At 68.6% G+C, this 90,219-nt stretch carries 87 protein-coding genes, 3 tRNA genes and 1 other RNA gene; 45 read left to right on the top strand and 46 right to left on the bottom strand.

Annotation, left to right across the window (positions count from 1 at the left end):
• Nucleotides 1-246 (top strand): HNH endonuclease signature motif containing protein (locus ACFHYQ_RS18960; protein WP_394302496.1); only part of this gene is annotated, 246 nt, incomplete at its 5' end.
• 101 nt (nucleotides 247-347) lie between these two features.
• Here the strand turns inward: ACFHYQ_RS18960 and ACFHYQ_RS18965 are convergent.
• Together ACFHYQ_RS18965 and ACFHYQ_RS18970 are read right to left on the bottom strand one after the other, a co-directional pair.
• Nucleotides 348-1,868, bottom strand: coding sequence for a DUF7059 domain-containing protein (locus ACFHYQ_RS18965; protein ID WP_394302497.1), 1,521 nt, complete (start codon nucleotides 1,866-1,868; stop codon nucleotides 348-350).
• 114 nt (nucleotides 1,869-1,982) lie between these two features.
• Nucleotides 1,983-2,573 (bottom strand): TetR/AcrR family transcriptional regulator, encoded by a 591-nt coding sequence (locus ACFHYQ_RS18970; protein WP_394302498.1) that lies wholly within the window; start codon nucleotides 2,571-2,573, stop codon nucleotides 1,983-1,985.
• A 247-nt stretch (nucleotides 2,574-2,820) separates the two neighbouring features.
• Between ACFHYQ_RS18970 and ACFHYQ_RS18975 the strand changes: the two genes are divergently transcribed.
• Nucleotides 2,821-3,600 carry an SURF1 family cytochrome oxidase biogenesis protein gene (locus ACFHYQ_RS18975; protein WP_394302499.1) on the top strand — a complete coding sequence of 260 codons (780 nt, stop codon included), beginning with the start codon at nucleotides 2,821-2,823 and terminating at the stop codon, nucleotides 3,598-3,600.
• Between the two features lie 100 nt (nucleotides 3,601-3,700).
• Nucleotides 3,701-4,897 carry an amidohydrolase family protein gene (locus ACFHYQ_RS18980; protein WP_394302500.1) on the top strand — a complete coding sequence of 399 codons (1,197 nt, stop codon included), beginning with the start codon at nucleotides 3,701-3,703 and terminating at the stop codon, nucleotides 4,895-4,897.
• A 22-nt stretch (nucleotides 4,898-4,919) separates the two neighbouring features.
• Here the strand turns inward: ACFHYQ_RS18980 and ACFHYQ_RS18985 are convergent, their stop codons facing one another.
• Entirely contained in the window at nucleotides 4,920-5,273 is a 354-nt protein-coding gene (locus tag ACFHYQ_RS18985) for a YkvA family protein (protein ID WP_394302501.1), read from the bottom strand.
• Nucleotides 5,274-5,352: 79 nt separating this feature from the next.
• Nucleotides 5,353-6,810 carry an amidase gene (locus tag ACFHYQ_RS18990; protein ID WP_394302502.1) on the bottom strand — a complete coding sequence of 486 codons (1,458 nt, stop codon included), beginning with the start codon at nucleotides 6,808-6,810 and terminating at the stop codon, nucleotides 5,353-5,355.
• 367 nt (nucleotides 6,811-7,177) lie between these two features.
• On the opposite strand from ACFHYQ_RS18990, the gene ACFHYQ_RS18995 reads away from it, so the two are divergent.
• Nucleotides 7,178-7,987 (top strand): hypothetical protein, encoded by an 810-nt coding sequence (locus tag ACFHYQ_RS18995; protein WP_394302503.1) that lies wholly within the window; start codon nucleotides 7,178-7,180, stop codon nucleotides 7,985-7,987.
• A 52-nt stretch (nucleotides 7,988-8,039) separates the two neighbouring features.
• Here the strand turns inward: ACFHYQ_RS18995 and ACFHYQ_RS19000 are convergent, their stop codons facing one another.
• The 7 genes from ACFHYQ_RS19000 to ffs form a co-directional block, all read right to left on the bottom strand.
• Nucleotides 8,040-9,128, bottom strand: a complete 1,089-nt coding sequence (locus tag ACFHYQ_RS19000; protein WP_394302504.1) for an aspartate-semialdehyde dehydrogenase — start codon at nucleotides 9,126-9,128, stop codon at nucleotides 8,040-8,042.
• A complete protein-coding gene (locus ACFHYQ_RS19005) occupies nucleotides 9,125-10,399 on the bottom strand; it encodes an aspartate kinase (protein ID WP_394302505.1) in 1,275 nt (424 codons plus the stop codon). The genes ACFHYQ_RS19000 and ACFHYQ_RS19005 overlap by 4 nt, the downstream gene beginning before the upstream one ends.
• A gap of 108 nt (nucleotides 10,400-10,507) precedes the next feature.
• Complete coding sequence (locus tag ACFHYQ_RS19010; protein ID WP_394302506.1) at nucleotides 10,508-11,038, bottom strand: DUF5063 domain-containing protein; 531 nt, start codon at nucleotides 11,036-11,038, stop codon at nucleotides 10,508-10,510.
• Nucleotides 11,031-11,630 carry a recombination mediator RecR gene (gene recR / locus ACFHYQ_RS19015; protein WP_394302507.1) on the bottom strand — a complete coding sequence of 200 codons (600 nt, stop codon included), beginning with the start codon at nucleotides 11,628-11,630 and terminating at the stop codon, nucleotides 11,031-11,033. The genes ACFHYQ_RS19010 and recR overlap by 8 nt, the downstream gene beginning before the upstream one ends.
• Nucleotides 11,631-11,632: 2 nt before the next feature.
• Nucleotides 11,633-11,980: a YbaB/EbfC family nucleoid-associated protein gene (locus tag ACFHYQ_RS19020; RefSeq protein ID WP_394302508.1), complete on the bottom strand. Its 348-nt coding sequence runs from the start codon at nucleotides 11,978-11,980 to the stop codon at nucleotides 11,633-11,635.
• 148 nt (nucleotides 11,981-12,128) lie between these two features.
• Nucleotides 12,129-14,417 carry a DNA polymerase III subunit gamma and tau gene (locus ACFHYQ_RS19025; protein ID WP_394302509.1) on the bottom strand — a complete coding sequence of 763 codons (2,289 nt, stop codon included), beginning with the start codon at nucleotides 14,415-14,417 and terminating at the stop codon, nucleotides 12,129-12,131.
• 55 nt (nucleotides 14,418-14,472) lie between these two features.
• An RNA gene (gene ffs, locus ACFHYQ_RS19030) (signal recognition particle sRNA small type) lies at nucleotides 14,473-14,568 on the bottom strand.
• Between the two features lie 96 nt (nucleotides 14,569-14,664).
• On the opposite strand from ffs, the gene ACFHYQ_RS19035 reads away from it, so the two are divergent.
• From ACFHYQ_RS19035 to ACFHYQ_RS19045, 3 genes are all read left to right on the top strand, one after another.
• A tRNA-Ser gene (locus tag ACFHYQ_RS19035) sits at nucleotides 14,665-14,750 on the top strand.
• A 141-nt stretch (nucleotides 14,751-14,891) separates the two neighbouring features.
• Nucleotides 14,892-15,170: a ribbon-helix-helix domain-containing protein gene (locus tag ACFHYQ_RS19040; RefSeq protein ID WP_204016878.1), complete on the top strand. Its 279-nt coding sequence runs from the start codon at nucleotides 14,892-14,894 to the stop codon at nucleotides 15,168-15,170.
• A gap of 20 nt (nucleotides 15,171-15,190) precedes the next feature.
• Nucleotides 15,191-15,586, top strand: coding sequence for a PIN domain-containing protein (locus ACFHYQ_RS19045; protein ID WP_394302510.1), 396 nt, complete (start codon nucleotides 15,191-15,193; stop codon nucleotides 15,584-15,586).
• 62 nt (nucleotides 15,587-15,648) lie between these two features.
• Here ACFHYQ_RS19045 and ACFHYQ_RS19050 read toward each other — a convergent pair whose 3' ends face one another.
• Entirely contained in the window at nucleotides 15,649-15,786 is a 138-nt protein-coding gene (locus ACFHYQ_RS19050; RefSeq protein WP_204016880.1) for a hypothetical protein, read from the bottom strand.
• Between the two features lie 17 nt (nucleotides 15,787-15,803).
• Nucleotides 15,804-17,378 (bottom strand): dolichyl-phosphate-mannose--protein mannosyltransferase, encoded by a 1,575-nt coding sequence (locus ACFHYQ_RS19055; protein WP_394302511.1) that lies wholly within the window; start codon nucleotides 17,376-17,378, stop codon nucleotides 15,804-15,806.
• 118 nt (nucleotides 17,379-17,496) lie between these two features.
• On the opposite strand from ACFHYQ_RS19055, the gene ypfJ reads away from it, so the two are divergent.
• Together ypfJ and ACFHYQ_RS19065 are read left to right on the top strand one after the other, a co-directional pair.
• Nucleotides 17,497-18,354: a KPN_02809 family neutral zinc metallopeptidase gene (gene ypfJ / locus ACFHYQ_RS19060; RefSeq protein ID WP_394302512.1), complete on the top strand. Its 858-nt coding sequence runs from the start codon at nucleotides 17,497-17,499 to the stop codon at nucleotides 18,352-18,354.
• 89 nt (nucleotides 18,355-18,443) lie between these two features.
• Nucleotides 18,444-18,740: a type II toxin-antitoxin system VapB family antitoxin gene (locus ACFHYQ_RS19065; RefSeq protein ID WP_394302513.1), complete on the top strand. Its 297-nt coding sequence runs from the start codon at nucleotides 18,444-18,446 to the stop codon at nucleotides 18,738-18,740.
• 114 nt (nucleotides 18,741-18,854) lie between these two features.
• On the opposite strand, the gene ACFHYQ_RS19070 is transcribed toward ACFHYQ_RS19065, so the two are convergent.
• The 4 genes from ACFHYQ_RS19070 to ACFHYQ_RS19085 all read right to left on the bottom strand — a co-directional run bounded on the left by ACFHYQ_RS19070 (nucleotide 18,855) and on the right by ACFHYQ_RS19085 (nucleotide 20,546).
• Nucleotides 18,855-18,942: transfer RNA gene (locus ACFHYQ_RS19070), tRNA-Ser, on the bottom strand.
• A gap of 126 nt (nucleotides 18,943-19,068) precedes the next feature.
• Nucleotides 19,069-19,503 (bottom strand): tRNA adenosine(34) deaminase TadA, encoded by a 435-nt coding sequence (gene tadA, locus ACFHYQ_RS19075; protein WP_394302570.1) that lies wholly within the window; start codon nucleotides 19,501-19,503, stop codon nucleotides 19,069-19,071.
• A gap of 47 nt (nucleotides 19,504-19,550) precedes the next feature.
• Nucleotides 19,551-20,033 carry a tRNA adenosine deaminase-associated protein gene (locus ACFHYQ_RS19080; protein ID WP_394302514.1) on the bottom strand — a complete coding sequence of 161 codons (483 nt, stop codon included), beginning with the start codon at nucleotides 20,031-20,033 and terminating at the stop codon, nucleotides 19,551-19,553.
• A gap of 15 nt (nucleotides 20,034-20,048) precedes the next feature.
• The gene (locus tag ACFHYQ_RS19085) at nucleotides 20,049-20,546 is read right to left on the bottom strand and encodes a tRNA adenosine deaminase-associated protein (RefSeq protein ID WP_204016936.1); all 498 of its coding nucleotides are present in this window, start codon (nucleotides 20,544-20,546) and stop codon (nucleotides 20,049-20,051) included.
• 135 nt (nucleotides 20,547-20,681) lie between these two features.
• On the opposite strand from ACFHYQ_RS19085, the gene upp reads away from it, so the two are divergent.
• From upp to ACFHYQ_RS19110, 5 genes are all read left to right on the top strand, one after another.
• Nucleotides 20,682-21,320, top strand: a complete 639-nt coding sequence (upp, locus tag ACFHYQ_RS19090) for a uracil phosphoribosyltransferase (protein WP_394302515.1) — start codon at nucleotides 20,682-20,684, stop codon at nucleotides 21,318-21,320.
• A 384-nt stretch (nucleotides 21,321-21,704) separates the two neighbouring features.
• Nucleotides 21,705-21,881: a hypothetical protein gene (locus ACFHYQ_RS19095; RefSeq protein WP_204016886.1), complete on the top strand. Its 177-nt coding sequence runs from the start codon at nucleotides 21,705-21,707 to the stop codon at nucleotides 21,879-21,881.
• Nucleotides 21,878-22,408, top strand: coding sequence for a PH domain-containing protein (locus ACFHYQ_RS19100; protein WP_394302516.1), 531 nt, complete (start codon nucleotides 21,878-21,880; stop codon nucleotides 22,406-22,408). The genes ACFHYQ_RS19095 and ACFHYQ_RS19100 overlap by 4 nt, the downstream gene beginning before the upstream one ends.
• Before the next feature lie 137 nt (nucleotides 22,409-22,545).
• Nucleotides 22,546-23,871, top strand: a complete 1,326-nt coding sequence (locus ACFHYQ_RS19105; protein WP_394302517.1) for a helix-turn-helix domain-containing protein — start codon at nucleotides 22,546-22,548, stop codon at nucleotides 23,869-23,871.
• 100 nt (nucleotides 23,872-23,971) lie between these two features.
• Nucleotides 23,972-24,685 carry a FadR/GntR family transcriptional regulator gene (locus ACFHYQ_RS19110; RefSeq protein ID WP_394302518.1) on the top strand — a complete coding sequence of 238 codons (714 nt, stop codon included), beginning with the start codon at nucleotides 23,972-23,974 and terminating at the stop codon, nucleotides 24,683-24,685.
• A gap of 53 nt (nucleotides 24,686-24,738) precedes the next feature.
• Here the strand turns inward: ACFHYQ_RS19110 and dnaN (ACFHYQ_RS19115) are convergent, their stop codons facing one another.
• The 3 genes from dnaN (ACFHYQ_RS19115) to ACFHYQ_RS19125 all read right to left on the bottom strand — a co-directional run bounded on the left by dnaN (ACFHYQ_RS19115) (nucleotide 24,739) and on the right by ACFHYQ_RS19125 (nucleotide 28,110).
• Nucleotides 24,739-25,830 (bottom strand): DNA polymerase III subunit beta, encoded by a 1,092-nt coding sequence (gene dnaN / locus ACFHYQ_RS19115; protein WP_394302519.1) that lies wholly within the window; start codon nucleotides 25,828-25,830, stop codon nucleotides 24,739-24,741.
• Between the two features lie 115 nt (nucleotides 25,831-25,945).
• Complete coding sequence (locus tag ACFHYQ_RS19120) at nucleotides 25,946-26,593, bottom strand: response regulator transcription factor (protein ID WP_394302520.1); 648 nt, start codon at nucleotides 26,591-26,593, stop codon at nucleotides 25,946-25,948.
• Nucleotides 26,584-28,110 carry a sensor histidine kinase gene (locus ACFHYQ_RS19125; protein ID WP_394302521.1) on the bottom strand — a complete coding sequence of 509 codons (1,527 nt, stop codon included), beginning with the start codon at nucleotides 28,108-28,110 and terminating at the stop codon, nucleotides 26,584-26,586. Before ACFHYQ_RS19125 ends, ACFHYQ_RS19120 begins: the two co-directional genes overlap by 10 nt.
• Nucleotides 28,111-28,260: 150 nt before the next feature.
• Between ACFHYQ_RS19125 and ACFHYQ_RS19130 the strand changes: the two genes are divergently transcribed.
• The 3 genes from ACFHYQ_RS19130 to ACFHYQ_RS19140 all read left to right on the top strand — a co-directional run bounded on the left by ACFHYQ_RS19130 (nucleotide 28,261) and on the right by ACFHYQ_RS19140 (nucleotide 30,886).
• Nucleotides 28,261-29,217 (top strand): ABC transporter ATP-binding protein, encoded by a 957-nt coding sequence (locus ACFHYQ_RS19130; RefSeq protein WP_394302522.1) that lies wholly within the window; start codon nucleotides 28,261-28,263, stop codon nucleotides 29,215-29,217.
• Between the two features lie 12 nt (nucleotides 29,218-29,229).
• A complete protein-coding gene (locus ACFHYQ_RS19135) occupies nucleotides 29,230-29,985 on the top strand; it encodes an ABC transporter permease (protein ID WP_394302523.1) in 756 nt (251 codons plus the stop codon).
• A 91-nt stretch (nucleotides 29,986-30,076) separates the two neighbouring features.
• Nucleotides 30,077-30,886, top strand: coding sequence for a helix-turn-helix domain-containing protein (locus tag ACFHYQ_RS19140; RefSeq protein ID WP_394302524.1), 810 nt, complete (start codon nucleotides 30,077-30,079; stop codon nucleotides 30,884-30,886).
• 46 nt (nucleotides 30,887-30,932) lie between these two features.
• Here the strand turns inward: ACFHYQ_RS19140 and ACFHYQ_RS19145 are convergent, their stop codons facing one another.
• Both ACFHYQ_RS19145 and ACFHYQ_RS19150 read right to left on the bottom strand, forming a co-directional pair.
• The gene (locus tag ACFHYQ_RS19145; protein WP_394302525.1) at nucleotides 30,933-31,772 is read right to left on the bottom strand and encodes a CPBP family intramembrane glutamic endopeptidase; all 840 of its coding nucleotides are present in this window, start codon (nucleotides 31,770-31,772) and stop codon (nucleotides 30,933-30,935) included.
• Nucleotides 31,773-31,907: 135 nt separating this feature from the next.
• Entirely contained in the window at nucleotides 31,908-32,585 is a 678-nt protein-coding gene (locus tag ACFHYQ_RS19150) for a response regulator (RefSeq protein WP_394302526.1), read from the bottom strand.
• A 38-nt stretch (nucleotides 32,586-32,623) separates the two neighbouring features.
• On the opposite strand from ACFHYQ_RS19150, the gene ACFHYQ_RS19155 reads away from it, so the two are divergent.
• On the top strand, nucleotides 32,624-33,091 hold the full coding sequence (locus ACFHYQ_RS19155; RefSeq protein ID WP_394302527.1) for a hypothetical protein: 468 nt from the start codon (nucleotides 32,624-32,626) through the stop codon (nucleotides 33,089-33,091).
• A 71-nt stretch (nucleotides 33,092-33,162) separates the two neighbouring features.
• Here the strand turns inward: ACFHYQ_RS19155 and dnaB are convergent, their stop codons facing one another.
• A complete protein-coding gene (gene dnaB, locus ACFHYQ_RS19160) occupies nucleotides 33,163-34,530 on the bottom strand; it encodes a replicative DNA helicase (RefSeq protein ID WP_394302528.1) in 1,368 nt (455 codons plus the stop codon).
• Nucleotides 34,531-34,831: 301 nt separating this feature from the next.
• Here dnaB and ACFHYQ_RS19165 point away from each other — a divergent pair, with 301 nt between their 5' ends.
• Complete coding sequence (locus tag ACFHYQ_RS19165) at nucleotides 34,832-36,187, top strand: MATE family efflux transporter (protein ID WP_394302529.1); 1,356 nt, start codon at nucleotides 34,832-34,834, stop codon at nucleotides 36,185-36,187.
• 144 nt (nucleotides 36,188-36,331) lie between these two features.
• A complete protein-coding gene (locus ACFHYQ_RS19170; protein WP_394302530.1) occupies nucleotides 36,332-37,846 on the top strand; it encodes an APC family permease in 1,515 nt (504 codons plus the stop codon).
• Between the two features lie 11 nt (nucleotides 37,847-37,857).
• On the opposite strand, the gene ACFHYQ_RS19175 is transcribed toward ACFHYQ_RS19170, so the two are convergent.
• From ACFHYQ_RS19175 to rpsF, 7 genes are all read right to left on the bottom strand, one after another.
• Nucleotides 37,858-38,595, bottom strand: coding sequence for an amino acid ABC transporter ATP-binding protein (locus ACFHYQ_RS19175; protein WP_394302531.1), 738 nt, complete (start codon nucleotides 38,593-38,595; stop codon nucleotides 37,858-37,860).
• Nucleotides 38,592-39,500, bottom strand: a complete 909-nt coding sequence (locus ACFHYQ_RS19180; protein WP_394302532.1) for an amino acid ABC transporter permease — start codon at nucleotides 39,498-39,500, stop codon at nucleotides 38,592-38,594. The genes ACFHYQ_RS19175 and ACFHYQ_RS19180 overlap by 4 nt, the downstream gene beginning before the upstream one ends.
• Complete coding sequence (locus ACFHYQ_RS19185; protein WP_394302533.1) at nucleotides 39,497-40,411, bottom strand: ABC transporter substrate-binding protein; 915 nt, start codon at nucleotides 40,409-40,411, stop codon at nucleotides 39,497-39,499. The genes ACFHYQ_RS19180 and ACFHYQ_RS19185 overlap by 4 nt, the downstream gene beginning before the upstream one ends.
• Before the next feature lie 184 nt (nucleotides 40,412-40,595).
• Nucleotides 40,596-41,042 carry a 50S ribosomal protein L9 gene (gene rplI, locus ACFHYQ_RS19190; RefSeq protein WP_394302534.1) on the bottom strand — a complete coding sequence of 149 codons (447 nt, stop codon included), beginning with the start codon at nucleotides 41,040-41,042 and terminating at the stop codon, nucleotides 40,596-40,598.
• Nucleotides 41,043-41,059: 17 nt separating this feature from the next.
• Entirely contained in the window at nucleotides 41,060-41,296 is a 237-nt protein-coding gene (rpsR, locus tag ACFHYQ_RS19195) for a 30S ribosomal protein S18 (protein WP_076439843.1), read from the bottom strand.
• Between the two features lie 84 nt (nucleotides 41,297-41,380).
• Nucleotides 41,381-41,917 carry a single-stranded DNA-binding protein gene (locus ACFHYQ_RS19200; RefSeq protein ID WP_204016899.1) on the bottom strand — a complete coding sequence of 179 codons (537 nt, stop codon included), beginning with the start codon at nucleotides 41,915-41,917 and terminating at the stop codon, nucleotides 41,381-41,383.
• 95 nt (nucleotides 41,918-42,012) lie between these two features.
• Entirely contained in the window at nucleotides 42,013-42,303 is a 291-nt protein-coding gene (gene rpsF, locus ACFHYQ_RS19205) for a 30S ribosomal protein S6 (protein ID WP_204016900.1), read from the bottom strand.
• 206 nt (nucleotides 42,304-42,509) lie between these two features.
• Here rpsF and ACFHYQ_RS19210 point away from each other — a divergent pair, with 206 nt between their 5' ends.
• Complete coding sequence (locus ACFHYQ_RS19210; protein ID WP_394302535.1) at nucleotides 42,510-42,830, top strand: hypothetical protein; 321 nt, start codon at nucleotides 42,510-42,512, stop codon at nucleotides 42,828-42,830.
• A gap of 29 nt (nucleotides 42,831-42,859) precedes the next feature.
• Here the strand turns inward: ACFHYQ_RS19210 and ACFHYQ_RS19215 are convergent, their stop codons facing one another.
• Nucleotides 42,860-43,036, bottom strand: a complete 177-nt coding sequence (locus ACFHYQ_RS19215) for a hypothetical protein (protein WP_204016901.1) — start codon at nucleotides 43,034-43,036, stop codon at nucleotides 42,860-42,862.
• A 170-nt stretch (nucleotides 43,037-43,206) separates the two neighbouring features.
• Here ACFHYQ_RS19215 and ACFHYQ_RS19220 point away from each other — a divergent pair, with 170 nt between their 5' ends.
• A complete protein-coding gene (locus ACFHYQ_RS19220) occupies nucleotides 43,207-43,995 on the top strand; it encodes a deoxyribonuclease IV (protein ID WP_394302536.1) in 789 nt (262 codons plus the stop codon).
• Between the two features lie 65 nt (nucleotides 43,996-44,060).
• Here ACFHYQ_RS19220 and ACFHYQ_RS19225 read toward each other — a convergent pair whose 3' ends face one another.
• The 3 genes from ACFHYQ_RS19225 to ACFHYQ_RS19235 form a co-directional block, all read right to left on the bottom strand.
• Nucleotides 44,061-45,287, bottom strand: a complete 1,227-nt coding sequence (locus ACFHYQ_RS19225; protein ID WP_394302537.1) for a glycosyltransferase 87 family protein — start codon at nucleotides 45,285-45,287, stop codon at nucleotides 44,061-44,063.
• Between the two features lie 125 nt (nucleotides 45,288-45,412).
• Nucleotides 45,413-46,765, bottom strand: coding sequence for a glycosyltransferase family 87 protein (locus ACFHYQ_RS19230; protein WP_394302538.1), 1,353 nt, complete (start codon nucleotides 46,763-46,765; stop codon nucleotides 45,413-45,415).
• Nucleotides 46,766-46,919: 154 nt separating this feature from the next.
• Nucleotides 46,920-49,679 carry a transglycosylase domain-containing protein gene (locus ACFHYQ_RS19235; protein WP_394302539.1) on the bottom strand — a complete coding sequence of 920 codons (2,760 nt, stop codon included), beginning with the start codon at nucleotides 49,677-49,679 and terminating at the stop codon, nucleotides 46,920-46,922.
• A gap of 945 nt (nucleotides 49,680-50,624) precedes the next feature.
• Between ACFHYQ_RS19235 and ACFHYQ_RS19240 the strand changes: the two genes are divergently transcribed.
• Both ACFHYQ_RS19240 and ACFHYQ_RS19245 read left to right on the top strand, forming a co-directional pair.
• Complete coding sequence (locus ACFHYQ_RS19240; RefSeq protein WP_239089757.1) at nucleotides 50,625-51,266, top strand: PadR family transcriptional regulator; 642 nt, start codon at nucleotides 50,625-50,627, stop codon at nucleotides 51,264-51,266.
• Nucleotides 51,267-51,283: 17 nt separating this feature from the next.
• Complete coding sequence (locus tag ACFHYQ_RS19245; protein WP_394302540.1) at nucleotides 51,284-52,363, top strand: inositol-3-phosphate synthase; 1,080 nt, start codon at nucleotides 51,284-51,286, stop codon at nucleotides 52,361-52,363.
• An 80-nt stretch (nucleotides 52,364-52,443) separates the two neighbouring features.
• On the opposite strand, the gene idi is transcribed toward ACFHYQ_RS19245, so the two are convergent.
• On the bottom strand, nucleotides 52,444-53,028 hold the full coding sequence (gene idi / locus ACFHYQ_RS19250; RefSeq protein WP_394302541.1) for an isopentenyl-diphosphate Delta-isomerase: 585 nt from the start codon (nucleotides 53,026-53,028) through the stop codon (nucleotides 52,444-52,446).
• 82 nt (nucleotides 53,029-53,110) lie between these two features.
• On the opposite strand from idi, the gene ACFHYQ_RS19255 reads away from it, so the two are divergent.
• Together ACFHYQ_RS19255 and ACFHYQ_RS19260 are read left to right on the top strand one after the other, a co-directional pair.
• The gene (locus tag ACFHYQ_RS19255) at nucleotides 53,111-54,427 is read left to right on the top strand and encodes an MFS transporter (protein ID WP_394302542.1); all 1,317 of its coding nucleotides are present in this window, start codon (nucleotides 53,111-53,113) and stop codon (nucleotides 54,425-54,427) included.
• Between the two features lie 53 nt (nucleotides 54,428-54,480).
• On the top strand, nucleotides 54,481-55,752 hold the full coding sequence (locus ACFHYQ_RS19260) for an adenosylmethionine--8-amino-7-oxononanoate transaminase (protein WP_394302543.1): 1,272 nt from the start codon (nucleotides 54,481-54,483) through the stop codon (nucleotides 55,750-55,752).
• On the opposite strand, the gene ACFHYQ_RS19265 is transcribed toward ACFHYQ_RS19260, so the two are convergent.
• Nucleotides 55,753-57,189: a CCA tRNA nucleotidyltransferase gene (locus tag ACFHYQ_RS19265; RefSeq protein ID WP_394302544.1), complete on the bottom strand. Its 1,437-nt coding sequence runs from the start codon at nucleotides 57,187-57,189 to the stop codon at nucleotides 55,753-55,755.
• A 145-nt stretch (nucleotides 57,190-57,334) separates the two neighbouring features.
• Between ACFHYQ_RS19265 and ACFHYQ_RS19270 the strand changes: the two genes are divergently transcribed.
• From ACFHYQ_RS19270 to trxA, 8 genes are all read left to right on the top strand, one after another.
• Nucleotides 57,335-57,871, top strand: a complete 537-nt coding sequence (locus tag ACFHYQ_RS19270) for a hypothetical protein (protein ID WP_394302545.1) — start codon at nucleotides 57,335-57,337, stop codon at nucleotides 57,869-57,871.
• A 46-nt stretch (nucleotides 57,872-57,917) separates the two neighbouring features.
• Nucleotides 57,918-60,236: a DUF6049 family protein gene (locus ACFHYQ_RS19275; protein WP_394302546.1), complete on the top strand. Its 2,319-nt coding sequence runs from the start codon at nucleotides 57,918-57,920 to the stop codon at nucleotides 60,234-60,236.
• A 62-nt stretch (nucleotides 60,237-60,298) separates the two neighbouring features.
• Entirely contained in the window at nucleotides 60,299-61,897 is a 1,599-nt protein-coding gene (gene murJ / locus ACFHYQ_RS19280; protein WP_394302547.1) for a murein biosynthesis integral membrane protein MurJ, read from the top strand.
• A 274-nt stretch (nucleotides 61,898-62,171) separates the two neighbouring features.
• Complete coding sequence (locus ACFHYQ_RS19285; protein ID WP_394302548.1) at nucleotides 62,172-63,713, top strand: protein kinase family protein; 1,542 nt, start codon at nucleotides 62,172-62,174, stop codon at nucleotides 63,711-63,713.
• 9 nt (nucleotides 63,714-63,722) lie between these two features.
• Nucleotides 63,723-64,367 (top strand): RNA polymerase sigma factor SigM, encoded by a 645-nt coding sequence (gene sigM / locus ACFHYQ_RS19290; RefSeq protein WP_394302549.1) that lies wholly within the window; start codon nucleotides 63,723-63,725, stop codon nucleotides 64,365-64,367.
• Nucleotides 64,357-65,316 (top strand): anti-sigma factor family protein, encoded by a 960-nt coding sequence (locus tag ACFHYQ_RS19295; protein WP_394302550.1) that lies wholly within the window; start codon nucleotides 64,357-64,359, stop codon nucleotides 65,314-65,316. Before sigM ends, ACFHYQ_RS19295 begins: the two co-directional genes overlap by 11 nt.
• 141 nt (nucleotides 65,317-65,457) lie before the next feature.
• Nucleotides 65,458-66,387, top strand: coding sequence for a thioredoxin-disulfide reductase (trxB, locus tag ACFHYQ_RS19300; protein WP_394302551.1), 930 nt, complete (start codon nucleotides 65,458-65,460; stop codon nucleotides 66,385-66,387).
• Nucleotides 66,388-66,503: 116 nt separating this feature from the next.
• On the top strand, nucleotides 66,504-66,827 hold the full coding sequence (trxA, locus tag ACFHYQ_RS19305) for a thioredoxin (RefSeq protein ID WP_275408971.1): 324 nt from the start codon (nucleotides 66,504-66,506) through the stop codon (nucleotides 66,825-66,827).
• A 154-nt stretch (nucleotides 66,828-66,981) separates the two neighbouring features.
• Here trxA and ACFHYQ_RS19310 read toward each other — a convergent pair whose 3' ends face one another.
• Nucleotides 66,982-67,599, bottom strand: a complete 618-nt coding sequence (locus tag ACFHYQ_RS19310) for a GNAT family N-acetyltransferase (RefSeq protein ID WP_394302552.1) — start codon at nucleotides 67,597-67,599, stop codon at nucleotides 66,982-66,984.
• A 302-nt stretch (nucleotides 67,600-67,901) separates the two neighbouring features.
• Here ACFHYQ_RS19310 and ACFHYQ_RS19315 point away from each other — a divergent pair, with 302 nt between their 5' ends.
• Together ACFHYQ_RS19315 and ACFHYQ_RS19320 are read left to right on the top strand one after the other, a co-directional pair.
• Nucleotides 67,902-69,227: an aminotransferase-like domain-containing protein gene (locus ACFHYQ_RS19315; protein ID WP_394302553.1), complete on the top strand. Its 1,326-nt coding sequence runs from the start codon at nucleotides 67,902-67,904 to the stop codon at nucleotides 69,225-69,227.
• 205 nt (nucleotides 69,228-69,432) lie between these two features.
• Complete coding sequence (locus tag ACFHYQ_RS19320) at nucleotides 69,433-70,383, top strand: D-alanine--D-alanine ligase family protein (RefSeq protein WP_394302554.1); 951 nt, start codon at nucleotides 69,433-69,435, stop codon at nucleotides 70,381-70,383.
• Between the two features lie 430 nt (nucleotides 70,384-70,813).
• Here the strand turns inward: ACFHYQ_RS19320 and ACFHYQ_RS19325 are convergent, their stop codons facing one another.
• The 8 genes from ACFHYQ_RS19325 to rpmH all read right to left on the bottom strand — a co-directional run bounded on the left by ACFHYQ_RS19325 (nucleotide 70,814) and on the right by rpmH (nucleotide 76,378).
• Nucleotides 70,814-71,794, bottom strand: a complete 981-nt coding sequence (locus ACFHYQ_RS19325) for a ParB/RepB/Spo0J family partition protein (protein WP_394302555.1) — start codon at nucleotides 71,792-71,794, stop codon at nucleotides 70,814-70,816.
• A gap of 180 nt (nucleotides 71,795-71,974) precedes the next feature.
• Nucleotides 71,975-72,748, bottom strand: a complete 774-nt coding sequence (locus ACFHYQ_RS19330) for a ParA family protein (protein WP_394302556.1) — start codon at nucleotides 72,746-72,748, stop codon at nucleotides 71,975-71,977.
• Nucleotides 72,749-73,069: 321 nt separating this feature from the next.
• Complete coding sequence (gene rsmG, locus ACFHYQ_RS19335; RefSeq protein WP_394302571.1) at nucleotides 73,070-73,774, bottom strand: 16S rRNA (guanine(527)-N(7))-methyltransferase RsmG; 705 nt, start codon at nucleotides 73,772-73,774, stop codon at nucleotides 73,070-73,072.
• Nucleotides 73,775-73,998: 224 nt separating this feature from the next.
• On the bottom strand, nucleotides 73,999-74,493 hold the full coding sequence (locus ACFHYQ_RS19340; protein ID WP_394302557.1) for a Jag family protein: 495 nt from the start codon (nucleotides 74,491-74,493) through the stop codon (nucleotides 73,999-74,001).
• An 18-nt stretch (nucleotides 74,494-74,511) separates the two neighbouring features.
• Complete coding sequence (gene yidC / locus ACFHYQ_RS19345; protein ID WP_394302558.1) at nucleotides 74,512-75,459, bottom strand: membrane protein insertase YidC; 948 nt, start codon at nucleotides 75,457-75,459, stop codon at nucleotides 74,512-74,514.
• 4 nt (nucleotides 75,460-75,463) lie between these two features.
• Nucleotides 75,464-75,781 carry a membrane protein insertion efficiency factor YidD gene (gene yidD, locus ACFHYQ_RS19350; RefSeq protein ID WP_394302559.1) on the bottom strand — a complete coding sequence of 106 codons (318 nt, stop codon included), beginning with the start codon at nucleotides 75,779-75,781 and terminating at the stop codon, nucleotides 75,464-75,466.
• Nucleotides 75,778-76,146, bottom strand: a complete 369-nt coding sequence (rnpA, locus tag ACFHYQ_RS19355; protein ID WP_394302560.1) for a ribonuclease P protein component — start codon at nucleotides 76,144-76,146, stop codon at nucleotides 75,778-75,780. The genes yidD and rnpA overlap by 4 nt, the downstream gene beginning before the upstream one ends.
• Before the next feature lie 94 nt (nucleotides 76,147-76,240).
• On the bottom strand, nucleotides 76,241-76,378 hold the full coding sequence (gene rpmH, locus ACFHYQ_RS19360; protein WP_055480371.1) for a 50S ribosomal protein L34: 138 nt from the start codon (nucleotides 76,376-76,378) through the stop codon (nucleotides 76,241-76,243).
• Nucleotides 76,379-76,943: 565 nt separating this feature from the next.
• Here rpmH and dnaA point away from each other — a divergent pair.
• The 9 genes from dnaA (at nucleotide 76,944) to ACFHYQ_RS19405 (ending at nucleotide 89,421) form a co-directional block, all read left to right on the top strand.
• The gene (dnaA, locus tag ACFHYQ_RS19365; protein ID WP_394302561.1) at nucleotides 76,944-78,554 is read left to right on the top strand and encodes a chromosomal replication initiator protein DnaA; all 1,611 of its coding nucleotides are present in this window, start codon (nucleotides 76,944-76,946) and stop codon (nucleotides 78,552-78,554) included.
• A gap of 592 nt (nucleotides 78,555-79,146) precedes the next feature.
• A complete protein-coding gene (gene dnaN / locus ACFHYQ_RS19370; protein WP_394302562.1) occupies nucleotides 79,147-80,286 on the top strand; it encodes a DNA polymerase III subunit beta in 1,140 nt (379 codons plus the stop codon).
• Nucleotides 80,287-80,413: 127 nt separating this feature from the next.
• Nucleotides 80,414-81,349: a phosphogluconate dehydrogenase (NAD(+)-dependent, decarboxylating) gene (gene gnd, locus ACFHYQ_RS19375; RefSeq protein ID WP_394302563.1), complete on the top strand. Its 936-nt coding sequence runs from the start codon at nucleotides 80,414-80,416 to the stop codon at nucleotides 81,347-81,349.
• Nucleotides 81,350-81,636: 287 nt separating this feature from the next.
• Entirely contained in the window at nucleotides 81,637-82,836 is a 1,200-nt protein-coding gene (recF, locus tag ACFHYQ_RS19380; RefSeq protein ID WP_394302564.1) for a DNA replication/repair protein RecF, read from the top strand.
• Between the two features lie 112 nt (nucleotides 82,837-82,948).
• Nucleotides 82,949-83,437 carry a DciA family protein gene (locus ACFHYQ_RS19385; RefSeq protein ID WP_394302565.1) on the top strand — a complete coding sequence of 163 codons (489 nt, stop codon included), beginning with the start codon at nucleotides 82,949-82,951 and terminating at the stop codon, nucleotides 83,435-83,437.
• Nucleotides 83,438-83,804: 367 nt separating this feature from the next.
• Nucleotides 83,805-85,748 (top strand): DNA topoisomerase (ATP-hydrolyzing) subunit B, encoded by a 1,944-nt coding sequence (gene gyrB / locus ACFHYQ_RS19390; RefSeq protein WP_394302566.1) that lies wholly within the window; start codon nucleotides 83,805-83,807, stop codon nucleotides 85,746-85,748.
• A 28-nt stretch (nucleotides 85,749-85,776) separates the two neighbouring features.
• The gene (gyrA, locus tag ACFHYQ_RS19395; protein WP_394302567.1) at nucleotides 85,777-88,284 is read left to right on the top strand and encodes a DNA gyrase subunit A; all 2,508 of its coding nucleotides are present in this window, start codon (nucleotides 85,777-85,779) and stop codon (nucleotides 88,282-88,284) included.
• Nucleotides 88,285-88,336: 52 nt separating this feature from the next.
• Nucleotides 88,337-89,173 (top strand): DUF3566 domain-containing protein, encoded by an 837-nt coding sequence (locus ACFHYQ_RS19400; RefSeq protein WP_394302568.1) that lies wholly within the window; start codon nucleotides 88,337-88,339, stop codon nucleotides 89,171-89,173.
• Between the two features lie 174 nt (nucleotides 89,174-89,347).
• A tRNA-Ile gene (locus ACFHYQ_RS19405) sits at nucleotides 89,348-89,421 on the top strand.
• A 92-nt stretch (nucleotides 89,422-89,513) separates the two neighbouring features.
• Here the strand turns inward: ACFHYQ_RS19405 and ACFHYQ_RS19410 are convergent.
• Nucleotides 89,514-90,219 (bottom strand): molybdopterin-dependent oxidoreductase (locus ACFHYQ_RS19410; RefSeq protein WP_394302569.1); only part of this gene is annotated, 706 nt, incomplete at its 5' end.

The raw sequence follows: 90,219 nt of genomic DNA on the forward strand, positions 1-90,219 counted from the left end.
GCCGTCCTGGCTCGTTACGCCACCTGCATGGTGGACGGCTGTCCCCTCCCGGCGAGCATGTGCCAAGTCGACCATGTGGACAACTGGAGCGACGGCGGCCGCACCGACCTCGCCAAACTCGGCCCCACCTGCCAACATCACAACCGGGACCGCTACCGGCACCCCGACCGCTACATACGCCGCCAGATCGGCCCCGACCGATGGGCCTTCACCTACATCGGCCCCTCGTACACGAGCAGACGCTGACGAACCTGGACAAAACAGTCAGTACACGATCAGGACGTGATCAGGTCGTGTTTCAAAGTCATGACCTGCTGCGCCGGGAAGGTAGCTTGTGTGTGCGGCGATCAATCTGGGGTCGCGACCCGGAAGAAGCCCTCGGCGACCAGTGCGCGAAGCTCGGCGGGCACGCGGCGCAGCAGTTCGGGCGGTTCCGCTCCGGTGAGCTCCGCGATCGCGGCCAGCAGCGGGCGCGCGGGGATCTCGCCGTCGCAAACCCCGGCGAGCGCCGCCTCCACCGTGCCCACGGCCGCGGTACGGCGCAACCCCCGGGTCTGCCTCAGCAGGATCCGTGACGGGTCGTCGGCGCCGGGCGGGCCGACCCGCTCCTCCACCACCCCGTCGGCGATCAGCAGCGGCACGTCCAGCAGGTCCTCGTCCGTCATCGCGTGCGCCGCCTTGACCGCGCGCAGCACATTCGGGATGTGCGCGCCGACCGGGGACTCGACCTGCTGCCGCAGCTCCTCCACCCGGACCACCGGATTCGGCGAGCCCGAGTCATGCAGCGCGATCCAGCCGAACCCGACACCGGTCACGCCCATCGACTCGAACCACGACAGCCATTCGTCGTATCGCTCCCGGTAGGCGGCCGTGCCCTGCTCGGCCGAGTCGCGCAGCCACAGCTCGACGTATTCCGCCGGGTCCTGGACATCGCGCTGTACGGCCCAGCCGTCGCAACCGGTCTCTGTCAGCCAGCCGCCCACCCTGTCCTGCCAGTCCTCACCCCTGACATGCAGCCAGTTGGCCAGAAACCGGGCGTGCCCGCCCGGGCAGAGGTGGCGGGGCGCCTGCCGGATCAGGTCCCGGCAGAACTCGTCGCCGCGGAAGCCGGACTCCCGGTACGCGTACCGGGAGTCGGGAGAGATCACGAACGGCGGGTTGGACACCACGAGGTCGAACCGCTCCCCGGGCACCGGGCCGTACACCGACCCCTCCCGCGCGTCGACCCGCTGCCGCGGCACGCCGGACAGTTCCCAGCTCAGCCGGGCGAGTCGAAGCGCCCTGGGGTTCACATCGGTCGCGACGACCTGATCGGCCCGGTCGGCCAGGTGGAGCACCTGCACCCCGCAGCCGGTACCCAGATCGAGGGCCCGTCCCACCGGCTCGGTCCACGCCAGCTGCGCGAGGCTGGCTGACGCGCCGCCCGCCCCGACGACGTGATCGGGCCGCAGCGCCGGGTCGCCGGGCCGGACCTTGCGGTCGGAGACCACCCAGGCGGTGCGGTCCGTACCACCGACCGAGCCGTACGAGCTGGGCGAGATAGGCGAGATAGGCGAGATGGTCCATGGCTGCAGGTGAACGGTGGCCTGCACAGTGTCGCCCACCCGGACCAGCAAGCCGGCATCGATCAGATCGCGCAGCGGCAGGTCCGGCGCCGCCGCGCTCACCGGGACGCCCAGCCACCACAGGCGGATGAGCACGGCGAGCGGATCGCCCTCACGGGTCGCGCGCAGCGCGGGCACGGTCTCCTCGCGCGCCAGGGCGGTCGCGGCCATATCGCCCAGCCGGTCCCGTACGCCGTCGATCGTGTACCCGATCTCAAGGAACCTGTCGCGAAGCCGCAGGACCAGGTCGGAAGGGGCGTCCACGGAGAAGAATCTATCGCGGCCGGGCACGCTGCACGCCCACTTGGCGAGCGACCCAGCGGATGGTCAGGGCGGAGATCGGGCGAATATCCGGCGAATGGGGCCTGTGGTCACGACCTAAGTCATGCGCAGGCCGTTCCAGGCGGCCTCGCCGAGCCCGCGGATCTCCTCCTCCGTGGGCTGATGCGCGCCGGCGAACCACAGGCGGCACATCTCCTGCGCCGGGCCGAGCCAGAGCACGTAGCACATTGTCGACGAGACGGGGCGGAGCACGTCGTTCTTGACGTGCGGGCGCCACCAGTCGGCCACCTGCCGGAAGAAGCTCCGCCTCGCCTCCGCCACCTCCGGGCCACCGGGCTCGGTGCGACGGGGCGGGCGCTCACTGACCAGCAGCCGGGCCCGCTCGGGATGCTCACCGCACCAGGCCATGTGCCGCGCGACGATGGCCTCGATCCCGGCGCGCGCGTCGTCGTGCCGGGTGAGTTCCCCCAGGAAGGCGTCCTGGTACATCCCCAGGATCTCGGTGTAAAGCACCCCGAAGACGTGTTCCTTGCTGGTGAAATGGTGATAAAAGCTCCCCACGCTGACACCGCTCTCCTGGCGGAGGCTGGCGAGCGTGGTGGCCGAGACACCGTTCTGGCTGAACCGGCGCAGCGCCCCCTCGATGATCCGGGCCCGGCCGTCTCGGCCGTTCTTCGCGCTCTTCACAGGTTCAATGGTGACGCAACAGAACCTTGTTCTGCAAACATGACCGGGATTTTAAGGATCATAACATCCGATGTTCGGACGCGCGATCATCCGCGCTTCATATACTGCGGCGGATCGGCGGCAGACGTGATATGCCGCGTTGCCGGGTGGGACGGGGCGCCGCAGCGGGGGCCCGCTTGCGTCGGCCTCGCTGAACCTTTCATGGGCGGGCGCACGACCACCCGGGGGGCTGCCTACGCTGGTTCACGTGTACCGCTTCCTCGTCACGCCGCGCTGGCTCGGCTTCCACCTGCTCGTGCTGGCGCTCATTCCGGCCTTCTTCTTTCTCGGGAAATGGCAGTACGGGAGGTTCGAGGCGCGGTCCGCGGCGAGCACCCAGATCACCGCCAACCTGAAGGAACCGGTGGTGTCGCTCGAAAGCGTCGACACCGTCGGCGGGACTGTCCCCAAGGCGATGCGGTACCGCTCGGTCACCGTGACCGGACGTTATGACCCGGCGCACGAGGTCGTCGTACGGCGGCGCACCCAGAACAGCCGCGTGGGGTTCTATGTGGTGACCCCGCTCGTCACGTCCCAGGGCGCGGTTCTGGTCAACCGCGGCTGGGTCCCGGCGGGCGCGACCGCCGACGCGCACCCGCGAGTCCCCGCGCCTCCCGGCGGCGATGTGACGGTCACCGGCCGCCTCCGGCCAGCTGAGTCCGAGGACGACACCGGCATCAGGAACCGGGGCGGCCTACCTCCCGGCCAGGTTCTGCTGATCGACACCGGTGTGATCGGCAAGAGCCTTCCGTACCAACTCTTCGGGGGGTTCGTCGAGTTGACCGAGCAGGAGCCGCAGGCTGACCCGGCGCCGGACCCGGTGCCGCGGCCCGACGTCGGCGGGGGCGGGGGTCTCAACCTGGCCTATGCCGTACAGTGGTGGATCTTCATCGGGGTAGGGGTCGGCGGCTGGGCGATGCTGATCCGACGGGAGGCCCGCGACCTGCGGAAAGCCGGACAGGAAAGCCCGGCAAAAGCGTCAGTTTAGGATGTTTGCCGAGGCTTGGCGTCGTGGGGTGAGCAAACGGATACCAACCGGAGACCTCGCAGCTTGTTCGGTGTGACCCCTTGGCCGTACGGTTGCCATTGTGACAACGCCGCTGCATCCCGACCCAGAGCCGAGGCGGCGGGATTACGTGATCATATCGGTGGACGATCACCTGATCGAGCCGGCCGATCTCTTCGACGACCGCCTGCCCGAGAAGTACAAGGACCATGCCCCCAAGGTCGTCGAGACCGAGGCCGGACACCAGGTCTGGCGGTACGGCGGGGCCACCTACCCGTGCGCCGGACTGGACGTGGGAGCTGGCCTGCCCAAGGAGCAATGGACGCTCGACCCGGTGCGCTACGAGGAGATGCGGCCGGGCTGCCATGACATCGAGGCCAGGATCACCGACATGGACCGTGCCGGGATCTGGGCGGCCCTGTGCTTCCCCGGCATGCTGGCCAACCAGGCGGGAGTGCTGTTCGCCAGGACGCGTGACCAGGACCTCGGCCTCGCCCTGGTCCGCGCCTGGAACGACTGGCACGTCGACGTGTGGGCGGGCACCTACCCCGAGCGCATGATCGCACTGCAGATCCCCTGGCTGCGCGACCCGGACGTCGCCGCCAAGGAGATCAGGGCCAACGCCGCGCGCGGCTTCAAAGCGGTCGTCTTCCCCGAATTCCCCACCAGGCTGCGACTGCCGTCCATCCACAGCGGCCACTGGGATCCGTTCTTCGCCGCCTGCGAGGAGACCGGCACGGTCGTCTGCCTGCATACGGGCGCGTCCTCATGGGCGCCGGTGCCGTCGCCGGACACGCCGATCGAGGCGATCACCACGCTGATCCCGGCGAGCGCGATGTTCGCCTGCGCCGACTGGCTCTGGTCGGGGGTGGCGCTGCGCTTCCCCGCGCTGCGCATCCTGATCGTCGAGGGCGGCGTGGGCTGGCTGCCGATGCTGGCCGAGCGTGTCGACTACGCGCTGGATCATCCGGTGGCCGGCGAGTCCAACTGGGAGGGCGGCCTCAAGCCGAGTGAGGTGCTGCGGCGGAACTTCTTCTTCGGCACCTTGGACGACAGCGCGCTCGGCGCCGTCCGGATGGCCGTCGGCATGGAGCACGTGCTGCTGGAGAGCGGATATCCCCGGGCCGAGTCCACCTGGCCCGACTCCCAGCAGGCGGTGGCCCGCAACCTCGGCAACCTGCCGCCCTCCGACATCGCCCGGGTCGCGTACGGCAACGCCGCACGCCTTTTCGGCCACCCGCTCCCGTCCCGGGCCTGGCTGCGAATGGAGCAACTCTAGGTCGTCTGGCTAGGTGGTCTGGCTAGGTCGTCTCCGGATGTGGGGGCGGGTCCTGCCGCTCCCACTCGACGTACCGGCCGCCCTCGCCGAGCAGCGACGTCAGCAGCCAGAGGAACACCCCGAAGTCGTCGACCACGCCGATCCCCAGGAGGAAGTCGGGGATGGCGTCGATCGGCGAGATGATGTACGCCACGGCCGCGCCGAACATGGCGATCTTGCCCTTGGTGAGTCCGGGATAGTGGCCGCGCAGCGCCGCGCCGATCATCCGGGGCAGCGCCTTGATCCGGCTGCCGATCCCGGGCGAGCCGGGCTGGGCCACCTCGCGGTACGCACGCCAGGTCGCCGCCGCACGTCCTGCCTTCGCCGCCTTCGCCATGTGGACACCTCCACCGGGTTACCGTGCCCCCTTTGCCCTCTCGTTAACGTACGGCGGAGCGTCCCCGTTCCTGAAGGTCCTAACGGAAATGCCGGAAAGGCCCGTGCTTGAAAGGCCCGTGTTCGAAAGACACGGAGGCCTCGATCTGGGCGGCGATCCGGACGAGCAGGTCCTCCCGTCCGGCCGCGGCGACGAACTGGACACCGACCGGCAGGCCTTCGGCCGTACGATGCACCGGGAGCGAGATCGCGGGCTGACCGGTCGAGTTGAACGGTGCGGTGAAGGCCGCGCCCAGGCCTGCCCGCTCAAGCGCCAGATAGACCTCGTCGTCAGAGATCCAGCCGAGCGGGAAGGGCGCGACGGCGAGCGTCGGTGTGAGCAACAGATCGAATCCCGTCGTCCCCGATCCTGCCGTCCACCACCGCGCCATCCGCCGGCGGTATCCGTTCAGCAGCCTCAGCGCGGCCAGGTAGTCGGTGGCGGTCATGCTCCGGCCGGCGTCGGCCACCAACCGGTTGTGCGGCTCCAACTCCGCCAGTTCCACGGGTCTGCCCCGCCAGGCGGCGACGGTCTCCAGCTCGGCGGCCACGTTGGCGCTGATCAGCGCACCGTGATACATGGGGAACTCGGGATCACCAAGTGCCTCGGGGTGAGCGGGTACGACCTCGTGGCCGAGTGAGTCCAGCAGTTCCGCCGTTCGCGTCACGGCGGCGGTCGCCTCCGTGTCCTCGGGCACGTCGCCTCGGGGGTGGACGGTGACCAACCCGATTCGCAGCCGCCCGGGGTCCGCGCCGACCTCCTCCGCCAGCGGCCGCCGCCACGCCGGCGCGGCGTACGGGTCGCCCGGCATCATCTCGGAGAGCAGGTCGAGCAGCGCCGCGGTGTCCCGTACCGTCCGGGTGAGCACACCGGTCGTCGAGAGCCCGCCCCACGACTCGGCCAGCGAGGGTCCGTGGCTGACCCGGCCCCGGGTCGGCTTCAACCCGACCAGCCCACACATGCTCGCCGGGATGCGGATCGACCCTCCGCCGTCGCTCGCGGTCCCCACCGGGACCATCCCGACCGCCACCGCGGCGGCCGAGCCGCCGCTCGAGCCGCCGACCGAATAGGCCGGGTCGTAGGGGTTCCTGGTCGGGCCGAACGCCAGCGGCTCGGTCGTGATCGTGGTGCCCAACTCGGGCACGTTGGTCCGGCCCAGGATCACGAATCCGGCGCGGCGCAGCGCCGCGGTGCCGTGGGAGTCGTGGTCGGCCACCACGCCGTCGAGGATCTTCGATCCCGAGCCGCAGGGGTCTCCGGCGGACTCCCAGCCCATGTCTTTGAGCAGGATCGGCACGCCGCGGAAGAGCGCGTCTTCGGGGATGTCGTCGATCTCTGCGAGGGCCTGCTCGAACCGCCGGTGGATCACCGCGTTGAGTTCGCCGTCGAGGGCCTCGATGCGGGCGATCGCCGCCTCGGCCGGCTCACGCGGGGAGACCACCCCGTTCCGTACGGCTTCCGCCTGGCCGACCGCGTCCAACGACAGCACCTCGTCCACCGCGCCGTCCTCTCGTCAACAGGCCAAGCCACACTTGTGCCAGCTCGTCCCGGCGAATCGGAAACCGGTCTCATTGACCGGAACCCTGGCGAATTCAAAGACCAGGAATCGGATCAGACCCGAGTGAACTCGCCATTCGGCGCGAACCACGGCGATCTGTCCGCCGAAGGATACCGGATGGTCACGGACCCTCTAGATGATCGACATGCGGCGGCAAATTCCACCGTCCAGCAGGGATGACCGATCGCGGATGGTGGCATTGATCACCCTGTCGCGATCCCCGAGGTACTCCCCTCTCAAGAAGGACAGGAAATGATCGACCGGGGAACACATGTACTTCCGCCCATCGTGGTGGGTGCGGACCTGGATGACCGCCGTCGTCCTGATCGCCCTGCCCATGCAGAACGACATATCGAGCTACCTGCCGGTCGTCAGCGCACTGCTGCCGATGGCGTATCAGATCTCGGCGGAGCCGAAACCCGACCGGCCCCTACCCGATCAGCCGACCCCCGACCAGTCGGCACCAGGCGAACCAACGCCGGACGAGCCCGCGGCCGAAGATGCCGGGGCAGCAGATCCGAGGGAGGAGGATCCCATATTGGAGGATCTCGCAGTGGAAGATGCCGCGGCGGATGCCGTGGTGGAGGATGCCGTGGTGGACGAGCCCGGACCGGGGACGGTCACCCAGGTCGCCGCGGCGCTGCCCGGGATGAACCTGGCCGGCACATTCACCGCCAAGGTCGTCACTTGGGACGCCTCAGCCGCCGCGACGAGGCTGGGCCAGCAGGACGCCGCCCGGCACCTGGCGGAGGCCGGACTGAAATGGGTGTCCACCGGAGGATGCACCGACCGGCGCGGGTCGTCGTGCACGTCACTGGAGTCCATCAGGTACGGCACGCTCATGCGGCTGATCGACCTCAAACGGGCCAGCGACTGCGACATCACCGTCACGGGCGGCACCGAGGTCGGCCACTCCACCGGACGCTACAGCCACGGCAACGGCTACAAGGTCGACATCGCCCACAACAAGTGCATCGACGCATACATCAAGGGAAAGTTCCGTCGCCAGAAGAGCCGGGGGGACGGATCGGCGCTCTACCGTCCGCCCTCCGACTCCGTGACGCCCTCAGCCGTCTACGCCGACGAGCGCACCCACTGGGACATCTTCTTCCCCTGATTCCGCTGATTCCGCTGAAGATTCAGGATCCTCAGAAGATTCAGGCGACCGCTCAGGCGAACTCGGCCGCGATCAGTTCGGCGATCTCCGCCGCGTTGAGGGCCGCGCCCTTGCGCAGGTTGTCACCGCAGACGAAGAGGTCGAGCGTGTTCGGGAAGTCCAGCGCCTGGCGGATCCGGCCCACGTAGGTGGGGTCCGTGCCCACGACGTCGATCGGCATCGGGTATACGCCGTTCGCCGGGTCGTCCATCAGGACCACCGTCGGCGCCGCCTCCAAAACGCGGTGCGCGTCCGCCACCGTGATCTCCCGCTCGAAGGTCGCGTGTACGGCCAGCGAGTGCGTGGTGACCACCGGGACCCGGACGCAGGTCGCCGAGACCTTGAGATCCGGAATGCCGAGGATCTTACGTGACTCGTTGCGGAGCTTGATCTCCTCCGACGCCCAGCCGTCGTCCTTGAGCGATCCCGCCCACGGCACGACGTTGAACGCGATCGGCGCGGGGAACGGCGACTCGACGTCGCCGAGCTTGTTCTGCAGGACCTTGCGCACGTCCCCGGCCGCCTGGCCGACGGTACGGTCACCCGCCAGCGCCTCGACCTCGTCGTACAGCCGGGCCGGCCCGGCCACGCCGGCGCCGGAGACCGCCTGGTAGGAGGCCACGACCAGTTCGCGCAGGCCGTACTCCGCGTGGAGTGCGCCCATGGCGGCCATCATCGACAGCGTGGTGCAGTTCGGCGTCGCGATGATGCCGAGCGGACGGTTGCGGGCGTCGCCGGGGTTGACCTCCGGCACCACCAGCGGAACCTCGGGGTTCATCCGGAACGTGCCCGACTTGTCGATCACGATCGCGCCCCGGCCGGCGGCGATCGGCACCCATTCGGCGGACACCTCGTCAGGGACGTCGAAGATGGCGATGTCGACGCCGTCGAACACCTCGGCGGTCAACGCCTGGACGACCACGTCCTCGCCGCGCACCGGCAGGACCTTGCCGGCCGACCGGGCGGACGCGACCAGGCGGATCTCGCCGTAGACGTCCTCGCGGTTGCTGATGATCTCACGCATCACGGTGCCGACGGCACCGGTCGCACCGACAAGGGCGAGGGTCGGCTTCCCGCGGGACTGGTCGCTGCGCTCGCTCATCGTCCGGTACCTCCGTATACGACCGCCTCGACCTGGTCGGCGTCGAGGTTGAATGCGCGGTGCGCGGCGGCGACGGCGGTGTCCACGTCGTCCAGGTCCACGATCACCGAGATGCGGATCTCCGAGGTGGAGATCATTTCGATGTTCACGCCGGCGTCGGCCAGCGCGCCGAAGAACTTCGCCGTGACACCGGGGTGCGACCGCATCCCCGCCCCGATCAGGGAGACCTTGCCGATCTGGTCGTCATACAGCAGCGACTCGAAGGCCACCTGGCTCTGGATCTTCTTCAGTGCCGTGAGGGCGGCCTGACTGTCGCTGGACGGGAGCGTGAACGAGATGTCCGTACGGCTGGTCGCCGCGGCCGACACGTTCTGCACGATCATGTCGATGTTGATCTCGGCATCGGCCAGGGTTCTGAAGATGGCGGCAGCCTCGCCGACCTTGTCGGGCACTCCGACCACAGTGATCTTGGCCTCGCTCCGGTCGTGGGCGACTCCGGAGATGATGGGCTGCTCCATCTCGGTTCCTTCGGTATAGGGGTCGGACACGACCCAGGTGCCTTGCCTGGTGCTGAACGAGCTTCTGACGTGGATGGGCAGGCCGAACCGGCGGGCGTACTCCACGCAGCGCAGATGCAGGATCTTGGCCCCGCACGCGGCCATCTCCATCGCCTCGTCATAGGAGATGCGCGGGATCTGCTGGGCGGCCGGCACGATGCGGGGGTCGGCGGTGAAAATGCCGTCCACATCGGTGTAGATCTCGCACACATCCGCCTCGAGCGCGGCGGCGAGCGCGACGGCCGTGGTGTCGGATCCGCCCCGGCCCAGCGTCGTTATGTCTCTTGTGTTCTGGGAGACACCCTGGAAGCCCGCCACGATCGCGATCTGGCCGACGTCCAGCGCCTCGCGGATGCGCCCGGGCGTCACGTCGATGATGCGCGCCCTGCCGTGGGTCGAGTCGGTGATGACGCCCGCCTGGGAGCCGGTGAAGCTGCGCGCCTCGTGGCCCAGGTTGGCGATGGCCATCGCGAGCAACGCCATCGAGATGCGTTCGCCGGCGGTCAGCAGCATGTCCAGCTCGCGCCCCGGAGGCAGCGGCGACACCTGCTGGGCCAGTTCCAGCAGCTCGTCAGTGGTGTCGCCCATCGCGGACACGACCACCACGACCTCGTTGCCGGCTTTTTTCGTCGTGACGATCCGCTGCGCGACCCGCTTGATGCAGGCCGCGTCCGCCACCGACGAACCACCGTACTTCTGAACAACGAGCGCCACTGGAATCTCCAACGAATCAGGACGTGGAGCTCACAGTGTACTTGGGGTGCATTCTGACAAGCCGAGGCGGACCAACATGTGGACGGCTATGACGGCTATGTGGACGGCTCAGACGGTGGTGCTCTCCTCGACCACGTCGAGACGGGTGTGTGCGACCAGGGCGTGCAGGGCGCGCAGCGCAGCTCCGGCGTGGTTTCCCCAGGTGTTGAAATACGAGTACTGCCACCACCACAGCGCCTCCAGCGGCCGGCCGGCCCGGTAGTGCCGCAGCCCGTGGATCAGGTCGGCCGCCACCGCCGTGAGATCGTCCGACAGCCGGTACGGCGTGACCGCCGTGTCCTTGTACGGATCGAACACCTCGGCGTAGTCGTCCACCGGGCCCAGCCGTACGGCGAGAGCAGTACGAAGGGGATCGATGTCGGGGTCCTCGCCCAGCGGCGGCTCGAAGTTGCCCTGCAGGATCACGTCCTGCACGGCCCCGAGCTGGGTGCCCGCGAGACTGACCTGGGCCACCTCCACCAGCAGCAGCGGCAGGATCGCGTCGCCGCCCTCACCGCTCGCCAGGCGGGTCAGGCCGTCGATGTAGTTCTGCGCGTGCCCGGCGACCCGTGCGGCCAGATCGTTCCACTCGTCAGACATCCAGCAGCCTCCGTCCTTCGAAAGCGCGGCCCAGGGTGACCTCGTCCGCGTACTCGAGGTCACCGCCCACCGGCAGGCCGCTGGCCAGTCGTGTCACTTTCAACCCCATGGGCTTGACGAGCCTGGCCAGGTAGGTGGCCGTCGCCTCGCCCTCGAGGTTCGGATCGGTCGCGAGAATCAACTCTGTCACCTGGCCGTCGGCCAGCCGCACCATCAGCTCGCGAATCTTCAGGTCGTCCGGACCGATGCCGTCGATCGGACTGATCGCCCCGCCGAGCACGTGATAGCGGCCACGGAACTCGCGGGTCTTCTCGATCGCCACGACGTCCTTCGACTCCTCGACCACGCAGATCACCTGCGGGTCGCGTCGGGGATCGCGGCAGATCCGGCACTCGTCCTCCGCCGCGACATTGCCGCAGATCCGGCAGAAACGGACCTTCTCCTTGACCTCGAGCAGCGCGTGCGCCAGCCGCTTCACGTCCGTCGGATCGGCGGCGAGCACGTGGAACGCGATGCGCTGCGCACTCTTGGGACCGACGCCGGGCAGCAGCCCCAGCTCGTCGATCAGATTCTGGACGACCCCCTCATACATGGCTAGAACCCCGGCAGCTGGCCGAGGCCGCCTCCGAGTCCCTGCGCGAGCGGACCGAGCTTCTCCTCCTGCAACTCGGCTGCGGCGCGCACTGCGTCCCGGACCGCCGCCAGAACGAGATCGGCGACCGTCTCGGCGGTCTCCTGCGGGTCGTCGACGTCGATGGTCGACGGACTGATCTCCAGTTCGAGCAGCTCGCCGCTCCCGTTCACGGTCGCGACGACGAGGCCGCCTCCGGCGCTTCCCTCGATCTCGGCATCGCTGAGCTCCTGCTGTGCGGTGACGAGCTGCTGCTGCATCAGCTGAGCCTGCTCCAGCAAATGCTGGAGGTTGACATCCCCTGGATTCACGATCGTGTGCTCCCTCAGCGTCCAGCGACATGTTCGTCGCGATGAGCCTACGGTGTCCACCGCCGTTCCGACACCGGTGTGCGCACGTGTTCCCGGCGATCGGATCGCGTACGGCACGGCCCGTGCGTCCGCTCGGCCCTTCACCGCCTCAGGAGTGGTCGATCTCCTCGATGATCTGGCCGCCGAGCTCCCGCTGGACCAGGGCCAGGCCGGTGAGATCGCTCACGTCGGCGTCGGCGTCGTTGACCGGATCGACGTCGTCGAAATCGGCGCCAGTCCGGTTCCGGCCGGGCACGGCGTCCGGCCATGCCTGGCGCGGCCTGCTCTGAGCCGCGGCCCTGGCGGCGAATCTGGCCGCCGAGCCGGATCGGGGGGGCGTCGCCGGCCGGTTGAAGCCGTCCGACGACTCATCCGACGACTCGGCCAGCGGCTCGTCCGGCCAGGTCTCGTCGGTCGTACGGGACTCGCCGTCGGTCCGGGATCCGTCGCCCGTGGCGGCGCGCCCGTCCTGGCCGTCGCTCACTCCGCCACCCGTCCCACCGCTCGGGCCGCCGGGCGCTGCCTCCTGGCCGTCCCGGCTCGGTGCGCCGGCCGGCGGGCGGCCGACGTCGCCGGACGCCGCCGACGATCGAACGGCGCTGCCGGCACTCTGCGTCCCCTGCGTCCCCTGCGGCGCTGGAGGGCGCCGGTTCTGTGCGTGGGAGGCCTGAGGATGGGGGGCCTGAGGATGGGGGGCAGGGCCGCGCGCCGCACCGGCGGGCCCGGAGCTGCCGACCACCACCTCGACCCGCCAGCTTCCGCCGAGCACGTCGCCGAGGGCGGCGGCCACCAGCTCGTCGCGCTTGCCCTTGATGAAGCCCTGCACGTCGCCGGGCTTCTCGAAGCCGACGGTCACCACGTTGCCCTCGACGCCGAGCAGCCTGCCCTGACAGAGGAGAATCCACGCGACCTTCTGGCGGTTCTTGATCGCTTCGAGCACCTGCGGCCACGCCTGCTGCACCGGTCCGTGCTGTCCACCGTGCTGCGCCGACTGCGCGCTCCCGGCGGGCGGAGCCGTACGGACGTCCGCGGCCGGAGCACCACCCGGCCGTGCGGGCGTGGGCCAGTCATCCGCCACGGGGGCGGGGGCCGTACGAGGGACCGTATGAGGGGCGGTACGAGGGGCCACCGACGGGGAGGCGGGCTGAGGCTGTGCCGCGACCGGCTGCGGGACTGCGTCAGGAGTGGCGGCAGGAGTGGCGACGGGTGCCGCGGGTGCGGCCACGGCGGCGGGCACACCGCGTTCCAGCCGCTCCAGCCGTTCGAGCCGGGCCAGCAGCGCCAACTCGCCCTGATCGGCCGCGGGCAGCAGCACCCGGGCGCACATCAACTCGAGCAGCAGCCGGGGGGAGGTGGCCCCGCGCATCTCGGTCAGCCCCGCGTTGAACACCTCGGCCGCCCGGGTCAGCTCGGCCGATCCCATGGACGCGGCCTGCACCTGCAAACGTTCCAGTTCGTCAGCCGGCCGATCGAGCAGCCCGCTGGACGACGCCTCCGGCACGTTGGCGAGGATCACCAGGTCGCGGAGGCGCTCCAGCAGGTCCGTCGCGAAGCGGCGGGGGTCGTGGCCGCCCTCGATCACCCGGTTGACCGTGTGGAACACCTGCGCGCCGTCACGCCGGGCGAACGCGTCGACCACCTCGTCGAGCAGATCGCCGTCCGTGTAGCCGAGCAGCGAAACGGCACGCTGGTAGGTGATGCCCGCCTCGTCCGCGCCGGCGAGGAGCTGATCGAGGATCGACAGCGAGTCGCGGGCCGATCCGGCGCCCGCACGGACCACGAGCGGCAGTGCGGCCGGTTCGTACGGCACGGACTCCGACTCGAGGATCTCCTCCATGAGCTGCCGGAGCGTGGCGGGCGGCATGAGCCGGAAGGGATAGTGGTGGGTCCGGGACTTGATCGTCCCGATGACCTTCTCCGGTTCGGTGGTGGCGAAGACGAACTTGAGGTGCGGCGGAGGCTCCTCGACGAGCTTCAGCAGCGCGTTGAAGCCCTCACGGGTGACCATGTGGGCCTCGTCGATGATGTAGATCTTGAAGCGGGCCGCGACCGGGGCGAAGAAGGCCCGCTCCCGCAGATCCCGCGCGTCGTCGACGCCGCCGTGTGAGGCCGCGTCGATCTCGATCACGTCGAGGTGGCCCGGCCCGGTGGGAGCGAGGGCGACGCATGACTCGCACTCGCCGCACGGATCGGGCGTCGGCCCCTTCTCGCAGTTGAGGGAGCGAGCGAGAATGCGGGCACTGGAGGTTTTACCGCAACCACGCGGACCACTGAACAGGTAGGCGTGGTTGACGCGACCGCTCCGCAGCGCCTGACGCAGCGGTTCTGTGACGTGTTCCTGCCCCTTGACCTCGGCGAATGTCCCGGGTCTGTACTTGCGGTACAGCGCAAGACTCATGCCGTCTCCTCGGGGGGTAGACCCGGCGGGCGGTTCCGCTGGCTGGTTCCGCCAACTGAAGAACCCCTCGCACACCCGCCAGAGCCCGCTTATCCTTGCTGCCTTCCGGCCCTGGGGAGGTTCACAGGATGACGCCGCGCGAGGGGTCCTTCGACAGTCTAACCACTCCGGGGGGATGCGCGGACCGCGAAAGTCACGGTCACGTCACTGGTCACCACACCCCGGAAAGTCCGCTAAGCTTTTCGGCGGAGGATTCGCCTAGTTGGCCTAGGGCGCACGCTTGGAAAGCGTGTTGGGGGCAACCCCTCGCGAGTTCGAATCTCGCATCCTCCGCGCTTGGTTGAGCAGCAAGAACACGAAGGGCCCGGACAGATCCAGCCGGGCCCTTCGTGCGTCTCCGTCTCGGGTTCCCCACAACCGTGCCCAGAGCTTCCATCCTTGTCCGTTCAGACTATGGCAAGTATGGTCTCGAGTATGGCAACCAAGAAGGTGACAGTCACCATTCCCGAGGAACTCCTGGAGGAGATCCGCTCGGATGCGGCCGAGCGCGGGCTCTCTGCCTATGTCGCAGAGGCACTCCGGTACAAGCGCGACCGCGACCGGCTTCGGGAACTAGTCGTCTGGCTAGAGGAAGAGCACGGACCAGTCACCGCAGATGAGCGCTCAGCCGCATACCGAGAACTCGATGACCTTGACGCGGAGCACGCGCGACGCCGCGCCGCTCAGAGCAAGCGCGGCGGAGCGGCAGCGTGAGGAATCGCGGTGGGGAAGCCATGCAGCTCCGTGTCTTTGTGCTGGACAGCGAGGCACTGTCGCTCGCTGTCCGCGGCGACCGGATGATGATTGCCAGACTCGACCTTGCCGCGCGAGGCGAAGCCGAGGTCGTGACCTCACCTATGACGGTGGTGGAGGCGCACGACGGCAGGACCACAGAACAGCGCTGGGACTGGGTACTGTCGCGTGTGAACGTGGCCGAGCTGGGAAAGGCGGAGGCGCGACAGGCTCGCCGGATCCTCGCCGATGTTGGCCTGCACGGCCATAAGTACGCCATCGACGCCATGCTCGCCGTCGTAGCGCGACGTCAGAGAGGCCAAGTCACGGTGTTCACCTCTGACATCGACGATCTCGAGAAGCTCGTGCCGGATCGCATCGCCATCAGGAAGGTCTGACAGTCGCAGTCTGTCGGCGGGCATGTGCGTCGTGGTTCAGCGTCGTGGTTCAGCGTCGTGGTTCAGCGTCGTGGTTCAGCGTCCTGGAGGCCATCGCCCTCCTCGGCGAACACCTCGTCGAAGAGTTGGCGTGCCCTGTCCAGCGCCTCTGCCGAGATTGGTCCGTTCCGCCGCTCGTAGTCGGCAAGGTATTCATCCACGATCGACATTCTGACGGTCAGATCCAGCTGCGCAAGAACATCCGGCTGAGCCACTCGGAGTACGTCAGAGGCTCGGCGGTGAGGATGGGCGAAATCCACCAGAAGTTAACCAGCGCCAGCAGCGCGAACGCACCCACCAGGGTGACACCGATCGTGCGCCGCTCCGAGGAGGCCCCGTTCGTGCCCATGATCAGGCCGCAGGACAGGACGACGGCCAGGATCATGAAGGGCAGCACGGGAAGCGTGTAGAACAGGTACATCGTGCGGTGGTCGGCGATCGCGTAGTAGAACCACGGCAGCCACCCCATGCCGTACGCCAGGAGCACGGCTCCGGCCCGCCAGTCACGCGCGGCGAGATACCAGCCGATCATGGCGGCGAGCGCGGGCAGCGCCGCGTACCAGATGAGAGGGGTGCCGGCGCCGACGATCGACGAGAAGCATTCGTCCGCGCCGCACCCAGCGGCGGTCTTCTCGTAGAAGAACGCCGCGGGCCGCAGCAGCAGTGGCCAGGTCCACGGATCGGACTGGTAGCCGTGGTGGGTGCTCAGACTCGTATGGGAGCCGAGCAGTTGGAGTTGGTAGGTGACCAGCGAGCGCAGCGAGTCGATGACGAACGACCGCCCGGGTGACGTGGCCCCGTCCCAGTCGCGGCCCCATCCTCCGGCCGTGGCCAGCCAGCCGCCGAACGACGCGACATAGACGACGATCGGCACGCCCCCCAGCCACGCGGCTCCGAGTGGCCAGTCCAGCCGCGCCGCCTCCAGGCGGCGCAGGCCCACCGCCCGCCGGGCGCCGGCATCCCAGACGAGCGTCATGACCCCGAAGGCCAGGATGAAGAACAGGCCCGTCCACTTCGTCGCCAACGCCGCGCCCAGGCAGAGGCCGGCGGCCAGGCGCCATGGCCGCAGGCCCAGCCGCGGCCCGGTCGGCGTGGCGGCCGCGGCGTGCCACTCCACCAGTCGCTCCCGGACCCGCTCCCGATCCACCAGCAGGCAGGCGAATCCGGCCAGCACCCAGAACATCAGGAAGATGTCCAGCAGTGCCGTACGGGAGAGCACGAAGTGCAGGCCGTCCAGGGCGAGCAGGAAGCCCGCGAGGCAGCCGAGCAGCGTCGAGCGGGTCATCCGGCGGGCCACCCGGGCGAGGATGAGCACGGATACGGTGCCGACGAGCGCGGGCATGAACCGCCAGCCGAACGGGGTCAGGCCGAACAGCCATTCCCCCACGCCGATCATCCAGTTGCCGAGTGGCGGATGCATGGCGTAGACCGCGCAGTCCTGGACGGTCTCGCAGGTCGCGAAGAGATGCTCGCTGCCGTGCAGCATCAGGCTGTCGGCGTCATCGACGAACTTCCGCTCGACACCATGGGTGATCAGTGAGAAGGCATGCTTGGCGTAATAGGTCTCGTCGAAGACCACCGCATGCGGCGTGCCAAGGTGATAGAAGCGCAGAAACCCCCCGAACAACGCCACGACCAGGGGGCCTAGCCATCCCCACAGGGGATTGTCCGGCATCGGCGGCAGCAGCCGGTCGCGAACGGAAAGCGAAGCAGCGTACGGCTCCCGCGTCGCCGGAGTGGGGAGAAGCGACACCCCCGCATACTACGCATGAAGGGTACGACGGCGACTGATCTTGCGGATTCTGGGCAGGGCGGAATGGCGATGGCAACCGATCGCGCAAGTCAGCGTCCCAACAGCGGGAGCGTCCCAGGTGGATTTCGATGACCGAGCGCGGCTCGACGCCTCACAGGTGGAGGACGTCGGAGGCAGATCCAGAGGCGGCGGCCTGGCCATCGGCGGCGGGGCGGCCGGCATCATCGCGCTCATCCTCGCCCTGGTCTTCGGGGTCGACCCCGCCGAAATCCTCGGCGGCGGGGAGGCACAGCCGGGTGGGCTGCGACCCGGTACCGACCTGAGCCGGCAGTGCCAGACGGGCGCGGACGCCGACCAGTCCGAGAAATGCCGGGTCGTCGGGGTGGTCAACAGCATCCAGAAGTACTGGAAGGGCGAGGTCTCCAACTATCGCACCGCCAAGACCACCCTGTTCTCCGGCGGCGTCAACACCGGTTGCGGTTACGCCGACTCCTCTGTCGGCCCCTTCTACTGCCCGGCCGACAGACACGTCTATCTCGACCTGTCCTTCTTCGATCAGCTTCGGTCCCAGTTCGGCGCCGAGGGCGGCCCCTTCGCGCAGGCGTACGTGATCGGGCACGAGTACGGGCATCACGTGCAGAACCTACTCGGCACGATGGACCGGGCCGGCCAGGGCAGGGGCGCCGCGAGCGGCTCCGTACGGCTAGAACTCCAGGCGGACTGCTACGCGGGTGTCTGGGCCGACAACGCCGTGAGCACCGGCCTCTACGCCCGGAGGTTCACCGACACCGACATCCGGCAGGCGCTCGACGCCGCGGCCGCCGTCGGCGACGACCGCATCCAGAAGCGGGCACGCGGCCGGGTCGACCCGGAGGCGTTCACGCACGGCACGTCGGCGCAGCGGACGAAGTGGTTCAAGAGGGGCTACAAATCCGGCGACCCGTCCATGTGCGACACCTTCTCCGGAGGCATCTGACCCCGCCCCGGGCATCTCGAGTATTCCGGGCATGGCCCTGCGACAGGCTCGGGACCTCGTGGACGTGACTCTCTCTTAAACTACATACCGTGATCTTTAAAATGATCGGTGATGGCCGTCCCTATCCGGACCACGGTCTGTCACACCGCGAGTGGGCGCAGATCCCGCCCCGTCAGATCCGGCTCGACATGCTGATCACCACCAAGGCGGTGCTGGACCTCAACTCGCTGCTGGCCAAGGACTCGACGTTCTACGGGGACCTCTTCCCGCACGTCGTCCAGTGGCGGGACGACCTCTACCTCGAAGACGGACTTCATCGCGCCCTTCGGGCCGCCCTCCACCAGCGCTCCGTGCTGCACGCGCGAATCCTCGAGCTGGAGAAGTGACCCGGTCTCACAGTCGTCGCCCGCGAAGCTTCCCGTCGCTCCCGAATGCTCCCGGACAACACGAAACCCCCGAACCGTAGGTTCGAGGGTTTCCGATGTCCTGAGACATCGCAGTGGCGGTGGAGGTGGGATTTGAACCCACGGTAGGTTGCCCTACACACGCTTTCGAGGCGTGCGCCCTCGGCCACTAGGCGACTCCACCGCGCAGCAGCTTACCGGACGAACGGTGATACCCGCGCATCCGTTTCCCCGCATCCGTCGGCGATTCCCCCGCCACGTCCGCTCCGTGACCGCTCCTGGCCGGCTCGCGGGCCGCCTCATTGGCGGCTCAGCCGCGGCGGGCGGCGAAGAACTCCCCGAGCACGGCGGCGCATTCGTCGGCCAGCACACCCATGACGACCTCGGGCCGGTGGTTGAGCCGGCGGTCCCTGATGACGTCCCACAGCGAGCCCGCCGCGCCGCCCTTCTCATCCGCCGCGCCGTACACCACCCGATCGACCCGGGCGAGGACCGCGGCCCCGGCGCACATCGTGCAGGGTTCGAGCGTCACGACGAGAGTGCAGCCGGTGAGCCGCCACTCCCCGGTCACCCGCGCCGCCTCGCGCAGTGCGAGCAGCTCGGCGTGCGCGGTGGGATCGCCGCTCGTCTCGCGGTCGTTGCCGGCCGTCCACAGGATCGCGCCGTCCGGTCCCAGCACCACCGCGCCCACCGGCACCTCACCGCGCTGCCCGGCCCGTACGGCCTCCGCCAGCGCGAGCCGCATCGCCGGCTCGTAGCGTTCCTCCGGCACCCCGTTCACCGGGCCCTCGTTCACCGCAGCCGGTCGAGCTCGTCGGCGAACCCGAGGCGTTCGGCGATGAGAGACAGGATCTCCGCGGGGAGCACGCCCTCCTCCATGCTGAGCTCCAGCAGTTCCTCGGCGCTCAACGAGAAATCCGTGAGCAACTCGAGGTCGCCCACCGGACGGATGCCGAGGTCGGGCGCGTCCGCGTCCACGGCGACTCCGGCGAGCTCACCGAAGATCTCCCCGAGGGGATCGGTCAGCGCGGCATGGGCGTCGGAGATGAACACACGGGGGTCGAAGTCGTCCTCGTGGCGGACGATCGCGAACCACTCGTCCTCGACCTCGACGCACAGCAGAACCAACTCGTCGCCGCTGAGCCCGAGCGCCTCCTGCGCCGCGTCGCCCAGGTCGTCGGCTATCTCGGCCTCCCCGAGGTCGACCTCGGCGCCGGTCCAGCGACCGCCGGTCCTGGTGAAGGCCGCGGAGAAGAGGTTGGATCTCGAGGGCATCGCCGTCTCCCGAGGTCAGCCGATGGCAGCGTCGACGGCGCGTTCGAACGGCTGGTAGAAGCCCAGCCGCGCGGCGATGCTGGACAGCACCTCATCCGGCCACAGATCGGGGTCGCCGGACAGCGCCCCCAACTCCATCTCGTCGAGTCCGAGGTCGGCGAAGATGGACAGATCCCCGGCCGGGTACACGCCGTCGAGATCCTCATCCTCCGGAACCGGCACGTCGAGGTATTCGAGCACCTGCCGCGCGAGCGACCAGTCCCATGCCGCGGTGATGTCCGAGAGGAAGACACTCACCCGTTCGCCGAAAACCCGTAACACCACAAAGAAGTCATCCCCCACCGCGACCATGCCAATCGTGGTTCCCATGCTCGGCGTCTGGCGGAGAGCGTGGAGGAGTCCGTGCAGGTCGGAGGTGAGCGCGACGGGAAGCATCTCAGCCTCCCAGCGATCATCCTCACGATAGACCACGATGGCGAAGTCAAGCGCGTCTACGTCGTCTGTCATCGTCATCCCCACCGGCACGATCCTCACGTCACGCAATCGTCCCAGACTCGGCCCTCTCCCGCCCGCCGGTCACCCCAAATTGTGATCAAAAGAGTCAGACGACGTCGATGATCCGCCCTGGACACGGTAACTTTTCCTGCCATGAAGACCCTCGTCGTCGATCACCCGCTCGTCGCCCACAAGCTGACCGCACTCCGTGACGTGCGGACCGACTCGCCGACGTTCCGCCGACTCGCCGACGAGTTGGTCACGCTCCTCGCCTACGAGGCCACCCGTGACGTCCGCGTCACCGACGTCACCGTTGAAACGCCGCTCGTGACCGCCCGTGGCGTACGGCTCACCCGCCCGGCGCCGCTCGTCGTGCCGATCCTGCGTGCCGGGCTCGGCATGCTCGACGGCATGACCCGGATCCTGCCGACGGCCGAGGTGGGTTTCCTGGGCATGATCCGCGACGAGTCCACGCTGAAGGCCCAAACGTACGCCACCCGGCTGCCGGAGGACCTGTCCGGACGACAGTGCTATGTGCTCGATCCGATGCTGGCGACCGGCGGCACGCTTGCCGCGGCGGTCCGCTTCCTCTTCGATCGCGGGGCGCAGGATGTCACCGCCATCTGCCTGCTGGCCGCGCCCGAGGGGATCGCGCACATGGACGAGACCTTCCGCGGCACCGGCAAGCCGATCCGCGTAGTGACCGCCGCCCTCGACGAGCGGCTCAACGAGCAGGGCTACATCGTGCCCGGTCTCGGCGATGCCGGAGACCGTCTCTACGGCGTCGTCTGATCGGGGCGTCTGATCGGGGCGTCGGATGGGGCCGTCTGACCAGCATGAACGGAGGTCGGCGGGGCTTGATGGACGGGTTTGATCGTCGTCATCTGACCGGCTCGGCCTGATCTACCGCTCAGGCCACATTCCCCTGTCCTCTCGGTGAGAACCCTCTGGTGGTGAATCCCCCGGTCACGTCATGCGCGACTCGGTTACACTACGCGCTTATATGGGTACGTAGAGTTATGAAGACGTCTCTTCGTGTTCACGTGACGAACGCCAGGCGGTGTGAAGGCCGGTGCGGTCCGCGGGAAACGGGACGACGGCAACGGTTGATCATGGCTCGATGTTCGGCGGCTTCAACCGCTTTACCGAACCGGGCGACTGGGTAATGTATAGGTCATGGGAGTGGTGACGGCGGTGCAAGCCAAGAAGGTCCTCAAGTGGGGGGCCATCATCCTGGTGGCTTTCTACCTGTTGACAAGGCCGACTGACGCGGCCCGGACGGTCCACGGAGCGCTCAACGGCATGGTGAGCGCGGCCAACTCGATGGCTCAGTTCTTCGCCACCCTGACATGAGACTTGTGACCCACGGGGATTCCGCCCCGTCGTCGGTCAACCGTTACCTCCTCCCCCACGAGCAACAAGTCATCATGGTCAGGCGCCACCCCGCCGTCCTGCTCAGACCGGTCGCCGAGATCTTCGGTGGGCTGATCCTCGCGGGTCTGCTCAGCAAATGGCTGAGCGACAGCGGCGCGGGCCAGGCCCTCGTCCTGATCTGGTGGGCCTGGCTGCTACTCCTCATCCGGTTCGTGTGGAAGGTCGCCGAGTGGTCGGTCGACTACTTCGTCGTAACCTCCGCGCGCATGCTCCTCACCACCGGACTGATCACGCGCAAGGTCGCGATGATGCCCCTGGCCAAGGTCACCGACATGAGCTTCAAACGCTCACTCCTCGGCCGCATGCTCGGCTACGGCGAGTTCGTCATGGAGTCGGCCGGCCAGGATCAGGCGCTGAGCACCGTGACCTACATCCCCTACCCCGAGACCCTGTACCTAGAAGTCTGCCAAATGATCTTCCCCAGCAAGGACTCGGACGACGACTGACCCATCCCTCCATCCAACCCTTCACGACAACCGTGATCGAACCTTCACCGGGTGATTCTTGGTGGAGGGTTACACGATTCGGCGGCTTCATGCCATTATGGCCCCATCATTGACCATCCCCCGCCCTGAGAGATCAGATGCCGAGTCAGGGAACCATCGGTGACCGCGTCCGTGGATTGCGGTTGAGCAGGCGCATGTCCCAGGCCCAATTGGCCGGGCCCGACCTGTCGGACAGTTACGTCTCACTCATCGAGTCCGGAAAGCGGACGCCCACTCCAGTCGTTGCGCGCCTCCTCGCCGAGCGGCTCGGTTGCACCACTGAGTTCCTGCTTCACGGGATAGAGCCTCGCCAGCGCATCGACACCGAGCTCGGCCTCCGACACGCCGAGCTCGAGCTTTATCACGGCGACCCCGCCGCCGCCGCCGACCGATTCGGCGACATAGTGAAGGCGGCGGGCGAGGACAACGCCATGCTGGCCGCGCACGCGCGTGTCGGCGTGGCCCGCGCGCTGGAGGCGCAGGGGCGCACCGGACGGGCGGTTGAGGCCTACGAACGGCTCCGCCGGGAGGCGGCCGCACACCCCGAGCGCCTCGCCGACCTTCCTCTGGTGGTCTCGCTGTGCCGGTGCTACCAGCGGGCCGGCGACCGGCTGCGAGCTCGGGATCTCGGTGCCCACTCCCTCGCTCAGGCCGACCGGCTCGGCATCGCCGAGGGCGAGTTGGCCATGGAGCTGGCACTCGCGCTCGTGGAGACCGAGAGCGGCCTGCCCTACGTCGAGCGCGTACTCGCGGCGACACAGGTGACCAAGGCCGTCGATCAGACTTCCGAGGTGCTCGCCCTGTGGCAGGCCAGCGTGGCCGCCGCCGAGGGAGAGGACTCCGCGCTGGCCGTCCGCCTCGCGGAGGACGCCCTGTCGGCGGGTAGGAACGCTCGGATCGCGGTGCGCCGCGCACGGATCGCGATGCGCTGGGCGTGGATCGCCGTCGACACCGGGGACGCGGATTTGGACCGAGCCAACGAGCTCGCCGCCTCCGCGACAGGTGTCTTCTCCGCTTTTCCCGGGGAGAAGGCCGAGCATGCCCGCAGTCTCATCGTGCTGAGTCATGTGCGTTTTCGCGGTGGCGACACGGAATCCGCGGTGGATCTCGCCGAGCAGGCACTGGATCTGCTGGTCGCCATCCGCGGGACGACGGCCGCCACCGCGCATCTGGTGCTCGCCGAAGTCGCATTGGCACGCTCCCGCGACGCGGCTCCGGCGCTGCGGTGCGCCCAGGACCTGCTCGGCAGCGACACGGCGCTCCCCGGCATGGAAACCGCCCGGGCCTGGCGCAGGCTCGGTGACCTGTGGGGACAGGCCGGTGAGGTCGATCAGCAGGCCGGGGCATATCGTAGGGCCCTGGAAGCCGTGGGAATCCGCGTGCACATACCGGGCTCCACCTCTTCGGCCATGCTGATCCGATAAGCCTCCTGGGAGCCCCCGGCGATGGTCTGGAGGCTCTGGAATAATTAGGGTTGACCGGTCATTCAATCATCGGATGACCGGCACCCGAAGGAGGCTGAGTGTGAGTCTGCGGACGGCGCAGCGGGCGTCTCTGGTGGACCAGGTGATCGACCAGCTCAAGGAGCAGATCACCTCCGGTTCCTGGCAGATGCATGCCAAGATCCCCACTGAGACGGTTCTCGCCGAGCAGCTCGGAGTCGGTCGCAACACCGTGCGCGAGGCGGTGCGAGCGCTGACCCATGCGGGACTTCTGGAGTGCCGCCAGGGAGACGGGACCTATGTCCGGGCCACGAGCGAGCTGTCAGGTGCCATGGCCCGACGACTGCGAGCGGCTGAGCAGTTGGAGATCCTCGAAGTTCGGCGCGCGCTCGAAGTCGAGGCGGCCCGCCTTGCGGCTACCCGGCGCACCACCGAGGACGTGGCCGCCATCGAGGCGGCGCTGAGCGAGCGCGAAAAGGCATGGGCGAACGGCGACCCCGAGAAGTTCGTCGAGGCGGACCTGGCCTTCCATGTGACGGTCGTGGAGGCGACGCACAACAACGTACTGATTGATCTCTACACCGACTTCTCGGCGGCGCTGCGGGCGAGCATCGCGGCGGCGGGCGGTTCCTTGGAGCAGAACTACATCCCCCACGACGCCATCGTGCGGGCCATCGTCGCAGGAGATGCCACGGCAGCGGAGCGGGCTGGCCACGCGTGCATGGAGCACATCCTGATCGCGCTGACCGACACGCAGAACCTGACCGATTCGCAGAACGTGACGGCCTCGGCCTGAGCGACGCCGCGAGGCGCCATCTGGGCGACCGCAGCGCTAAGCGACCGCAGCCTTCAGGCGAGGCGGAGGGACATGACTAAGTAGCGGAAACCGGAGTCGCCCGCCTCGCTCGTGATCAGGGCGGGGCGGGTCGGTGAGTCCATGTGGAGGCGCACACACTCGGTCTCGACTCCGTTGAGGCCGTCGAGCAGGTAGTGCGGCTGGAACGCGATCTGGATGTCGTCTCCTGTCAGATCCGCTTCGATGATCTCGGTTCCCCGGCCGATCTCCCCGCCGCCGGCCTGGATCTGCACCTGGCCCTGGGAGAAGGAGAGCCGTACGGCCGTGTTGCGCTCCGCGACCAGAGCCACCCGCTTGACGGCCTCGGCGAAGGGGGCGACGGCCAGGTCGGCGTGGATCGCCCATTGCTGGGAGAGCCGCGATCGGTAGTCGATGAACTGGTCGTCGAGCAGCCTCACCGTGGTGGTGCGGCCCTGGCTCACGAAACCCGCGACGTTGTCGCTCAGCCCGATCGAAACCTCACCGCCGCGCAGTGCACGTGCCACCTCGACCAGGACCCTTGCGGGCACCACCACGCCGTGTCGTTCGTCCTGCCGCTCGGGGTGCCACAGGAAGTCCTCGGCCGCGATCCGATAACGGTCGGTGGCGGCCATCGTGACCCGCACGCCGTCGATGTCGACCCGGATGCCGGTGAGCATCGGCAGCGTCTCGTCCCGGCTCGCGGCGGCGGCGACGTGGCCGACCGCGCTCGCGAAGGCGCTCCCACCCACCGCGCCGATCTTCGGCGGCATGGCGGGCGGCTTCGGGAAGTCCTCGTCCGGCAGCGTGAGCAGACTGTATTCCAGGCTGCCGCAGCGCAGCACGGCCTCCGCACCGCTCCTGGCGATCTCGACGGGGCGGTCCGGGAGGCTTCTGGTGATCTCGGCCAGGACCCGGCCCGGGATCAGGACCCGCCCCGGCTCGGCGACATCGGCCTCGATCTGCGCGCGAGCGGACACGTCATAGTCGAAGGCCGAGACGTACAGGCCCTCGCCCGCCTCGAGCAGCAGTCCCGACAGCACGGGGATGGCGGGCCTGCCCGGCAGCACGCGGGCGGTCCAGGTCACGGCCTCGGCGAGCACACTGCTGTTCACCTGGAATTTCACCTTGGCCTCCTGCTCTCCCGGTCCGCGTCTCGTTGCAAAGGTAGCCCGTCGGACCGACAGAAAAGACCGGGCTCGCAAGACCGGCTTGAGAGAACCGCGCCGCCCGGCCTGAGCACTACCGGCTGTTGAGGAACGCCAGCACGGCGAGGACGCGGCGGTTGTCGTCGTCCGAGGGGGCCAGGCCGAGCTTGGCGAAGATGCCGGCCGTGTGCTTGCCGACCGCGCTCTCACTCAGATAGAGCCGCTGCCCGATCGCCACGTTGGATCTCCCCTCGGCCATGAGTTCCAGCACGTCACGCTCGCGCGACGTCAGCCCGCTCAGCCGTTCGTCTCGGGCGTTGCCGGCCAGCAGCTTCGCGATGACCTCCGGATCCATGGCCGTGCCCCCGGCGGCCACGCGGCGCACCGCGTCGACGAACTGCTCGCCGTTGAACACGCGGTCCTTGAGCAGGTAGCCGATCCCGCCCGAGCCGTCGGCCAGCAACTCCCTGGCGTAGAGCTGCTCGACATGCTGGGACAGCACGAGGACCGGCAGCCCCGGGACCTGCTTTCTCGCCGCCAGCGCCGCCTGCAGGCCCTCGTCGGTGAAAGTCGGCGGGAGCCGTACGTCGACGACGGCCACATCGGGACGCTCCCTGATAAGGGCGGCGTGCAGTTCGGGACCGGACTCGACGGCCGCGACCACGTCGAAGCCGTACGCGCCGAGCAGATGGACCAGGCCCTCCCGCAGGAGATGAAGGTCTTCGGCGAGGACTACCCGCACGCCCCCTCCTCGGCTCGCTTCTGCCGCGCGGTGACAACCGCGGCGACCGTGAACATGGCACCTCCCAGAGCGATCATGCCAGCGATCACCGGCCATTGGAACGGCTCAGGGAGATGAAGCGCGAGGAACCACGACTTTCCCTTTTCAGGGTTTCCGGTGAGCTTGATGACCATCGGGACGACCCCCTGCGGGAAGATGGGAATCCAGCACAGTGTCCAACACAGGGCCATGGTCACGCTCTTCCACGCGGGAACCGGCGTGAGCGTCGCGCCCAGCGCGCGGGGCAGCTCCAGAACAGCCGTGGTCGGACCGCCGACCGGGCTGTTCACCACGAGCACGCCGTCGAACGCCGCGACCCTGCGTTCGATGCCGTTAAGGCCCGTGCCGCGCGCCGGATCCGCCCCGCCGTGCCCGTTGTCGCTGACACTGATCCGCAGGTTGCCGCCGCGGTGGCTGATGTCGATCCACGCCTCGGTGGCGTCGCCGTGCCGTACGGCATTGGCGAGCAACTCACTGATCGCGAAGTAGGCCGCGGACTCGACTGGGGCCTGGGGGCGCCTGGGCAGTTCGACGGTCACGTGCGCGCGCAGCGGGCTGTCCAGGGCGAGCGCGCGCACCGCGTCGCCGAGGCCGCGCTCGGCCAGGACCGGCGGGTGGATGCCGCGCACGACCTGGCGCAACTCGTGCAGCGCGGTCGCCGAAGCCTCCCTGGCCTTGGCGAGCAGCGCCTTGGCCGCGTTCGGGTCGGAGACGACGAGCTGCTCGGCCGCGCCGATCGTCATGCCGATGGCGACCAGTCGCGCCTGGGCCCCGTCGTGCAGATCACGCTCGATCCGCCGCAGCTCGGCGGCCTGCGAGTCCACCACCTCGACCCGTGTCCTGGCGAGGTGATCCACCCGCCGCGCGAGCCTCGCCTTCTCGGTCGGAGCCAGCAGGGCGTGCGCGCGGCGTCCGTGGACGCGCACGCCCCACGGGGCCACCCAGGGTGCGGTGACCAGGGCGAGCAGAGCGAGCACGGGCCAGAGCAGGCCGGTGCCCGCCGCGAGCTGCACCGCGCCCAATGCGACGATCAGCGCGGGAGCCGCGGCCGCCAGGCCGCCGGACCACACATCGCTCAGCAGGTACGCGAAATCGCGCCAGGTGGCCGGGTCCTTCAGCACCCAGTTCAGCCGCCGGTTGAACGCCGGCATTATCGGCGTCTTGTAGAGGTTCCGCCCCTCGCGGTACCACCCGTCCGGGTACGGCACCGGCGGGAGTGGCGCCGGGCGGTACGGCTCTTCGATCTCGACCCCCGACCACGCGCGGGCCAGCCGCCGGTTCAGCCCGGTCATCGCGCGCGTGAGCCGTACGGCCGGCGGAAACAGGAAGACCATCCCCAGGCCGAAGCTGAGCAGTACGGCCCCCAGCATCACGACGGCGACGACCTGCCCGAGCACGGCCACACCGAAAAGAGCGACGCCCCTGGCCACTGCCGTGAGCGTCCTGCTGCCTGCCGTTCTCATCCGGTTGAGATCCATCTGCCCACCTCTCCTGTCACCGCCAGTGTGGGCCAGGACGAGATCGTCGCGCAGTGACCCTGAACGCCGGAAAGGGGTGGGGATAACTACACCCCGGCCGGGTTCCCAGCCGCATTCCCGCGAAGCCGCCAGACTCCTACCGTCGTCCACATGGCGATCATTACTGTGGACAACCTTCGCAAGACGTACGGCACCCGGGTGGCGGTCGAAGACGTCTCGTTCTCCGTCGAGGAGGGTGAGATCTTCGGCATCGTCGGCCGCAACGGAGCCGGCAAGACCACAACCGTCGAATGCGTGACCGGCCTGCGCACCCCGACATCGGGGACCATCCGCGTGGAAGCCGACCTGAAGCAACAGGTCGGGGTGCAACTACAGGACTGCTCGCTGCCCGACAAGATCCGGGTCGGCGAAGCGCTCAGCCTCTACGCCTCGTTCTACTCCCAGCCCGCCGACTGGCGAGCACTGCTCGAGGAGACCGGCCTCGATCCGCGTACGCCTTTCGCGAAGCTGTCCGGCGGGCAGCGTCAGCGGCTGTCGATCGCGCTCGCGCTGGTCGGCGACCCGAAGATCGCCATCCTCGACGAGCTCACCACCGGTCTCGATCCACAGGCGCGGCGGGACACCTGGGAGCTGATCGAGCGCATTCGCGACCGCGGCGTGACCGTGATCCTGGTCACGCACTTCATGGAGGAGGTCGAGCGGCTGTGCGACCGCGTCGCGATCATCTCGGCGGGGCGCATCCTCGTGGTGGACACCCCGGAGGGACTCATCGCCCGGGCGGGCGGCGAGCATCGCCTCACGTTCCGTACCCGCGAGCCGGTCGACGGCCTGCCGGCGCTCCCGGAGGTGTCGTCCGTGACGACGAACACCGACGGCATCCCAGCACAACCGCGGCGGAGGGGTCGGGCCGCGGCAGCCGATGACGCCGTCGAGGTCGTGGTCATCGGCACCGGTGACCTGCTCCCCGCCGTGATGTCCGCACTGCCGGCTTCCCTGATGTCCGACCTCCGCGTCGAGCGGACCACGCTCGACGACGCGTTTCTCGCCCTCACCGGCGAACCCGTCGACCAGCCCGCCGACCAGCCCACCGACCAGCCCGCCGCATAGGAGATACAAGACATGGTGACCATCCCCGCTACAGCCCGGCTCGCGGCTGTGGAAACGAAGCTCTTCCTCCGCGAGCCCGCCGCGGTCTTCTCCACAGTCATACTCCCCTTGGCGCTGTTGCTGGCTCTGGGCAGCTCGATCCCCGACTTCCGCAAGCCGGACCCCGCGCTCGGCGGGCAGCGCCCCGTGGACGCGCAGTTCCCCGGCATGATGGTCCTCCTGTCGGTCATGCTGCTCGCGCTCAGCGCGCTGCCGACGGCCCTGGTCATGTATCGGGAGCGGGGCGTACTCCGCCGGATGTCCACCACGCCCGTACGGCCGAGCTCGCTGCTGGCGGCCCAGCTCGTGATCAACGTGGGTGTGTCGGTCGTCGCGACGGCCCTGACCCTCAGCCTGGGTCACCTGGTCCTCGACACTCCGGCTCCGCGCGCGTTCTGGACGTTCGCCGGGGTCTTCGTGCTCGGCTCAACGGCGCTGTTCGCCGTCGGCCTGTGCCTCGCCGCGGTGGCGCCGAACTCCCGGGTCGTCCAGGGCGCGGGCGCGGCCGTGCTGTTCCCGCTGCTCTTCCTCGGCGGCATGTGGCTGCCGCGGCAAATGATGCCCGAGGTCCTCCGCCGGATCAGCGACTTCACCCCGGCCGGCGCCTTCGGCCAGGGGCTCACGGACGCACTCGCCGGTCATGCCCCCCAGCTGCTCCATCTCGCCGTACTCGCCGGATGGGCGGTGGTGGCCGGTCTCGCGGCGGCACGGCTGTTCCGCTGGCAGTGACCGGCACCGGCCCGGGCTCGCCGCCGGGTGGCGGAGATGTTTACCCGCGAGGTAATCGTCCCGCCCCGGTCCCCCGGCTAGCGTCGGGACCGTGACAGCAGCCCAGATCTATCAGCGGCCGTTCGGCGAACTGCTCCGCCACTGGCGCGAGCACCGGAGACTCAGCCAGCTCGAGCTCTCGATCCAGGCCGAGATATCCACCCGCCACCTCAGCTTCCTGGAAACCGGCCGGGCCCGGCCGAGCCGTGACATGGTCCTCCACATCTCCGAGCACCTCGAGATCCCGCTGCGCGAGCGGAACCACCTGCTGCTGAGCGCCGGCTACGCCCCGGCCTACACGGAGTCCCCGCTCGACTCCCCGCAGATGACGGCGGTCTGCGAGACGATCCGGCGGCTGCTGTCCGCGCATGAGCCCTACCCCGCGGTGGTCGTGGACCGGGGCTGGAACCTCGTCGACGCCAACGCGGCCATCGGCCTGATCGCCGAGGATGTCGACCCCGACCTGCTCACGAACGTGCTGCGGGCGAGCCTTCACCCGGAGGGACTCGCCCCCCGCATCGTCAACCTCGGCGAGTGGCGCGCTCACCTGCTCGGCCGGCTCAGGCGGCAGATCTCACTCACCGGCGACGCCGAACTCGGCGAATTGTACGCGGAACTTCACGGCTACCCCTGCGACCAGCCGGAGCCGGAGATCGAGCTGCCCGGGCCCGGCGACATCATGGTCCCCCTGCGGCTCAAGCACTCCTCGGGCCGGGAACTGTCGTTCTTCAGCATCGTGGCGACCTTCGGCACCCCGCTCGACATCACGGTCGCCGAGCTCGCCATCGAGTCGTTCTACCCCGCAGACCCCGGCACCGCCGATTTCCTCCGCGATGCCGTCCCTGACCGGACGGTCTCCTGACCGGGGGATTTCCTGGCGGCGCGAGGGGCAGCGGCGATGGGCCGGATCAGCGCCGGTAGAGATCGCCGCGGGTGGCCGCGCACACCACGGCGGCGAGTACGGCCGAGGCGGCGGCCGCCGTCCACAGCGGAGTGTGGTCCGGGCCGACGACACCGGCGTAGCTGTAGGTGGCGTTGAAGGCGGCGTGAAACAGCGCGGCGATGAGCACGCTGCCCCTGGCCGCATTGAACAGCGCACCGATGAGGACAGTGGTGCTCGTGGTCAACAGCAGGAAGCCGGCGAACGGCAGGCCGTTGTCGCTCTCGCCGGGCACGTGCAGCAGCGGGTAGTGCCACCCGGACCAGACGACGCCGAGGAGCAGGTTCGCCCACACAGGGCGCATGCGGGTCTGTAGCCGGGGCAGCAGCAGCCCGCGCCAGCCGGCCTCCTCGGTCAGCAGGTACAGGCCGATGCCGTACCCGAGGTAGGCCAGTGCCGCCGGCGGACTCATCATGACGCCGAGCTGCGGGTGGTGGCCGGCGGCCGCGGCGAGCGCCACGGCAACCGCCGCGACGCCGATGGGGGTGACCAGCGCGAGCAGGTAGGTGGCCGGCGATACCCGCCAGGCGATGAGCCGACGGCCGAGGTCGCGCAGGGCCGGGCGACCGCCGAGCAGCACGGTGACCAGGGCGATCGACGGGGTGAGCACCCACAACGCGATGCCCTGTGGCAGACGCCAGCCGATGAGGTCGTGTGCCTGGGCGATGGCCGACCCCCAGACCAGCCACGGCAGCGCGAACATCGCGACGCCGATGGCGAGCAGGTGCCGGATGCCGGCGGTACGGGCAACCACGGGATCGGCTGCGGGTGAGGGGATGCCGGCGGAGGGTGTGAGCGCGGTTGACATGGTGGTCGCCTTCCAGTCCTGATATCCCCCGAGCGGAGCGGTAACCACTGTGCACGTCGACGCGGCGGCGGTCATCGGGTGGCGGATGGATCGCCGAGCGTCGTGGTCTCCACCCTGAGGTGGAGACCACGACGGTCAGTCCATCCCGGCCCGGCCGGTCCGGAAGGCGTACGCGACGAGCGCCGCGCGGTCGCGGCAGCCGGTCTTGGCCAGCAGGTGGTTGACGTGGGTCTTGACGGTGGCCTCGGAGACGAACAGACGCTGCGCGATCTCGGCGTTGGACAGGCCCTGCGCGATCTCGGTGAGCACCTCGGTCTCGCGGGCCGTCAGACCGTCGTCGGGCGGCGCCGGTGGCCCGCCCACGCCCACGGGTGTCCTGTGCGCGAGCGTCTCCAGCAGCCGCCGCTGTACCGAGGGGTCGAGCTGGGCCTCGCCGGAGGCGACCGCGACGATCGCGTCGCGGATCTGCTCCGCACCGGCGTCCTTGGTGATGAACCCCCGGGCGCCGGCCTGCAGAGCGCCGAACACCCAGGTGTCATCGGCGTACGTGGTGAGCACGACGACGCGGGTGCGACTGCCGGCCGCCACCAGCTGCCGGGTCGCCTCTATCCCGTCGACATTCGGCATGCTGAGGTCCATGAGCACGACGTCGGGCTCGGCGGCGCCGGCCTGGCGCACCGCGTCGGCCCCGTCCCCGGCGGTGCCGACGACCTCGATGCCGTCGAGCAGGCCCAGCATCATCGCGAGCCCGTCACGGACCACTTTCTGATCGTCGGCGATCAGAACTCTGATGCGATCGGGTACGGCGATCACCGGCTCATCTCCTGTGGTAGGCGGGTGGGCATGACGAGGTGGACACGCCAACCATCGGGCGTGGAGCCGGCGTCGAGGTGCCCTCCGGCCAGTTCGGCGCGTTCGGCGAGGCCGGTCAGCCCGAAACCGCCCGACGGCAAATGCGGACCATGCCGGCCGAGCAGTGGACCTCAACCGCCGACGTCACACTGCTGGCGGTCGGCCTGGCCGCCTCCGCCGCGCTGGGCGTCTGGCGTGGGCGGACCATCGCGGTCTGGCAGGAGGCCGACGGCACCTGGTGGCGGCAGGGCTCTCGTACGACGCTGATGCTCTGGGGCGTTCTGCTGGTCGTGCGCGTCATCCTCGTCGGCGTCGACCACCTCGTCGGGCATCCGGACGCTTCCAACGTGGGCGCGATGCTCTGCACGCTGGCGGTCAGCTTCGCGGCGCAGAACGCCATCGTCGGCCTGAGGATGACGGGCTCCGGCACTCGTCCCGCCCCGGCCCTCGGGTCCGACAGCCGGTGACTTCGTTGTTCCGCACCTCACGGAGGCCCTGTCGGACCAGAAGCTCGGACGGTTTCACCACGCCGCCCGGGTCAGTGGGTGGCCATGTCCACGAAGCGGCTGTAGTGGCCCTGGAAGGCGACGGTCACGGTGGCGGTGGGGCCGTTGCGGTGCTTGGCCACGATCAGGTCGGCCTCACCCGCACGGGGGGACTCGCGCTCGTACGCGTCCTCCCGATGCAGAAGGATGACCATGTCCGCATCCTGCTCGATAGATCCACTTTCGCGCAGATCCGACACTTGTGGGCGTTTGTCGGTCCGCTGCTCGGGACCACGGTTGAGCTGGGAGATCGCGATGACCGGGACCTCCAGTTCCTTGGCCAGCAGCTTGAGCGCACGGGAGATCTCGGAGACCTCCTGCTGACGGCTCTCGGTCTTCTTCGGCGAGCTCATGAGCTGGAGGTAGTCGACGATCACGAACCGGAGGTCGTGGCGCTGCTTGAGACGGCGGCACTTCGCCCGGATCTCCATCATCGACATGTTCGGGGAGTCGTCGATGAACAGCGGCGCGTCGGCCACCTCGCCCATCCGGCGGGCCAGGCGGGTCCAGTCGTCGTCGTTCATCATGCCCGACCGCATGGTGTGCAGCGCCACCCGCGCCTCGGCCGACAGCAGTCGCATGGTGATCTCGTTGCGCGACATCTCCAGCGAGAAGACGACGGTCGCCATACCATTCTTAATCGCAGCAGACCGGGCGAAATCTAGACCTAAGGTGCTTTTGCCAATGGCAGGTCTTGCGGCCACGACGATCATCTGGCCGGGGTGGAGGCCGTTGGTCAGCGCGTCGAGGTCCTGGAAGCCGGTCGGAACGCCGACCATCTGGCCGCCGCGGCTGCCGATGGCCTCGATCTCGTCGAGGGCCCCCGGCATGATCTCCGAGAGCGGGAGATAGTCCTCCGACGTGCGCCGCTCGGTCACCTTGTAGATCTCGGCCTGGGCCCGGTCGACGAGGTCGTCGACCTCCTCACCCTGCCCGCCGTACCCGTAGGAGACGATCCGCGTGCCCGCCTCGATCAGTCGCCGCAGGATGGCCTGCTCTCGGACGATCTTCGCGTAGTAGCCGGCGTTGGCGGCCGTCGGCACGGTCGCGGTCAGCGTGTGGAGGTAGGCGCCGCCGCCGACCCGGGCGACCTCGCCGCGCCGCTGCAGTTCGTTGAAGACGGTGACCGCGTCGGCCGGCTCGCCCCGGCCGTAGAGGTCGATGACGGCATCAAAGATGATCTGATGCGCGGGACGGTAGAAGTCGTCGGCGCGCAGCGCCTCGATCACGTCGGCGATGGCGTCCTTGGACAGCAGCATGCCGCCGAGCACCGACTGCTCGGCCTCGATGTTACTCGGTGGCGTGCGCTCGAACGTCGCGTCCGATTCCCCGGGTCCCCCCGGGAAGTCGATAACGCTCACCTCACACCCCCCTGTCGGCGCTCATGCCGTACCCCGCCCACCGGCTCCGACCCGGTCCGACAGTCTCGCGGGCCGCGCCGCCCACGGCAACCTCGCCCGTGGACAACGCTGTGGAAAACATGTGCAGGTCTCGCCCCTCACCTGTGGGAACACTGGGGACAGCCCTGTGGACAATGCTCCCGCCCCTGCCGAAACCCGCGGCTGACCTGGCCGTTCTCCGTCCACGCCCTGTGGAAGAAAGAAAGTCGCCCGACGGGTTGATACCGATCGAGCATGGCTCGGTAAGCCGCAAAATGAGTTCATGCCTCGTACCGATGAGCCGGCGGAGCCCGCGGTGGAAGCCGCAGAACAGGACCGGCGTGGCCGGTCCCACGACCGAGAGATCCTCAGGCTGGCCGTTCCGGCTTTCGGGGCACTCGTGGCGGAACCGCTGTTTCTGCTCACCGACTCCGTCATCGTCGGCCGCCTTCCCGATCCGGCGCTGGGCGCACTCGGCGTGGCCAGCGCGGCTCTGGCTGCCCTGGTGGGCCTGTGCGTGTTCCTCGCGTACGCCACCACAGCGTCAGTCGCCCGGCAGGTGGGGGCGGGGGACGTCCGGCAGGCGATGCGCCAGGGCATCGACGGTCTGTGGCTGGCGGCCGCGATCGGTCTGGTCGTCAGCGCGGCGTGCTGGCCTCTTGCACCATTTATCGTACACCTGTTCGGTGCAACGGGGGAGCTCGCCGCACAGGCCGTCACCTACTTACGCGTAAGCCTCTTCGGCATCCCGGCGATGCTGCTGGTGCTCGCCGGGACCGGCGTACTGCGCGGCATGCAGGACACCCGGACGCCGCTGGTCGTGTCCGTGGCCTCGTTCGCGCTGAACGGGCTGCTCAGCCTCTGGTTCGTTCTCGGGCTCGGCTGGGGGATCGCGGGTTCCGCCTGGGGGACGGTGGCCGCCCAGGCTCTGTCGGCCGCGGTCTATCTCACGCTGGTGGTACGGACCGCCCGTCGGCACAACGCCCCACTGCGGCCCGACCTCGCCGGCCTCAGGGCCGCCGGCACCGCCGGGTTCGCCCTGGTCATCCGTACGGCCTGCCTGCAGGCCGTACTGCTGGTGGCCACGTCGATCGCCACCAGGATGGGGGACGACCAGATCGGAGCGCACACCATCGCCGCCCGGATCTGGACATTCCTCGCGTTCGCCCTGGACGCGATCGCGATCGCGGGACAGGCGATCACAGGTCGGACGCTGGGCGCCGGGGACGCCGCCGCCACGCGAGACGCGACCGCACGCATGGTCCGGTGGGGCGTCGCCTGCGGCGTGGTGTTCTGCGCGGCCGTGCTGCTGATCCGGCCGCTCGTCCCGGGCGTGTTCGACGCCAACGCGGGAGTGACCGCGCACCTGCTGGCCATACTGTGGCCGGTGGCGCTCTTCCAGCCGGTCGCCGGCGTCGTCTTCGTGCTCGACGGAGTGCTGATCGGTGCGGGCGACCAGCGCTATCTGGCGTGGGCCGGCCTGTGGGCCACCATCGCCTACCTGCCGTTCGCGGCGCTGGCCGGCGTGGCCGGCAGCATGGTCGCCCTCTGGCTGGCGCTCGGCGCGTGGATGGTCGCTCGGTTGATCACGCTGGGCATTCGGGCGTACGGCACGGCCTGGCTGGTCACCGGGGCCTGACCGGCGCGTGTGACCGGCGAGTGGCCAGGATTTGATGACCATGTGACACGCGGGGTCTTGTTCCCTTGATGCCCGTGGGGCACTGTTTCGTAACTGTCCGCCTATGCACGCCCCACAACCGACCCGCTCAGGATTGGCTTCCCGGTGTCCTCCCTGTCATCCACTCCGGACGCACGATCCACCTCGGTCCTGCGTCGCATGCCGCCGGACGAGGTCCTCGGGCTGGGCTCACGGGCCAAGCAGGGGCTCTCCCAGATCTACGGGCGCGGCGACCTGGTCGTCTTCGGCCTCGGCGTGATGATCGGGGCGGGGATCTTCAACATCGCCGGTCGGCAGGCGGCCACGATCGCCGGGCCGGGCGTGATCCTCTCCTTCATGATCGCCGGAATCGCCAGTCTCCTCGTGGCCCTGTGCTACGCGGAGCTCGCGTCCGCGATGCCGGTCTCGGGCAGCGCGTACACGTTCACCTACGTCGTCTTCGGCGAGATGTGGGCCTGGATCGTCGGCTGTGCGCTCATCGTGGAGCTGGAGCTCGCCGCCGCGTCCGTGGCCAGGGCCTGGTCGCTGTACGCGGCGCAGACGCTGGCCGACCTCGGTGTGCAGGTGCCCGCACTGGGTGGCAAGGCCGTCGGCCCCGACCTGTTCACATTGGCCATCCTGACCGTCCTAACCTTTGTCGTGGCGTTCAACGCCCGGGTCGGCCTGCGCGTGCTGTGGGTCATGGTCGGGGCGAAGCTGGTGGCCATCACCGCCGTCATCGTCGTCGGCGCACGACACGTCGACGCCGCGAACCTCGCGAGCATCCCGGCCGATCCCCTGCCGCTGGCCCGGGACGCCGACGTGCTGCACAGCACGCTTTTCGGCCTGACCTTCGGCCAGGCGCACGCCTTCGGCTGGCTGGGCATCCTGGCCGCCGCCCCCGCCATCGTCTTCGCGTACGTCGGGTTCGACCTGGTGGCCACCACCGCCGAGGAGACCAGGGACGCCCCGCGCGTCGTGCCCCAGGGCATGATCCGGAGCCTGGCGATCACCACGGTCATCTACATCGCGGTCGCGGCCGTGATGGTGGGCATGGTGCGCTACACGGAGATCTCGTTGGAGACCCCGCTCGGCAACGCCTTCCGGGCCGTCGGCGAGCACTTCATGGTCCACGTCATCAACATCGGCGCCGTGCTGGGACTCACCACCGTCATCCTGGTGCTGCTGGTCAGCCAGACCCGCGTGGTGTTCGCGATGGCCCGCGACGGGCTGCTGCCCCGAAGCCTCGGACGGCTCACCGGCCGGCACCAGACCCCCGCCACGGCGTCCCTGATCAGCGGTGCCGCCGCCATCCTGCTCGCCGAGCTCGCTCCGGTGCTCACGATGGAACAACTCGTCGTGATGGGCACCCTGTTCGCGTTCCTGTTCGTGGCCGCCGGGGTCATCGCGCTGCGCCGGAGGATGCCCGAACTGCCCGCGAGCTTCCGTACCCCGCTCTTCCCCCTTGTGCCGGTGCTCGCCATCCTGGCCACGCTCTGGCTGATGGTCAATCTCCAGGTCATCACCTGGATCTACTTCGCCGTGTGCATGGCCGGCGCTGTGCTGCTCTACCTGCTGTACGGCAGACGCGCGAGCCTGCTGGCCCCGCCCCCGCCGGGCCGGGGCCGCCACCGCCGCTGAACCCGCACTCTTCAGAGACGGCCCAGGATCCGACTGAGGAACTCCCGGGTGCGGGGATGCTCGGGCGCCGTGAAGATCTGCTCGGGCGAGCCGCGCTCCAGCAGCACCCCGCCGTCGAGAAAGCAGACCGTGTCGGCGATGTCGCGGGCGAACTCCATCTCGTGCGTGGCCAGGATCATCGTCATCCCGGCCTCCTTGAGCTCGCGGATGATGCCGAGGACCTCGGTGACCAGGGTCGGGTCGAGCGCGGAGGTGACCTCGTCGAGCAGCAGCAGCCGCGGCCGGGTGGCGATCGCCCGGATGATGGCCACCCGCTGCTGCTGTCCGCCGGAGAGCCGGTCGGGATACTCTCCCGCCCGGTCGGCCAGTCCGAACCTCGCCAGCAGTTCCCCGGCCCGCTTCTCGGCCTCCGCCCGAGGCGTACGGTGGACCTTGCGCGGCGCCAGCGTGATGTTGTCGAGCACGGTCATGTGCGGGAAGAGGTTGTAGGCCTGGAAGACCGTGCCGATCCGCTTGCGCACCTCGTCCGGGTCCACGCCGGGATCGGTGATCTCCGCGCCGTCGAGGTGGATCGCGCCGTCGTCGACCGCCTCAAGCAGGTTGACGCAGCGCAGCAGCGTCGACTTGCCCGACCCCGAGGCGCCGATCAGGCAGACGACCTCGTGCGGGGCGACCTCCAGGTCGATGCCGCGCAGCACGCTCTGCCCGTGGTAGTGCTTCCAGACGTCCTCGATCTTCAGCAGGCTCACACCCGTCCACCGCCTCCCGCCTGGCGCCGTGCCACACGGGCCGCCAGGTGGTCGGTGAGGCGCGCCGTCGGCACGGTCAGCGCGATGAACAGCAGCGCGGCGGCCAGATAGGGCGTGTAGTTGAAGGAGGCCTGGGCGTGGATCTGGGCCTGGCGGAGCGCCTCCAGCGGGCCGAGCAGGGCCACGAGCGCGCTGTCCTTCTGCAGGGAGACGAAATCGTTCAGCAGCGGGGGGACCACCCGGCGGACCGCCTGCGGCAGCACCACATAGCGCATGGTCTGGCCCTGGGTCAGCGCCAGTGACCGCGCGGCGGCCCGCTGACTGGGGTGGATCGAGTCGATCCCCGAACGGAACACCTCGGCGACGTATGCCCCGTACGACAGCACGAGCGCGATGATGCCGAGCGTCACCGGGTCGGTCGGCGCGCCCTGGAGCTCGAGTGCCGGGATGCCGAACCCGACCAGGTAGACCAGCAGGATGGTGGGGATGCCGCGGAAGATGTCGGTGTACAGCACGGCCAGCGCGCGCAGCGGGAAGAACACCGGCGAGCGCAGGCCGCGCACGAGGGCCACGATCAGCCCCAGCACCAGGATGAACACCTCGGCGACCAGGAAGATCTTGATGGTCAGGAGGAACCCGCGCAGCACGTCGGGGAGCGCCTCGACGAACGCGCCGGGGCTGAAGAACGTCTCCCTGACCCGAAACCAGCCCGGTGACGCGGTGACGGCCACGACGACCGTGACGGCGACGAGCAGGGTGGAGGCCGTGGCGACCGAGACCGACCTCCGGGCCCGGCGGCTCAGCTCGGCCTCACGGCGGCTCTGCCGCTCGCTCTTCACCCAGCTTCTCGTCTCGGGCGCGGCGGCGGCGGTCTCCACCCGGGTCGGCTGCGCCTCCTCGGTCAACTCAGCTCCGGCGCACCCGCGGCCGCGGTCAGCCACTGGCTCTCGATCCCGGCCAGCTCACCGGACGCCTTGAGCTCACCGAGCGCCTTGTCGACACAGGTGACCAGGCCGTTGCCCTTCTGGAAGAGCAGACCGAACTCCTCGGGGCTGTCCGACTGGGCGGCGAACTGACCCACGATCTTCGAGCCCTCCACCTGGGCGGCGGTGACGTAGAAGGCGGTCGGCAGGTCCACGACGATGGCGTCGATCTGCTTGTTCTTCAACGCGTTGATCGCGTCGATCTGCTGGTTGAACACGCTGGGATCGACGCCGGACCGGATCACCTGCCGGACCGCCTGCAGCGCGGTGGTGCCCACCTGGACTCCGATCTTGGCGTCCTTGAGCTCGGCCAGGGTGGCGGCCTTGGCGAACTTGGAGCTCCCCAGGGCGACCACGCCCTGCTTGACGGTGTAGTACCCCTCACTGAAGTCGACGGCCTTCTTACGCTCCGGGGTGATGGAGATCTGGTTGATGTCGAAGTCGAACTTCTTCGGCCCGGGGGCGAACGAGGAGTCGAAGGGGACGACGGCCCAGGCGACCTCGTCCTTGGTGAAGCCCATCTTCTGGGCGACGGCGTACGCCACCGCGCTCTCGAAGCCCTGCCCGTTGGCGGGGTCGTCGTCCTTGAACCACGGCTCGTAGGCCGGCTTGTCGGTGCCGATGGTCAGCTTGCCGGGGGTGACGAGCGTGAGGCCGTCCTTGGCGCAGCTCGCCGTGGCGGCCGTACCCGTCCCATCGCCGGCGGCGGACGGCTGGCCGTCCGAGGATTGGGAGGCCGGCGCGCATGCGGCGGCGGCCAGCGTGAGGCCGCCGAGCGCCAGAAGCACGGCGGCACGGCGCACGGGTCGACGGCGCACGGGGGAACGGCGCATCACAGCCTCCAACAGCACGATCTTCCACGGAATCCGTAAATTTAGCTGGGAAGATAGTAGCGTTTTGGCAATACCCGAGTCCGTCCCCGGTCCCCCCGGAAACGACCGAGGCCCCCCTCCGGAGATCGGAGAGGGGCCCGACGGTGATCAGGCCGGGTGTTCGGCGAACACTTCCGACGGAGGATCAGCCGGCGACGACCTCGACATCGAGGTTGGCGACGACCTCCGGGTGCAGCCTGACGCTGACCCGGTGGGTGCCGACGCTCTTGATCGCATTATCGATCACGATGCGGCGCCGGTCGAGCTGCGGGCCGCCGGCGGACTTGACCGCCTCGGCGATGTCGCCCGTGGTGATCGAGCCGAACAGCCGGCCCGCCTCGCCCGCCCGCGTCGCGAGCTTGACCTTCAGCCCGCCGAGCCGACCGGCGACCTCCTGGGCCGAGCCCAGGTCGCGGATCTCGCGGGCGGCACGCGCCTTCTTGATGGAGGCGATCTGCGACTCGGCGCCGCGGGTCCAGCGGATCGCGAATCCACGGGGGACGAGGTAGTTGCGGCCGTAGCCGTCCTTCACCTCGACCACGTCGCCGGGAGCGCCGAGGCCGGAGACCTCAGTCGTGAGAATCAGCTTCATTTCCTGGGTCTCCCTTCTCAGCGCGCCGTGCTCGTGTAAGGCAGCAAGGCCATCTCACGGGCGTTCTTGATGGCGGTGGCCACGTCGCGCTGGTGCTGGGTGCAGTTGCCCGTCACCCGGCGGGCACGGATCTTGCCGCGGTCGGAGATGAACTTCCGCAGCAGCCCCGTGTCCTTGTAGTCGACATAGGAGATCTTGTCGTGGCAGAAGAGGCAAACCTTCTTCTTCGGCTTGCGAACTGCCGGCTTGGCCATCGTGGTGCTCCTTTCAGAGCCCCGCGTCACGCGGGAATGGTCGCTCGGATTGTCGGTATGTGATGAAGATGAGAAGAGCGATGATCAGAAGGGCGGTTCGTCGCTGAAGTCGCCGCCGAATCCGCCGCCGCCCCCCTGGGGGGCGCCGAACCCGCCGCCACCTCCGCCACCCTGGCCGTAACCGCCCTGCGGCGCGGGGGTCGCGGACGCCCACGGGTCGTTCGCCGGGCCGCCGCCGAAGCCGCCGCCCTGGCGGGAGGTCTTGTTGACCTTCGCCGTGGCGTTGCGCAGCGACGGGCCGACCTCGTCGACCTCGACCTCGTAGACCGTGCGCTTCTCGCCTTCCTTGGTCTCGTACGACCGTTGGCGCAGCCGTCCCTGCACGATGACCCGCATGCCGCGCTGCAGGCTCTCGGCGACGTTCTCCGCCGCCTGCCGCCACACGTTGCAGGTGAGGAACAGCCCCTCGCCGTCCTTCCACTCGTTGGTCTGCTTGTCGAGGAACCGCGGAGTGGACGCGATGCGGAACCGGGCCACGGCTTGCCCCGTCGGGGTGAAGCGCAGCTCGGGGTCGTCGACAAGGTTGCCGACGATGGTGATCTGGGTGTCGCCTGCTGCCATCGGTCGCTTTAGCCTTCCTATCCCGTGCGCCGACCCGTTCAAGGGCCCAGCGTACGGCTACCCCCCGACAAACTTGTCGGGCTTGGCGGCACTGGTCAGTGAAGCTCGGGCCGCATGACCTTGGTGCGGAGGATGCCCTCGTTCAGGTTCAGCTGGCGGTCCAGCTCCTTCACCGTGGCGGGCTCCGCGGTCAGGTCGACGACGGCGTAGATGCCCTCGGCCTTCTTGGCGATGTCGTAGGCCAGCTTGCGGCGCCCCCACACGTCGACCTTCTCCACGCTGCCGCCGTCGTTGCGTACGACGGCCAGGAACTGGTCGAGCGAGGGCTGCACGGTGCGCTCATCGAGGGACGGGTCGAGGATGACCATCATCTCGTAACGACGCATGCCGAATCCAACCTCCTCTGGACTCTTGCGGTCACGACGCCTTGCCGTGACAGGAGGATCCGCCGCGCGGGGCCGGGCGGCGGCTTATGTTTCCCGCCGCTCATACCATGCGCAGTCGGTCAAGGCTACCAGCCCCTTGGCCGTACGCCGTCCTGAGCCCACACTGGAAGGTGAGCCGAACCGCAAGGTAAGAGGGGGTGTCTCAGATGAGACAGGTCACAACCCGCCCCACCGAGAGGCCGTCATCGCGTTTCACTCTCAACACGGACGGCGGGCGGCATCCGCTGACGAACTTCCTGACGGTCGCCACGCTCATGCTGGGCATCATGGCCTTCGTCACCGGGTTCATCGTCGACAGCCACATCTTCGCGTCCTGGGTGGGCGCGCTCGGGTTCTGGGGCGGCCTCTACGTGCAGTACATCTCGGTCACCACCGCCCAGCGATGCCTCATCATCGCGGGAGTGGTGACGTCGTTCGTGGGGATGGCCCTGGGGGTCGCGCACGGCGGCTTCGTTCCGCACGTCTGAGGCCGGGCCGGGGACACCGGGCTCGTCGGTCAGCCTCCGACGTGCAGATCCACGCCGAGAAGGATCAGGAACCACAGGAAGATCGCCAACAGGGCCTGCGCGACCTGCTTGAGAAGGGCCGGGGTGAGGTAGTGGTGGACCCACGCGACGTAGACACCGACCAGGAGGTAGACGAGTAGGAGGAAGCTGCTCAACCGATATCTCACGCCCGTCTCCTTAGTATCATCGGCTCATCTGTCGGTGGTGAGTTGGCGGCTGCCCTCATGTGCCTTAGTGAAACATTCCCGGTACGTCGGCGCCCGCGGGAATCCCGCCCGGCGGACCGGACCGGTAGCGGCGACCTCCGCACCTCCCTCCACAACGAACAGGGGAAGAAGTGACGACGTCACAGCGACCACAGCGCATCGGTGCCCACGTCGACCAGGACGACCCGCTGGCCCACGCGGCCGCCAGGAACGCCGACGTCGTGCAGTTCTTCCTCGGCGACCCGCAGGGGTGGAAGGGACCGGTCGTCCCGGCCTCCGCCGCCGCTCTGCGCGGCTCGGACGTGGACGTCTACATCCACGCGCCGTACGTGATCAACGTGGCGACGGCCAACAACCGGATCAGGATCCCCAGCCGCAAGCTCCTCGACGGCCATCTGAAGGCCGCCGCCTCGATCGGCGCCAAGGGCCTGATCGTCCACGGCGGGCACGTCAACGCGGGCGACGATCCCCAGGTCGGGTTCGACAACTGGCGCAAGGTATTCGAGCGCATGGAGTGCGAGATCCCCGTGCTGATCGAGAACACGGCGGGCGGCGGCAACGCCATGGCGCGCAAGCTCGACCGGATCGCCCGCCTCTGGGACGCGGCCACCTCCGGCGCGTCGGACCCCTCGGTCGTCGGCTTCTGCCTCGACACCTGTCACTTCCACGCGGGCGGCGAGGAGCTCGTGGGGCTGGTCGACCGGGTGAAGGCGATCACCGGCCGGATCGACCTGATCCACTGCAACGACTCCAGGGACGCCTTCGACTCCGGTGCGGACCGCCACGCCAACCTCGGGGCCGGTCAGATCGACCCCGAGCACATCCTCGAGGTCTGCCGCGCGGCCGGGGCCCCGATCGTGGTCGAGACCCCGTTCGAGGGCCAGGCCGACGACATCGCTTTCCTACGCAAGCACCTCTAGCTCCACATCACCCGGGAGGGGGTGGTTGTCCACAGGCTGTGGACAGACTTGGTGGATTGCGACGCTCATCGAGTGGGTAGAAGCTCTGCCACTTCCTGCTCGACGACGACCGCCCGGCGTCGGCGGGTGCTGCGCCACAGCTGGGTGAACGACACGATCGCGGCGGCGACGAGCACCAGGTTGCGGACGACCAGCACGAGGGTTCCGGGCAGCTCACCGCTCCAGCTGTAGTCCTCCTCCACCCAGGGATACATGATCCCGGTGAGCAGCGCCGCGACCAGCACGAGCCAGGCGGCCGGCCTCTGGGTCGGGCCCCGCCTCTCTGAGCGCACGGTCAGCACGACGGCCGCGATGCCGATCACCCAGGTCAGGTACTGCGGGGACAGGACCCTGCTGGTGAGCACGAGGAAGAGCACGGCGGTCAGCGCGGCGTCGTAGAAAGACCTCGCCGTCGGGGCCGCCCGGAGCCACCACACCACCAGCAGCGCCAGCGCCAGCGGGGTCGCGATCAGGCTCACCCGTTCCGCCGTCCCGACGCCCCGCCCGACGAGCTCCATCGCACCGTGCTGGTAGGTGGTGAAGCCGTCCCACCAGCCCAGTGCCCGGGCCAGTGCGAACGGCGTCGCCGCCAGGGACTCGATCTGCAGCCCGCGCTCCCGCTGCGCGGTGAGGAAGTCGAGCGCGTGCGGCATCACCAGTACGGCGATGCCGCAGCCGACCGCGGAGACCGCGAGCATCGACCCGGAGGCGGTCAGCAGCTCCCGCCAGCGCCGCAGCCCGGCGAGCAGCGCGACCGGCCACGCCTTGATGATGAGCCCGATCCCGATCAACGATCCCCGTACGGCCGGATCCGCCGACGCCGTCAGCGCGAGGATCGCGACGAAGGTGACCATCAGGTCATATCTGGAGATCAGTAGCGGCCCAAGCAGCGCGGCCCCGATGGTCCAGGCCCACAGGCCCACCTTCGTACGGCTGCCGGCCTGCCGTACGGAGAACCGCCACAGCAGAAGCAGGGTGCCCAGGTCGAACAGGATGGCCAGCAGATGGAACGCGGTCCGATAACCAAACGGGAGCAGGTGGGGCGCGAGCATGGGCAGCGCGGCGAACGGCGGGTACTGCCACTTCTCGTCCCCGGCCGGGAACTCCCCGCCCAGCAGGACCTGCGACCAGTCACGGTAGAGCCTGACGTCGTTCGCGAACGCCCCCTCGTGACCGACCGGGATGACCTGCGTCGCGGCGAGGAACAGCACTGTCCGGGTGAGCGCCCACACCACGAGAACCGACCACGGCACCCGCCGTGATCGGCCCTTTGATCGTCCCCATAACCGACGCTGTGAACGCCTGTTTCGCACCGGCGGCCCCGCCCCCGCATCAGTTCCCCCGCCGCTCCCCGGCCGCAGCGAGCCTTCCTCTCAGGCTACCGAGAGTCGGATGAAAGATTCATGGCCGGCGCTACCGAACTCGGCCTGATGAGGGAACGCAGGGTCAGGCGGTCTTCGGCCCCGTCGAACACTCCGCCGGACCGGTCGTCCACGCCGGACTGCCGTACGACATCGTGCTCGGGACGGAGGATGTCCCACACCACGAGTGCCATCAGTACGACGATCGTGATCGCCCTCGCCCACATCGACAGGAAGTACGGCGTGTCGCCGATGCCCTGCTCGGCGAACTCCGGCATCCGGCCGGTCAGATAGAGCCAGATCGAGAAGAAGTACCAGCACTCGGCGATCTGCCAGGCGACCAGCGCCCCCCACCTGGGCCTGGCCAGCACGGCGAACGGCACCAGCCACAGCACATACTGCGGCGACCACACCTTGTTCGTGATCATAAAGGCGGCGAGCGCGAGGAAGCACAGCTGCGCCAGACGCGGGCGGCGCGGCGCGGCCAGGGCGAGCACGGCCACTCCCAGCAGCAGTACGGCCAGGGCGGCCATGGCCATCGTGTTCAGCTTCTCGGCGTCGGCGAGGATGCCCCACTGCTTCGCCTGGAAGAAGAACCACAGGCCCCCCCAGTCGGCGCCGCGCTCGCTGCTGAAGGAGTAGAACCTCTTCCAGCCCTCAAAGTTGATCACCATGACCGGGACGTTCACCAGCAGCCACGTCCCGGCGGCCGCCGCCGCGGTCTTCAGGAACGGCAGCCATTTGGCCGTACGGACCGTGAGCAGGAACAGCGCGCCGAGGAACATCAGCGGATAGAACTTCGTCGCCACCGCCAGCGCCAGCAGCACTCCGGCGAGATATTCCAGCTTCCTGGCCCAGGCCAGCAGACCGCCCAGCGCCAGCGCACCGGCCGCGAGGTCCCAGTTGATGTACGCGGTGAGGATGACGGCCGGGCTGACGGCGTACCACAGCGCGTCCCAGCGGCGTCCCGACCCGGCCAGCGCCGCCATGAACACCACCCCGACGATCAGCGAGAGGCCCATGAGCAGCACGGTGACGTCGTAGAAACGCACGCCGTCGCCGCCCGCGAGCCGCCGCCCGAACTCCATGATCGCCCCGATGCCGACCGGATACTCCACCGGATAATCGACATAGGGGATCTTGCCCTCGTTGAGGTGCTCCGCCCAGAACAGCGGATAGATGTCCGTGTAGCAGTAGTGGGTGTACTGCCCGGCGCCGCCGTTCCAGACGCCGCCGAACCGGCAGGGCCACTTCCACAGGTATGCGAGCACGGCGCCGAGCCCCGCGAGAAGCGCGAGAGGCAGGTACGGCTCCATCCGCGCGGCGAATCCGGGCAGCGGGCCAGGGGGGGTGGTGGTCCGGGTCGTCATGGTCGGTATTGCACCATCAATGACCACCGCTTGGCGACCTCCGCCGTTGGAGATCCCCGGTGCGTGCCGCTCGGCATGGCATGAGAGGGGGCCCACGGCATCGCTTCCGTGGGCCCCCTCACATCGGGAGCGGGTGCTCGCGGCCTACCCGGCGCTACCCGGCGCTGCCCCTGCGCTTGCCCGTCGATTGGACCGGCGTGGCCGCGACCGCGGCGGGAGCGCCGTTCCCGACCGGTTGGTCACCGCCGAAGGGCCGGCCGCCCTCACTCTGGAGTTCCAGGACACCGTCGTCGCCGCATGCCGGATCGTCCGGCAGGCACTGAGAATCGCTGGGCCCGGGCGGGGGGTCCGTCGGGAAGTCGTCGGTCGGGAAGTCGTCGGTCGGGAATTCGTCCGTGGGGAATTCGTCCGTCGGCTCCGGAGTCGGCGTCGGACTCGGCGCGATGTTCTCCGGCATGCCGATCCCCGCCTTCGGCGGGAACTGCTCGACCTGCTTGCCCTCATGGGCCGCCATCATGAAATTACGCCAGATGCTGGTCGGCGGACCCGCACCCTCGAACCCCAACGACGTCTCGAAGGGCTTGGAGTAAGGATTCGCCTCGCTGTACTTCTTGCTGGGTTTGCCGTTGGGCGTGACCGGGCAGTTGGCATGTATCGGTTGGACGATCTTTCCGCTCTTCGTCTTGCATTGCTCCCGGTACATGCCCACGGCGGTGGACAGTTGCGGGGTGAAGCCGACGAACCAAGCTTCTTTCTCGTCGTTGTTGGTGCCGGTCTTACCCGCGGCCGGACGGCCGATCCCCTTGCCCGCCGCGGTACCGCCCTTGAGGACCTGCTCCATCGCCACGACCGCGTCGGCGGCCGAGTCGGGAGAGATGACGTGCTTGACGTCCTTCTTCTCTGTGAGGACGACCGTCTTGCCCTGCTTGACCTCTTTGATCACGTGGTAGTCGACATGCTTGCCCTGATTGGCGAAGATCGAATATCCGGCGGCCTGCTCGACCGGGGTGACCAGGGCACTGCCGATGGAGAACTGATACTTGTGCTCCGCGATGTCCTTCTCCATCCGGTTCTTGTTGAGCCCCGCCTCCTCGACGATCTGCTTCACGGCGCTGAGCTCGCCGATCGTGTTGTTAACCTCATCCAGCCGGTACGCCATCGACGCGAAGGCGGTGTTGATCGAATGCGAGGTCGCGTAGATGGCGTCGATCGCCGGCGGAACGGAGTGGCCGTTGGTGATGCCGCCCTTGGCCTGACCGGGCAGTTCCTTCGGCACGGTCTGGTTGCCGGGCAGCCAGCTGTTGAGGCTGTAGCCGGCCTCCAGCCAGGCCGCCAGGACATACGGCTTGAACGCCGAGGCCGCCTGCTTCTTGGAGTCGAACGGCTCGTTCCAGGGGTCGGTGAGGTAGTCGTCACCCCCATAGATCGCCAGGACCTGGCCGTTTCTGGGATCAACGGCGGCAAGACCCGCGTGGAACTCCTTCGACATGCCCGACGTGACGCCCTTGACGGCTTTCTTTGCCTCCTGCATGAGCTTCTTGTCGAACGTGGTGTAGATCTTGAATCCACCGTTCTCGACCCTGTCGCGGTCGATGCCCCGATCATTCAGCTCATGAATGGCCTCGCTGATCATGTAACCCTTGAGGCCGCCGAACGCTTCGGACACCCGCTGCGGTTTCGGCTTGGGGAACTTGGCCGTGGCCGCGATGTCCGGATACTTGAGCTTGCCGTTCTCATCCGTCATGTGGGCCATGCCGTCTTTGATGACGTAGCTGAACCGCTCCTGGGTGCCGGCGAAGTTTCCCGCGTCCTCCTGCTTGTCGAAGTCGCCGGGCCGCTGGATGCGGCCGGCCAGGTAGGCCCCCTGGGCCACGGTCAGGTCCTTCGCGCTCTTGCGGAAGAACTCCTTGGCCGCTGCCTCGATGCCGTAGGTGTTGCGGCCGAAGGGCACCGTGTTCAGGTAGTACTCGAGGACCTTGTCCTTGGACCACTCCTTGTCCAGCTTCACCGAGATGAAGATCTCGGTGACCTTCCGCTTGATCGTCACATCTCGGTTGAGCGTGTCGAAGTAGTTGCGGGCCATCTGCTGGGTGATGGTGGAGCCGCCCTGGGTCTGCTGGCCGGTGGCCGTCATCCACACCGACCGGGCGATGCCCGTGAGGTCGATCCCGGAGTCCTCGTAGAAGCTGCGGTTCTCCGCGGCGACCACCGCGTCCCTGACGTGCTGGGGCACCTGGTCGATCGAGATCCTGGTCCGCTTGGTGCCGATTCGGGCGATCGGCGTGCCGTCCCGGTAGTAGAAGACGCTCCCCTGGGAGATCGCGGTCTCCTGTGCGTCCCGCTCCGAGGGCAGGTCGGTGTTCATGTAGCCGACAATGATCATGCCGAACACGCCGGCCGTGAGCACGGCACAGCTCGCCAGCACGATCTTCCAGCTCGGGACGAAGCGCTTCCAGCCGGAGCGACGCGGCTTCTCGTCGTCCTCGAAGTCATCGGGACCGTCCGGGCCACCCGGGTCTCGGGGGCCACGGCCACCGGGACCCTCCGGTCCGCGCCCACCCGGTCCGCCGGGGCCGTCCGGACCCTCCGAGCCACCTCGGCCACGTCCGGGTCTGCGCCGCCGCCCACCCGACGACATGATCTCCGTCTCCTGCGCCCCGAACTCTCGCCGGGGACCGCCGCCGGGGGGCATCCCCATCGCCCCTTGCGCGGTGATCTGGGTGCGCTCCTCACCACCCGTGCCGCCAGGACCACCGGGGCCGCCACCGGGCCTGCCGCCCGGGCCGGGGCGCCGAGCCGGCTCCGGAGGGCGTCCCGAGCCCTGTCGCCCCTGCCGATCCTGCGGTGGAGGCGGCGGTGCCGCGTTCATGGCCACCGCGTTCATGGCCGCCGTGTCCTCGAACGCCGCGTCCATGCGACGGCCGCCGGGCGCCTGCCGGGGCGGCATGCCGGGCCGTACGGCACGCTGGCCCGTTTGCGGGAGAGCGGCCTGGGGATGTGACGGGCCCTGCGGATTGGGTGCGGGACGGGGGCTGGGCGCTGGATTGGGCCGGGGGTTGGGATGGGGGTTGGGCGTGGGACGGGGATGGCGGGCCGTCGGCTGCCCCTCGTGTTGGTGATTGGGCTGCTGGGGATTGGGCTGCCGAGGGTGTGGTGGCCGAGGGTCTCGGCCGCGTCCGGCGGAGGGATCTCCGTACTCGTCGGTTTCCCGGGGCGTGCGACGGCGGCGCCCGGGTCGGGGCGATCCGTCGGGGCCCGAGGGATCCTCGGGGCGGCCGGTCGGCTCCGGTCCATAGCTGCTGTTAGTCACGCGTCCTCGTCAGGTCTTCGGGGAATTCGTCGATGTCGGCCGAGGGCCGGTGGGAGTTCCTCCTGAAGGTGGGGTCGCCCTGCAGAGAGGAGCCCGGGGATCGGCTGCCGGAGAGGCCGAACGAGACCGCCAGGTGGTTCCTGGAACAACCATGTCAGACCTCCGGTATGGAGACTTGGGATTCACCGTACTTTCGCCGCCACGGGATATGGGGTGCGGCGACGGCGACCTGGTCCACCAGGTGCGGCGATTCGTCCCGATAGGTCGGTGTGACATTGCTCACGTTGAAAGCGATGTGCGCCGGGCAGAGGTCTGTAGTTGTGGTTTCGATCGCGGCGGGCGTCGTCGAGGGCGGCCATCCGGTCGCCGGTGTCGGCGTGCCCCACCGGCCCGTCCCACCCGACCCGTTCGGCTGACCACTGCTTCCCCATAAGTGGTCAGATTACGGCGATTTGCTGAATCCTGCCCAATCGTTGACACGTTGCGCTATATAACGCGCCGACGTATTCTGCCGATGTATCGGCTCGATACATCGGTCAGGCATAGGAGGTGGTTCCAGTGACGGGCTCCGGTTCACGAAGCGCTCTTCTCGAGCTCGCCGTCCTGGGATCGCTGCACGAGACCCCGCTCCACGGCTATGAGCTGCGTAAACGGCTCAACACCCTGCTCGGGATGTTCCGTGCGTTCTCCTACGGGTCCCTGTACCCGTGTCTCCGCGGTCTACTGGGCGACGGCCTCATCACGGAGGAGGAGCCTCCGGAGGACACCGTCCTCGGCCGACGATCGAAGATCGTCTACAAGTTGACCGCGGAGGGCAAGGAGCGGCTGCACGAACTCCTCACCCAGGCGGGTCCGTCCGCCTGGGAGGACGAGAGCTTCGGCATCCACTTCGCCTTCTTCCGCCATGCCGAGGCGGAGGTACGGCTGCGCATTCTCGAGGGCCGCCGCAGCCGCCTGGAGGAACGACTCGAACGTGTCCGTACGGCGCTGGCCCGCACAAGGGAGCGGCTCGACCGCTACACCCTCGAGTTGCAGCACCACGGACTGGAGTCGGTCGAACGGGAGGTCCGCTGGCTCAACGAGCTCATCGACTCGGAACGGCGGAGCAGCGCCGCCGGCGAGGCCGCGGATCCCGCGCGAGCCGTGCAGGACAGAGATCAGAGGGCGGACTCGCCCGAGGCTGATGGATAAGTAAAGGAGCGAGTGCTATGGGTTCGGTGCGCGTAGCCATCGTCGGCGTGGGGAACTGCGCCGCTTCGCTGGTGCAGGGTGTCCACTACTACAGGGACGCGGATCCGAGCAGCCGAGTGCCGGGCCTGATGCACGTGCGCTTCGGCGATTATCACGTCGGAGACGTGGAGTTCGTCGCCGCGTTCGACGTGGACGCCAAGAAGGTCGGCCGAGATCTCTCCGAGGCGATCGTCGCCTCCGAGAACAACACGATCAAGATTTGCGACGTGCCGCCGCTCGGCGTCACCGTGCAGCGCGGACCCACCTTCGACGGTCTCGGCGAGTACTACCAGGAGATCATCGAGGAGTCCGACGAGAAGCCGGTGGACGTCGTCCAGGCACTCAGGGACGCCCGGGTCGACGTCCTGGTCTCCTACCTGCCGGTGGGCTCGGAGGAGGCCGACCGCTTCTACGCCCAGTGCGCGATCGACGCCAAGGTGGCGTTCGTCAACGCCCTGCCCGTCTTCATCGCCTCCGACCCGGAGTGGGCGGCCAAGTTCACCGAGGCCGGCGTCCCGATCGTGGGCGACGACATCAAGTCCCAGGTCGGCGCGACCATCACCCACCGCGTGATGGCCAAGCTGTTCGAGGACCGCGGGGTCGAGCTGCTGCGCACGTACCAGCTCAACTTCGGCGGCAACATGGACTTCATGAACATGCTGGAGCGCACCCGCCTCCAGTCCAAGAAGATCTCCAAGACGCAGTCGGTCACGTCGCAGATCCCGCACGAGATGGCCAAGGCCGACGTGCACATCGGCCCGTCCGACCATGTGCCGTGGCTCGACGACCGCAAGTGGGCGTACGTCCGCCTGGAGGGCCGTTCCTTCGGCGACACCCCGCTGAACCTGGAGTACAAGCTGGAGGTCTGGGACTCGCCCAACTCCGCCGGCATCATCATCGACGCGGTGCGCGCCGCCAAGATCGCTCTCGACCGGGGGATCGGCGGGCCGCTGCTGTCGCCCTCGTCGTACTTCATGAAGTCGCCGCCGGAGCAGTACTCCGACGACGCCGCCCGTGAAGCGGTCGAGAAGTTCATCCGCGGCGAGGCCGAGCGCTGAACCACGCCGCCGTGCCGTACGGTGCCCCGGCTCAGCCCGAGCCGGGGCGTTTCTGTTGCTGTGCCTCAGAGACGGGGCTGTCAGAGACGGGCGGCCGACGGCAGATCTGCCGGGTCGGCCACCGGCCAGGCCAGCGGGTCGGGGCCGAGCGAGACGAGCAGCGGCAACTGCTCCCCGGCCCACGGGGAGATCGGTATGTCGCCGCTCAGGACCTCGTCGACGTACTGCTTCCAGGGCAGCCAGCGGGCCGCGCCGACCTCCTCCGGGTTGGGCGTGGCATCCGACGAGGCGAGGACACGGAAGACGGGGCACATCTCGTTCTCCACGATCCCGTTGTCCATCACGGCGCGGTAGGCGAAGCGTGGCAGCAGCAGATCGACGGAGTCCACCCGCAGCCCCAACTCGAAGGAGAGCCGGCGCATCACCGCCGACCGGACCGGTTCGCCCGGCAGCGGGTGCCCGCAGCAGCTGTTGGTCCACTGGTCCGGCCAGGTGAGCTTGTGCCCGGCCCGCCGGGTCAGCAGCACCTGCCCGTGCTCGTCGAAGACGTAGCTGGAGAACGCGAGATGGAGCGGGGTCTCGGCGCCATGGATCGTCCACTTGGAAGCGGTGCCGATCGGGTTGCCCTCACCGTCGAGCAGTACGACATGTTCGTCAGCGGTCACGCCTCCGAGACTACGTGATCATGTTCTCATCTCAGGGATGTTCCCGATATCCGTGACCTGATCGCCCGCGTAGGCTGTGTGCGTGTCCTTCGTCTCGGATCTGCGCGTGCTCCTCGAGGGCCGGGACTTCCGCCGGCTTTTCGGCACCCGTCTCGTGTCGCAGTTCTCGGACGGGATCTTCCAGTTCGCGGTGGCGGGTTACGCGTTCTTCAGCCCGGAAAAGCAGGCCACGGCCGCCGAGATGGCCGTGGCCATGGCCGTGCTGTTCCTGCCGTACAGCGTGTTCGGGCCCTTCGTCGGCGTCCTGATCGACCGCTGGTCGCGGCGGCAGATCCTGGTCGTCGCGCCCCTCGTGCGGGGAACACTGCTGCTGCTGACGGCCGGTCTGGTGGCCTTGAGCGTCCCGGACGAGGCCTTCTACGGCGCGGCCCTCGCCGTGCTCGCCGTGAACCGGTTCTTCCTCGCGGCGCTCGGGGCGTCACTGCCCCACGTGGTGCCGCCGGAACGACTCATCATGGCCAACGCCATCACCCCCACGTCGGGCACGGTCCTCACCGCCGTCGGCATGGGCGTCGCGTTCCTGCTCCGCCTGATCTTCGGTTCGGGTCACGGGGGCACGGCGGCACTGCTCGTGATCTCCGGCCTGTCCTTCGGCCTGTCCGCGATCATCGCGGCGACCATGGAGCGTTCCCTGCTCGGGCCGGCGTACGACGCGGCGCGACCCCCGGCCGGCGAAGCCGTACGGATCGTCCTGCGCGGCCTCGCCGACGGCGCCCGGCATGTCGTACGGCGGCGCAGAGCGGCCGCGACCCTGGGCGCCATGGCCACCTACCGGCTCCTGTTCGGGATGTCGCTGGCGATGGCGGTCATGCTCTATCGCTACTACTTCACGACCGACGACGTGGATGCCGCGCTCAAGGGCATCACGCTGGTCGGCGCGGCGACGGGCGTCGGCTTCTTCCTGGCCATGCCGGTCACGCCGTGGGCGACCGACCGGTTCCGGATCGAGACGTGGGTTCCCGCCATGCTCACCGCCTGCGGGGTGGTGGAGTTCACACTGTTCGCGACCTTCCATGAGTGGGCGTTCATCGTCGCGGGCCTGCTGCTGGGCGTCGCCGGGCAGAGCGTGAAAATCTGCGCCGACACCGTCGTACAGCGGGATGTGGACGACGCCTACCTCGGCCGGATCTTCTCCATCTACGACATGCTGTTCAACGTCACGACCGTCATGGGCGCAGCGCTGGCGGCTGCGATGCTGCCACCGGACGGCAGGTCCTACCTGGCGCTGGGCGTGATCAGCGTCTGCTATCTGCTGGGCGCCCTGGCCTACCGGCTGATCGTCCCTGCCGCCGCCCCCGCGAGCCCGCCGTCGTCGCCGACTGAACGTCAGACCGCCTGACGCCGTACGCATCCACCAGGGTCGGAACGTACGCCCAGGTTAGGGTGGGTGCCGTGGAAGCTGAGGACATCCTGCGACTGGACCGCGAGCACGTCTGGCATCCGTACACCGCGGTGCCGTCCGGCGTGCCCGCGGCGGTGCCGTCCCACGTGCCCGTGCACGCGGTCCGCGCCGCCCATGGCGTACGGCTCACGCTCACGGACGGCCGGGAGGTCGTCGACGGCATGTCGTCGTGGTGGGCGGCCATCCACGGGTACAACCACCCGAGGCTGAACCAGGCCATCCGCGACCAGCTCGACGACATGGCCCACGTCATGTTCGGCGGCCTCACCCACGAGCCCGCCGTACGGCTCGCGCGGACGCTGGTCGAGCTGACCGGGCTGGACCGCGTCTTTCTGGCCGACTCCGGCTCGGTGGCCGTCGAGGTCGCGATCAAGATGGCCCTGCAGTACGCGGCGTCGACCGGCCACCCCGGCCGGACCAGGCTGTTCACCGTCCGGGGCGGCTACCACGGCGACACGTTCGGCGCGATGGCGGCCTGCGATCCGGTGAACGGCATGCACCACCTGTTCTCCGGCGTGCTGCCGAGCCACGTCTTCGGACCTGTTCCACCGGCCGGGTACGACGAGGCCTACCTGGCGGAGCTGTCCGCACTCGTGGCGGCGCACGCGGGCGAGCTGGCCGCGATCATCGTCGAGCCGATCGTGCAGGGCGCCGGAGGCATGCGCTTCTATCACCCGGCCTACCTGCGGCGGCTGCGCGAACTGGCCGACGAGCACGGCATCCTGCTGATCGCCGACGAGATCGCGACCGGTTTCGGCCGCACCGGGGAGCTGTTCGGCTGCGACCACGCCGGGATCCGCCCCGACATCATGTGCCTGGGCAAGGCGCTGACCGGCGGATACCTGACGCTCGCCGCGACCCTGTGCACGGCGCCGGTGGCCGACGCCATCGGCGTGCTGATGCACGGGCCGACCTTCATGGGCAATCCGCTCGCGACGGCGGTCGCCGGCGCCTCACTCGACCTGCTGGGCGAGCGTCCGTGGCGGGAGGAGGTCAAGCGGATCGAGGCCGGGCTGCTCGACGGCCTCGCGCCGACCGCCGGGCACCCCGGGGTGCGTGACGTCCGGGTCCTCGGCGCGATCGGGGTGATCGAGATGGTCGACCCCGTCGATGTCGCCAAAATTCAGGACATCGTGATGCGCCAGGGCGTCTGGCTCCGACCGTTCGGCCACCTGATCTACACGATGCCGCCCTACGCCTGCACCCCCGACGACATCACGACCATCACCAAAGCCATGGTCACCGCCGCCACATCAGGGTGATCATGGCAGGAGGTCGTTGTCGCGGGCCCACTTGAGCAGGGACTCGCGGGCGGCCTCCTTGCCGATCACCCCTTCATCCATGCGGATCTCCAGCATGTGCTTGTAGGCCTGGCCGATCACAGGGCCCGGGGGGAGCCCGAGGATCTCCTGGATCTCGTTGCCGTCCAGCTCCGGCCGGATCTTGGCGAGCTCCTCCTCCTCCGCCAGCCGGGCGATGCGCTCCTCGAGCTGGTCGTAGGTCCGCGACAGCGCCGCCGCCTTGCGCTTGTTGCGGGTCGTGCAGTCGGCCCTGGTCAGCTTGTGCAGCCGCTCCAGCAGGTGCCCGGCGTCGCGCACGTACCGCCGGACCGCGCTGTCGGTCCACCCCGCCGTGCCGTACCCGTGGAAGCGCAGGTGCAGCTCCACCAGCCGCGACACGTCGGCCACGACGTCTTTGGGGAAGCGCAGCTCGGTCAGCCGCTTCTTCGTCATCTGCGCCCCCACCACCTCGTGATGGTGGAACGAGACCCGGCCGCCCGGCTCGTTGCGGCGGGTCTTCGGCTTGCCGATGTCGTGCAGCAGCGCGGCCCACCGCAGCACCCGGTCCGGGCCGCCGGTCTCCAGGCCGATGGCCTGCTCGAGCACGATCAGCGTGTGCTCGTAGACGTCCTTGTGCCGATGGTGCTCGTCGATCTCCAGCCGGAGCTTCGGCAGCTCGGGCAGGACGTGGGCGGCCAGACCGGTCTCGACGAGCAGCGACAGCCCGGCTCGCGGCCGCGCCCCCAGCAGCAGCTTGTCGAGTTCGTCCCGGATGCGCTCGGCGGACACGATCTCGATCCGGCCCGCCATTTCGGCCATCGCCTCGACCACTCCGGCGTCCACGCTGAAGCCGAGCTGTGAGGCGAACCTGGCGGCCCGCAGCATGCGCAGCGGGTCGTCGTCGAACGACTGCTCCGGGCTGGCCGGCGTACGCAGCACCTTCGCGGCGAGGTCGGGCAGCCCTCCGTGAGGGTCCACGAACTCGTGGCTCGGCAGCCGGACCGCCATCGCGTTGACCGCGAAGTCACGGCGGGCGAGGTCGCCGTCGAGCGTGTCGCCGTACTCCACGTCGGGCTTGCGCGACGCCGGATCGTACGACTCGGTGCGATATGTGGTGATCTCGAGCAGCCAGCCGCCTTTGCGGACGCCGACGGTGCCGAAGTCGATCCCGATCGTCCACACCGCGTCGGCCCAGTCTTTGACGATCTCCAGCACCTGTTCCGGACGGGCGTCCGTCGTCAGGTCGAGATCGTTGCCGATGCGGCCGAGGAAGACGTCACGCACGGAGCCGCCGACCAGGGCCAGCTCGTGCCCGCGCGCCACGAACAGCTCGCCGAGTTCGTCGGCCACGGGAGCGAGCCGACGAAACAGCTCGTCGACGGCTCGCCGCTGGCTCTCGGTCAGATTTGAAACGGACACGGCTGGGTAGGTCCTTCGGTCACGGAACAGGTTCTCCCCCCGAATGCCCTTTGGTGTCACCTAGGGGAGACATACACCTAGCGAGCACCAGGGACACCCCCTGAGGTCGGTTCGGGAGCGCTGGACGACGCAAGGAGCACACGAGATGAAGGACGCTCTCGCGATTCACCGCCGGCTCCTCGCCCGCCAGATCCACCATGAGATCGTACGTCTTCCGCGGCCCTTGACATGCGCCGACGAACTCCCTGAGATGCTCGATGCGACTCCTGAGGCGTGTGCCCGCGTTTCCGTTTTCGAAGTGCCGACCCGCGGCCGCATGGAGCCGGTGGCCGTGGTCGGGGCCGTCGCCGCCCACCCCACGCCGCAGGCCGTCGGAGCGGTGCTGCACGCCCGTGACGTACGGCCGGCCTCGTCGTTCCTGGTGAACTCGGTCACCGACTATCCCGACCGGCTGGTCTGCCCGCTGCTGCTCCCCGACGATCTCAGGGTCCTCGTCGACCAGCGCATGGTCGAGCATCTCGATCCGGGCGAATTCGTGCACACCCCCACGGGCGAGCGCCGTACGGCGCTGCGGATCCGGGCATTTCACCTTTTCAACCTGATATCGGGCAAGCGTGTAGATCTTGAAACAGCACGTCGGACGGGACTCGTGAGGCTGGCCAGTCCTATGCGGACGGCATAGGCCATAGCATTCTGGGCGTGCGCCGTTCCTCATCGCCGGCCCGCGCATGATCCGTAAGGCCGCGCTGCTGACCCTGCTGACCGCCGTGCTCGCTCCCGCGGGCATGGCCGGTACGGCTGTCGCCGCTTCGAGCCGCCATGCGGCGGGCACGGCTGCCGTGACCGCGGTGGCCGCCACGGCGCCGATGGACCCCCTCGTCGTGGAGAAGGTCACGCCGGAGATCCCACGTGAGGCCGCCACATCCATCACGATCTCCGGCACCGTGACCGGGACGCCCCAGTCGTCGGTACAGGTCCGGATCCATTACTCGCCGGGCCGGCCGTTCGCGACGCGGGCCGAGCTGGCGACCTTCCTGGGCGACGACGGTTACGTCACGACGAACTGGCGGACGAAGATCCAGGTCACCCAGCTCGACCAGTCGGGGAAGCTGCCCTTCGAGTTCAGCGTGACGCCGCAGGAGCTGGGCATGTCACGCGCCGGGGTCTTTCCCCTGGCCATCGAGGTCCTCGACGCCGTGACCGGACAGCGGGTCGCGATCGACCGGACGGTCCTGCCGTACGTGCCCGCGGACGCCGAGCAGATCCCCAAGGTCAGGCTGGCACTCGCGATGCCGATCGTCGACCGTCCCCACCGGGCGGACGACAGCACGTTCATGGACGACGACCTGCGCGGATCGGTCGCCTCCGGCCGCCTGGCCAACCTGCTGAAGCTGGTCAAGACGAGCCACGAGACCGTGACCTGGTTCGTCGATCCCGCCCTGCTGGAGGACGTGCGCCTGACGTCCGCCGGGTCGTACACGATCAAGACGAGCGACGGCATCCGGCGCGCGGCCGCCGACCCCGCGGCCGGCAAGTGGCTCGACGACCTGCGCACCGCCCTGTCCGGCAAGCCGGTGCTGGCCACGCCGTACGCCGATCCGGACCTGGCGGCGCTGGTGCACAACAAGCTGGACGAGCCCGCCGTCGCGGCGATACGGCGGGGCTCGAGCGTGGCCTCCGATGTGCTCGGCAGGGAGGTCCCGACATCTACGACATGGCCCGCCGGCGGGCGGCTCGACCGCGACACCCTCGACGAACTGGCGATGTCCGGGGTGAAGTCGGTCCTGCTGTCCGGCGACGCGTTCCTGTCGCCGCCCCCGGACGACACCGGAACCGCCCAAACCGGGACACCACAGACCGGCACCACCCCGTCCACGCCCGACGCCGCGCTGCGGGTCGACACCGTGGCCGAGACCCCGGTGACCGCGCTGCTCACCGACCCCGCCCTGGGCCAGATCCTCGGCGCCGACGTCTCCGCCGCCGGCGGCGCCATGCTGGCCCGTCAGCGGTTCCTCGGCGAGACCGCGATGATCGCCTTCGAGGAGACCGGCCAGCCGGGACAGGAGGGACAGGCGGGACAGGCGGCGGAGCCGGGGCGCGCTCAGCCGGCCCGGACGGTCGTCGCCGTGCCCGAGACACGGACCTGGAACCCCGACCCCGCGTTCGTTTCCTCCCTGCTGCAGGCGGCCGCCGGCGCCCCCTGGCTGCGGATGACTTCGCTCGACTCGGTGAAGCCGACCCGGGCGGCACGCTCCGATTTCAGCTACACCGACCAGGACAGGCAGGCCGAGCTGCGCAACTCCTACCTGGGCACGGTGCGCAGGCTCGGGCAGGAAGCCGACGCGGTGTCCACGGTCACCACGAAGCATGACCAGCTCTTCCACGGGGCCATCCTGCGGCTGACCGCGGCCGCATGGCGGACCGACCGCAAGCGGGCGCACGCCTTCGCCAAGCAGGTGGAGTCCTCGATCGACGACCGCCTCCGCAGGGTGTCGGTGATCGACACGCCCAGGGCCGTGGCCGGCGCGGACGGCCAGGTGCCGGTCAGCGTGGCGAACAAGCTGGACAGCGACGTCACCATCAAGATCCGTGTGACGTCCGACGATGCGGCGCGCCTCGCGATCGACGTCTCGGGAGGGGTGTACGAGACCGAGCCCATCACCGTGCTGCGCGACCGCACCCAGCTCGTGAATGTGCCGGTGACCGTGCCGGGGGGTGGCGGAGGCGAGGCGACCATCTCCGTCCAGGTCCTGACGGCGGAGGGCAAGCGGTACGGCAAGGCGGTGCACGTGACCGTCCGGGCCACCGACTACACCGGCATCGCCGTCGTCATCGTGGGGGCCGCCCTGGTCATCATGCTGGCCGCGGTCGTGATGCGCATCCTGCGTCGCCGGTCACGCAGGGCCTTCCCGTTCAGCGCGCCCGATGGCGGCCCCGCGCCGCCGGACGCGACGCCATCCGATGCGGCACCGTCCGGTCAGGCGCCGCCCGGTCAGGCTCGGGCCGTACCGGTCGAGGTCGAGCGGGGGGACAAGCCCCCGGCATAGTTGGTCGTGGTCGCCGAAGGAGTCCTCGGCGAAGGCCGTCCGTCGCGAGCTGAAGGAATGACATGAGCAGGATGCTCCGAGCCGGTGCGATCATGGCGGCCGGCACGATGGTCTCGCGGCTCACCGGCTTCCTCCGTACGGCACTGCTCGCGGCGGCCATCGGCACCTGGGCGCTCGGCGACGCCTACAACGCGGCCTACATGATCCCGCTCATCCTGTTCGATCTCCTGCTGCAGGGCGTGCTGAGCAGCGTGATCGTCCCACTGATCGTCCGGGCGCAGCAGAACGACTCCGACGGCGGGCAGGCCTTCGAGCAGCGACTGATGACGCTGGCGGTGGTCGTGCTGGCCGGGGTCGCCGTGGTCGGCGTGCTACTCGCCCATCCGATCATGGAGCTCTACACGGCGGCGAACTGGTCGGCGCACAAGGTCGACGTGGCCGCCACGCTGGCGAGGTTCCTGCTGCCGCAGATCGCGCTCCTCGGCATCGGGGCCATGGCCGGGGCGATCCTGAACACCCGCGACAGGTTCGGCGCCCCCATGTGGGCACCGGTACTCAACAACATCGTGCAGATCGGCATGCTGGTCGCCTACCTGAAGATCGGCACAGCCGACATCGAGAAGGTGACCTACGGGCAGCTCGCGCTGCTGGGGCTCGGCACCACGGCGGGCATCGTCGCCCAGACGATCGTGCTCGTCATCGCGCTGCACCGGGTCGGGTTCCGGTTCCGGCCGCGGCTGGACCTGCGCGGCAGCGGCCTCGGTCAGGCGGCCAGGATGGCGGTCTGGACGTTCGTCTATGTCGGCGTGACCCAGGTCGGTTTCTGGGTGACGACCAAGCTCTCCACGGGGGCAGGCGGCCAGGCGGCGGGAGCCGGCAACAGCGCCTACGCCTACGCCTACCAACTCTTCCAGCTCCCGTACGGAATCATCGCGGTGTCGGTGATCACGGCGATGCTGCCGCGGATGAGCAGGTACGTCGCCGAGGGGGACCTGGACTCCGCGCGCGCGGAGTTCGCCTCGGGGGTGCGGCTGGTGTCAGCGGTGATCGTCCCGTCGAGCCTGCTGCTGCTGGTGCTCGGCCCGGCGGTCACCACAGTGATCTTCTCGTGGGGGCGCATGACCGTGGACAGCGCCCTGTACATCGGCTATGTGCTGATGGTCTTCGGGCTCGCGCTGGTGCCGTTCTCGATCTTCCAGCTTCTACTGCGGGTCTTCTACAGCTTCGGCGACACCCGTACCCCGGCCGCCATCGCCGGGGTAAATGTCGCGATAAGCGCAACTTTAAGCCTCATCGCGTATTTCGTTCTTCCGGTGCGGTACATCGTGATCGGAATGGCGTTCTCTTTCTTGATCACGTATGTCATCGGGAGTGGGGTCGCGTGGACGCTGGCGAGCCGGCGGACCGGCGGGCTGGGCGGCCGGGAGGTCATGGCCGGACTGTCGAGGATGTTCGTCGCGGCGATCCCGGCTTCCGCGGTCGCGCTGGCCGTGCTCTGGCTGGTCCGGGAGATCGCCGGGATCACCGCGGTCAGCTCGGCGGTCGTCCTCGCCGTGGGCGGCGGGGCGGGCCTGCTGCTCTACCTGCTGACAGCCCATCGGATGCGGGTCCCCGAGGTCGGTTCCATCATTGGACTTGTGGCGAGCCGGGTAGGACGGTAGGAGTCCTCAAACGTGATCGACAGATCGAAGGCGGCCCGAATGTCCGATTCGGAGGTCTTCGATCGGGAAGGCGGGCAGGACCGGCATCCTACTGAGGAGTGCCCCGTATATCTTCGCCGCGGCCGCAGCAGGCAAGAAGATCTACGGGGCATGACCTAGCATGGTGCGCCTAGGAATCAACCGTTGAGAGCGGCGAGCGGAAGCGGGAAGGCGTGGGCGAAACCACCCGGCATCGGCTGATACATGCCGATGGGCCGCGGATCGAGGCGGCCGCATGAGCATGTCCGCGGTCGAACCCGGCACCCGGCTGGCTGACCGGTTCCGCCTGGAGGACCGGGTCGACGAGTCCGGCGGCGCGACCCTCTGGAAGGCCATCGACGAGATCCTCGCCAGGCCGGTCGCCGTGCACACGTTCTCGCCGGAGTTCGCCCGTGTCACCGAGGTGGTGACCGCGGCGCGGCTGGCGAGCCGCCTCACCGATCCCCGGCTCACCCAGGTCTTCGACGCCGCGGACGAGGACGGCACGGCCTATGTGGTGAGCGAGTGGGTCAGCGGGGAGTCTCTGCTCGACCTGCTGTCGAACGGGGCCGTCGAACCCGAACGCGGGGCCGCCCTGGTAGCCGAGGCCGCCGAGGCGCTGGCCCACGCCCACGAGGCGGGGCTCACCCACCTGCACCTCACGCCCGAGCGCCTCATGTGGACCACGGGTGGCACCGTCAAGCTGCTCGGTCTCGCCGTGGACGCCGCGATCCTCGGTCTGGAGGCGGGGGAGGACGCCGCCCGCGAGGACGCGGAGGGCCTGGGCCGGCTGCTCTACGCCGCGGTGACCGGTCACTGGCCCGGTGAAGAGGACTGCGGCCTGCCCGCCGCCCCCACGGACGACGGCAAGATATGCACGCCCCGTCAGGTCACGGCCGGAGTCCCCGGCTATCTCGACGCCATCACCTGCCGTGCGCTGCTGCAGGAGCCCAAGCGGGGGCGGCCGCCGCTCTCGACTCCCGCCGAGGTGGCCGAGGCCCTCGCCGAGGTGCCGCGGCCGGCTCCCGCGCCGGTGACCACCGCCCCGCCCGCGCTGAACCTGCGTGACGGGGCCCCGGACGGGATGACCGCCTCCCCGGCCCAGCCCCCACCGCTGGGTCCGACGCCTGACTGGAACTCCGGGCCCGCCTGGAACGGCTCCAGCTGGGGCACGGGCGGGCCGCAGCAGACCACCGGCACCGCGAGCAAGATCCTGCTCACCGTCATCGTTCTGCTGGTCATGGCCGCCGTCGGCGTCGGCGCGTGGACCGTGGGCAAGAACCTGGGCAACGCGCCGAAGACCACCCGGTCGGCTGAGCCGTCCCAGTCGGCCGCCACGCACAAGCCGGTGACCGTCAAGCCGGTGAGCGCGACCGGATTCGACCCGCTGGGCGACGACAAGGTCGAGAACCCGGATCTCGCCCCCCTCGCCGTCGACGGCAAGCCCTCCACCGAATGGCACACGACGAGCTACAACAGTGCCGACCTGGGCCGTCTCAAAGACGGCGTCGGCCTGATCCTCGACATGGGCAAGCCGATTCCGATCTCTGACGTGGCCGTCTCCCTGGGCAGCGCCCCCGGCGCGAGTGTCCAGTTGAAGGTGGGCGACGCCGCTGATCTCGGCTCGTTGAAGACGGTCGCCAAGGCCGAGAACACCTCCGGTTCCGTGACCCTCACCCCGGACAAGGCCACGACCGGGCAGTACGTTGTGATCTGGTTTACGCGTCTTCCGCCCTATGAGGGCAAGTATCGTGGCACCATTTACGAGGTAACGGTTCATTCTCCCGGATCGGCATAGCAGGGCCTTGTGAATTCCCCACCAGACAATCCCCCAACGGCTGAGCGCGCCGTACGGCCGGCGCCGTCGGATGCCGATCTGCTGGCCCGCCACATCGGCGGGGATCCGCACGCGTTCAGCGAGATCGTCAAGCGCCACCGCGACCGCATGTGGGCGGTCGCCCTGCGGACGCTCGGCGACCCCGACGAGGCGGCCGACGCCGTACAGGACGCCTTCGTCTCCGCGTACCGCAAGGCGGAGAGCTTCCGCGGCGAGGCCGCCGTCACGACCTGGCTGCACCGGATCGTGGTCAATGCCTGCCTCGACCGGATGCGCCGCAAGACGATCCGGCCGGTCGCCGACGACGAGTTGATCGAGGCCGCGGAGCGGGACGCCCCGCTGACCGACCAGGCCGGCGAGCGCGATGTGTCGCTGGAGGTCACCGCCGCGCTCAAGCTGCTGCCCGCCGACCAGCGGGCGGCCTTGGTGCTTGTGGACATGATGGGCTACTCGGTGGACGACGCCGCCGCCGTGCTCGGCGTGCCCGCCGGGACCGTGAAGAGCCGCTGCGCCCGCGGCCGAGCGAAACTTGTCCCGGTTCTTGCTCATCTACGGAACCGAACTGACTTGTCCCGCGTCTCATCCGGGAAGGGAGCAGAACTTCGTGACGGGTGACACGCATTACGACCTGGAGGTTCTCGCCGAACTGGCGGAAGGCCTCCTAGACGACACCACGGCCCGGCGGGTCCGCGAGCATCTCGCGGTCTGCGACCCCTGCGGGGAGAGCCTGGCCGACCTGGCTTCGGTTCGCGAACTCCTGGCGGCGGTTCCGGTGCCGGCGATGCCGCTGGGTGTCGCGATGCGAATCGACAGGGCGCTGGCCGCCGAGGCGCCGGACTGGGACCGCCTCATGGCGGACGCGCCATGGGAGACGAAGCCCCAGACTCAATCGGCACAGTCCCAAACGGCACAGAATCGATCGACACCGGTCCGGCCGGAACGGCCCTGGCTGGAGGTCGTTCCGGAACCGGAGCCCCTCTCCGTCAGCCCCGTTTCGAACGGTTCTGTCCCGGCCGAACCGGCGCCCGTCCCGTTGGGCGTGGTCGCCGAGGACGGGACGATCGTGCCGGCCAGGCGCGGGAAGACCTCGCGCCGCCGCCTCTGGGCGATGCCGGTCGCGGTCGCCGCGGCCACCGCCGTCGTCGCCGGGGCGGCCGGGCTGGTGAACAGCCTGCTCCCCTCTGGCGGCACGCCGCCGCGGAACACGGTGGCACAGGGGACCTCGAGCACCGAGCCGACCAAGACCCACCAGGCACAGGTGGCCTACTCGGTCTACGCGAGCGGCTACAACTACACGAGCAGCGAGCTGGGCGGACCACTGGTGGACTACTTCGGCCCCGCGCCGATCTTCGGCAGCGCCGACGACGGCCTCGACAAGTGCGTGAAGCGGTTCTCCAACCAGCTCGACCGCAAGCCCATCGGCGTGGACAAGGCCTTCTACAACGGCAACGAGGCCACGATCATGGCCTTCTGGGAGGACAAGACGATCAACGCGGTCCGGGTGGTCGTCGTGGACGACAACTGCAAGACCCTGCGGCCCGAGGGTCTCGCCACCTGGCGCTGACCCCTCGTGTGATCCCGCGAAGCCCGCCGCGAACCGCGGCGGGCTTCGCCCTTTCCGTCGGTCATTTAGGAGAAGGGAATCGGCGGGTCCTAGGATCGGTTGAGGCCAGTACAACCGCAGGATCTCGGGAAGGCGAGTCCGTTGAGCGACGTCCGTAATGTGATCATCATCGGGTCGGGCCCGGCCGGCTACACCGCCGCCGTCTACGCGGCACGCGCCGATCTCAAGCCACTCGTGTTCGAGGGCTCGGTGACCGCCGGTGGCGCCCTGATGAACACCACAGATGTGGAGAACTTCCCGGGCTTTCCCGACGGGATCATGGGGCCGGACCTGATGGACAACTTCCGCAAGCAGGCGGAGCGGTTCGGGGCCGAGCTGGTGGCCGACGACGTGATCGAGGTCGACCTCAAAGCCGATCCCAAGGTGGTGAAGACCTACACCGACACCTTCCACGCCAAGGCCGTGATCCTGGCGACCGGGTCGGGCTACCGCGAGCTGGGCCTGGCCAACGAGAAGCGCCTGTCCGGCCGCGGCGTCTCCTGGTGCGCCACCTGCGACGGTTTCTTCTTCCGCGACCAGGACATCGTGGTCGTCGGCGGCGGTGACACCGCGATGGAGGAGGCGACCTTCCTCACCCGGTTCGCCCGATCTGTCACCGTCATCCACCGGCGCGACACGCTGCGCGCCAGCAAGATCATGCAGGACCGCGCGTTCGCCGACGAGAAGATCCGCTTCGTCTGGGACAGCGAGGTCGCCGACATCCTCGGTGAGGAACGGGTCTCCGGAGTCCGCGTCAGGAACGTGAAGACCGGCGAGGAGACCGAGTTGGCCGTGGCGGGCGTCTTCATCGCCATCGGCCACGATCCGCGTACGGAACTGGTCAAGGGCCAGGTGGCACTCGATGAGCAGGGCTACATCGCTGTGGAGTCGCCCAGCGCGCGGACCGACGTCGAGGGCGTGTTCGCGGCCGGCGACGTGGTCGATCACTCCTATCGTCAGGCCATCACCGCCGCCGGGACGGGCTGCGCAGCTTCCATCGACGCCGAACGCTGGCTCGCCGGGCACAACTGACCGGCAGGGCTTGTACGGCCCCGGACCGGACGGGCCGTACGGGAATGCGGGGGCGATCCCTGCGGTTGGAACCCAACCACACGCATCCCGACCACACACATCAAGGGAGAGATACCTTGGGCGCCATCAAGAGCGTGACCGACGCCGACTTCGAGGCCGAGGTCCTCAAGAGCGACAAGCCCGTCCTCGTCGATTTCTGGGCCGAGTGGTGCGGTCCCTGCCGCCAGGTCGCACCCATCCTGGAGGAGATCGCGACGGAGCAGGCCGAGAAGCTGACGATCGTCAAGCTGAACATCGACGAGAACCCGCAGACGCAGCGCGACTACAACGTGCTTCAGATCCCGACGATGAACGTCTACAAGGGTGGAGAGGTCGTGAAGCAGATCATCGGCGCCAAGCCGAAGGCCATGCTGCTCCGCGAGCTCGAAGACGTCCTCTGACGGGTCTCCTCCCGCGCATCGAAGCCCCTCTCCCCGGCGGTGGCCTACCGAACGGTGGCAGGGGCTTCACCGTTTCCCAGCGAATTCCCCCGCATGACGGCGGTGATGGGACCGGAGTCGTGCGGGCCGTACATGACGACCATCTGAGGACGACTCAGACGGGCCGAAGCGCTCGCTCCGGCGACATGGACCCCAGCAGCCTCTCCAGCGCCACCTCGACGTCCTCACGCCACGAGACGGCCGTCTTGAGCTCCAGGCGGAGCCGGGGGAAGCGCAGGTGCGGGCGCACCGTCTTGAACCCGACCGCGAGCAGGTACTCGGCGGGCAGCACACAGCCCGGCTGCTCCCACTTCAGGTCGCCGAACGCCTCGATCGCGCGCACACCCCGGCGGGTGAGATCCTTGGCGACCCCCTGGACGAGCATCCGGCCGAGCCCACCCCCGGAGAACTCAGGAACGATGTGCGCGGTCATCAGCAGCACGGCATCGGAACTCACCGGCGAGGTCGGGAACGCCACCGAGCGCGGCACGTAGAGCGGCGGGGCGTAGAGCACGAAACCGGCCGCTGCCCCGTCCACGTAAGCGATCTTTCCGCAGCTCCCCCACTCCAGCAGGGTCGCGGACATCCACGCCTCCTTCTCCAGGCCCGGGTCGCCGACCTCCGCGGCGCGTTCGCCGCTCACCGGGTCGAGTTCCCAGAACACGCAGCGCCTGCACCGGCGTGGCAGGTCATCGAGATTGTCAAGGGTGACGTTGACCAGCCGACGCGACACGTGATGCCCCAATCCCCGCCCAGGAGTCTTGCCAGAAAAGCGCGCGAATACGGCGTCTCCAGGTCGCATCGTAACCCAGTGATCGGGCCCGGGCGGGTAGCCGACACGAACGTCCGCCGCATCCGTTGTTCCGTACGTTCCCTTTTCCAACGGGGTGAATGCCGATCGTCCGGATGGGAACTCCGCACACCCGTGGCATGGAAGGGCGAGCAGAGGAACGGTTGGTCGCCAACACCCTGGTGTTATCGGCGTGCCGCGTTACCGTAATCTGGATTTCTCGGCTATATGATCGGAGGTGGACCGTGGATCAAGAGCTTGATCGCGGTCGGACGAACGCACCCCATGGGTCGCGCATTGACGCCTACGTCGACCGGTACGCCGCCCGAGCTACCGGGATGGTCGCCTCCGAAGTCCGAGCTCTGTTCGCCGTCGCGTCGCGTCCGGAAGTGGTCTCGCTCGCCGGCGGCATGCCGTACGTCACAGCCCTCCCCCTCGACATGGTCGGCGAACTGGTCGCCGACCTGGTCTCGAAGCGGGGCGCCGTCGCGCTGCAGTACGGCGGGGGCCAGGGCGACCCGGACCTGCGTGAGCAGATCTGCGATGTCATGCGGTTGGAGGGCATCGAGGCCAGGCCCGACGACGTGGTCGTCACGGTCGGCTCGCAGCAGGCCCTCGACCTGATCACCCGCATCTTCATCGACCCCGGCGACGTCGTGCTGGCCGAAGGGCCGTCGTATGTCGGCGCGCTCGGCACGTTCAGCGCCTACCAGGCCAACGTGGTGCATGTCGCGATGGACGACCAGGGGCTCATCCCCGAGTCCCTCGCGCAGACCATCCACGCCCTGCGGGCGGCCGGCAGCCGCATCAAGTTCCTCTACACCATCCCCACCTACCAGAATCCGGCGGGCGTGACGCTCAACGAGGTACGCCGCCGCCAGGTGCTGGAGATCTGCCGGCGTGCCGGGGTGCTCATCGTGGAGGACAATCCGTACGGACTCCTCGGATTCGACGGGGAGCCGATGCGCACGATGCGGGCGGACGACGCCGACGGCGTGGTGTACCTCGGCTCGTTCTCCAAGACCCTCGCCCCAGGCTTCCGGGTGGGATGGGCGCTCGCCCCGCACGCGATCCGCGAGAAGCTGGTCCTGGCGATGGAGTCCGCGGTGCTGTCGCACTCGACCTTCACCCAACTCGCGGTCGGGCAATATCTCGCCACCCAGCCCTGGCGGGAGCAGATCAAGACGTTCCGTGAGCTCTACCGCGAGCGACGGGACGCGCTCCTCGGCTCGCTCGAGGTGCTCATGCCGCCCGGCTGTTCGTGGACCCGGCCCAATGGCGGGTTCTTCGTATGGATGACCCTTCCCGAGGGGCTCGACTCGAAGGCGATCCTGCCGAGAGCGATCGCCGAGCGGGTCGCGTTCGTGCCCGGGACCGGCTTCTACGCGGACGGCGGCGGCGCGCGGCACATGCGTCTGTCGTACTGCTATCCGCAGCCCGACCGCATCCGCGAAGGCGTACGCCGTCTCGCCGGAGTGATCGAGCAGGAACTGCGTATGCGGGACACTTTCGGCACCGGGGCCCCGACGTCGCACAAGGGCGTCGACACGCCGGGCCCCGACCTCGCCTGAGGCTGCGAACGGGCACCAGGGAGTGTTCCGTAGATCTTTGCCGTAGCGACCGCAGCAGGCAAGAAGATCTACGGGACACTCCCTGGCCTGATTTAGGCTGGCCGTACCCGATTTCAGCAGCGAGAAAGGGCTCCCTGGTGAGCGAGTCGACGATGTTTCCGAGTGCCGTCCCAACGCGTCCACGAGCTGCCCGAGAGGCCGGAGCATGAGTGACCTCGGGCACGTGCTCGTCCTCGCGGGCGGCCTTTCCTATGAGCGCGAGGTCTCGATCCGCTCCGGCCGGCGCGTCGCCGAGGCTCTCCGCGCCGCAGGGGTGGACGTCGAGACGCGCGACACCGACGCCACCCTCGTGCCCGCGGTGCTGGCCGACCCGCCGGACGCCGCGTTCGTCACCCTGCACGGCGGTGCCGGGGAGGACGGCGCCATCCGGTCCGTGCTGGAACTCCTCGGCGTGCCCTATGTAGGCGCGACCCCGGACGCCTGCCATGTGGCGTTCGACAAGCCGACGGCCAAGGCGGTCGTCGGATCCTGGGGCCTGCACACCCCCGACTCGGTCGCGCTGCCCAAGGAGACCTTCCATGACCTGGGCGCGTCGGCTGTGCTCGCGCGGATCGTGGACCGCCTCGGACTGCCGCTCTTCGTCAAGCCGTCGCGGGGCGGCTCCGCTCTCGGGGCGTCCATCGTGCGCAGCGCCGAGGAACTACCCCCCGCCATGGTCGGATGTTTCGCGTACGGAGACACCGCGCTCATCGAGAAGTACGTCCAGGGCGTCGAGGTGGCCGTCTCCGTGGTGGACCTCGGAGACGGGCCCGTCGCGCTGCCACCGGTCGAGATCCTGCCGGACGGCGGCGTTTACGACTACTCAGCTCGTTACACCGCCGGGCGCACCGAGTTCTTCGCGCCGGCCCGGCTGACGGAGGAAGAGACCGAGGCGTGCGCCGCCATGGCGGTCACCGCGCACACGGCACTCGGGCTGCGTGACATCTCCCGAACGGACCTCATCGTCGATGCCTCCGGCCGTCCCTACTTTCTTGAGGTGAACGTGGCGCCGGGCATGACCGAGACCTCGCTCCTGCCCATGGCCGCCGAGGCGGCGGGACGCGATCTCGGCATCCTCTGCCGCGGTCTCCTGGAAATCGCCGCCCAACGCGGCTAGGTCGTGTTTCACGTGAAACACGTAGAGGCGCCTGTGCCTACGCCGGCTGACCCGATCCCGTCCAGCCGCCAGACAGGTGGAGGGACCAGCCGGGCCGCCGGGTGAACGGTCGGTTGACGAGCTCGGTGAGCGGGACCCCATCCAAAAGGTGCTGGGGCGCCCCAGCGGTTGGCCGAACGCGAGATCGGCAGGACTCTCCTACCGTCTCACTCGGCTGCGAGATCGCCCAGGAATCCCGTGTCTGCGCCACCACGCCCTGGTAGCTCTGCCCACTCGGCCGCGGATCGTCGATGTGGAGCCTCCGATGCGGTTCCAGCTCGCTGAAGCGTGTCTCATAGCTGATTTGAACCGTTACAGCTGTCCCGGGCAATCGAGAGGCGCTGTTTCACGTGAAACAGGCCGGCTTCGTCTTCTCTCGGAGCCGGATGGACTACTCCTCGGCGAGGCCACGCATCGAGTTCGCGGCCTCGGGGGCCATCGTGCCGATGATGCGCTCCAGATCGTCGATGGTGGAGAACTCCACCACGATCCGTCCCTTGCGGCGACCGAGATCGACCTTCACTCGGGTCTCGAAGTGGTCCGACAGACGGTCGGCAAGCGTCCGGAGGGCCGGCGCCGTCGGCTGCTTCGCCCGAGGTTTCCGCGGCGCGGGACCCGCCGTCGCCTCACCCAGCGCCACGATCTCCTCGACGGTCCGGACGGACAGGCCCTCAGCGATGATCCGGCTCGCGAGCCGGTCCATGGACGCCGAGTCATCGAGTGGCAGCAGTGCCCGCGCGTGTCCCGCGCTGATGGTGCCGGCCGCGACGCGGAGTTGAACGTTGGGCGGGAGGTTCAGCAGGCGCAGCGTGTTGGTGATGTGCGACCGGGACCGGCCGACCTTCTTGGCCAGCACCTCATGGGTCGCGCCGAAGTCGTCGAGGAGTTGCCGGTAGGCCGCCGCCTCCTCCAGTGCGTTGAGTTGCTCGCGCTGGAGGTTCTCGATGAGCGCCTCCCGCAGCATCTCATCATCCTGAGTGCTCCGCACGATGGCCGGCACCCGATCCAGCCCGGCAAGCTGCGAGGCCCGCCACCGCCGCTCGCCCATAATGAGCTCGAAACGTCCGGATCCGGTGGATCTCACAACCACTGGCTGGAGCAGACCGACCTCCTTGATGGACTCGGCCAACTCATCCAGGCGCTCACCGTCAAAGATGTCGCGCGGCTGGCGAGGGTTGGGGGAGATCGCGGTGACCGGGATCTCCTGGAAGTAGGCGCCATCGACCGGCTTCAGTCCTGAGACGGCCGGCTCCAGCCCGGAGTCGGCCGTTCCCGCCGAGGGTGCACTCGCCGGCGCATCCGGATCGACGATCGGTCCCGTGGGGATCAGCGCCCCAAGTCCCTTGCCCAGTCCCCGACGCTGCTGGCTCACCGCTGCTCCCTTACCCACCCGCGACACCCGCACAGAAGGCGGTGCCCAGCGCACCGACTTGTCTGTGGAACGCTGGGCACTCTATGCACACCAGGAGAGGTTACCGCCGTAGTGGCTCCGCCATGAGCATCGCGGCACTCCGGCTTACCCGTTTCACGTGAAACAGTCGCGCGAAGCCGGTCAGGCCTCGGCCAAAGCAGCGGCACGGTGGGCCATTTCCCTGGCCGCGTCGCTGTACGCCATGGCACCGCTCGACCCCGGGTCGTACGTCATGACCGACTGCCCGTAGCTCGGCGCCTCCGACACGCGCACGCTCCGCGGGATGACCGAGTTCAGTACGGTGTCACCGAAATGCGAGCGCACCTCGTCGGCCACCTGCGCCGCGAGCCTCGTACGTCCGTCGTACATGGTCAGCAAGATCGTCGACACCGCCAGCGCCGGGTTCAGATGGGCCCGTACCAGCTCGACGTTCTTCAGGAGCTGGCTGAGTCCCTCCAGCGCGTAGTACTCGCACTGGATGGGGATCAGCACCTCCTGGGCCGCCGCCATCGCGTTGACCGTGAGCAGTCCGAGAGAGGGCGGGCAGTCGATGAGGATGTAGTCGAACTCCATCGCGTCGAACGCGCCGAGGGCTCGCTTGAGCCGGGTCTCCCGCCCCACCATCGGCACCAACTCGATCTCAGCGCCGGCCAGGTCGAGGGTCGCCGGCGCGCAGAACAGGTTCGGCATCTCGGGAACCGGCTTGACGATCCCGGACAGTGGGAGGTCGTCGACGAGCACGTGGTAGACCGATGGCGTTCCCGCACGGTGCTCGGTCGCCAATGCGGTCGATGCGTTGCCCTGCGGGTCCAGGTCGACCACCAGCACACGCTGTCCATGCATGGACAGGGCCGCGGCAAGGTTCACGGCCGTGGTGGTCTTCCCCACCCCGCCCTTCTGGTTGGCCACGGTCATCACCCGGCACCTGGGCGGTCGCGGCCACTCCCCTTCCCGGCGCGTCGAATAACCGACGGAAGACGCAGCCGCCTGTGGGGGTGCGGCTGTTTCACGTGAAACCACAGAACTCAGAGCCTCTCGTACCAGCGGCGAATCGTCAGAATCAAGGGGGGTCTGGGGCACGGTCGTCGTCCTTTCGACCTGTGAAGCGGCGCGACCCGGCCAGCCGACACCTGACGGACGACCAGTTGCCGCGATCTCCCAGGGTAGGGCGAGAGGACTCTCCGGCCAACCCAGACCGGCCGCCACTTGGGACGTCACCAGACCCGGCACGACGCTTCACCTCTTCCGTCGCCGCCGACCACTCACGATGGGGGATCGCCCGGCGACCACGCGAACGAGTGTGGCGGGCGGCTCGACCCTACCGCGACCCACCGTAACAAGCTCGACCGATCTCGCCCCAGAGGATCTCATTTGCGATCTCGCCGCCTCGATCTCCTCCGCGGCCCGATCCCCCTTCATCGCCAGTAATTCGCCGCCCTCGCGCAGCAGGGGCATCGACCAGGCGAGCAGTCGGTCGAGTGGGGCCACCGCCCGTGCCGTCGCCACATCGAAGAGTCGCTTGCGCGCCAACTCCTCGGCCCGCCCGCGAAGCACCTCGACGTTGTCCAGCTTCAGCATCTCGACGCATTCGGAGAGAAAGGTGGTGCGACGCAGCAGCGGCTCCAGGAGGGTCACCCTGACATCGGGGCGGACGATCGCCAGGACCAGGCCGGGCAGCCCGGCTCCTGATCCGATGTCGACCAGCGCCGCGTCGGGAGGAACGGCATCCGCCACGACAGCGCAGTTCAGCAGGTGCCGATCCCAGATCCTGGGCACCTCACGAGGGCCGAGCAGCCCACGGACCACGCCTGGCCCGGCGAGCATCTCGGCGAACATCCGCGCCTGCTGGATCGTCTCACCGGGAAAGACCTCCGGGGCCGCCGCGGGTGCCTCCGGCGCCGGCTCATGTGGCTTATGGGGCCTGGATGGCTCATGGGGCATGGACGGCTCAGGCAGCCCAGCCAGCTCGTTACTCTCCGTCATCACTCAACTCATTCGGGAACGCTCAGGGCCAAGAGTAGTCGTCCCCTACCTGCCGGGCGCGCAGAGACGTACAGGATGCGGAAGGCCGCCGGTCCGTGAAGCAGGACCGGCGGCCTTCGGCGGGTGAAAGCTCTGCGAGCCGGGGATGGTGAAGAAGCCAGGGGATGTTTTGGAACCACTCCCTAGGCGGGGAGGACGACCACGAACCGGTTGGGTTCCTCGCCCTCGGACTCGCTGCGCAGGCCGGCGGCCGCGACGGCGTCGTGCACGACCTTCCGCTCGAACGGCGTCATCGGCTCCAGCGCCTTCGGCTGCCCGCTGCGCTTCACATCCCCGGCGACCGCCTTACCGATCTTCGTCAACTCGGCGCGGCGGCGCTCACGGAAGCCGCCGACGTCGAGCATGAGCCGGGAGCGTTCCCCCGTATGGCGGTGCACGGCGAGACGGGTCAACTCCTGCAGCGCCTCCAGCACCTCTCCGTCGGGACCGACGAGCTCGGTTCCCTTGACGCCGACGATCGAGACCATGGCGCGGTCGCCCTCGACGTCCATATCGATGTCGCCGTCCATGTCGGCGATGTCGAGCAGTCCCTCCAGATAGTCGGCCGCGATCTCACCCTCCTGTTCGAGGGCTTCGACGTCGGGAGCAGGCTTGAGGGTCTCCTCAGCTTCGGTCACGTCCGGACTCTCCTTCTCCTACGACTTCTTGCTGCCGGTGCGCTTGCTGCGAGGCTGCCGCGTCGGCTGCTGACGGACGATCTTCGGCTCGGGTGCGGGTTCCGGAGACTCGGCCTTGGGCTTTCCGAGCACCTTGCCGAAGATGCCGTGGCTGGGCTCGGGCGTGACGACATTACCCTTCTCATCCACGACCGGCATGGGATGGCGCGCGTAGAACCAGTGCTGCTGGCCGAGAGTCCACAGGTTGGTGGTCACCCAGTAGAGGATCAGACCGAGCTGGAAGTTCAGGCTGAAGATGGCGAACAGCGGCGAGACGTACATCAGGATCTTCTGCTGCTGCGCCATCGGGTTGTCCGGCATCTGCGCCATCGAGCGCTTCACGCTCTGCCGGACGGTGAGGAAGGTGGTGCACGAGCTGATGGCCACGAAGACCGCCAGCACGATCTTCGTCACGAGCGGATCGGCCTCCAGGGCCTTGATGTCGACCGCGCTGGTGAAGAAGGTCGCCGGCAGGGGAGCGCCGAAGACGTGCGCGGCCCGCATGCTCGTCACGAGTTCCTGGGTCATGCCGAACACGGCACGGTCCTCGGCGATGGCTCGCAGCACCGTGAACATGGAGATGAAGATCGGGAACTGTGCGACGACCGGGAGGCAGCCACCCAGCGGGTTGGCCCCCGCCTCCTGGTAGAGGCGCATGACCTCCTGGTTCATGCGCTGCTTGTCGTTCTTGTACCGCTTACGCAGTTCCTGAACCTTGGGCGCGAGCTCCTGCATCTTCCGCGAGGAGCGCATCTGCTTCATGAACAGCGGGAAGATCAGCAGGCGCATCAGCACGGTCAGCGTGATGATGGTCAGCGCCCAGTTCAGTCCGCTGTCGGAGGGGATGAAGAAGCTGTAGCCCGCGTGGATATGGGTGATCACCCAGGCCACTGCCGTATACAGCCAGTTGAGGAATGGCAGCTCCACCGAGCTAGCTCCCTTGCGTTTCGTCGTGAGACCGGACTCGGCGTGGGGGCACCGGATCGAAACCACCAGGATGGAACGGATGACACCGCCCGATCCGCCTGACGGTCAGCCATACTCCGCGCACCGCGCCGTGTACGGCGATCGCCTCCAGGCCGTACGCGCTGCAGGACGGCTCGAACCGGCATCTCGGTCCGAGAACCGGGCTGATGAAGGCCCGGTAGAACTTGATCAGGGCGAGCAGCACACGGGCGACCGGACCGGCACGCCCCTCTGCCTCCTCCGGCGCGACGCCTCGCGCAGGGAAAGGGTGCTCCGCTGTCATGATCGTCCGTCCGTCAGGTCCGGCCCACGCCGCCGGAGTAAACGATCCAGCACGACGTCGAGTTCGGCGGCCAGATGCTCGCTTCGCGCGGACGCGGCCGGTGGATTGGCCCGTACCACAAGCAGGCTACCTCGCGGAATCGCCGTCAGGCGGGTCCGCATGAGGTGTCTGAGCCTGCGCCGGACGCGGTTCCTGACCACGGCGCCACCGACCGCCTTGCTGACGACGAAACCCACCAGCGGCGGCACATCGGCCTCGTCTGTCTTCAGGTGTGCGACCAGCATGGGACGACCGGCGCGTCGCCCCCGGCGGATCGCGTCGGCGAACTCTTCACCCCGTCGCATCCGCGACGCGGACGGCAGCACCCGGACTTCCCCTGTTTACGGCTGTTTACGGCTGCCGCCCACCGCTCCGGGGCCGAATCATCGGTCCCCGGGCACGGCGGGCGGCCTCGCGTCGTCAGACCGCCAGCTCGGCGCGGCCTTTGCGGCGACGGGCGGCCAGGATCGCGCGGCCGGCCCGGGTGCGCATGCGCAGCCGGAAGCCGTGGGTCTTCGCGCGGCGACGGTTGTTCGGCTGGTAAGTACGCTTGCTCACGGGTGGGCTCCAGGCTTCAGTTACGTCCGCGGAGGTTCCGCGGACGCGCTACATTCCAAGGTCGCGGCTCGTCAGATGCGCGGGCATGCGAAAAAGCCGTCGCGTGATTAGCCGACCGGAATACGTTACGGGTCGACCTCCTGCCAGGTCAAACCAGACACTGTCAAGTCAGACGCCACCGCACCCAGACGCCGCACCTGGACCACCTTACCCGCGTCTCCCGTCCACCTGGCCTTCCCACGCTCCGCAGGCGCTCCGCCCGCCCACGAGCGGGCCTCGTCCAGGCGACCGGGATGGGAAAGAACAAGCGACTACGGCAGCGACTTCGGCCCGTTAGGCTGTGGACAACGTCTTGAACGCGGGTTGTGCACACCGATACTGTCGGCCCTCCGGCCATTCCCTCCATCAGTATGGATGCGCCTGGGCAGAATGTGCGGGACTGTCCACATCATGTGGATCAGATGTGGATCATCCGTGCGGAGGGTCAACCGGAAACCTCCGGACGGGGCGAGCTGGGATCGCGGCGTACGAGCGGGGACCGCGTAACGGGAGGAGTGGCCGGGCCATGGATAGCGTCGATCTCAACGCTGTATGGGCTCGGGCGCTCGCGACCCTGTTCGACGAGGGCGTCTCCGGGCAGCAGCGCGCTTTCCTCCAGATGACGCAGCCCTCCGGGCTGATCAACGACACGATCCTCCTGGCCGCCCCCAACGACTTCGCCAAGGAGGTCCTGGAAGTACGGCTCCGCCCGCTGATCGCGCACGCGCTCGCACAGGAGTTGGGGCAGCCGGTGCGCATCGCGGTGATGGTCGATCCAGGCGCCGCCTCCTACGGGCAGAACAGTGCCGCCTCCTACGGGCAGAACACCGCCGCCACGGGCCGGTCCGGCGTGGGCACCGGGCAGACCGGGCAGAGCGGGCTGCAGCCGCCTCGGCAGGTCGAATATCCACAGCCCCACCCACAGGGACAGCGTCCTCCTTACGCCGAGGACGACTCCGCGCGACGGGAGTCCGGGCCGTACGGCGGGCAGGATTACCCACAGCGGACCGGCGGATATTCACCCGAGCCCCCGCCGAAGCCCGAGCCCTCGCACAACCGGTGGGACGTGCGCGGTGGCGGCGGGCGGACCTCGAGCGAGCCGGCCCGGCTCAACGCGAAGTACACCTTCGAGACGTTCGTCATCGGGGCGAGCAATCGTTTCGCCCACGCGGCCGCCGTCGCCGCCGCCGAATCTCCCGCCAAGGCGTACAACCCGCTGTTCATCTACGGCGACTCCGGCCTGGGCAAGACCCACCTGCTCCACGCGATCGGCCACTACGCCCAGCACCTCTATGAGGGTGCCAGAGTGCGTTATGTGAGCTCTGAGGAGTTCACCAACGATTTCATCAACTCCATCCGCGACCACAAGGCGGACGGGTTCCGTGCCCGCTACCGCGCGGTCGACATCCTGCTCGTGGACGACATCCAGTTCCTGGAGGGTAAGGAGCAGACCCAGGAGGAGTTTTTCCACACCTTCAACACCCTCCACAACGCCAGCAAGCAGATCGTCATATCCAGCGACCGCGCGCCCAAGCAGCTCATGACACTGGAGGACCGGCTGCGCAACCGGTTCGAGTGGGGGCTGATCACCGATGTCCAGCCGCCCGAGCTGGAGACCCGCATCGCGATCCTGCGTAAGAAGGCGATACAGGAGGGGCTGGCCGCGCCGCCCGACGTGCTCGAATACATCGCGAGCCGCATCGCGACGAACATCCGGGAGCTGGAGGGGGCCCTGATCCGGGTCACCGCGTTCGCCAGCCTGAACCGGCAGTCCGTGGACATCCAGCTCGCCGAGGTCGTCCTCAAGGACCTGATCAGCGAGGATGCCAGCCCAGAGATCACCATCTCTCTGATCATGTCGACGACGGCCGAATACTTCGGGGTCTCGCTCGACGACCTGTGCGGCAGCTCCCGTTCACGAGCCTTGGTCACCGCCCGCCAGATCGCCATGTATCTGGCGCGTGAGCTGACGGACCTCTCTCTGCCGAAGATCGGCCAGCAGTTCGGTGGTCGGGATCACACGACCGTGATGCACGCCGAGCGGAAGATACGGTCACTCATGGCCGAGCGTCGATCAATGTACAACCAGGTCAACGAGCTGACGACGCGCGTCAAGCAGCGAGCACGCAACGCTTGATTCACAGCCTGTGGATATCCCTGTGGATCGCATCAGGGTGCCCATCCGCGGCTCGCTCGCGACTACTTCACCCTGACATCCCCTGGAAGATCGCCATGCGGCGTTGTGGACGAACATGGGGAAAGCCTGGGGATTTCTTGGGGAAGACCCGTGGACATCCTGGGGATGCCCTGTGCGTAGCGATTTCCGCAGGCACAAAACGGACTCCTACCCGGTGGATAACCGGTGGAAACATCGTGGATTACTCGTGGATGACGGCCCTCCAAGTTGGGGAAGCGCTGTGGGCACAGTTCGCGCGCCCACAGCGAAGGCCGCTTCATCCACTCTTCACCCACAGGGCCGGTGGATGAAGAACTGTCTCTGAGCTGCGAAAACTCGAGTAATCCACATATCCACCGCCCCTAAGAAGATGACTGCTTTCTCTCTCAATGAAGAACTCAAGAACCATAGAAGGGTTCCGGGAGGTGCTCAGGTTTCTCAAGCGATCACGCCCGGGGCACCCAGCCGGGGGAGGTACCCGGGTTCTGGAGCACCGGGGTCTCGGGAGGTGGAAGACTTGACGGAGCACCGATACCCAGGAGGCTGATCCACCGTGATGTTCCGGATCGATCGCGACGTGCTCGCCGAGGCCGTGGCGTGGACGGCGCGCAGCCTTCCGGCCCGGCCCTCGGTGCCGGTGCTGGCGGGCATGCGGCTCGAGGTCACCGACGACCAGCGGCTGAAGCTCTCAGGCTTCGACTACGAGGTCTCGGCCGAAGTGACCCTCGATCTGCAGACCGGTGAGCCGGGTGTGGTGCTCGTCTCCGGCAAGCTCCTCGCTGAGATCACCCGAGCGCTCCCCGCCCAGCCGGTCGACCTCGTCGTGGAGGGGTCCAAGGCGGTCGTCACCTGTGGCAGCGCGAGGTTCACGCTGCTCACCATGCCTGTGGAGGACTACCCCTCGCTACCGTCCATGCCGCCGGCGGCCGGCCGGGTGGGCAGTGACATGTTCGCGTCGGCCGTCGCTCAGGTCGCGGTCGCGACGGGCAAGGACGACACGCTGCCCATGCTCACCGGTGTCCGCATGGAAATCGACGGCGACACGGTGACCCTCGCGGCGACCGACCGCTACCGCCTGGCCGTACGGGAGCTGAAGTGGCAGCCGGAGCAGTCGGCCTTCCAGGCGATCGCGATGATCCCCGGCCGTACACTCGCCGAGACGGCCAAGGCGCTCGGCGGCACGGGCGCGGAAGTGGAGATCGCGCTCAGTTCGGTCGGCGGCACCGGCGAGGGCATGATCGGCTTCTCCAGCTCGGGCAGGCGGACCACGACCAGGCTTCTCGACCCGGAGTTCCCCAAGTATCGCTCGCTGCTGCCCACCGAGTTCTCCGCGCACGCGGACTTGTCCACAGCCTCGTTCGTGGAGGCGGTCAAACGCGTCGCGCTGGTCGCCGAGCGCAACACCCCCGTACGGCTGACCTTCCGCGGCGGCGAGGTCGTCCTGGAGGCGGGCAGCGGCGACGAGGCACAGGCCGTGGAGGCGCTGCCGGTCGAGTTCGACGGTGACGAGATCAACATCGCGTTCAACCACCAGTACCTGCTGGAGGGGCTCGGAGCGATCGACTCCGACGTGGCGCGGCTGCAGTTCACCACTTCCACCAAGCCGGCGATCCTCACCGGGGGTAAACCTGTGGATGACGGTACGGTCGAGGACTACCGCTACCTCATCATGCCGATCCGCCTGTCGAGCTGATCTCTTGAGCTGATCTGCTGAGCGATCACGGGCGTACGATCTGGGCGAGGGCATAGGCCCGTCGCGTTAGGGTACGCGTGCCTTTCGGGCGGGTTTGGATGGTTGCTGCGGCTAAGGGGTGGCTGACATGCGGATCGGCATGATCGGGCTCGGCAAGATGGGCGGGAATATGGCCGAGCGGCTGCGTCGTGGCGGCCATGAGGTCATCGGATACGACCGCGACCCGTCGATCAGCGATGCCGGCAGCCTCAAAGAGCTCGTCGAGAGGCTGGACCCTCCGCGCGCCGTATGGGTGATGGTCCCCGCCGGCGATCCGACCCGGGCCGTCATCGAACAACTCGGAGAACTGCTGTCGGACGGCGACATCGTCGTCGATGGGGGCAACTCGCACTACAAGGATGACCAGCGGCACGCGGTCGAACTCGACGCGAAGGGCATCGGCTTCGTCGACGTGGGCGTCAGCGGCGGCGTCTGGGGACTGGAGTACGGCTACGCGCTCATGGCCGGCGGCGCCCCCGAGCACATCGGGCAGCTCATGCCGATCTTCGAGGTGCTCAAACCTGCGGGTGAGGACGGCTTCGTCCGTGCTGGGGGCGTCGGCGGCGGACACTTCGCGAAGATGGTCCACAACGGCATCGAGTACGGCATGATGCAGGCCTTCGCCGAGGGATGGGAACTGCTGGAAGCCAGCGAAGCCGTGACGGACATCGTCGGTACCTTCAAGAGCTGGCGACATGGCACGGTCATCCGCTCCTGGCTGCTCGACCTGATGGTCCGGGCCCTCGAGGAGGATCCGGATCTGGCCGAGTTGAAGGGGTATGCGGAGGACTCGGGCGAGGGCCGGTGGACGGTCCAGGCGGCGGTCGAGCACGCCGTGCCCCTTCCGGCCATCACAGCCGCCCTCTACGCGCGCTTCACGTCCCGGCAGACCGACTCACCGGCCATGAAGATGGTCGCGGCGCTGCGCAACCAGTTCGGCGGCCACGCGGTCGCCTCGAGCGAGGGCCAGACGGGCAAGGGCGCCGACTCCCCCGGCGCCGACGTCCCCCCTCCCTTGCCGTGATCTCGCGATTACTCGCACGCAGCACACTCCACCTGCGCTTGTTCCATTCATGCTCTTGCAGAAACTCGCAGCCGTAGGCGCCGACCAGGGGGAAGTGCTTCCGTGATCTTGCAGTCAGCTCGATCGCCCGACTGCAAGATCACGGACACGGTAACCCCAGGTCAGCGCATATCTGTGCGAGAAACTGCAAGATCACGGCAAGTGTTTTCCCAGGTGACAGGGTAAGTCTGCGAGTAACTGCAAGATCACGGCCAAGGTGGGGGGTGGGGAGGGCTAGCCTTACGGGCGTGCATGTGGCGAGCCTTTCCCTCACCGACTACCGGTCGTACGCCGGGGTCGAGCTCATGCTCGAGCCCGGGCCCACGGCCTTCGTCGGCCCGAACGGGCAGGGGAAGACGAACCTGGTCGAGGCGCTGGGCTACCTGGCCACCCATTCGAGTCACCGGGTCGCCACCGACGCCCCGCTCGTACGGCACGGCGCGCAGCGGGCGGTCATCCGGTCTGTCGTCGTCAAGGACGACCGCCGCGCGCTGATCGAGTTGGAGATCAACCCGGGACGGGCCAACCGCGCCAGGGTGAACCGCTCTCCGGTTCCCCGGCCGCGCGACGCGCTCGGCCTGCTGCGGACCGTGCTGTTCGCCCCCGAGGATCTCGCGCTGGTCAAGGGTGACCCCTCGGAGCGGCGTCGTTTCGTGGACGAGCTACTGGTCGCCCGTGCCCCACGGCTCGCCGGGGTGCGCGCCGACTACGATCGCGTGTTGAAGCAGCGCAACGCCCTGCTGCGTACGATCGCCGCTTCGGGCGGCGGTAGGCGGCGCGGCGCCCGCAGGCAGGACGAAGAGGCGGGGTTCGCCGCCGCGGGGGCCGGAGACGTGCTGGCCACTCTCGAGATCTGGGACGCCCATCTCGTACGGCACGGCGCCGAGTTGACCGCGGCCCGCCTGGAGTTGGTCGACGCGCTGCGTCCGATGGCGGCCAAGGCCTACGCTACGCTCGCCCCGTCGTCCGGGCTGGCGGATCTGGACTATCGGAGCGTGGCAGACGAAGGAAAGTTATCCACAGATATACCTCCATTGGGGATAACTCGTGAGGATATAGCTGAACGGCTGCGCGCCGCCCTCGCCGAGGTTCGCCGGACCGAGCTGGAGCGCGGTGTCACGCTGATCGGCCCGCACCGCGACGACCTGCTGCTCCGGCTGGGTGAGTTGCCGGCCCGGGGTTACGCCAGCCACGGCGAGTCCTGGTCGTTCGCGCTGGCGCTCCGGCTGGCCGCCTACGACCTCCTCCGATCGGATGGCGGCGATCCCGTGCTCATCCTCGATGACGTGTTCGCCGAGCTCGACGACCAGCGGCGCAGGCGGCTCACCGAGATCGTCGCCCCCGCCGAGCAGGTGCTCATCACCGCGGCGGTGGCCGGCGACGTGCCGCCCGAACTCGCCGGGGCCCGATTCGACGTGATCGAAGGGACCGTGACCCGTGTCCGCTGAACGTCCCCTGCCCGAACCCCCCGGGTCGTCCCCTGAATCCCGTCAACCTTCTCTCGGCACGGCTCAATCCCCTACTTTATCCACAGGCGGTGGACAACCGCCCCAAACGCAGATGGCCGCGGTACGGGGCGCGGCGCTGGCTCGGGAGAAGCTGGCACAGGCCAAGTCGGACGCCGCCCGGCGCGGGCAGCTTCCCCGGACCGAGCCGCGCCGCCGGCCCGGCGGTCAGCGGCGGGACTCCGGCGATCCGCAGCTGTTCGGCCGGGCGATCCGCGACCTGCTCGCCGATCGGGGTTGGGAGCAGACCGCCGCGATCGGAGGTGTCTTCGGTCGCTGGCGCGAGATCGTCGGTCCCGGGCTGGCCGAGCACACCAGGCCCGAGAGCTTCGCGGACGGCGAGGTGATCGTGACCGCCGACTCGACGGCCTGGGCCACGCAGGTGCGCCTGCTGGCATCGACGCTGGTCAAGCGGCTGAATGAGGAACTCGGCGACGGAACGGTCAAGCAGGTGAAGGTGCGTGGCCCGGTCGGGGGATCGGCCCGTCCGGAAGGCGGCCTGCGGGTACGCGGCTCGCGCGGACCGCGGGACACGTATCGCTGAGCCGTACCAAAGAGCACAGTCGGCTGAGCCGGACACCCGCCACACCAGACCCGAGACCGGACGTCGAACCGGCTCAAAATCGCCCCTGAGGCGACGACCCCCGTCCCACGTGGGGGGTGCTCAAAAACATGATCGTCAAGCGACAGGGCATCACAGCCCCCGTCAATGCCCCCCGCGGTCGATCTGAACGGTAGAATGAAGGCGGACTCAAGGACACGTCCGGTTTGTCTCACCCCGGCCCAGGCACACCTGGAAGCCGACTCCCCTGGGTGGGCGCATCGGGGCACTCACAACGGTGACGGGCACGGCGAGGGCAGCCAATCAAGGGTGCCCGGCGCCGCGTGTCCGCGGCAGGAGGATTTCGCACTTGTCCTACGACGCAAGCTCTATCACCGTTCTCGAGGGCCTGGAAGCGGTCCGCAAGCGCCCCGGCATGTACATCGGCTCGACGGGTGAGCGCGGTCTGCACCACCTGGTGTACGAGATCGTGGACAACGCGGTCGACGAGGCGCTGGCCGGCTACAACGACCGGATCGAGGTGACGCTGCTCGCCGACGGCGGGGTGCGCGTCTTCGACCACGGCCGCGGCATCCCCGTCGGCATAGTGGCCGCCGAGGGCCGCCCGGCCGTCGAGGTCGTGTTCACCGTGCTGCATGCGGGCGGCAAGTTCGACGGCAAGTCGTACGCGGTCTCCGGCGGCCTGCATGGCGTGGGCGCCTCGGTCGTCAACGCGCTGTCCAGCCGGCTCGAGGTCGAGGTCCGCACCGACGGGCACGTCTGGCGGCAGTCGTACGTCACGGCCAAGCCGACCGGCCCGCTGCAGAAGGGCGAGCCGACCGACGACCACGGCACGACGATCTCGTTCTGGCCCGACCCGGAGATCTTCGAGACGACCGCCTGGAACTTCGAGACGCTCTCACGCCGATTCCAGGAGATGGCCTTCCTCAACAAGGGCCTGACGATCCAGCTCGCCGACGAGCGGCCCGACCACATCAACGGCGAGCCCAAGGTCGTGACGTACTACTACGAGGGCGGCCTGGCGGACTTCGTCACCCATCTGAACGCGAAGAAGGAGCCGATCCACGGCTCGGTCATCGACTTCGAGGAGCACGGCGACGGCATCTCGGTCGAGATCGCCATGCAGTGGAACGGCTCCTATACCGAATCGGTCTACACGTTCGCGAACACGATCAACACGGCCGAGGGCGGCACCCATGAGGAGGGCTTCCGGGCGGCGCTGACCAGCATCGTCAACCGCTATGCCCGGGAGCAGAAGTTCCTCAAGGAGGGCAAGGACGACAACCTCGCCGGTGACGACATCCGCGAGGGCCTCGCCGCGATCATCTCGGTGAAGCTGGCCGACCCCCAGTTCGAGGGCCAGACCAAGACCAAGCTGGGCAACACCGAGGCGAAGTCGTTCGTCCAGAAGGCCTGCAACGATCACCTGCGCGACTGGCTCGAACGCAACCCCGGCGAGGCCAAGGAGATCATCAGCAAGGCGCTCCAGGCGTCCCGCGCCCGCATCGCGGCCCGGCAGGCCCGCGACCTGACCCGCCGCAAGTCACTGCTGGAGAGCGGCAGCGGACTGCCGGGCAAGCTGGCCGACTGTCAGTGGTCGGAGCCGGAGAAGTGCGAGCTGTTCATTGTCGAGGGCGACTCGGCCGGCGGCTCGGCGAAGGGCGGTCGCGACCCCAAGTTCCAGGCGATCCTGCCGCTCCGCGGCAAGATCCTGAACGTCGAGAAGGCGCGGATCGACAAGGTCCTCAAGAACACCGAGGTCCAGGCGCTGATCACGGCGCTCGGCACCGGAGTGCACGAAGAGTTCGACATCTCGAAGCTGCGCTATCACAAGTTGATCCTGATGGCGGACGCCGACGTCGATGGGCAGCACATCACGACGCTGCTGCTGACGCTGCTGTTCCGGTTCATGCGGCCGCTGATCGAAGCGGGTCACGTCTACCTCTCGCAGCCGCCACTCTACAAGATCAAGTGGGACCGCAAGGGGGAGGACGCCTCGTACGCGTACTCCGACCGCGAGCGTGACTCGATCATCGAGGACGGCATCTCCCGCGGCAGGCGCGACCCCCGCGCCCACGATGGCGTGCAGCGCTTCAAGGGTCTGGGCGAGATGAACGCCGCGCAGCTCTGGGAGACCACGATGAATCCGGAGACCCGGCTGCTCCGTCAGGTCACGCTCGACGACGCCGCCCAGGCCGACGACCTGTTCAGCGTCCTGATGGGCGAGAACGTCGAGGCCCGCAGGAACTTCATCATCACCAATGCCCGTGACGTCCGCTTCCTCGACGTCTGAGCAGAGTGTCTGACCAGAAGGACTTTTCGTGACGGAAGTGAACACTCAGCCCGGGCCTCCCGCCGATCGCATCGAACCGGTCGACATCCAGGCCGAGATGCAGCGCAGCTACATGGACTACGCGATGTCGGTCATCGTGTCCCGTGCGCTGCCGGACGTGCGCGACGGTCTGAAACCCGTGCACCGGCGCGTGCTGTACGCGATGTTCGACGGTGGCTACCGCCCCGACCGCGGCTACTTCAAGTGCTCGCGCATCGTCGGAGACGTCATGGGGTCCTACCACCCCCACGGCGACACGTCGATCTACGACACGGTCGTACGGCTCGCGCAGCCGTGGTCGCTGCGCTACCCGCTCGTCGACGGGCAGGGCAACTTCGGCTCGCCGGGCAACGACCCCGCGGCCGCGATGCGATACACCGAGAGCCGTCTGGCGCCGATCGCCATGGAGATGCTCCGGGACATCGACAAGGAGACCGTCGACTTCCAGCCGAACTACGACGGGCGGTCGCAGGAGCCGATGGTCCTGCCGTCGCGGTTCCCCAACCTGCTGGTCAACGGGTCGGCCGGCATCGCGGTCGGCATGGCGACGAACATCCCGCCGCACAACCTGCGGGAAGTCGGCGAGGCCGTCACGTGGGCGCTGGACAACATCGAGGCGACAGATGACGAGTTGCTCGCCGGGCTGATGGCCCGGATCAAGGGCCCCGACTTCCCGACCGGCGCGCTGATCGTCGGCCGCCGCGGTATCGAGGACGCCTACCGCACCGGGCGCGGCTCGATCATCATGCGGGCTGTCGTCGAGGTCGAGGAGGACGCAAAGGGACGACAGTGCCTGGTCGTCACCGAACTTCCGTACCAGGTGAACCCGGACAACCTCGCGCTCACCATCGCCGAGCTGGTCAAGGACGGCCGGGTCACCGGTATCGCGGACGTACGGGACGAGACCTCATCGCGTACGGGCCAGCGACTGGTGATCGTGCTGAAGCGCGACGCGGTCGCCAAGGTCGTGCTGAACAACCTGTACAAGCACACCCAGCTGCAGACGACGTTCGGCGCGAACATGATCGCGCTGGTGGACGGGGTGCCCCGGACGCTGCGGCTCGACCAGTTCGTCCGGCACTACATCACCCACCAGATCGAGGTCGTGGTCCGGCGGACCCGGTTCCTGCTGCGCAAGGCCGAGGAACGGGCTCACATCCTGCGTGGCCTGCTGAGAGCACTCGACCGGATGGACGACGTCATCGCGCTGATCAGGGGATCGGCGTCGGCGGCCGAGGCCCAGGGCGGCCTGATGACGCTGCTCGACATCGACCAGGTGCAGGCGCAGGCCATCCTGGACATGCAGCTGCGCAAGCTGGCCGCGCTGGAACGGCAGCAGATCCAGGACGAGTACGACGGGCTGATGGCGCAGATCGCGGACTACAACGACATCCTGGCCTCGCCGTCGCGGCAGCGGCGGCTCGTCTCCGACGAACTCGGCGAGATCATCGGTAAGTTCGGCGACGAGCGCAAGACCGAGATCACCGCGCACGAAGGCGACATGTCGATGGAGGACCTGATCGCCGAAGAGGACGTCGTCGTCACGATCACCCTCGGCGGCTACGCCAAGCGCACCAGCATCGACCTCTACCGGGCCCAGCGGCGCGGCGGCAAGGGAGTGCGCGGCGCGCAGCTGCGTCAGGACGACATCGTCGAGCACTTCTTCGTGACCACGACCCACCACTGGCTGCTGGCCTTCACCAACAAGGGCCGGGTCTACCGGTTCAAGGCGTACGAACTGCCGGACGCCGGGCGCGACGCGCGCGGCCAGCATCTGGCGAACCTGCTCGCGATGCAGCCCGACGAGCACGTCATGGAGATGCTCGCCCTGCGGGACTACGACGTCGCGCCCTATCTCGTGCTGGCGACCCGAAGCGGCCTGGTGAAGAAGACCAGGCTGTCGGAGTACGACTCGCCGCGGTCCGGTGGCCTCATCGCCATAAACCTCCGCGAGGACGACGAGGTGATCGGGGCCCGGCTCGTCTCCGAGGAAGACGATCTCCTGCTCGTCTCCAAGAATGCCCAGTCGATCCGCTTCACCGCGTCCGATGACGCGCTGCGCCCGATGGGCCGCGCCACCAGCGGCGTCATCGGCATGCGGTTCGTCGACGGCGACGAACTCCTGTCCATGAACGTGATCAGGGACGGCGAGGACGTGTTAATCGCCACGGAGGGCGGGTACGCGAAGCGCACCCCGGCCGAGCAGTACCCGGTGCAGGGCCGGGGCGGCAAGGGCGTGCTTACCGCGAAGATCGTAAGCGCCCGTGGCAAGCTGGTCGGAGCCGTCATGGTGCGCCCCGAGGACGAGGTCTTCGCCATCACCTCGGTAGGCGGGGTGATCCGGACCAGCGCCGGGGAGATCAAGCGGTCGGGCCGGCAGACGATGGGGGTGCGCTTGATGAACCTCGCAGAGGGAGACAGCGTCGTCGCGCTGGCCCGGAATGCCGAGTCGTTGGAGACCGAGGAAAACGGGGCAGGAGACGAGGCTGATGAGTAACGGGAGGAACGGGGTTAGCGGGTCGGCCCAGGATGGGGGTAGCGTCGCCAGAGTGGCGCGCGATGAACATGATGTGACACCTGGTGAGAAGGCCAAGGCCGAAGACCCGGCTCGAGACACCGTTCGCGTCCGGACGTCCGCACCGGACCAGCCGTGGAAGCAGCGGCCGCCAGCGGACGATGCCAGACCCACGGAGGGCAGGCTCGCGGGCGCCGCGGAGCCCACTGCCGCCTACGCCAGGCCGGCCGGACTGCCGCCGAAGGGGGGCCAGCCCGGGGGCCCGGGGAGCGGTCAGTCCGGTGGCCCGGCTGCCGCTTCGGGCAACAGCGCCCAGGGGAACCCGGTAGCGGGATTCCCCCGGCCGACGCCGGCCGGTGACGCGGCCCGTCCGGGTCCGGCGGGGGACGGCGGGGTGCTGGCGGCCGGCGGCGCCATGAAGGGCCTCGCTTTCGAGGAGCGGAAAGACGGCCAGGGTGTGCTGGGCGGCAAGAAGGACAAGAAGTCCGGCGCCCGGCCGCCGCGCAAGGCCCACCTCGTGTTGCGCCGGGTCGAGCCGTGGTCGGCGATGAAGTTCAGCTTCGTCGTCTCCCTGGTCTGCTTCGTGGTGCTGTTCGTGGCCGTGGCCGTGCTGTACGGCGTGCTTTCCGCGCTCGGCGTCTTCTCCTCGATCACCGATGCCGTGCAGCAGTTGGCGGGTGACCAGAACGCCGGCATCGCCCTCGACATCAGTAGTTGGTTCGAGCCGATGCGCATCCTCGGCTACACCGCCCTGCTCGGCGCGGTGAACGTCGTGCTGATCACCGCGCTGTCCACGCTGGGCGCGGTCATCTACAACATGTCCGCCGACCTCGTCGGCGGCGTGGAGATGACCTTCAGTGAGGCCGAATAACGCGTTTCGTACGGCTACCGCGCGCCGGCGGTAGCCGTACGCGGTCCCCGTGGCCCAGGCACGAACACCGGGACGGGGCACGACCAGCGGCAGGGGCACGGTAAGATTTACCTCGGTCGGGGAACGGATTCGCCGCCACAGGCGAGATGCGGTAACGTTCCTTGCACCGAGTGCGGGGCTATAGCTCAGACGGTTAGAGCGCTTCCCTGATAAGGAAGAGGTCCCTGGTTCGAGTCCAGGTAGCCCCACCCAGCTCAGCGGCCGCCTCCCGATCGTGGAGAGCGGCCTTTGTGGTCTCTGAGTGTCCAACTGCGTGACCAAGGCCTCCTGCAGCTTGTGCCTAGATCTCCACGTCCTTGTCGAAGTACACGTTGTCTTCGCGCCAGCCGCCCATCCCCATCCCGATCCTCGAGTAGTCGGCGATGAACTCGATCTGCTCGATCCACTTGGCCATCTTGAAGCCGACCTGGGTCTCCAGTCGCAGCCGCAGCGGAGCGCCGTACTTGATCGGCAGCGGCTCGCCGTTCATTTCGTAGGCGAGCAGGACCTGCGGGTAGTACGCCAGCTCCAGGTCGATGATCTCGTAAAACCGGCCTTCGCCGTCCGCGCTGGGCTCGTCCCGGGTGTTGTCCTGCATCGTCAGGAAGCAGATGTAGCGGGCCTCCGGCAACGGCCGGACCAGTTCGACCAGGTCGCGCAGTGGCAGCCCGCCCCACTTGCCCACGCTCGACCAGCCCTGCACGCAGTTGTGCAGCGTGCACTGGGTCTGCTTGTCGCGCAGCGCCCGGATGTCCGCCAGTGTGAGGGTCACGGGGTTCTCCACCAGCCCGCCGACCCGCAGCTCCCAGTTGGCGAAGTTGTGCACCGCCATGATCTTGTACGTGTCCCAGTCGGGCGGTTTGCCGTTCACCCGGTGCTGCGGGCTGATGGCCGAGTCCGGGTAGTTCTGCCGTGAGGCGAGCGGACGCAGCAGCAGCCGCTTGGCCGCGGTGTTCACGGCGCCGATCCTGCGCTGCACCGAGCGCGGGCTGCGCAGGCTCCACACG

The organism is Sphaerimonospora cavernae (genome assembly GCF_042435035.1).
GTDB classification, from domain to species: domain Bacteria; phylum Actinomycetota; class Actinomycetes; order Streptosporangiales; family Streptosporangiaceae; genus Sphaerimonospora; species Sphaerimonospora cavernae.

What these genes read in the sequence shown, in the direction of transcription:
- ACFHYQ_RS19320 (WP_394302554.1), top strand. Translation starts at nt 69,433, where the DNA reads ATGAGTGACCTCGGGCACGTGCTCGTCCTCGCGGGCGGCCTTTCCTAT.
- ACFHYQ_RS19080 (WP_394302514.1), bottom strand. Translation starts at nt 20,033, where the DNA reads ATGCCCTCGAGATCCAACCTCTTCTCCGCGGCCTTCACCAGGACCGGC.
- ACFHYQ_RS19285 (WP_394302548.1), top strand. Translation starts at nt 62,172, where the DNA reads ATGAGCATGTCCGCGGTCGAACCCGGCACCCGGCTGGCTGACCGGTTC.
- ACFHYQ_RS19270 (WP_394302545.1), top strand. Translation starts at nt 57,335, where the DNA reads ATGAAGGACGCTCTCGCGATTCACCGCCGGCTCCTCGCCCGCCAGATC.
- rpsF (WP_204016900.1), bottom strand. Translation starts at nt 42,303, where the DNA reads ATGCGTCGTTACGAGATGATGGTCATCCTCGACCCGTCCCTCGATGAG.
- ACFHYQ_RS19275 (WP_394302546.1), top strand. Translation starts at nt 57,918, where the DNA reads ATGATCCGTAAGGCCGCGCTGCTGACCCTGCTGACCGCCGTGCTCGCT.
- ACFHYQ_RS19085 (WP_204016936.1), bottom strand. Translation starts at nt 20,546, where the DNA reads ATGACGATGACAGACGACGTAGACGCGCTTGACTTCGCCATCGTGGTC.
- ACFHYQ_RS19105 (WP_394302517.1), top strand. Translation starts at nt 22,546, where the DNA reads ATGCCGAGTCAGGGAACCATCGGTGACCGCGTCCGTGGATTGCGGTTG.
- tadA (WP_394302570.1), bottom strand. Translation starts at nt 19,503, where the DNA reads ATGCGGCTCGCGCTGGCGGAGGCCGTACGGGCCGGGCAGCGCGGTGAG.
- ACFHYQ_RS19245 (WP_394302540.1), top strand. Translation starts at nt 51,284, where the DNA reads ATGGGTTCGGTGCGCGTAGCCATCGTCGGCGTGGGGAACTGCGCCGCT.
- ACFHYQ_RS19010 (WP_394302506.1), bottom strand. Translation starts at nt 11,038, where the DNA reads ATGTCTGACGAGTGGAACGATCTGGCCGCACGGGTCGCCGGGCACGCG.
- recR (WP_394302507.1), bottom strand. Translation starts at nt 11,630, where the DNA reads ATGTATGAGGGGGTCGTCCAGAATCTGATCGACGAGCTGGGGCTGCTG.
- gnd (WP_394302563.1), top strand. Translation starts at nt 80,414, where the DNA reads ATGCGGATCGGCATGATCGGGCTCGGCAAGATGGGCGGGAATATGGCC.
- ACFHYQ_RS18985 (WP_394302501.1), bottom strand. Translation starts at nt 5,273, where the DNA reads ATGGCGAAGGCGGCGAAGGCAGGACGTGCGGCGGCGACCTGGCGTGCG.
- upp (WP_394302515.1), top strand. Translation starts at nt 20,682, where the DNA reads ATGAAGACCCTCGTCGTCGATCACCCGCTCGTCGCCCACAAGCTGACC.
- ACFHYQ_RS19135 (WP_394302523.1), top strand. Translation starts at nt 29,230, where the DNA reads ATGGTGACCATCCCCGCTACAGCCCGGCTCGCGGCTGTGGAAACGAAG.
- ACFHYQ_RS19230 (WP_394302538.1), bottom strand. Translation starts at nt 46,765, where the DNA reads ATGACGACCCGGACCACCACCCCCCCTGGCCCGCTGCCCGGATTCGCC.
- ACFHYQ_RS19125 (WP_394302521.1), bottom strand. Translation starts at nt 28,110, where the DNA reads ATGGATCTCAACCGGATGAGAACGGCAGGCAGCAGGACGCTCACGGCA.
- ACFHYQ_RS19130 (WP_394302522.1), top strand. Translation starts at nt 28,261, where the DNA reads ATGGCGATCATTACTGTGGACAACCTTCGCAAGACGTACGGCACCCGG.
- ACFHYQ_RS19165 (WP_394302529.1), top strand. Translation starts at nt 34,832, where the DNA reads ATGCCTCGTACCGATGAGCCGGCGGAGCCCGCGGTGGAAGCCGCAGAA.
- ACFHYQ_RS19040 (WP_204016878.1), top strand. Translation starts at nt 14,892, where the DNA reads ATGGCAACCAAGAAGGTGACAGTCACCATTCCCGAGGAACTCCTGGAG.
- ACFHYQ_RS19095 (WP_204016886.1), top strand. Translation starts at nt 21,705, where the DNA reads ATGGGAGTGGTGACGGCGGTGCAAGCCAAGAAGGTCCTCAAGTGGGGG.
- ACFHYQ_RS19385 (WP_394302565.1), top strand. Translation starts at nt 82,949, where the DNA reads ATGGCCGCGGTACGGGGCGCGGCGCTGGCTCGGGAGAAGCTGGCACAG.
- ACFHYQ_RS19000 (WP_394302504.1), bottom strand. Translation starts at nt 9,128, where the DNA reads ATGAGCGAGCGCAGCGACCAGTCCCGCGGGAAGCCGACCCTCGCCCTT.
- murJ (WP_394302547.1), top strand. Translation starts at nt 60,299, where the DNA reads ATGAGCAGGATGCTCCGAGCCGGTGCGATCATGGCGGCCGGCACGATG.
- ACFHYQ_RS19235 (WP_394302539.1), bottom strand. Translation starts at nt 49,679, where the DNA reads ATGGACGCGGCGTTCGAGGACACGGCGGCCATGAACGCGGTGGCCATG.
- rplI (WP_394302534.1), bottom strand. Translation starts at nt 41,042, where the DNA reads ATGAAGCTGATTCTCACGACTGAGGTCTCCGGCCTCGGCGCTCCCGGC.
- rpsR (WP_076439843.1), bottom strand. Translation starts at nt 41,296, where the DNA reads ATGGCCAAGCCGGCAGTTCGCAAGCCGAAGAAGAAGGTTTGCCTCTTC.
- ACFHYQ_RS19185 (WP_394302533.1), bottom strand. Translation starts at nt 40,411, where the DNA reads ATGCGCCGTTCCCCCGTGCGCCGTCGACCCGTGCGCCGTGCCGCCGTG.
- ACFHYQ_RS19210 (WP_394302535.1), top strand. Translation starts at nt 42,510, where the DNA reads ATGAGACAGGTCACAACCCGCCCCACCGAGAGGCCGTCATCGCGTTTC.
- dnaA (WP_394302561.1), top strand. Translation starts at nt 76,944, where the DNA reads ATGGATAGCGTCGATCTCAACGCTGTATGGGCTCGGGCGCTCGCGACC.
- yidD (WP_394302559.1), bottom strand. Translation starts at nt 75,781, where the DNA reads ATGACAGCGGAGCACCCTTTCCCTGCGCGAGGCGTCGCGCCGGAGGAG.
- ACFHYQ_RS19025 (WP_394302509.1), bottom strand. Translation starts at nt 14,417, where the DNA reads ATGAGTCTTGCGCTGTACCGCAAGTACAGACCCGGGACATTCGCCGAG.
- ACFHYQ_RS19100 (WP_394302516.1), top strand. Translation starts at nt 21,878, where the DNA reads ATGAGACTTGTGACCCACGGGGATTCCGCCCCGTCGTCGGTCAACCGT.
- ACFHYQ_RS19330 (WP_394302556.1), bottom strand. Translation starts at nt 72,748, where the DNA reads ATGACCGTGGCCAACCAGAAGGGCGGGGTGGGGAAGACCACCACGGCC.
- ACFHYQ_RS19145 (WP_394302525.1), bottom strand. Translation starts at nt 31,772, where the DNA reads ATGTCAACCGCGCTCACACCCTCCGCCGGCATCCCCTCACCCGCAGCC.
- ACFHYQ_RS18995 (WP_394302503.1), top strand. Translation starts at nt 7,178, where the DNA reads ATGACCGCCGTCGTCCTGATCGCCCTGCCCATGCAGAACGACATATCG.
- rsmG (WP_394302571.1), bottom strand. Translation starts at nt 73,774, where the DNA reads ATGCCCCATGAGCCATCCAGGCCCCATAAGCCACATGAGCCGGCGCCG.
- ACFHYQ_RS19200 (WP_204016899.1), bottom strand. Translation starts at nt 41,917, where the DNA reads ATGGCAGCAGGCGACACCCAGATCACCATCGTCGGCAACCTTGTCGAC.
- ACFHYQ_RS19045 (WP_394302510.1), top strand. Translation starts at nt 15,191, where the DNA reads ATGCAGCTCCGTGTCTTTGTGCTGGACAGCGAGGCACTGTCGCTCGCT.